Source organism: Streptomyces candidus, assembly GCF_014207445.1.
GTDB lineage: Bacteria > Actinomycetota > Actinomycetes > Streptomycetales > Streptomycetaceae > Streptomyces > Streptomyces candidus.
In genome coordinates, this window is record NZ_JACHEM010000002.1 from 1 (window position 1) to 115,343 (window position 115,343).

The following is a 115,343-nucleotide window of genomic DNA, read 5'->3' on the forward strand; positions in this document are numbered from 1 at the left end:
GCCCGGTTACATTCCGAACCCGGAAGCTAAGCCTTTCCGCGCCGATGGTACTGCAGGGGGGACCCTGTGGGAGAGTAGGACGCCGCCGAACAATCATTGCGAAGAGCCCCGTGCCGGGGATACCGGTACGGGGCTTTTCTGCGTTCTGGACGATCTGTGTGCTGAGTGGCCAGATCGGGCAATTCGTCCTATGTCTGTCGGCGGGCCCTACGTTCGAGATCAGTGCGGAGTGGCTCGTACGTGGGCAGGCGCGGGCACGTGCAGGGCGTGCACAGGCCTGTCGCCGGGCCGCTTACAGGCCTTGTCGGCGTGCGCGCAGGCCGGTTGGGGGCGGCGTGAGCGGCCGGAGGAGGGGTGGTTCGAACTCCGGCGATTTTATGGGTATGATCTATCTCGTTGCCGCAGCGCAACGAGGCCCCAATAGCTCAGTCGGTAGAGCGTCTCCATGGTAAGGAGAAGGTCTGCGGTTCGATTCCGCATTGGGGCTCAGCGAAAAGGAGGGGCCCCCGCCGTTGGCGGGGGCCCCTCCTGCAGGTCCGGAGCCGCGTGGGGAGAGGAGAGCAGCTCTCCCCACACGGGCTAGTGCTTCATGGGCTCCGGGACGCGCATGGCGAGGATGGCCATGTCGTCGGAGGCGGGTTCGGCGGCGAAGCGTTCCACGGCGCGCAGGACGCGCGCGGCGACAGCGCCGGCGGTCAGCCCCGTACAACCGGCGAGTACGTCCGCGAGACCGTCGTCGCCGAGCATCCGGGTGCCCTCGCGGCGTTCCGTGATGCCGTCCGTGACGCACAGGAGGACGTCCCCCGGCTCCAGGGTGATGGTCTCCTCGTACAGTTCCAGGTCCTCCATGACGCCGAGCAGGGGCTGGGGTTCGGCGGCGGGGGTGACCGTCCCGTCCTGGCGGAGGCGGAGGGGGAGCGGATGCCCCGCGCAGACGATCTTGAGGATCGAGCTGCCGTCCTCCTGCGGCCACAGCTCTCCGTAGAGGAGGGTCAGGAAACGGCTGCGTTCGCCCTCGTCCAGGATGGCGGCGTTGAGGCGTTCGAGGACGGCGGGGCCGCCGAAGCCCTCGCGGGCGAGCAGGCGCAGCGCGTGGCGGGCGAGACCGGTGACCGCGGCGGCCTGTGGGCCGGTACCGCAGACGTCGCCGATGGCGAAGCCGTACGCGCCGTCGCGGATCGGGAAGAGGTCGTAGAAGTCGCCGCCGACCTCGTTGCCCTCGCCGGCCGCCCGGTAGATGACCTCCACCTCGACGTTCGGGACGATCGGCAGCTCCGGGGGGAGCAGGCTGCGCTGGAGCGACTGACTGATGGCCATGCGCTCCGAGTACAGGCGGGCGTTGTCGAGGGCGGCCCGGCGGGAGAGGTCCTCGGCGAGTTCGAGGATCTCCTGGCGGAAGTGGTCGTCGGTGGGCTTGCCGAGGGTCAGCATGCCGATGACCCGGTTGCGGGCGACCAGCGGCAGGACGACCGTCTCGCCGCCGACCGCGGCGGCGGTGGCCAGCGTGGTGCCGATCCCCGAGCCGATGTGCGGGGACGAGGCGAGGCCGAGGCTGCGCATGGAGGTACGCAGCGCGGCCTGGTGGGCCGCCTCGCTGGGTGCGTTCCAGATGCGGGCCCCGGGAGTGGGCACCGGGTCGGGCGGGCTGATCCTGGAGAGGAGAGCCTTGAGGCCGTCGATGCGTTCCTCGTCCTCGTGCAGGACGTACGAGAGGTACGGGTCCGAAGCGGGGTCGGCGATCGTGTAGACGGCGCACCAGGCGGCCAGGGTGGGGACCGTCATCTGTGCCATGAGGGCCAGGGTCTGGTCGCGGTCCAGGGTGCCGGCGAGCAGGTCGGAGGCCTCGACGAGGAAGGACAGGGAGCCGCGCCGCAGACGTTCGAGCTCGCCGAGGCGGGCGGACTCGACGGCGAGCGCGATGCGGTCGGCTGCGAACTGGAGGCGCAGGGCCTCCTCGTTGGTGTACCGGCCCGCGGCTTCGGCGGCGACGCCGAGGGAGCCGGTGAGGCGGCCCTCGACCTTGAGGGGGACGGTGACGACGGACCGCATTCCCGTGCCGTCGAGGAGGGGGACGGCGCCGGGGACTGCCGTCAGGTCCTCGTGCACGGCGGGCATGCGGGCGGAGCCGTACCTTCCGGTACCGGCTTCCACGGGTACGCGGGCGAAGCGCTGGCGGGCGGACGGGAGGCCGGTGGTCGCCCGTACCTCCAGTTCCGTCTCGTCGTCGGTGGCGAGCAGGAGGAACGCGGAGTCGGCGTCGAGCATGTCGCGGGCGCGTTCCACCGTGCGCTGGAGAAGTCCGTCCAGGTCCTCGGGGGCGGGGGAGCCGATGAAGACCTCGAAGGGGTCCGTGGTCCGGCCTTCGACGCCGCCGACGGTGTCCGCGGACGGCTGGCGTTGCGGGGTCTGGAGCACGGCGCGCTCGAATTCCCGCACCAGGAGGCAGACCGTGGAGGGCTCCCCCTCGCTGTCCCGTACGCGCAGATGGGAGGCGTAGACGGGGACGACGCGGCCGTCCTCGCCGCGGATGCCGTAGCTGCCCTCCCAGCGGGACATCTGGAGGGCTTCGGCGATGCCGGTGCCGATGCCCGGGGTCTGCGGCCAGGCGGTGAGGTCGGTGAGGGGCTTGCCGGTGACCTGCTCGGCGGCGTACCCGAAGAGGTCCTCGGCGTCCTCGCTCCAGGAGGCGATGGCGCCGGTGCGGTCTATCTGGACGACCGCGACGCGGATGCGGCCGTCGGCGAGCGGGAGGAGGGCGTCCGGGAGGACGGGGCCGGCGACGCGGGTGCCGACGGGGCGTTGCGGCAGGTCGAGTTGGAACCAGACGTGTTTCTGGGTGGGGCTGTACTCGACGCCCCACTTGGAGGCGAGGGCGGCGCACAGCAGGAGGCCGCGGCCGCCTTCGCGGTCCGGGCCGCCGAGGGACATGCCGGTGCCCTGGAGCGGGACCTCGCGCTCCGGATAGCGGTCGCCGACCTCGACGCGGATCCCGTCCTCGGTGAGCAGACACAGAACGTCGGCCTGGGTGCCCGCGTGGACGACGGCGTTGGTGACGAGTTCGCTGGTGAGGACGACCGCGTCGTCCACCAACTCCGAGTGCCCCCAGCCCTGGAGGGTGTCCCGTACGAACGCACGGGCAGTCGCCACCGACCGTCCGACAGGCTCGAAAGTGGCAGCCGCCCGCGCCGTGATCACAGCACTCCCCATGTGGTGTTCGTCGCTTCCCCGAGTCCTGTGCCCGTTTCTCGCGGCTTCGATACGCCCTGCCCAGGCTAGACCGTCGGCCGGGGCGGCGTGGCACTGCGTCCTTACTGCGTACGAGAAGCGGCGTCCGGGGAGGGGATGGCGCCGTCGCTGTAGGCTTCAACGATTTGACGCCGGGGGCGTCACGCCTTGACTGTCGGACACGGCGGTGCGCCAAGGTGGAAGACTGGGAACGCATTAGCAAGACCTGGGAAATACGGTCGATCCCTGCGGGAGGGACACGGTGGAGTCTGGCGTGGCGGCGCGGGGCAAGAGTTCGCGCGCAAAAGGCGGACGGTCCCGCGGCAATGGGACGACCGAGGTGGACACGGCGGCGCTGAACCGTCTGCTGGCCGCTCTGGCGTCGATGCGGGACGGGAACTTCAGGCGCCGGCTGACGGTCTCCGGCGACGGGGTGATGTCGGAGATCGCCGCCGTCTTCAACGAGGTGGCGGACCGGAACCTGCATCTGACGGGCGAGCTGGCGCGGGTACGGCGCATGGTCGGCCGGGAGGGGAAGTTGGCGGAGCGCCTGGAGACCGGGGCCTGCGAAGGGTCCTGGGCGACCGCGATCGACGCGTCGAACGCATTGGTCGAGGACCTTGTGCGGCCCGTGTCGGAGGTCGGCAGGGTGCTGTCCGCGGTGGCGGAGGGCGACCTGGAGCAGCGGATGGAGCTGCGCTCGCAGGGCGGTGACGGGAACGGGCACCCGCTGCGCGGGGAGTTCCTGAAGGTCGGCCGTACGGTCAACAACCTGGTCGACCAGCTGTCCGCGTTCACCGACGAGGTGACGCGGGTCGCCCTGGAGGTCGGTACCGAGGGCAAGCTCGGCGGGCAGGCGCAGGTGCGCGGGATGTCCGGTTCGTGGAAGGACCTCACGGACTCCGTCAACACCATGGCGTACCGGCTGACCGCCCAGGTGCGGGACATCGCGCTCGTGACGACGGCGGTCGCCAAGGGCGATCTGTCGCGCAAGGTCACGGTGCACGTGTCCGGCGAGATGCTCCAGCTGAAGAACACCGTGAACACGATGGTCGACCAGCTGTCGTCGTTCTCCTCCGAAGTGACGCGAGTGGCGCGCGAGGTGGGGACCGAGGGCGCGCTCGGCGGGCAGGCGCAGGTCCCGGGTGTGGCCGGAGTGTGGAAGGACCTCACCGATTCGGTGAACCTCATGGCCGGGAATCTGACCTCGCAGGTGCGGGGGATCGCCGAGGTGACGACGGCGGTCGCCAACGGTGACCTGTCGCGCAAGGTCAGGGTGCACGCGCGCGGCGAGGTCGCCCAGCTCGCAGAAACCATCAACCAGATGACCGAGACGCTGCGCACGTTCGCGGACGAGGTGACCCGGGTCGCCAGCGAGGTCGGCGGCGAGGGGCTGCTGGGCGGTCAGGCGCAGGTGCCGGGTGCGGCGGGTACGTGGAAGGACCTGACGGACTCGGTCAACACCGCGTTCCGCAACCTCACGGACCAGGTGCGGAACATCGCGCAGGTGACGACGGCGGTCGCCAACGGTGATCTGTCGCAGAAGGTCACCGTCGATGTGGCCGGCGAGATGCTGGAGCTGAAGAACACCGTCAACACGATGGTGGAGCAGCTGCAGTCCTTCGGTTCCGAAGTGACGCGGGTGGCCCGTGAGGTCGGCGTCGAGGGGCAGTTGGGCGGTCAGGCGCAGGTGCCGGGCGCGGCGGGTACGTGGAAGGACCTGACGGACTCCGTCAATACGGCCTTCCGCAACCTCACCGGGCAGGTGCGGAACATCGCGCAGGTGACGACGGCGGTCGCCAACGGTGATCTGTCGCAGAAGGTCACCGTCGACGTCTCCGGCGAGATGCTGGAGCTGAAGAACACCGTCAACACGATGGTCGACCAGCTGTCCGCGTTCGCGGACCAGGTGACGCGGATGGCCCGGGACGTGGGTACCGAGGGGCGGCTCGGCGGTCAGGCACGCGTCGACGGCGTCAGCGGTACGTGGAAGGAACTCACCGACTCCGTCAACTTCATGGCCGGCAATCTGACGTCGCAGGTGCGGCAGATCGCCCAGGTCACGACCGCGGTGGCGCGCGGTGACCTGTCGCAGAAGATCGACGTGGACGCGCGCGGCGAGATCCTGGAGCTGAAGAACACCATCAACACGATGGTCGACCAGCTGTCCGCGTTCGCGGACCAGGTGACCCGGGTCGCCCGCGAGGTGGGTACCGAGGGGCGGCTGGGCGGTCAGGCCCAGGTGCCCGGCGTCGCCGGTGTGTGGCGCGACCTGACGGACTCGGTGAACGGCATGGCCGGGAACCTCACCGACCAGGTGCGCAACATCGCGCAGGTCGCCACCGCGGTGGCGCGCGGTGACCTGTCGCAGAAGATCGACGTGGACGCGCGCGGCGAGATCCTGGAGCTGAAGAACACCCTCAACACGATGGTCGACCAGCTCTCCAACTTCGCGGAGCAGGTTACCAGGGTGGCCCGCGAGGTGGGCACCGAGGGGATGCTCGGCGGGCAGGCCGAGGTGCAGGGCGTCAGCGGTACGTGGAAGGACCTCACCCAGTCCGTGAACTTCATGGCGAACAACCTCACCTCGCAGGTGCGGAACATCGCCGAGGTCACCACGGCCGTCGCCAAGGGCGACCTGTCCAAGAAGATCACCGTGGACGCGAAGGGCGAGATCCTGGACCTCGTCACGACCGTGAACACGATGGTCGACCAGCTTTCGAACTTCGCCGACGAGGTGACGAGGGTGGCCCGCGAGGTGGGCACCGAGGGAATCCTCGGCGGCCAGGCCCGGGTGCGTGGAGTCACCGGCATCTGGAAGGACCTCAGCGACAACGTCAACACCATGGCGAACAACCTGACGTCGCAGGTGCGGAACATCTCACGGGTGTCCTCCGCGGTCGCCAACGGCGATCTGACGAAGAAGGTCACCGTGGAGGCGCGCGGCGAGGTCGCCGAGCTCGCCGACACCGTGAACACCATGGTCACGACCCTGTCGTCGTTCGCGGACGAGGTCACGCGAGTGGCCCGGGAGGTGGGCACGCAGGGCGAGCTGGGCGGCCAGGCACGCGTACCCGGAGTCGCCGGTACGTGGAAGGACCTCACCGAGTCCGTGAACTCGATGGCGTCCAACCTGACCGGCCAGGTGCGGCAGATCGCCACCGTGACCACGGCCATCGCACGCGGCGACCTCACCAAGAAGATCGACATCGACGCGCGCGGGGAGATCCAGGACCTCAAGGACACCATCAACACGATGGTCGACCAGCTCTCCTCGTTCGCTGACCAGGTGACGAGGGTGGCCCGCGAGGTGGGCACCGACGGGCAGTTGGGCGGCCAGGCGCGGGTGCGGGACGTCGACGGCACGTGGCGGGACCTGACGGAGTCCGTGAACGAGATGGCCGGGAACCTGACCCGTCAGGTGCGCGCCATCGCGAAGGTCGCCACCGCGGTGACCCGCGGTGACCTGAGCCTGAAGGTCGACGTGGACGCGGCCGGCGAGATCCAGGAGCTGCAGGACAACATCAACACCATGATCGCCAACCTGCGTGACACCACCCTCGCCAACGAGGAGCAGGACTGGCTCAAGGGCAACCTGGCCCGCATCTCCGGGCTGATGCAGGGCCGGCGCGACCTCGACGACGTGGCCTCGCTGATCATGAGCGAGCTGACGCCGGTGGTCTCCGCGCAGCAGGGCGCGTTCTTCCTGGCGATGCCCACGGGCGCCGCCGCGGTCAAGGGCGCCGAGGTCGGGGCGGAGGCGGACAGCCCGTACCAGCTGCGGATGCGCGGGAGCTACGGGTACACCGCCGGTGCGATGCCGACCGTCTTCCGGCCGGGGGAGACCCTGATCGGGACGGCCGCGGAGGAGAAGCGGACCATCCAGGTGAAGGTGCCGCCGGGGTACCTGAGGATCTCCTCGGGTCTCGGCGAGGCGCCCCCGGCGCACGTGATCGTGCTGCCGGTGCTCTTCGAGGGGCAGGTGCTGGGTGTCATCGAGCTGGCGTCGTTCCAGCCGTTCACGCACATCCAGAAGGACTTCCTCAACCAGATCGCGGAAATGATCGCGACCAGCGTCAACACGATCAGTGTCAATACGAAGACGGAAGTGCTGCTGGAGCAGTCGCAGGAGCTGACCGAACAACTGCGGGAGCGCAGCGAGGAGTTGGAGAACCGGCAGAAGGCGCTCCAGGAGTCCAACGCGGAACTGGAGGAGAAGGCGGAGCTGTTGGCGCGGCAGAACCGCGACATCGAGGTGAAGAACACCGAGATCGAGGAGGCCCGGCAGGTGCTGGAGGAGCGGGCCGAGCAGCTCGCGGTCTCCATGCGCTACAAGTCCGAGTTCCTGGCGAACATGTCGCACGAGTTGCGCACCCCGCTCAACTCGCTGCTGATCCTCGCCAAGCTGCTCGCCGACAATGCCGACGGGAACCTCTCCCCGAAGCAGATCGAGTTCGCCGAGACGATCCACGGGGCCGGTTCCGACCTGCTCCAGCTGATCAACGACATCCTCGACCTGTCCAAGGTCGAGGCGGGCAAGATGGACGTCTCGCCGACCCGGATCGCGCTCGTCCAGCTCGTCGACTACGTGGAGGCCACCTTCCGGCCGCTCACCGCGGAGAAGGGGCTCGACTTCTCCGTACGGGTCTCCCCGGAACTGCCCGCGACCCTGCACACCGACGAGCAGCGCCTCCTCCAGGTGCTGCGCAACCTGCTGTCCAACGCGGTGAAGTTCACCGACACCGGGGCCGTCGAGCTCGTCATCCGGCCCGCCAGCACGGACGTACCGCACGAGATCCGCGAGCAGTTGCTCGAAGCTGGGTCGCTGCGGGACCCGGACGGCGACCTGATCGCCTTCTCGGTCACCGACACCGGCATCGGCATCGCGGCCAGCAAGATGCGGGTGATCTTCGAGGCGTTCAAGCAGGCCGACGGCACGACCAGCAGGAAGTACGGCGGCACGGGCCTGGGCCTGTCCATCAGCCGGGAGATCGCCCGGCTGCTCGGCGGTGAGATCCACGCGGCGAGCGAGCCCGGCCGGGGGTCGACGTTCACGCTGTACCTGCCGCTGCACCCGAGCGAGCTGCCGCCCCAGGGCTACCCGCAGCTCTCCCCGGGCGGCCTCGAACTCCCGCGTCGCGCACCGGCGGAGGAGCGTGGAACCGCGGAGGCCTCCCGTGCCGCGTACGACCTCGGTGCCCTGAGGGACGAACCGCAGACGGGTCCGGCCGGGCTGTTCCGGCGTCGGCGCAAGGCGATCGGCGCCGCGGAACAGCGGGCGGCGCTGCCCGGTCAGCCGGCGGCGGCCCCCAGTGGATCGACGCCGCAGGAGCCGTGGGCGGGTCAGGGGACCGGAGAGCACGGGCAGGAGACGGCACCGGAGGAACGGCGCTCCTACGGCTTCTCCGGCGAGAAGGTGCTGATCGTCGACGACGACATCCGCAACGTCTTCGCCCTGACCAGCGTCCTGGAGCAGCACGGCCTTTCGGTGCTGTACGCGGAGAACGGGCGCGAGGGCATCGAGGTCCTGGAGCAGCACGACGACGTGACGCTGGTGCTGATGGACATCATGATGCCGGAGATGGACGGGTACGCGACCACGACGGCGATCCGCAGGATGCCGCAGTTCGCCGGGCTGCCGATCATCGCGCTGACCGCCAAGGCGATGAAGGGCGACCGGGAGAAGGCCATCGAGTCGGGTGCCTCCGACTACGTGACGAAGCCGGTGGACCCCGATCACCTCCTCGGTGTGATGGAGCGGTGGATGCGTGGTGAGGGGTGACCCCTGCCGCCGTGCGGTCGTCGCGGTGACCGTACGGTGGTCGGGTGCGGACGTCGGACCGGGCTCCGCGTGCACCGGCCGTCGTGCGTGACGGCCGGTCGGGGGCGGTCGTGCTGACGGAGTGTGGCCGGCCGCGTGTGAGAGCGCGGTAGTCGGGGAACCTTCTGGTTTCCCGATGCGTTTGAGCTACGTGCACAGTGACATCGCGGTGACAGGGTGTGGCGACCGGCGGGGTACAGCTACCATGACCGGCACAAGGACGGGCGACGCAAGGGAGTCGTCCTCCGGGGCGGCGCCCGGTGCACTGCCGGGGCGAGGAGGACGGGCCATGGTGCAGAAGGCCAAGATCCTCCTGGTCGATGACCGGCCGGAGAATCTGTTGGCGCTGGAGGCCATTCTCTCTGCGCTGGATCAGACACTGGTGAGGGCATCGTCAGGGGAGGAAGCGCTCAAAGCACTGCTTACTGATGACTTCGCGGTCATTCTGCTGGACGTTCAGATGCCGGGCATGGACGGCTTCGAAACCGCCGCGCACATCAAGCGCCGGGAGCGGACGCGGGACATCCCGATCATCTTTCTCACCGCGATCAACCATGGTCCGCATCACACCTTCCGGGGCTATGCGGCGGGCGCGGTGGACTACATCTCGAAGCCGTTCGACCCCTGGGTGCTGCGCGCCAAGGTCTCGGTCTTCGTCGAGCTGTACATGAAGAACTGTCAGCTGCGGGAGCAAGCGGCCCTGCTGCGTCTCCAGTTGGAGGGCACGAACCGGGCGGACGTAGGAGCGGTCAAGGAGCCGGCCGGGCTGCTGGCCGAGCTGTCGGCCCGTCTCGCGGCGGTCGAGGAGCAGGCGGAGGCGCTGTCCAAGCAGCTCGACGACGACTCGGCGGACGCCGCGGCCGTCGCCACCGCCGCCCACCTGGAACGCAAGCTCACCGGGCTGCGCCGGGCGCTCGACGCGCTCGAACCCGGCACCGGCGGTACGGGAACGCTTCCCTCGCAGAACTGACGGCACCGAACACGTCACGGCCCCGCTTCTGGCGACACGTCAGGGACGGGGCTGTCGCACGTGCCCGTCGCCCGTCGGCGCCGACCCCGCGTCAATTCCGTACGGCGCAAAGGGCGACACGGAAGGGTGAAGCAGGAGGCACACGTGTCCCGGGACGACTCCACCGGTAACCTCTTGCCCCATGGCCTCACGTACGTCCGGCAAGGGTTCTCAGGGCACGACGGGCACCGCCAAGCCGCGCGCCGGCCGTACGCCGGGCGCTGCGAAAAAGGCGGCACCCGCCAAGTCCATGGCGAAACCCGCCTCGAAAGCTCCCGCGAAGAAGACCGCCGCCCGGAAGCCCCCGGCGAAGAGGGCTCCCGCCAAGAAGGCGGCCAGGCCCGCGCCCCGGCCCGCGCCGTCCCCCACGGGGGGCGTGTACCGGCTCGTGCGCGGGGCGTATCTCGGTGTCGCGCACGGGGTCGGCGCCATGTTCCGCGGCATAGGGCGTGGCGCGAAGGGACTCGACCCGGCGCACCGCAAGGACGGCCTCGCACTGCTGCTGCTCGGTCTCGCGCTGATCGTCGCCGCCGGTACCTGGGCACAGTTGCGCGGTCCGGTCGGAGATCTGGTGCAGCTGCTGATCACCGGCGCGTTCGGCCGGCTCGACCTGCTGGTGCCGATTCTGCTCGGCGTCATCGGCGTGCGGCTGATCCTGCACCCGGAACGGCCCGAGGCCAACGGGCGGATCGTCATCGGTCTCTCCGCGCTGGTCGTCGGGGTGCTCGGTCAGGTACACATCGCGTGCGGCTCGCCGGGGCGCGGTGACGGCGGCGAGGCGATGCAGGACGCGGGCGGGCTGATCGGCTGGGCCGCGTCCAAGCCGTTGACCTTCGCGATGGGCGAGGTCCTGGCCGTACCGCTGCTGCTGCTCCTGACCGTCTTCGGGCTGCTCGTCGTCACGGCGACGCCGGTCAACGCGATTCCGCAGCGGCTGCGACTGCTCGGGATCCGGCTCGGCGTCATCGAGCCGAGGCCCGGGGAGCGTGGCCTCGCCGACTTCGCGGGGGAGGACGACGAGCGGTACGACGAGCAGTGGCGCGAGGCGCTTCCAGCGGGCGCGCAACGTCCCGCCGCGCGCCGGAGCGAGGTGCGCGACCACGACCCGGACCTGGCGGAGGAAGAGGCGCTCGGACGCCGTCGCAGGCCGCGCAGGGCGTCCTCCGTGCAGCCGTCGACGTACGGCCGTCCGCAGGACGCGGTGGACGTGGCGGCGGCCGCCGCCGCCGCGCTCGACGGGGCCGTGATGAACGGGCTGCCGCCGTCGCCGGTCGTCGCCGACCTGACGCAGGGGGTCTCGCAGGAGCCCGAGCGGACCTCCTCGGTGCCCCCGGCACGGGAGGCCGTGCGGCCGGCGGCGGAGGCACCGCCCGTCGAAGCGGCCACGCCCGCAGAAGCTCCGCCGGCCCCGGAACGGCCGCGTCCGGGCGTACGCAAGGATCTGGCGGGCGCGCCCCGCAAGGCCGCCGACCTCACCAAGGCGCCGCCCGAGGTGCCGGACGTACTGCCGGCGCGGGCCGAGCAGCTCCAGCTCTCCGGGGACATCACGTACTCGCTGCCCTCGCTGGACCTGCTGGAACGCGGTGGTCCCGGCAAGACGCGCTCCGCCGCCAACGACGCGGTCGTGGAGTCGCTGTCCAACGTCTTCATGGAGTTCAAGGTCGACGCGGCCGTCACCGGCTTCACCCGCGGCCCGACCGTCACCCGGTACGAGGTCGAGCTCGGCCCGGCCGTCAAGGTCGAGAAGATCACCGCGCTGACCAAGAACATCGCGTACGCCGTGGCGTCCCCGGACGTACGGATCATCTCGCCGATCCCCGGCAAGTCCGCCGTCGGCATCGAGATCCCCAACAGCGACCGCGAGATGGTCAACCTCGGCGACGTGCTGCGGCTCGCGGATGCCGCCGAGGACGACCACCCGATGCTGGTGGCGCTCGGCAAGAACGTCGAGGGCGGCTACGAGATGGCCAATCTCGCGAAGATGCCGCACGTCCTGGTGGCCGGTGCGACCGGTTCCGGAAAGTCCTCCTGCATCAACTGCCTGATCACCTCGATCATGGTGCGGGCGACCCCGGAGGACGTACGGATGGTCCTCGTCGACCCCAAGCGCGTCGAGCTGACCGCCTACGAGGGCATCCCGCACCTGATCACCCCGATCATCACCAACCCGAAGCGCGCCGCCGAGGCGCTGCAGTGGGTCGTACGGGAGATGGACCTGCGCTACGACGACCTGGCGGCGTTCGGCTACCGGCACATCGACGACTTCAACGCGGCCGTGCGCAGCGGCAAGCTGAAGACGCCGGAGGGCAGCGAACGGGAGCTGCAGGCGTATCCGTACCTGCTGGTGATCGTCGACGAGCTCGCGGACCTGATGATGGTCGCTCCGCGCGACGTGGAGGACTCCATCGTCCGCATCACCCAGTTGGCCCGCGCTGCCGGAATCCATCTGGTGCTCGCCACGCAGCGCCCCTCGGTGGATGTCGTCACCGGCCTGATCAAGGCGAACGTGCCCTCCCGGCTCGCCTTCGCCACCTCCTCGCTCGCCGACAGCCGGGTCATCCTCGACCAGCCCGGCGCCGAGAAGCTGATCGGCAAGGGCGACGGGCTCTTCCTGCCGATGGGGGCCAACAAGCCGACCCGTATGCAGGGCGCCTTCGTCACCGAGGACGAGGTCGCGGCCGTCGTCCAGCACTGCAAGGACCAGATGGCGCCGGTCTTCCGCGACGACGTGGTCGTCGGCACCAAACAGAAGAAGGAGATCGACGAGGACATCGGCGACGACCTGGACCTGCTGTGCCAGGCGGCGGAGCTCGTGGTCTCCACCCAGTTCGGGTCGACGTCGATGCTCCAGCGCAAGCTGCGCGTGGGCTTCGCGAAAGCGGGCAGGCTCATGGATCTGATGGAATCGCGGAGCATCGTGGGGCCGAGCGAGGGGTCGAAGGCACGCGACGTTCTCGTGAAGCCCGACGAATTGGATGGCGTACTCGACGTGATCAGGGGAGAGTCTCCTTCGTAGGGCCCGATGGGCCGTACGACTCCATGGGAGTCACTCGTACGAGAACAGAGGCAACCGTTTCCCTTGCCGTCACGTCCAGTTGAGGGAAGGGAGGTGTCATGGGTTGTCAGCGGTGGATCCGTCGACGCCGCCGTGGTGCCTCCGGGCCGTCGGACCGTCCCGATGGCGTACAAAGACCGGCCTCCCGGTTGCCCCACCCTTTCGTCACCCCCCTAGACTGAACCTCCAGCAGGTGGCTCACGCTCGAAAGGCGCCCCCGTGTCCATCGGCAACTCTCCAGACTCTCCAGGCACCCCTCCCGGCAACGCCCCTGAAGACGACCGTCCTTCGATCGGTCGTGCCCTCCAGCAGGCCCGGATCGCCGCAGGTCTGACGGTCGATGAAGTCAGCACGTCGACCCGGGTGCGCTCTCCGATCGTCCACGCCATCGAAGCGGACGACTTCTCCCGGTGCGGCGGCGACGTGTACGCCCGCGGCCACATCCGGATGCTCGCCGACGCCGTCGGCCTGGACCCGGCCGCGCTCGTCGCGCAGTACGACGGCGCGCACGGCGGGCGGCCCGCGCCGACGCCCGCCGCCCCTCTGTTCGAGGCGGAACGGATCAGGCCGGAGCGGCGCCGACCCAACTGGACGGCCGCCATGGTGGCGGCCATCGTCGCCGTGGTCGGCTACGTCGGTTTCACGATGTTCAGCGGCAACGACAAGGAGACGAGCTCCAGGAGCGTCGCGGAGGGAGCGACCGCCACCGCGCCCGCTCCGAAGAAGCCCACCGCGGTTCCCGTCAAACCCGCACCGCCCAAGCCGGACCGCTCGGACAGCGCCATCGCGGCCGTACCGACGGACCGGGTGACGGTCAAGATGGTGGTGACCGGCACCAAGAGCTGGGTCTCCGCACGTGCCTACAACGGGCGGCTGCTCTTCGACGGCACCCTCATGCAGGGCGAGTCGAAGACCTTCACCGACCCGCAGAAGCTGGACCTGGTGCTCGGCGACTCCGGGGCGATCCAGCTGTTCGTGAACGGCAAGGAGGTCCAGGACGACTTCAGTCCCGGCCAGGTCGAGCGCCTCACGTACACCAAGGGTGATCCGCAGGCGGGGTGATCACGCCCGTCGGCCGAGCTGATCCCGTCGCCGCCCCCGCTGCCGTTCTTCTCCGGCTGCGGGGGGCGTCTTCGCAGGTCAACGGGGGAAGCGGTGCGAGGGCGACCGGGGGCGGCCCCTCGTGGGGCGGGTGCGCGTGGGGACAAAGTAGTCTTGAGTCCATGCCCGAACGCCGCACCGTCGCCCTTGTCACTCTTGGCTGCGCCCGTAACGAGGTGGACTCGGAGGAGCTTGCAGGCCGCTTGGCAGCGGACGGCTGGGACCTCGTCGAGGACGCCGCGGACGCGGACGTCGCCGTCGTCAACACCTGCGGATTCGTCGAAGCCGCCAAGAAGGACTCCGTCGACGCCCTGCTCGAAGCCAATGACCTGAAGGACCACGGCCGCACCCGGGCCGTCGTCGCCGTGGGCTGCATGGCCGAGCGGTACGGCAAGGATCTCGCCGAGGCCCTGCCGGAGGCGGACGGCGTGCTCGGCTTCGACGACTACTCCGACATCTCCAACCGGCTCCAGACCATCCTGGCGGGCGGCAGCGTCGAGGCGCACACCCCGCGCGACCGCCGCAAGCTGCTGCCGATCAGCCCCGCCGAGCGGCAGAGTGCCGAGGTGTCGCTGCCGGGACACGCGCAGGAGGCCGCCCCCGTCCCCGAGGACCTGCCGGAGGGTGTCGCCCCGGTCTCCGGGCCCCGCGCACCGCTGCGCCGACGCCTGGGGTCCAGCCCGGTCGCCTCGGTGAAACTGGCGTCCGGCTGCGACCGGCGCTGCTCGTTCTGCGCCATTCCCTCCTTCCGCGGCTCCTTCATCTCGCGCCGGCCCAGCGACGTGCTCGGCGAGACGCGCTGGCTGGCCGAGCAGGGCGTCAAGGAGGTCATGCTGGTCTCCGAGAACAACACCTCGTACGGCAAGGACCTGGGCGACATCCGCCTCCTGGAGACCCTGCTGCCCGAGCTGGCGGACGTCGACGGCATCGAGCGGGTGCGCGTCAGTTACCTCCAGCCCGCCGAGATGCGGCCCGGCCTGATCGACGTCCTCACCTCGACCCCGAAGGTCGCCCCGTACTTCGACCTGTCCTTCCAGCACTCGGCACCCGGCGTACTGCGCGCGATGCGCCGGTTCGGGTCCACGGAACAGTTCTGGGGGCTGCGGGAGACGATCAGGAACAAGGCTCCGCAGGCCGGCGTCCGGTCCAACTTCATCGTGGGCTTCCCCGGCGAGAGCGAGGAGGACTTCGCAGAGCTGGAACGCTTCCTCACCGGCGCCCGCCTGGACGCCATCGGCGTGTTCGGCTACTCGGACGAAGAGGGCACCGAGGCCGTCACGTACGACAAGAAGCTGGACGACGACGTGATCGCCGAGCGCCTCGCGCATCTCTCCCGGCTCGCCGAGGAGCTCACCGCCCAGCGGGCGGAGGAGCGCATCGGCGAGACACTGGAGGTGCTCGTGGAATCCGTCGACCCCGACGACGAGGACGAACCCGCGGTGGGCCGCGCCGCGCACCAGGCGCCCGAGACGGACGGCCAGGTGGTCTTCACCACCGGTCACGGCTTGACGCCCGGTCGTATGGTCGTGGCAAAGGTGGTCGGCACCGAGGGCGTGGACCTCGTGGCCGAGCCGCTGCCCGGTGGGATCGGTGGGGCTGACGAGGTTCCTGAGGAGGCGGCCAGATGAGCGGAATCCCGGCGTCGGCAACGGGCGGTACCGGCAGAGCGCCGGTGACCGGCGCGAAGCTGAGTGCTGCGGGTGCTGCGGGCAGCGGTGGTGCTGCGAGCGCCGGGAGTGCGGTGGGTGCTGTGGTCGTGAGGCAGGCAAGTCTCTGGAACATCGCCAACATCCTGACGATGGTGCGGCTCGCGCTGGTGCCGGCCTTCGTCCTGCTGCTCCTCGCGGACGGCGGGTACGACCCCATATGGCGCGCGTGGGCATGGGCGGCGTTCGCCGTCGCGATGATCACGGACATCTTCGACGGGCATCTGGCGCGCACGTACAACCTGGTGACTGACTTCGGGAAGATCGCGGATCCGATCGCGGACAAGGCGATCATGGCGGCCGGTCTCATCTGTCTCTCGGGACTCGGCGACCTGTCGTGGTGGGTGACCGGGGTGATTCTCTTCCGGGAGCTCGGGATCACGCTGATGCGGTTCTGGGTGATCCGGCACGGCGTCATTCCGGCCAGTCGCGGCGGCAAGATGAAGACACTCGCCCAGGGCACGGCCGTCGGCATGTACGTGCTGGCGCTGACCGGGCCGCTGGCGACGTTCCGCTGGTGGGTGATGGCGGTGGCCGTCGTACTCACGGTGGTGACCGGTCTCGACTACGTACGGCAGGCGATCGTGCTGCGCCGGGCGGGCCTGGCAGCGGAGCGGGACGCCGGGTGATCTCAGGTTCCGCCGGTTCTGATCCCGGCGTGACGGCCGCCCGCTCCGCTTCTGTCGTCCTGGCAGCACTGCGGGGGCGGGGGGAGACCCTCGCCGTCGCCGAGTCACTGACCGGCGGGCTGGTGGCCGGCGAGCTGACGGGCGTGCCCGGGGCCTCCGCGGTCTTCCGGGGATCGGTGACGGCGTACGCGACGGAACTCAAGCGGGACCTCCTCGGCGTCGTGCCCGGTCTGCTGCGGGAGCGGGGCGCGGTGGACGCCGAGGTCGCGCGGCAGATGGCGGACGGCGCGCGCCGGGTGCTCGGCGCCGACTGGGGGATCGCGACGACGGGTGTGGCCGGGCCCGAGCCGCAGGACGGAAAGCCCGTCGGCACGGTCTTCGTGGCCGTCGCCGGGCCCGGCGGAGTGCGGAAAGTGACGGAGTTGCGGTTGAACGGCAGCCGTTCGGACATCCGTAGGGAGAGCGTGCGGGGCGTCCTCGAACTGCTTGCCGACTCGCTGGCCGAGGGATCACCTGAGAGGCCCGTGGGTGAACCCGCCGGGAACGCGCGGGCACAGGATACGGAACACAACGGGGGAACCTGATGTTTGCAGCCCTGAGTGAACACGACACCACTCCCCGCACGGCCGCAGCGCGAGGCGGTACGGTGGGGCGTGAAGGATGCGGCTACGCGGTCCGAGGAGGGAGCCACCGATGATTCTGCTCCGTCGCCTGTTGGGTGACGTGCTGCGTCGGCAGCGCCAGCGCCAGGGCCGTACTCTGCGCGAAGTCTCCTCGTCCGCCCGGGTTTCGCTCGGCTATCTCTCCGAGGTGGAGCGGGGGCAGAAGGAGGCATCCTCCGAGCTGCTTTCCGCGATCTGCGACGCGCTTGATGTACGGATGTCCGAGCTCATGCGGGAAGTGAGCGACGAACTCTCCCTGGCCGAACTGGCGGCGTCGGCTGCGGCCGGCGAAACGCCGGTACGTGCGCCGGTACGACCGATGCTCAATTCCGTCTCCGTGACGTCCGTTCCCGGGGTGACCGGTGTTTCCGGTATGCCCGGTGTGCAGACCGAGCGAGTGACGATCAAGGCACCTGCGGAAGCGGTGGGCGTCGTCGCTGCTTAGCGGGCCGAATGTGCGGAACGTGCTGCGTTTGCACGCGCCGCCACTGGAGTACAGCGTGGGCCGGGGCCCTGAACGACCTCTCGAACAACGAGCGGGCGGTCAGGGCCCCGGTCTTTGTGCTGCCCGGTGGGGCACGGCGTCCCGGACTCTTCGGAACCTGAACGGTCCACTGCCGCTTCGGCACCCCGAATGACCGAATTGGATCGGTTGTGGCAGGGTTGATAGGGAGGATTCAGGTTTCTTCGTTGTCTGAGGAGGACACTCCATGTCTGTCGTGAAGAGCACCCTGCCCGAGGCCGACCTCAAGACGGTCGGTGAGGCGCTGCAGGGCGCCCTGGTGGACCTGGTCGATCTGTCGCTGGTCGCCAAGCAGGTGCACTGGAACGTGGTGGGACCGCGATTCCGCTCCGTTCACCTCCAGCTCGACGATGTCGTCGCCTCGGCGCGGCTGCACTCCGACTCGGTCGCCGAGCGGGCCTCCGCGCTGGGGATCAACCCCGACGGACGGGCCGCCACCGTCTCCTCGTCCAGCGCGATCCAGGAGACGCCGACGGGATGGATCAAGGACACCGACGCGGTGCGGATCCTGGTGGACGCGCTCGGCGCCGTGATCCTGCGGATGCGCGAGCGGATCGAGGCGACGGAGGGGCCCGACGCCGTCACCCAGGACCTGATCATCGGACTCACCGCGGACCTGGAGAAGCATGCCTGGATGTTCCAGGCCGAGAGTGCGTGACGGAGTCCGAGCCGTCCGGGGGCCCGGAGCGAGGCGTACGGGGTGCGGGGCGCGCCGGTGGCGCAGGGGGGCATTGAGAGGCTCCCGGTGCTTCCGGTGCGCCCTCCCGTACGGGAAAGCCCGCGTCTAACGTCGGTCGGAGGAGGCAGCCATGGTGTGGCGCGACTTCTTGGGCGGCAAGGGTGTGCGGGATGTGCGGGGCGTGCGCCGAGCGGCGCTGGGAGCCCTGGGGCTGGTGCTCGGGGCGGTGTGGTGGTGGGCGGTATTGCGACTGGTGCTGGTGCCCGGGAGGGCCGGCCTGGTGGAGGGCGCGGTGGCGGCCGGCGGGTGGGGGTTGAGCCTGCTGCCGGTGCATGTGGCGGCACGGGGGCCGACGGGGCGCGGGGCGGCTGCCGGCGGGGGGAGGGGGGCCGGGTTGGCGGGGGGCGGGGCGGGTGTCTCCGGGGCGGGCGCGCGACGCCCGGTGGCGGGCGCGAGCCCGGGGGTGTGCACCGGGGCACCGCGACGCCGCCGTTGGGGCAAAGGATCTGGCCGGTCGTGAACGCGGCGGCATCCGAGGCGAGGTACAGGATCGCGTGGGCGCCGTCCTCGGGCTCACCGACGCGGCCGAGCGGGGTCATGCGGGTCACGGAGCTTCCGCGCGCTGCTGGGGGGGGATCGTGCCGGGCGGTCATGGGGGGTACGGGTCCACGTCTCGGTCCGCGCAGTGGACGGTGGCGCCCGCTTCGGCCAGGAGGACGGAGGTCGCGCGGCCGATGCCGCCGGCGGCGCCGGTGATGAACGCGGTGCGGTCGGCGAAGTCGTACGCCGACCGCCGCAAGGGTGGCGCGCCTCGTTCCCAGAGGGGCGTGGAGCGACCGTAAGCCCGGAGCTGATGGAGCGTCAGTTGACCGGGCCATGTTGGCAGTTCGGGCACCAGTAGGTCGGACGCTCGCGGGAGCCGTCGCCCTGGTCGGCCTTGCGGATCGGGGTGGCACAGCGGAGACAGGGACGCGACTCCCGGCCGTAGACGTAGAGACGGTCGGTGGACATGCGGCGGGGGAGGGGGGCGGTGCGCGGAACAGTGGTGGTGCGGTCCGTGCGGTCCTTGTTGACGTCCAGGAGGCGGTGGGCGGTGGCGACGAGCCGGACCGGGAGGTCGGGAGCGAGGTCGCCGACCGGGAGCCACGGGGTGACCCGCGCGAGGAAGCAGAGTTCGGACTTGTAGACGTTGCCGATGCCCGCGAGATTGCGTTGGTCGAGGAGGGCTTCCCCCACGGCGCGGTCGGGAACGGCCAGGAGGTTGCGGACGGCCTCGTCCTGGAGCGGCTCGCCCCAGAAAGGGGACAGGAGATCCGGGCCGAGGTGGCCGATGGCGGTGGGCTCGTCGGCGGTGTGCAGGAGTTCGAGGACGGGGAGGCGGTAGCCGACGGCTGTCGCGTCCGCGTTCTGGAGGACTGCGCGGATCTGGTGGGAGGGGCCGCCGCGCCAGGGCTCGCCGGGGGCGAAGATCCGCCAGGAGCCGTCCATGCGCAGGTGCGAGTGGAGGGTGAGGCCGCCCTCGATCCGTGCGAGGAGGTGCTTGCCGTACGGGGTGACGTCGAGAACCTCGCGGCCCGTCAGGTCGGAGGTGGCGAACCGGGGGACGCGTAGGTCGGAGCGGGTGAGGGGGCGGCCGGCCAGGGCGGCGTGCAGGCGGTGGGCGGCGAGCCAGACGGTGTCTCCTTCGGGCATGACTCCATGATGCGGGGCGGGGCGGACGGGGGCGGCCTCGACGGTGTTCTGGGGAGGGGCTTGGGGACGGGAGATGGAGCTGGCACAGCGGTGAGGGGTGGTGAGGGGCGCCGGGGGCGGGGGCGTGCCGGGGTGCCTGGGCGGGTGTGGGGCCCCGGGGGTGGTCTGTGGTGCCCTGGCGGTGCGTGCGGGCGAAGCACAGGGCGGCGTGGGCGTGTTCGCGGGGCGGCGGGGTGCGCGGTTCCCGGGCCTTGGGGAGGGGTGGGCGAGGGTCAGGGCCGGATGCGGAGGCCTTTGGGGGTGGCGTGGAAGCCGGCCGCCTCCAGGCCGCGGCCCAGGGGGGACGTCAGGGCGGAGGTGTTGTTGATGCGTTCGACGGTGACGGTGCCCAGTGCTCCGGCGCGGGCCGAGGCGGTGAGCGCTTCGGCTGCGGCGCGCAGGCGTGCGTCGGGCGCTTCCGCGGTGTCGGGGGCGTGCGGTGCGCCCGGGACGGGATCGAGCGCGATCTCGGGAACGGAGGCCGCTGACCCGTGCTCGGCCCACGCGAGGAGGGTCTTGCCGCCGCGTTCCATGTAGAGGGTCAGTTCGCCGTCGACCAGGACGACGAGGGAACCCGCTTTGCGGCCGGGCTTGTGCGTGACGCCCGCGGGAGGTTCCGGCCAGGGGAGAGCCGCGCCGTACGCGTTGGCGGGATCGGCGGCGGCCAGGACGACTGCCCGGTGCGGGGCGTCCCCCTCGGAGCGTTCTCGGGCGGTCGCGGCCGCGCGGAGGCGGTCGACCGCGCCGTCCATGGCGAACTGGGCCGCGCCGAGGCCCTCGACGACGTAACCGCGCCTCGCCTGCCCGCTGTCCTCGAACGCGGCGAGGATGCGGTAGACGGCCGAGAAGCCGCCCTCCACGCCCTCGGCGGCTACCGCGCCCCTGGTCACGACGCCGTGCCGGTCGAGAAGCGTTCGGGCGAGCGCGTGCGCGCGGTGGGTGGCGTCCGGCTCCTGGGACGGGAGCAGCGACCAGCGGCCCGCGACCGTGGGCGGGCCGGTGCGGGAGACCGGGCGGGCGGACGCGGACAGGGAGCCGTAACGGCCGCGCGGGATGCTGCGTTTGGCGCGGTGCGCGGTGGCGCCCGCCGTGCGCCCCGATCCGAGGAGGGCGCGCAGCGGAGCGAGGGTGTCGTTGGTGAGGCGGCCCGACCAGGCCAGGTCCCAGAGGGCGTCGGCCAGTTGGGGGTCGGTGGCCGCGGGGTGGGTGGTGGCGCGGACCTGGTCGGCGATCTGGCGGAAGAACAGTCCGTACCCGCCGGAGAGCGTGGTGAGGACGGACTCGTGCAGTGCGGACAGTTCGAGCGGGTGGGGCGGCGGGAGGAGGAGGGGGACGGTGTCGGCGAGGTAGAGCGAGACCCAGCCGTCCTTCCCCGGCAGCGCGCCCGCCCCGGCCCAGACCACTTCTCCGGTGGTGGTGAGTTCGTCGAGGAGGGCGGGGGTGTAGCCGGTGATGCGGGAGGGGAGGACGAGTTTTTCGAGGGCGGAGGCCGGGACGGGTGCTCCCTGCAGTTGCTCGACGCACCGCACGACCCCGTCGATCCCGCGCAGAGTGCCCGCGCCCGTGCTCCCGTAGTTCTGCCACTGGGGGAGGAAGGTGGCGAGGGCCGCGGGGGCGACCGGCTCCAGCTCCTGGCGCAGTGCGGCAAGGGAGCGGCGGCGCAGTCGTCGCAGGACCGTCGCGTCGCACCACTCCTGGCCGATGCCCGCCGGGTGGAACTCGCCCTGGACGACCCGGCCGTTCGCGGCGAGGCGGTGCAGGGCGCCGTCGGTGACCGCGGTGCCGAGGCCGAAGCGGGAGGCGGCGGTGGTGGACGTGAAAGGACCGTGGGTACGGGCGTACCGGGCCAGGAGGTCGCCGAGCGGGTCCTTGACCGGTTCGGTGAACGCCTCCGGGACGCCCACCGGGAGCGCCGTGCCGAGGGCGTCGCGCAGGCGGCCCGCGTCCTCGACGGCCGCCCAGTGGTCCTCCCCGGCGATCCGGACGCGGATCGCACGTCGCGCGTCGGCGAGGTCGGCGGGCCATTGCGGGTCCGCGCCGCGGGCGGTCAGTTCGGCGGTGGTGAGCGGTCCGAGGATCCGCAGCAGGTCGGCGACGCCCTCGGCGTCCTTGACGCGGCGGTCCTCGGTGAGCCATCGCAGTTCCTGCTCCAGCTGGGCGAGCACCTCCGCGTCGAGCAGTTCGCGCAGCTCCGCCTGGCCGAGCAGCTCGGCGAGGAGCCGGGAGTCGAGGGAGAGGGCCGCCGCGCGCCGTTCCGCGAGGGGGGAGTCGCCCTCGTACAGGAACTGCGCCACGTAGCCGAAGAGGAGGGAGCGGGCGAACGGGGACGGTTCGGGTGTGGTGACCTCGACGAGGCGGACCCGGCGGGCCTCGATGTCGCCCATCAGCTCCGTCAGGCCCGGTACGTCGAAGACATCTTGCAAGCACTCCCGGACGGCTTCGAGCACGATCGGGAAGGAACCGAACTCGCTCGCCACCTGGAGGAGCTGGGAGGCGCGCTGACGCTGCTGCCAGAGCGGGGTGCGCTTGCCGGGGGTGCGGCGGGGCAGGAGCAGCGCGCGGGCCGCGCATTCGCGGAAGCGGGCGGCGAACAGGGCGGAGCCGCCGACCTGGTCCGTGACGATCTGGGCGACCTCGCCCTTGTCGAACAGTGTGTCGGAAGCGCCGATGGGGGCCTGTTCGTTGTCGTACTCCCTGCCCAGCGGGCCGAGCGGCGCCGCCGGGGCCGGCTCGTCGAGCGGGTCCAGCCCCATGAGGTCGAGCCCCATCAGGTCCGCGTCCGGCAGGCGCAGCACGATGCCGTCGTCCGCGTGCATCACCTGGGCGTCCATGCCGTACTTCTCGGAGAGGCGGGCCCCGAGGGCGAGCGCCCACGGGGCGTGCACCTGGGCGCCGAACGGCGAGTGGACGACGACCCGCCAGTCGCCCAGCTCGTCGCGGAAGCGCTCGACGACGATCGTGCGGTCGTCCGGAACGTGGCCGGCGGCGCGGCGCTGCTCGTCGAGGTACGACAGGACGTTGTCGGCGGCCCAGTCGTCCAGGCCGGCGGCCTGGAGCCGGCTACGGGCCGCGTCGGGTGCCAGGTGGCCGATCTCCCGGAGGAAAGCGCCCAGCGCCCGGCCCAGTTCGAGGGGGCGGCCGAGCTGGTCGCCCTTCCAGAAGGGCAGCCGGCCCGGCACTCCGGGGGCGGGGGAGACCAGCACCCGGTCGCGGGTGATGTCCTCGATCCGCCAGGAGGTCGTGCCCAGGGTGAAGACGTCGCCCGCGCGGGACTCGTAGACCATCTCCTCGTCGAGTTCGCCGACCCGGCCGCCGCCCTTCTTCGGGTCGGATCCGGCCAGGAAGACGCCGAACAGGCCCCGGTCGGGGATGGTGCCGCCGGAGGTGACGGCGAGTCTCTGCGCCCCTGGCCGGCCCGTGACCGTACCGGCGATGCGGTCCCAGACGACGCGCGGGCGCAGCTCCGCGAAGGCGTCGGACGGGTAGCGTCCGGCGAGCATGTCCAGGACTGCGGTGAACGCGGACTCGGGCAGCGACGCGAAGGGCGCGGCGCGCCGGGCCAGCGCGAGGAGGTCGTCGGCCTGCCAGATGTCCATGGCGACCATGGCGACGAGCTGCTGGGCCAGGACGTCGAGGGGGTTGGCCGGGATGCGCAGGGACTCGATGTCGCCGCTGCGCATCCGCTCGGTGACCACGGCGGCCTGCACCAGATCGCCCCGGTACTTGGGGAAGACGACGCCCGTCGAGACCGCCCCGACCTGGTGGCCCGCGCGGCCCACCCGCTGGAGACCGGAGGCGACGGACGGCGGCGACTCGACCTGGATCACCAGGTCCACCGCGCCCATGTCGATGCCGAGTTCGAGACTGGAGGTGGCGACGACGGCGGGCAGCCGCCCCGCTTTCAGGTCCTCCTCGACGAGGGAGCGCTGCTCCTTGGACACCGAGCCGTGGTGCGCGCGGGCCAGCAGCGGCGGGGCTCCCTGGGCCGCTCCCGACTGGCCCATGAGTTCGGCAGGAGAGCTGCCCTCGGGGAGCGTTTCGCCGGTGGCCCTCTCGTACGCGATCTCGTTGAGGCGGTTGCACAGGCGCTCGGCGAGGCGGCGGGAGTTGACGAAGACGATCGTCGAGCGGTGCGCCTGGACGAGGTCGGCGATGCGCTCCTCCACCTGCGGCCAGATGGAGGGCTTGTCGCCCTGGTCGTCCTCCTTGGCGGGCGAGCCGCCCAACTCGCCCATGTCCTCGACGGGCACGACCACCGACAGGTCGAAGACCTTGGTGGACGGTGGCTGGACGATCTCGACCTTGCGCTGCGGGGACAGGAAACGGGCCACCTCGTCCACCGGGCGGACCGTGGCGGACAGGCCGATGCGGCGGGCGGGGCGGGGCAGCAGTTCGTCCAGCCGCTCCAGCGACACGGCGAGATGGGCGCCGCGCTTGGTGCCCGCGACCGCGTGCACCTCGTCCAGGATCACCGTCTCGACGCCCTCCAGGGCGGTGCGGGCCGAGGAGGTGAGCATCAGGAACAGCGACTCGGGGGTCGTGATGAGGATGTCCGGCGGTTTCGTCGCGATCGACCGGCGTTCGGCGGGCGGGGTGTCGCCGGAGCGGATGCCGACCCTGATGTCCGGCTCGGGCAGCCCGAGCCGGACGGATTCCTGGCGGATGCCGGTGAGCGGGCTGCGCAGGTTGCGTTCGACGTCCACCGCGAGGGCCTTCAGCGGCGAGATGTAGAGCACCCGGCAGCGCTTCTTCGCGTCCGCGGGCGGCGGAGTGGATGCGAGGGAGTCGAGCGAGGCGAGGAACGCGGCCAGGGTCTTGCCCGAGCCGGTCGGAGCCACCACCAGCACGTCCGAGCCCTCGGCGAGGGCGTTCCAGGCGCCCTCCTGGGCCGCCGTGGGCGTACGGAAGGCCCCCGTGAACCAGCCCCTGGTCGCGGGGGAGAACGAGTCGAGCGCTGTCCTCACCATGGTCCCCATCGTGCACCCCACCACTGACAATCGGCCGCCCACATCCCGTCCGCAGCGCGGACACGCAGGTCAGGGGCGTGGCGCAGGGCGCAGAATGGGCGAATGGAGAGGGCAGCGACGGCCACCGGCCGCGACGGCGAGTGGGCGCGGCACTGGCACTGCCCCGGCGTCCCCGGCCTCGACCTGCTGCGGGCCTGCTACGTCCGGCACTCGTTCGCGCGGCACAGTCACGAGGGGTACGTGCTCGGCGCGGTCCGCCGGGGCATCGAGGACGTCCGCATGCCGGACGGCACGATCAGCGCAGTGCCCGGCAGCGTCGTCATGATCAACCCGGAGGTGCCGCACTCGGCCCGCGCCGGCGTCCCCGAGGGCTGGTCGTACGCCACGCTCTACCCGTCGCGGGACCTGGTCGCGGAGGTGGCCGCGGAGATCACGACGTTGCGCGGCACCCCGGGGTTCGCCGAGACCATCGTCGAGGACCAGGAGACCTCCCGGCTCATCCACGAGGTGCACCGGGCGGCCGAGGAGGGCAACGCGCTCGCCGCCGACAGCCTGGTCCGGATCGCGCTCGCCCGGATGCTGCGTCTGCACGGCTTTTCCCTGCCGGTCCGCAGGTCCGGCGCCGCGGCTGCCCGCACCGCTGCGGCGGCCCGGGAAATCCTGCTGGAACGGATGGACCGGCCGCCGCCGCTGGAAGGCCTGGCGTACGAACTGGGGACCGACCCCTTCGCGCTGCTGCGTGCCTACAAGGCCGCGTACGGACTGCCTCCGCACACCTGGCTCACCAACGCGCGCGTACAGCGTGCGCGGCTCCTCCTGGACGCCGGCGCGACCCCCGCGGACGCCGCCCTGGCGGTCGGCTTCTCCGACCAGCCGCACCTCAACCGGCACTTCACCAGGATCGTCGGGGTGCCGCCGGGCGCCTACCGCCGCGAGCGTGCAAGAACGTACAAGACCGGCGGCCCCCCGCCCTCGTAGCGTCCCCGGTGTGGCAGATCAGACAGCATCCCCGAAATGTCAGGACATACGGACAACAGGATCAGGAGTGTGCGGAGCCGAGCCAAGACGGACTCCGCCGTCGTCGGGGACGCACTCGGCGTCGGTTTCGCCGTCGGGCTCTCCGGCTTCGCCTTCGGAGTGACATCGGCAGGCGCCGGGCTCACCCTCGCGCAGACCTGCGCGCTCAGCCTGCTGGTGTTCACCGGCGCCTCGCAGTTCGCACTCGTGGGGGCGCTCGCGGCAGGAGGCAACCCGCTCGCCGCGGCGGCCGGCGCCTTCTTCCTCGGCGTCCGCAACACCTTCTACGGACTGCGCCTCTCGCAACTGCTCGCGCTGCCCCGCCTCGTACGCCCCCTCGCGGCACAGGCGGTCATCGACGAGACGGCGGCCGTCGCGCTCGCCCAGCCCACCCGGCGCCGTGCGCGCATCGGTTTCACCGTCACCGGGCTCACCCTCTACGTGCTGTGGAACCTCACCACGCTGCTCGGGGCGCTGGGCGCGGAGGCCATCGGGGACACGAACGCCTGGGGGCTGGACGCCGCCGGACCGGCCGTCTTCCTCGCACTGCTCGGTCCGATGCTGCGCACGGCGACGGAACGCCTGGTCGCGGGACTCGCCGTGCTGCTGGGGCTCGGACTGCTGCCCGTGCTGCCCGGCGGTGTGACCGTACTGGTCGCCGCGCTGGCCGCGCCGCTGGTGCTCTTCCTCAAAGGGCGCGGTGAGCGTCGGACGCACATTCCGAAGGAGGACGTCCGTTGAGCGTCTGGATCGCCATTCTGGCCACCGCCGCCGGCTGCTACTTCGCCAAACTGCTCGGGCTGCTCGTGCCCGCGACCGCACTGGAGAGGCCGCTCGTCCAGAAGCTCGCCGCCCTCCTGCCGGTCGCCCTGCTGGCCGCGCTCACCGCGCAGCAGACCTTCGCCACGGGGCAGCACCTGGTGCTGGACGCGCGGGCAGCCGGGCTGGTCGCCGCCGCCGTCGCGCTGGTGCTGCGGGCGCCGTTCCTGGTCGTGGTCGGTGCGGCGGTCGCCGTGACCGCGGGGGCGCGCGTCCTCGGAGGCTGAACACCGCCCGCGGCGAGGCGCGCCTCAGCCGATCTCCCTGCCGTACGCGCGCAGCGTCAGCAGCGCCTCGATCGTGACGAGCGGGCGCGCCTCCAGGCCGGTCCCCGGCGCCCACACCCGCCACCGGACCGGCCAGCCGCCGTCCTCCTGCTGCTCGGCCGCCAGGAAGTCCAGCGAGCGCGCCATCTCCTCGTCGGTGAACCAGCCGCGCGCCAGCGACTGCGGCTCGCGCGCGTAGTCGTACGCGAAATGGTGCTCGCCCGGGGCGTACCCCGGAGCCACCGGAACCTCCTCGCGCCGCGACGGGTCGAGCACCACGAGCCGCTGGGAGCGCACCAGCCGCCCGAGCCGGTCCGCCGCCGCCCGGGCCCGCGGGCGGTCCGGGACACCGTCCAGGAAGGCGACCGCAGCCTGCACCTCGTACGGGTGGGAGGTCTCCAGCGACTCGACCGCCGCCCAGCAGAAGTCGGTGGCCCGGAACAGCCAGGCGTGCCACACCTCGTTCCGGTGCAGCACGCCGACCACCGGCCCCGTGGCCAGCAGTTCGCTCGGCGGATCGTCGACGACGGGCACGAAAGGCGCCGCCGGATAGCCGCGCTGCGAGGGATGCACCGCCGGCAGCGCGCCGTCCTTCGCCGAGACCTCCGTCAGATAGCGGCACACACGCTCCACCCGCGGGCCGCGGCACCGGCCGATCGTCTCCAGCACCCGCAGCGCGTGCGCCGTGTGCAGCGGCTGGCTCACCGGACCCCGCAGGTCGGGCTCCAGGGCGTGGCCGAAACCCCCGTCCCCACCCGCGTACGCGGCGAGCGCGGTCTCGACCGGATCCGCGCCGCCGTCCAGGAAGTGGTACGCGAAGCGCCGCTGCTCCAGCACCCGTGCGGTCAACCACACGAACTGTCCGGCACGGGCGAGGGAGGACTCTCCATTTCCAGCCATGTGCCGACGGTAGGGCGGAAAGCGCTTGAGGCAAGGGGCGCGGACCACCGTGCACTCTCAGGGGCGCGATACTGGTGTCATGCGGTTGACGATTTTCTGGGAGCGGATGGCGGCGCACTTCGGCGAGAGCTACGCCGATTCCTTCGCCCGTGACCACGTGATGTCCGCACTCGGCGGCCGGACGGTGCACGAGGCGCTCGACGCCGGCTGGGACGCCAAGACCGTGTGGCACGCCGTGTGCACCGCCATGGACGTCCCGCAGAGCATGCGCTGAACCGCGCGGCGCCTGCCACGAGCCGAACGCCGGACCGCCCACCCGGCGACACGGGTACGCCCCCCTCGCACTCATGAGTGACACTTGGCCCCGTGGCCCCCACAGACGAGACCGCCCAGGACCAGGCGAAAGCCGCGGAACCCGACCGGCCGAGCACCGCGCCCCCCGTCGGCCCGGCCCGGATGCCCCGGTGGCTGCCGCGCGCCATGGTGCTCGGACTGGCCCTCTACGCCTGCTACCAGCTCGGCGACTGGGCCTTCCACCAGCTCATCGGCCTCCTGCTGAACATCGTGATCGCCTTCTTCCTCGCCCTCGCGGTGGAGCCCGCGGTCGGCCGGATGGCGGCCCGCGGCATGCGCCGAGGCCTCGCCACCTTCCTGGTGTTCTTCGGCGTCATGGTCGTGGGCGTCGGTTTCGTCGTGATGCTCGGTTCGATGCTGGCCGGACAGATCGTGGAGATGGTCGGGGAGTTCCCCAAGTACCTCGACTCGGTGATCAGCTGGGTCAACCAGATCTTCCGCACCAGCCTGTCCAGGGTCGAGGTGCAGGACAGCCTGCTGCGCTCCGACTGGCTCCAGAAGTACGTGCAGAACAGTGCGAGCGGCGTTCTCGACGTCTCGACGACCGTGCTGGGCGGCCTGTTCAAACTGCTGACGATCTTTCTGTTCTCGTTCTACTTCGCAGCCGACGGCCCCCGGCTGCGCCGCGCGCTGTGCTCCGTACTGCCGCCCGCCCGCCAGATGGAGGTGCTGCGGGCCTGGGAGATCGCCGTCGACAAGACCGGCGGCTACCTGTACTCGCGCGGACTGATGGCGTTGATCTCGGGGGTCGCGCACTACATCCTGCTGGTGGCCCTCGGAGTGCCGTACGCCCCGGCGCTCGCCGTGTGGGTCGGGCTGATCTCGCAGTTCATCCCGACCATCGGCACCTACCTGGCGGGTGCGCTGCCGATGCTGATCGCCTTCAAGGAGAACCCCTGGTACGCGCTGTGGGTGCTCTGCTTCGTGGTCGTCTACCAGCAGTTCGAGAACTACCTCCTGCAGCCCAAGCTCACGGCGAAGACCGTCGACATCCACCCGGCCGTCGCCTTCGGCTCGGTCGTCGCAGGTACGGCCCTTATGGGCGCGGTCGGCGCGCTCATCGCGATCCCCGCCGTCGCCACGCTCCAGGCCTTCCTGGGGGCGTACGTGAAGCGGTACGACGTGACCGACGACCCGCGGGTACAGGGCCACCACCGCAGCAGGCGCGCCTCGGCCCTGGCACGGATGCGCGCCGCCCTGAACCGCAGCCGCGACGCCCAGCCCCCGCCCCCCGCTCGGGAGGACGCCGACTGAGCGACGGCGTCCGGCCGCGCCTACGGATGGCGTTGGAGTTCCGCCTTCGGGAGCAGCCGGCGCAGCGGGCGGGGCAGCCACCACGCACGCCGGCCCAGCAGTTGCATCACCGCGGGCACGATCAGGCAGCGGATGACCACGGCGTCCAACAGGATCGCCACCGCCAGGCCCAGGCCGAACTGCTGGAGCACCCAGTGCGACCAGGCCCATCAGGGCGATGATCACCGTGCAGCCCGCGAAGAACACCGTACGGCCGGCCGCGTCCAGGGCGGTTCCGGCGGCCTGCTCCGACACGGCGCCCTTGAGCAGCTCGCTCCGGTAGCGCGAGAAGATCAGCAGCGCGTAGTCGATGCCGACGCCCAGCCCCACCAGCATCATGATCGGCGGGGTGAAGTCGGCGACGTTCGCCAGATGCGAGGCGAGCGCGATCAGAGCCACCGAACTGCCCACCGCGAACAGGGCGGTGAGCACCGGCAGACTCGCGGCGATCAGCGAACCGAAGAGGAACACCAGGATCACGAGCGCGCCCAGGACGCCCGCACCCTCGGCCGCCCCGCCCCCGCCCTCCTCCGCGTTACGGGCCGCGCCGCCTCCGACCGCCGCCGTGACCCCCTCGCCGTCGACGGCGTCGACCGCCGCGATGACTCGGCGTACGTCCTCGGCGGGAACATCCTGCTCCCGTCCGTCCAGCGTCACCGTGGCGTACGCGACGGTCCCGCTCCCGGAGACGGCCGCCCGGTCCTCGTACGGGCTGCGCACGTCCACGACCCGGGGCAGCCCGGAGACCTCGCGGAGCATCCCCTCGACCCTGCCGCGCACCGCGGGGTCGGCGATGCCCCGCGGCGCCCCGACGACGACCTGCAGGGTCGCGTCCGCCTGCGCCGACCCGTGTTCCTCCAGTACGGACTGTGCCCGGTGGGAGTCGGTGCCGGGCAGCGAGAAGTCGTTGTGGTAGGCGCTGCCGACGGTCACGGAAGCACCGGTGAGCGCGGCGACCAGCACCACCCACACGACGAGCGCGCGCCGGCGGTGCGTGTGCGAGAAGGCGGCGAGGCGCTCGAAGACGCTGCCACGGCGGGTCGGTGGCGGTTGTTTGCCCAGGGTGGTCATACGAACTTCTCAAGAGGATGGAGAGGCAAAGGGGGGCGGCAGGGATGCCCGCGGCGTTCGGGCGCGGTGCTTCAGAGGTACGAGGGGCGGGTCACCCGCTTCCGGAAGGCGTGCCACATCCACGCCTGGACGACGACCAGCAAGGCGGTGACCACCAGCAGCGCGGGCACGAGCAGCGAGAGCGTCGCGCCGTCCGCCGCGGACGCGGCCCACGGCAGCCCCGCACCGGCGGACACGACGACCGCGGCCATCAGGACGGAGGTCAGGGCGAACGACTGCCACGGACCGCCGCGCCCGACCAGCCGCCGGGCCCGCTCGTACGGCGCGCCCGTCAGGCGCAGCGCCGCGAACCCCAGCCCGTGCACCGCGAACAGCGAGGCGACCGCCAGGGCGCACAGGACGGCGACCGGGCCCGTCGCGACCCTGTCCGGCGTCCCCGTGAACAGTGCGCACAGCAGCCACCCCCAGGACAGCGCGACGGCCCAGCTCCCGCCCACCACCGCCGCGTCGCAGACCGTCCGCCACCCGCGCCCGCCGGTGCGCCCGCGCAGCCACAGCCCCGCGTCGCGCACCACCCAGCCCGTCAGCAGCGGCAGGACGACCAGGAACTGTCCGGTCAGCAACTCCCCTTCGAGGGTGGGGAAGGCCCCGATGAGCAGCCCGGCCGTCGCGATCAGCCACACCTCGTTGCCGAGGAAGAAGGGGGCGAAGGAGGCCAGTACGAGGCGCCGTTCGGCGTCGTTCCGTCCCAGCCGGGCCAGGAGCATCCCGGTGCCGATGTCGGCTCCGCCGAGGACGAAGTAGCCGGCGGCGAAGAAGCCGAGCAGGGTGAGAGCGAGGGTTTCCACGGCGGGTCTCCTCAGGGAGGGGGAGGGCAGGAGGTGCTCAGTAACGTGCGAGCGGCAGCGGTGCGGCGGAGCCGTGTGTGTGCTCCTCGGCGTCCTCGCGGTCGTCGTGGCCGAGTCCGGCGTCGACGGGGCCCCGGCGCGCACAGCGCAGCAGGAGCCACCAGTTCACGGCGATCAGCAGCGCGAACAGCACGGTGAAGGTGATCAGCGAGGCCCGCATCGCGCCCGGCGAGAGCCCCGAGACCGCGTCCTCGGTCTTCAGCAGCCCGTACACCACCCAGGGCTGCCGGCCGGCCTCCCGGAAGATCCAGCCGCTGATCATCGCGAGGTACGGCAGCGGTACGGACGCCATCAGGAGCAGGTGCCAGAGTCGGAACCGGTACAGCGTCGTCCTGACGGAAGCGAGAACGACGTTGCCGATGCCGAGGTACAGCATCAGGGCGAACGAGATAAGCATCGTCAGCCCGCCGCCCCTGGTCCACGCCTCGGAGGGCACGTAGTCGCCGGGGCCGAAACGAGCCGTCAACTCCGCCTGCAGGCGTGCCATGTCGGCGGCCTCCTGGCTGAATACGGCCGATTTCATGGGTTGCAGCGAGGCGAGCTCAGCGAACTGCACACCGCCGAAGGCCGCCGTCACCAACAGCGCGGGCAGCGCCAGGAACACCCCGATGCGCAGGCTCTTCCCGAAGAACTCCCACTCCGGCGTGCGCCGGAACAGGTGGTACGCACTCACCCCCGCGACGAAGAACCCGGCCGTCAGCAGCGCCCCGCCCAGGATGTGCCCGAAGGCCAGCAGGGTGCTGGGATTGGTCATCAGCGCCCCGGCGTCCGCCAGTACGAGCCGGCCGCCTTCCTCCGCGTGCCCCACGGGGTGGTTGAGGAATCCGTTGGCGACGAGGATCCAGTAGGCCGACAGCAGGGCGGTCAGCGTGACGACCCAGATCATCGCCAGGTGCGCCCACCGGTTGAAGCGGTGCCATCCGAAGATCCACAGACCCAGGAACGTCGACTCCACGAAGAACGCGGCGACCGTCTCCACCGCCAGGGGCGCCCCGAAGACGTTGCCCGCGTAGTGGGTGAGTCCGTTCCAGCTCATCCCGAACTGGAACTCCATCACGATGCCGGTGACGATTCCCACCGCGTAGTTGATGACGTACAACTGCCCCCAGAAACGCACCATCCGTGCGTGCAGTGCGCTGCGGCTGAACGTCGCCCGGGTCTGGAGGCACGCCACGACGAGCGCCAGCCCCAGCGTGAGGGCGACGAACAGGAAGTGCCCGCCCGCCGTCAGGGCGAACTGGAGCCGCGCGAGGTCCACCGTCTCCGGATCCGGTACGGGAGGGGCCTGCGCGAGGAGGTGCCGTGCGACGAGGTCGTGCATGTGTGCTGCCACGCCCACAGCGTCGGCGCGCGGCAGGGTGCGGGGCGTCGGCCGCTCGGCGACACCTGCGCTACCCCGCCGGTTGCGGCCGGTCCGCCGCACGTACCCCGTGAGTTGTCCCCGGAAGCGGGAAGACCCCGGGAGCGGCTCGGGGTCTTCCCCTACGCGCTACCCAAGCCAGCCCGGCACGATCATCCCCGACTCGTAGGCGAGGACGACAAGTTGGGCCCTGTCCCGTACGTCCAGCTTGGTCATGATGCGGCTGACGTGCGTCTTCGCGGTGGCGGGGGAGAGGACCAGCCGCCGGGCGATCTCGTCGTTGGACAGTCCGGCCCCGACCAGGCCCATCACCTCGCGCTCGCGCTCGGTCAGCGCGTTCAGGCGGGGGCTCGGATCCGGCTGCTTGACCCGGCCGGCGAACTCGGCGATCAGCCGGCGCGTGACCGCGGGTGCGAGGAGCGCGTCGCCGCGTGCCACCACCCTGATGCCGTGCAGCAGTTCCATCGGCTCGGTGTCCTTGAGCAGGAACCCGGAAGCGCCCGCGCGCAGCGCCCCGTACACATAGTCGTCGACGTCGAAGGTGGTCAGGATGACCACCCGTACCTCCGTCAGGCGCGGGTCGGCGAGGATGCGGCGGGTGGCCTCCAGCCCGTCCGTGCCGGGCATCCGGATGTCCATCAGCACGACGTCCGGGCGCAGTTCGCGGGCCAGGGCCACGGCCTGCTCGCCGTCGGACGCCTCGCCCACCACCTCGATGTCGTCCTCGTCGGAGAGGATCGAGCGGAATCCCGCCCGTACGAGGGTCTGGTCGTCCGCGAGCAGCACCCGGACCGCCCGGTCCCTGCCTGCCGCCCCCGGGTATGCCGTACGGCCCGTCATGCGTGCTCCTCAAGGGGCAGCCGGGCCTCGACCCGGAAACCCTCCGCCGTGTTGTGTGCGGTCAGTTCGCCGCCGAACGCCCTGGCCCGTTCCGTCATCCCGAGGATGCCGCTGCCCGTGGACCGCGCGTCGGGGGCGCCGTCGCCGTCGTCCTCGATCGTCAGGCGTACGGCGTCGTCGGCGTACCCGAGGGTGATCGAGACATGGCACGCGTGCGCGTGGCGGGTGACGTTGGTGAGGGACTCCTGCACGATGCGGTACGCGGCCAGATCAAGCGGCGGAGGAAGGGGGCGCGGGGCGCCCTCGACGTGCGTCCGGACGTCCAGGCCCGCGGCCCTGGCACGGGCGACGAGCGCGTCGAGCCGGTCGAGCCCCGGCACGGGGGAGGTCGGTGCGGCCTCGTCCGCCTGGCGCAGCATGCCCAGGGTGGACCGCAGCTCGCGCAGGGCGTCCTTGCTGGTGGCCTTCACCGCGGTCAGCGCCTCCTCGGCGGCGGCCAGCGCGACGGCGGGGTCGGGCCCCTTGCCGAGCTTGTGCAGCACGGCGCTCGACTGGACGTTGATCAGCGAGATGCTGTGCCCGAGCACGTCGTGCAGCTCACGGGCGATCCGCAGCCGCTCCTCGGTGGCGCTCTGCCGTGCCCTGGCCTCCTGCTCGCGCTCGGCGGCCAGCGCCCGCTGCTCCACCTCGTGCAGGTAGGCGGCACGGGTGTGCTGGACGCGGCCGAGGGCGACGAGGCTGATCAGCCAGCCGGCCAGCATGGCGAGGGAGACGTTGTCGACCTGGCGGTGGCCCTCGCTCCGGCCCGCCTCACCGAAACCTACGGCCAGCAGCGTCGCGGCGGCGAGGGCGACGGCGGGGACGAGCCTGCCTTCGGCGGACGCGGTGTAGAGCGCCAGCGCGAAGGTGACCATCAGCGGGCCGTCGTAGACGTTCAGCGGGTAGTACGCGGCGCAGGCGAGCAGCGTGACGACCGCCACCGCGACGGGCCACCTGCGGCGGAAGTAGAGCGCGCCGCAGCCCACCGCGGTCAGCGCCCAGCCGATCAGGGCGCGCCCCGCGGTCTCCGTCTCGTACCGCATCGCGACCAGGGTCCAGACGGTCACCAGCAGGACGGCGGCGAGCGTCACCGCGGCGTCCGCCGCGCGCCCGGCGGGCCATGGGGACGCGCGGAGCCCGCGGACGCGGGAGGGGAGGGCCATGCTCGAAGGATAGGCGGGGGCCCGGGGCCGGAAGCCGGGCGTGGCGCGCTTGACAGCAAAATCGAACATCTATTCAAATCAGGGATGCGGCCTGCTGGTGAGCTCAGCGGTTCCCGGGGTTATCCACAGGTCAGGAGCACGCCGAGGCCGATTGTCAGTGGCAGGCGTTAGCGTCATTGACGTGAAGCGATCGAATCAAGCAAACCGGGTGGAACCCATGGCAGCAGGCACCGACCGCGAGAAGGCGCTGGACGCCGCTCTCGCACAGATTGAACGACAATTCGGCAAGGGCGCGGTGATGCGCCTCGGCGACCGGCCGAACGACCCCATCGAGGTCATCTCCACGGGATCGACCGCCCTGGACATCGCGCTCGGCGTCGGCGGACTGCCGCGCGGCCGTGTCGTGGAGGTGTACGGGCCGGAGTCCTCCGGCAAGACGACCCTGACATTGCACGCCGTGGCCAACGCGCAGAAGGCCGGCGGCACCGTCGCCTTCGTGGACGCCGAGCACGCGCTCGACCCCGAGTACGCCAAGGCGCTCGGCGTCGACACGGACAACCTGATCCTCTCCCAGCCGGACACCGGCGAGCAGGCGCTGGAGATCGTGGACATGCTGGTCCGCTCCGGCGCCATCGACCTGATCGTCATCGACTCCGTGGCGGCGCTCGTGCCGCGTGCGGAGATCGAGGGCGAGATGGGCGACTCGCACGTCGGTCTCCAGGCCCGGCTGATGAGCCAGGCGCTCCGCAAGATCACCGGTGCGCTGCACCAGTCCGGCACCACTGCGATCTTCATCAACCAGCTCCGCGAGAAGATCGGTGTGATGTTCGGCTCGCCGGAGACCACGACCGGTGGCCGCGCGCTGAAGTTCTACGCCTCGGTACGGCTCGACATCCGCCGCATCGAGACCCTCAAGGACGGCACGGACGCGGTCGGCAACCGCACCCGCGTCAAGGTCGTCAAGAACAAGGTCGCGCCGCCCTTCAAGCAGGCCGAGTTCGACATCCTGTACGGCCAGGGCATCAGCCGCGAGGGCGGCCTGATCGACATGGGCGTCGAGCACGGCTTCGTCCGCAAGGCGGGCGCCTGGTACACCTACGAGGGCGACCAGCTCGGCCAGGGCAAGGAGAACGCCCGCAACTTCCTGAAGGACAACCCCGATCTCGCCGACGAGATCGAGAAGAAGATCAAGGAGAAGCTGGGCGTCGGCGTCAAGCCCAAGCCGGAAGCCGTCGAGGCGGTGCCCGCCGCGGACGCGGCGGGTGTCGCTGCGGCCCCCGACGCGAAGTCGGTACCGGCTCCGGCGGTGGCCAAGGCGAAGTCGGCCAAGACCACGGCAGCCAAGGGCTAGTCCATGACCCGGAGGACGGACTGGCCGGGCAGCACGGACGACGCACACGAAGGAAGCGGCAGCCATGCCGTACCCGGTGACGCCGGGTACGGCGGGCGTGGCGCACACGGCGGCGCGGGGGAGACCGGGGAGCCCGACGGGCCACCCCGGCTCCCCTGGAGTACCCGGGAACCGGGGGACTACGGGGGCTCGGCAGCCTTCCGAGGTTCCGGGGGCACCGGTGCTTCCGCGGAGGACCGGGCATCCGGCACGTCCGAGGGGTTCGGGACACCCGGCAGGGGTCGCAGGGGCTCCCGGGGGTCCCGGTCGTCCTGGGGGTCCCGGGGCTCCGGCTCTCCCCGGGACTCCGACCGCGATGCGGGGGAGGACACGGACAAGCCGGCTCCCCGGGGCAGGGCCCAGAAGCCGCAGGACCCGGCCGAGCAGGCCCGCGCGATCTGTCTGCGCCTGCTCACCGGCACCCCGCGCACCCGTCAGCAGCTCGCGGACGCCCTGCACAAGCGGGACATTCCCGAGGACGTCTCGGACGAGGTGCTGTCCCGCTTCGAGGAAGTGGGGCTCATCAACGACGCGGCGTTCGCGGACGCCTGGGTCGAGTCCCGCCACCACAGCAAGGGGCTGGCGCGCCGTGCGCTCGCCCGTGAGCTGCGGACGAAGGGTGTGGAGCCGAGCCTGATCGACGAGGCGGTGGGACAGCTCGACTCCGACCAGGAGGAGGAGACCGCCCGCGAACTCGTCGCGCGCAAGCTCCGCTCCACCCGGGGGCTGGACCGGGACAAACGGGTGCGCCGCCTCGCGGGAATGCTCGCCCGCAAGGGCTACCCGGAGGGGCTCGCACTACGGGTGGTCCGGCGGGCACTGGAGGAAGAGGGGGAGGACCCGGAGGGCCTGGGCCCCGAATTGTTCTGACCCCCTGCCGCGGGGCCCACTGCACCCGGTGGGCCCGCAGCGCGACGCCGGCGCAGGACGATGTCCGGCCGCACGGCCCGACATCCGTCCACGGCCCCGAGGTGCTCGGCCCTGAGGTGCACGACCTCGCGGTGCGACTCGCGGATGTCTAGGCCCCGCCCCGTACCTCTGAGACCGGTAGCCCCGCCGCCCGCCACGCCTGGAAGCCGCCGGTCGGGTCCGTGGCCCGATGCAGACCGAGTTGGTGCAGGGAAGCTGCCGCGAGACTCGACGCGTACCCCTCGTTGCAGAGCACCACGATCCGCACGTCGTGCCCCGTCGCTTCGGCCAGCCGATGACTGCCCTGCGGGTCGAGCCGCCACTCCAGTTCGTTGCGCTCGACGACCAGGGCACCCGGGATCAGCCCGTCCCGCTCGCGCAGCGCCGCGTACCGGATGTCCACCAGCAGCGCGCCCGAGGCAGCCGCCTCGTACGCCTCGTGCGGCCCGACCCGGACGAGGCCGGCGCGTACCCGCTCCAGCAACTCGTCGATTCCCACCTGGGCCTGGCACCCTTCCGCACGCGTCACTGCCACTCCTCCGGGCGTTCGACCTGCTCCAGTCGCAGTGCTCCGCCCGTACGGCTGTACCGCCGCATCAGCGGCAGCGGCGGATAGTAGGCGTGCACCGAGATCGCGTGTGTGCTCTGCGACTCGTTGAGCACCTGGTGCACGTGGTGCTCACCGAAGCACCGGCCCTGACCTGGCGTCAACTTCCTTTCCCGGTCCACCCCTTCGGTCAGCTCCAGAGTCTTCCACCCCTGGGTGGGGAGCCGGGCGGCGAGCGACTGCTCGGTCAGCGCACCTGCCGCCGTCGCGAACGCGCCGTGCGAGCCGCCGTGGTCGTGCCACCCGGCGCCGGTCCCGGGTGGCCGGCCGATGAGCCAGACCTCGCTGCCGGCCGGCCCGTCGAGACGCGCCCAGGTGCGTCCCTGCGGATCGAGAGGCAGGGAACCGACGAGCACGGTGTCGGCGGCGGTTCGCCGTACGAAGGCGAGGAGTTGGGCCGGGGTCGGCGCGGCCGTCCGGGCGCGCGCTGGAGGGTGTACGGGTACGGGAAGGGACACGGATGCCGGAAGAGACACGGGAAAGACCGTCCTGAGAGGTTCGCGAACGCGAACGCGCACGCGTGCCGCGGCCTCGAAGGCGAGCTCACCGGAGAGGGAGCCCGAAGAGGCGGAAGCGGCACACCGCACGCGAGGGAAAGAGGCGAATTCAGCAGGACGGGCGACAGACGCAGCCCGCGTAGCGGACGAGGTCCATATGGACCCTCCGCCACAGGCACACATCGGTGTCGCTCATGCTCCGGAGTGCACCACGTGCGCCTGGGCCGGTCAATTGATGTCCGCGGTCCGATCGCCGGGCACGGCAACCACGGAGACGTCCTCCTGCGGGTCCTTCGCTTCCTGCGCGTCCGGCTCTTCGGGTTCGCCGCCGCGCGCCGCGTCCGCCGCCGCGTACAGCTCCGCCGGACGCACCCCGTCAAAGGCCGCGACGAGGTGCCCGTCCGGGCGTACGAGCAGTACGGTGTGCGCCGTCGCCCCGGGATAGCCCTCCGCGACGAGCAATTCCGCCGGTACCGGCAGGGCGGTGACCGCCGTCGCCAGCCGGGGCATCACCCCCGCCGTCATCCAGTGCCGCCGGTCCCACACCCCGGTGCCCGGCGCGACCAGCACCACCAGCAGGTGTGCTTGCCCCAACCGGTCCCGGAGCCGTACGGCGGTGCCGTCGGGCGCGGTGACCCGCACGTCCTCCACCGGTGCGCCGGGCTCGGTGGCGACGACCGCGTCCGCGTCCCCGTGCGGCGGGGCCGCCAGCGGGGAGTGCCGGTACACGGGCAGGGCGCCCAGCGCGCCGCCGCCCAGGTGCCCGTCCGCCAGCATGCCGTCGTGACTCCTGGCCGCTCCCGGGAGCACCGCGCGCAGTCCCCGGCCGCCGCGCAGAATCGGAAGTGCCTGGTCGGCGGCGCGCAGCCGGGCGGCGACGGCAGTGCGCCGCTCCTGCTCGTAGCTGTCGAGGAGGGTGTCGGAGGCGTCGTGGTGCAGGGCGTGCGCGAGCTTCCACGCGAGGTTCTCGACGTCTCGCAGCCCCTCGTCGACGCCCTGGGTGCCGAGCGCGCCCAGCAGGTGGGCGGCGTCCCCGGCGAGGAACGAACGTCCCTCGCGCCACCGCTGGGCGAGACGGTGGTGCAGGGTGTACACGCCGGTGTCGATGAGCTCGTAGGGCGGCGTCTCGCCGCACCAACCGGCGAGGGTGTCGCGGATGCGCGTGATGAGGGCGTCGGGGGTCACGAGGTCGCCGCGCGGAGGCAGCAGCCAGTCCAGCCGCCACACGTCGCCGGGGAGGGGACGGGCCGTGACTTCGGGGCCGCCGCCACGCCACGGCGGCTGACGGTGCATCACGGCCATGTCCGGCCACGGGAGTTCGGTGTGCAACGCCGCGACCGCGTGCCGTTCGACCGCGGTGCGGCCGGCGAAGCGGATGCCGCAGAGCTTGCGGATGGTGGAGCGGGCGCCGTCGCAGCCGACCAGGTAACTGCCGCGCCAGTACAGGTGGCCGGGGTCCCGGGTGTGGACGGTGACGCCCTTGCCGTCCTGCTCGATCGTATCGACGCGGGCCTTGCTGACGAGTTGGACGAGGGGGTGCGCGACGGCGGCGTCGTACAGCCCCCGGGTGAGCGTGTGCTGGGGGACGTGCAGGGGAGACAGGTATCCGCTGTCCGGGAATCCGTCGCCGGGGAACTCCCCTTCGTCACCGAGCGTGAGTTCGGTGACGACCTGCTTGCGCCGCATCGACCGCCACCCCGACCAGTGCGCCCCCTCGTCCCGGGCGGAGACGCAGCCGAGCCGCGCGACCAGCGCCGCGGTGTCCGGCCGCAGCACGACGGTCCTGGCCGTGCGCGGCTCCACCGTGCCGTCGCCCTCGTCGAGGACGACGGAAGGCACGTGCTGTGCGGCGAGGGACAGAGCGAGCGCGAGCCCGACCGGTCCGGCGCCGACGACGATCACCGGGTCCACGACGCGGACCCTCCGCCCCGAACGGACAAGCGGAAAGCTGCACGACAAACCGCACAAGCGGTAGTGGAAACACGGTGCTCGATCACAGAACGTATGCAACCCACTGCGGGTGCTTGCGTCAAGTGACGGAGGCAGGGGTCGTGGGCCTACCTGCGTCGGGCCTGGGTGCCGGGGGCCGCACGGGTGCGCCGGGGCGGCCTCGGACGCCGGCCTTACTGGGGTGGAAACGCGAAACTCCGGTGGTTCCTGCGACATCGTACGTCGCTTGAACCACCGGAGTTTCCGGGCGGGTCGGCGTGGCTGTGGGTCAGAGAGCGGCACCCATGCCGCCAGCGGCGTCGATCACATTCCTGTCGACCATGGCGCCGGTGCTCTTCTTCCCCTCGCGGAGCCGCCTCTCCAGCCAGCTCGCGAAGCTGGTGAGGGCGAAGTTGACGAGGATGAAGATCAGGGCGACCACGGTGAGTGCGGCGATGGTGTTGGCGCCGTAGTTCGCCGTGATGGTGCGCACCTGGAAGAGCAGCTCGTTGAAACCGAGAATCGCACCTCCGAGCGCGGTGTCCTTGACGATGACCACAAGCTGGCTGACCAGAGCGGGCAGCATGGCGGTGACCGCCTGCGGCAGCAGTACGAAGAGCATCATCTGCCCCTTCCGCATGCCGATGGCCTTGGCCGCGTCTGTCTGACCGGTGGGCAGAGACTGGATTCCCGACCGTACGATCTCGGCGATGACCGACGCGTTGTAGAGCACCAGGCCCGTTACCACGGCGTAGAGCGGGCGGACCTCGGAGTCGATGGTGCTGAAAAGGACGAACAGTTGATGGGCGAACACCATCATGATCAGTACGGGGATCGACCGGAAGAACTCGACCACGACACCGACCGGAACGCTGATCCAGGCGTGGTCCGAGAGGCGGCCGATGCCGAGGATGGCGCCGAGCGGCAGCGCGATCACCAGGGAGAGTGCTGCCGCCTTGAGGGTTTCCAGCAGGCCCGGCAGCAGGAAGGTGGTCCACACCCGGGAGTCCGTGACGAAGGGACTCCACTTGTCCGCGTCCAGCTGGTTCTTCTCGTCCATGGTGGCCAGCACCCACCAGGCGGCCAGCCCGATGAGAACCACGAAGACGACCGTGTAGATGATGTTGCGCCGCTTGGCGCCGGGCCCGGGAGCGTCGTACAGGACTGAAGTCATCGCTTGACCGCCACTCGCTTGGACACCCAGCCGAGCAGCAGGCCGGTGGGCAAGGTGAGAAGGACGAATCCGAGTGCGACGACGCCGAAAACGGCGAAGAGCGCGTCGGACTCGTTCTCGACCATGTTCTTCATCAGGTACGCGGCTTCGGCGACACCGATCGCGGCGGCGACCGTGGTGTTCTTCGTCAGTGCGATCAGCACGTTCGCCAGCGGAGCGACGACCGAACGGAACGCCTGAGGAAGGATGATGAGCGTCAGTACCTGGGTGAAGCCGAGTCCCAGCGCACGGGCCGCCTCGGCCTGGCCGACCGGAACGGTGTTGATGCCCGAGCGCAGTGCCTCGCAGACGAAGGTGCCGGTGTACGCGACCAGGCCGAGTACGGCCAGCCGGAAGCCGATGTCCTCGGAACGTTCCGCGCCGAGTTCGAACCCGAGCGTCTGGTACAGACCGAGGAGGGAGCCCACGATGATGATCGTCAGCGGGGTGTTGCGGACCACGTTCACATAAGCGGTGCCGAAGCCGCGCATCAGCGGAACGGGACTTACCCGCATCCCAGCCAGCAGGGTTCCCCATACGAGGGAGCCGACGGCCGAGTAGAGGGTGAGCTGAACCGTCACCCAGAAGGCACCGAGCAGGTCGTACCGCCCGGAAGTAAGAAATTCGAACACGATGCCCCGCGATCTCTCCTTGTTGGATCGTGGCGCGCGCCGCCGGCCGGGCCGGCGGCGCGTCAGTCACTGCTTGCTCAGCCCTTTTCGGTGATCTCCGGGGCGGGCTCGTACTTGTAGTTGGCCGGGCCGAAGTGCTCCTTCACGGCCTTCTCCCAGGACCCGTCGGACTTCATCTTCTCGAGCGCCTTGTTGATCTTGCCCTGAAGGTCCTTGTCGCCCTTCTTGAGACCGATGCCGTAGTTCTCGTCGCTCAGCTTGAGACCGGCGAGCTTGAACTTGCCCTGGTGCTCCTTCTGGGCGGCGTAACCGGCGAGGATCGAGTCGTCCGTGGTCAGGGCGTCGACGGTCTTGTTCTGCAGACCGTTGAGGCACTCCGAGTAGCCGCCGAGCGTCTGGAGGTCGGCCTCGGGGGCCAGCTTCTCCTTGACGTTCTGCGCCGAGGTGGAGCCGGTGACCGAGCAGAGCTTCTTGTTGTTGAGGTCCGTGGCCTTGGTGATCGAGGTGTCGTCCGCGCGGACCAGCAGGTCCTGGTGGGCGAGGAAGTATGGGCCGGCGAAGTCGACCCGCGCCTTGCGCTTGTCGGTGATCGAGTAGGTGCCCGCGACGAACTTCACGTCACCGTTGCTGATCAGGTTCTCGCGCTCGGCGGACGGCGCCTGCTTGAACTCGATCTTGTCCTCGGGGTAACCCAGCTCCTTGGCCACGTACCGCGCGACGTCGACGTCGAAGCCCGTGTACTTGCCGTCCTGCGTCTTCAGCCCGAGACCCGGCTGGTCGAACTTGATACCGATGACGATCTTGTCGCCATCCTTGCCCTTGTCGCCTCCTCCGCCACAGCCCGTGGCGACGAGAGCGAGGGTCGCGGCTGCGGCGACGGCGGTGCTGATCCTGCGGAGCTTCATGGTGAACATCCCTTACGTCGATGAGAGCGCGTAGGTGGAGCTTGGGTCATCGGGGCCTTTGTGGCCTCCGGGCCGGATCCTGCCCGACAACCGTCGTGAAGCGAACGGCATTCGTCAGTGGTGAAGGATCTTCGAGAGGAAGTCCTTGGCCCGATCGCTACGAGGGTTGCTGAAGAACTGATCCGGCGTGGCCTCCTCGACGATCTTCCCGTCCGCCATGAAGACGACCCGGTTCGCCGCCGAACGCGCGAAGCCCATCTCGTGGGTGACGACCACCATGGTCATTCCGTCGCGCGCCAACTGCTGCATGACCTCCAGAACCTCGTTGATCATCTCCGGGTCGAGCGCCGACGTGGGCTCGTCGAAGAGCATGACCTTCGGTTCCATGGCCAGCGCCCGTGCGATGGCGACGCGTTGCTGCTGACCGCCGGAGAGCTGTGCCGGGTACTTGTCCGCCTGCGCGCCGACGCCCACCCGGTCCAGCAGGGCGCGCGCCTTCTCCTCCGCGGTCTTCTTGTCCATCTTGCGGACCTTGACCTGGCCCAGCGTGACGTTCTCCAGGATCGTCTTGTGGGCGAAGAGGTTGAACGACTGGAAGACCATGCCGACGTCGGCGCGCAACCGCGCCAACTCCTTGCCCTCCTGGGGCAGCGGCTTCCCGTCGATGCGAATGTCCCCGGAGTCGATCGTCTCCAGGCGGTTGATGGTGCGGCACAGCGTGGACTTCCCGGACCCGGAGGGTCCGATGACGACGACGACCTCGCCACGGGCGATGGTCAGGTCGATGTCCTGGAGCACATGCAGCGCGCCGAAGTGCTTGTTGACGTTGCTCAGGACCACCAGGTCCGTCGACGCGGGTACCGCGTCCTCGGCGCCCTTGGTCACTGAAACTCCGCTCATCGGCTTTTGCTCCGTCCTCCTCGGTTGGGAGGACCTTAGTCACCCAGTGCTACCAGCGTCAGTACATCTGAGGGGAAATTGAGCATAACGATCCGGCCTCAACCGGACACTCTGCGTGAAGGGGGCACCTGGCGGGGATACCGGCTCCATAACGGAACAAGGCCGTGATGAGAAGGGTCTTGACGGAGAGTGTCCGCATCGGCGTGGATGCCCTGGGGCCACAAAGGCCGGAGACTCGGTATCAGCGACGCGGAAAGGAGGGGCGATGAGACTGCTGCTCGTCGAGGACGACAACCATGTCGCCGCCGCCCTGTCCGCCGTCCTCGCCCGGCACGGCTTCCAGGTGGTCCACGCGCGCAACGGCGAGGAGGCACTCCAGGCCTTCCTCCCCGACGATCGGGCGCCCCACGACCAGGAGCCCTTCGGGGTCGTCCTGCTCGATCTCGGCCTGCCCGACCAGGACGGGTACGAGGTCTGCGGCAAGATCCGCAAGCGCACCAGCACCCCGGTGATCATGGTGACCGCCCGCGCCGACGTCCGCTCCCGCATCCACGGCCTGAACCTCGGTGCCGACGACTACGTCACCAAGCCGTACGACACGGGTGAGCTGCTCGCCCGGATCCACGCGGTGAGCAGGCGCACGGTGACCGGGGAGACGCCCTCCGCTCCGGGAGACGCCGGTGTACGGCTCGGCCCCGTGCACATCGAGCTGCCCACCCGCCGCGTCAGTGTCGACGGTACGGCCGTTCCGCTCACCCGCAAGGAGTTCGACCTGCTCGCCCTGCTCGCGCAGCGTCCGGGGGTCGTCTTCCGGCGTGAGCAGATCATCAGCGAGGTGTGGCGCACGAGCTGGGAGGGGACCGGGCGCACGCTGGAGGTCCATGTGGCGTCGCTGCGTTCCAAGCTGCGCATGCCCGCACTGATCGAAACGGTGCGCGGTGTCGGCTACCGGCTGGTCTCCCCGGACGCCGGCGCTCCGCAGTCCACCGGGAGCCCGGCCGGGCCGGCCACCTCCGATGCGACGAGCCCCCCGGCCGCCCCCGGCGCCGCTGACCCGCCCGGCGTCCCTGGCACGCCGGGTGCCGCCCAGGCCCCGTAACGACTCTCCCGTGCGCACCCGCCTCCTTCCGCTCCTCCTCATCCTGCTCTCGGGCATGCTGATCGCCTTCGGCTTCCCGCTCGCCGTACGGGAAGCCGCCGCGCAGCAGCAGCACGTGGTCGTGGACCGGATCGACGACACGGCGCGCTTCGCCGCCCTCGCCCAGTTCGTCACCGAGCGCACCGCCGCCAGGAACGAGCGCCGCGACACCCTGATGGCCGAACTCACCCGTTATCACGAGGTGTACGGAATACAGGTCGGCGTCTTCTACCGCGACGGCGGTGCGATGGCCGCCGCCCCGGGCCACTGGACCGTCGAGGAGGCCGGCGAACCCGGCAGAGAAGCCTTCCAGGAGGCCCTCGCCGGGCGCCGCAGCCACGACCCGCCGCAGGTCTGGCCCTGGCAGGAGCACACCCTGGTGGTGGCCTCGCCGGTCGTACGGGACGGCGACGTGATCGCCGTCGTGGTCACCGACTCGCCCACCGGACAACTGCGTACGCGCATCCTGCACGACTGGCTGCTGATCGCGGCCGGCGAGTTCGCGGCGCTCTTCGTGGCGATCGGCGCCGCGTACCGGCTGACCGGCTGGGTGCTGCGCCCGGTGCGCGTGCTGGACGCGGCCACTCACGACATCGCGACCGGCCGGATGAACTCCCGGGTCGCACCCTCCGGCGGCCCTCCCGAACTGCGTCGCCTGGCACGCTCGTTCAACGAGATGGCCGACAACGTCGAGGACGTCCTGGAGCAGCAGCGGGCCTTCGTCGCCGACGCCTCCCACCAGCTGCGCAATCCGCTCGCCGCGCTCCTCCTGCGCATCGAACTCCTGGCACTCGAACTCCCCGAGGGCAACGAGGAGATCGCCTCCGTGCGGACCGAGGGCAAGCGCCTCGCCCGGGTCCTCGACGACCTCCTGGACCTGGCGCAGGCCGAACACGCGTCCGCCGACCTCCAGTTGACGGATCTTGGTGAACTCGCCACCGAACGGGTCGCGGCCTGGTCCCCGCTCGCCGACGACAAGGGCGTACGCCTGCTGCGAAGCGGGCCCGAAGCGGTCACCGCCTGGGCCGACCCGGTGGCGCTCTCCAGCGTCCTGGACGCGGTGATCGACAACGCGGTCAAGTTCACGCCCGCCGGGGAACGGGTCACCGTCGAGGTCGCCACCGACGGCGACACCTGCACCGTCGTGGTCGCCGACGGTGGTCCCGGCCTCACCGAGGACGAACTCACCCGAGTCGGTGACCGGTTCTGGCGCAGCAACCGCCACCAGAACATCAAGGGCTCCGGCCTCGGCCTGTCCATCTCCCGCGCCCTGCTGCTCGCGGGCCGGGGCACGATCCGGTACGACGCGAACGAACCCCACGGGCTGCGCGTGACGGTCTGCGTTCCGCGCACGGCACCCTGAGGGCCGGGCCGACCGGGCCGACCGACGCCGCCCGGAGCTAGGGCTTGGCCGACCGGTAGTAGCGCGCCGCGCCCTCGTGCAACGGCAGCGGGTCGGTGTAGATCGCCGTCCGCAGGTCCACCAGCTGAGCCGCGTGCACCTGCCGGCCGATCCGGTCCCGGCTCCCGATCACCGTCCCGGTGAAGCGCTTCGTCAGCTCGGGGTCGGTGGTGTCCCGGGTCACCAGCAGGTTCGCCACCGCGATCGTCGGCACGGCCTCCTGGTTGCGCACCTTGGCGTAGGCGTCGGGGGGCATCACCGCCGACCGGTAGTAGCGCGCGGTGTCGTCCGGGCTCTGCAACGCCTCCACCAGCTCCGGGCCGAGCGGAACCAGCCGTACCGGCATGCGCTCCGACAGATCCCGCACCGCGCTCGTCGGCAGCCCGCCCGACCAGAAGAAGGCGTCGATGCTGCCCGACTCCAGCCGCCGCGGCATCGTGTCGATCCCGATCGGCACCGGCTCCACGTCCCGCTCGGGATCGAGCCCGGCGGCCTCCAGCACCCTGTTCGACACCAGCCGCACCCCCGAGCCCGCCTGCCCCACGGCGACCTTCCGGCCCCGCAGGCCGGCGACGGTGCGTACCTTCGAGCCCTCCGGCACCACCAGCTGCACGTAGTCGTCGTACAAGCGGGCGCAACCGCGCAGCCGCTCCGCACCCGGCCGTCCGTGCCGCTGGTACGTCGCGACGGCGTCGGCGGTGGCGACCGTGAAGTCGGCCTCCCCGGACACGACCCGTGCCAGGTTCTCCTGCGAACCCTCGCTGGTGCGCAGCGTCACTTTCAGTTCGGGCATGTCCCGCCGCAACGCATCTTCGAGCAGGACCCCGTACCGCTGGTACACCCCGGTCGGCACCCCCGTGCTGAAGGTGACCGCCCCCCTGGGCGCCGGCGGACCCGACGGCAGCAGCCACCACAGCAGCAGCCCGCCCACCGCCAGCAGGGCCACCGCCCCCTGGAGGGCACGACGGCGTCCGATGCGGCGCAGGAGGGCAGGCATGACGGTGATCCTGCCAGCTCAACGCCCCCGCCGACCAGAGCCGAGTACCGCGCGACGCCCCGGCGGCCGGCCGCCCCGTACCCTGGTGGGCGAGATGAGCGAGAAGACATACGAGGTGCGCACCTACGGGTGCCAGATGAACGTCCACGACTCCGAGCGCCTGTCGGGCCTCCTGGAGGGCGCGGGATACGTCCGCGCACCCGAAGGGGCCGACGGTGACGCCGACGTCGTCGTCTTCAACACCTGCGCGGTCCGGGAGAACGCCGACAACAAGCTGTACGGCAACCTCGGACGGCTCGCGCCGATGAAGACGAAGCGGCCCGGCATGCAGATCGCCGTCGGAGGCTGTCTGGCGCAGAAGGACCGCGACACCATCACCAAGCGGGCCCCGTGGGTGGACGTCGTCTTCGGCACGCACAACATCGGCAAGCTGCCCGTGCTGCTGGAGCGCGCCCGTATCCAGGAAGAGGCACAGGTCGAGATCGCGGAGTCGCTGGAGGCGTTCCCCTCGACGCTGCCCACGCGCCGCGAGAGCGCCTACGCCGCGTGGGTCTCCATCTCCGTCGGCTGCAACAACACCTGCACCTTCTGCATCGTGCCCGCCCTGCGCGGCAAGGAGAAGGACCGCAGGACCGGCGACATCCTCGCCGAGATCGAGGCCCTGGTCGCCGAGGGCGTCTCCGAGATCACCCTGCTCGGCCAGAACGTCAACGCGTACGGCTCCGACATCGGCGACCGCGAGGCGTTCAGCAAGCTGCTGCGCGCCTGCGGGAAGATCGAAGGGCTGGAGCGGGTCCGCTTCACCTCCCCGCACCCGCGCGACTTCACCGACGACGTGATCGCCGCGATGGCCGAGACGCCCAACGTGATGCCGCAGCTGCACATGCCGCTCCAGTCCGGCTCCGACGCGATCCTGAAGTCGATGCGCCGCTCCTACCGGCAGGAGCGCTTCCTCGGCATCCTGGACAAGGTGCGCGCCGCGATGCCCGACGCCGCCATCTCCACCGACATCATCGTGGGCTTCCCCGGCGAGACCGAGGAGGACTTCGAGCAGACGATGCACACCGTCCGCCAGGCGCGCTTCGCCAACGCCTTCACCTTCCAGTACTCCATCCGCCCCGGCACCCCCGCGGCCACCATGGAGAACCAGATCCCCAAGGAGGTCGTCCAGGAGCGCTACATGCGTCTGGTCGCCCTCCAGGAGGAGATCTCCTGGGAGGAGAACAAGAAGCAGGTCGGCCGCACCCTGGAGGTCATGGTCGCCGAGGGCGAGGGCCGCAAGGACGGCGCGACGCTGAGGCTGTCCGGCCGCGCCCCCGACAACCGGCTCGTCCACTTCACCAAGCCCGCCGAAGAGGTGCGCCCCGGCGACGTGGTGACCGTCGGGATCACCTACGCCGCGCCGCACCACCTGCTCGCCGAGGGCGAGACCACGGCGGTGCGCCGCACCCGGGCCGGCGACGCCTGGGAGAAGCGCAACGCGCAGCCGCGGCAGGGTCCGGGCGTCCTGCTGGGCCTGCCGAAGATCGGCGTGCCGGAGCCACTGCCCGCGGCCACGGGCGGCTGCACCCTCAACTGATCGCACTGGTGGGGGAGGTGCCGGGCCGCTCGGGTTCGTCCCGGCCTCCCTTTCGGTATGCGGCGGCCCACGGCCCGGCCAGGTGCGCGGGCCCCGCGTTAGGCTGCCGGACATGCTCGTAGCCGCCGCCGTATGTCCCTGCCCGCCGCTGCTCGTACCCGAGGTGGCCGCGGGTGCCGCGCCGGAGCTCGACGCCGTGCGCCGCGCCTGCGCGGACGCGCTGGGAGTGCTCGCCGCGGCCCGGCCCGACCTGCTCGCCGTGGTCGGACCGGCCGGACCGGAGGGCCAGGGGCCGCACCCGCAGGGTGCGCGGGGGGACTTCCGCGGATTCGGCGTGGACCTCCAGGTGCGGCTGGGCAAGGGCGAAGCGGCCTCGGAACGCCCCCTGCCGTCGTCCCTGTCGCTGGCCGCCTGGCTTCTCGGCAGAACGGGCTGGGCGGGGCCCGTGGAGGGTCTCGGCGTGGCCGAGGACCTGCCCGCCGCCCACTGCGCCGGGACCGGCCGCGAGCTGGCGGGGCGGGCGGGCCGGGTGGCCCTCCTGGTGATGGGCGACGGGAGCGCCTGCCGCACTCTGAAGGCGCCCGGCTACCTCGACGAACGCGCCGAGGGCTTCGACGCCGACGCGGCCCGCGCGCTGGGCACCGCCGACACCGCCGCCCTGCTCGCTCTGGACGGGGAACTCGCGTACGGCCTCAAGTGCGCGGGCCGGGCCCCCTGGCAGGTGCTCGCGGGTGCCGGGGACGGGGCGGACATGGGAGGGCAGCTGCTGTACGAAGGTGCTCCGTACGGCGTGGGGTACTTCGTCGCCGCCTGGACGTAGCGCCGGGGCCGGTGCCCTGCCGGAGGCGGCCCGCGGCTGCCTGGCGGAGCTTCGGGGTGCGGGGAGCCCCGGGGTACGGGAACGGCCGCGGAACCCGGAAGGTTCCACGGCCGTTCCCGTACCCGCCTGTGAGCCTTTCAGGAGGCCTTCGGCGGCGGCGGCGGAGTGCCGCCGTCGTCCTTCGTGGAGAGACGGTCCAAGGCGTCCTTGGCCTTGCCCGTTCCCGACTGGATCTGGTTGCTGTACTTGCCCTTGGTCTTGGAATCGACGGCCTGGGCGGCCTTGTCGAGACCCTGCTCGATCTTGCCCCCGTGCTGTTGCGCGAGGTCCGCGGCCTTTTCCTTCGCCGGGGCCAGCTTGGCCTTCAAATTGTCCAGAAAGCCCATGGGGCACCTTCCCTCGGGGGACTCCTGGGTTCCGGTCCCACGGGACCGGAACCTAGGTACGGGCGGTTTCGCCCACCTCATTGTCCGCTGCCTTGGCCGCGGACGGCTGCCCGGGGATCTCCGTGTTCTCCGTGGCGGCGGCCGGGGAGTTCGCGGCCGTCTCCGTGGCGGCCTGTGCGTCGGCCTTGTCGTCGGCTTCGGCGGTCTTCGGCTCGGCGGTCACGGGCTCCGCGGCGGCGCCGGCCTCCGGAGCGGTGGTCTGCTCCTCGCCGGTCGGCGCCTCGGCGGACACCTTCGGCTTACGGCGAAACATCGCAAAAATATCCATTACCACTCCATACCGTACTCGTGTGGGCGAAATGCCGCGCCGTCCGGTGCGTCCCATTGCGCCGCCCGGAGACGCCGGTCCGTAAACCGGCGCGCGGAACCTCGCAACAGGAACGACCCCGCACGCGCCTCGTCACGTCGCTCGTTCGGGGAAGCGCCGCGGGTTTGCGAGACTTGGCCGGTGAGAACTGCAGCTCCCGCACCGCGGGTCATCGCCGTCGTCGGTCCCACCGCGGCCGGAAAATCCGATCTGGGCGTCGCCCTCGCCCGGCATTTCGGCGGCGAGGTCGTCAACGCCGACTCCATGCAGCTCTACCGCGGGATGGACATCGGCACCGCGAAGCTGACGCCGGAGGAGCGCGGCGGGATTCCGCACCGGCTCCTCGACATCTGGGACGTCACCGTCACCGCGAACGTCGCCGAGTACCAGCGGCTCGCCCGCAAGGAGATCGACCGGCTGCTCGCCGCAGGACGCACCCCGGTCCTCGTCGGCGGCTCGGGGCTGTACGTGAAGGGTGCCATCGACGTCATGGAGTTCCCCGGCACGGACCCCGAGGTCCGCGCCAGACTGGAGGCGGAACTCGCCGAGCAGGGGCCCGGCGCCCTCCACCTGCGGCTCGCCACGGCCGACCCCGGAGCGGGCCGCGCCATCCTCCCCAGCAACGGCCGCCGCATCGTCCGCGCACTCGAAGTGATCGAGATCACCGGCCGCCCCTTCACCGCCCAGCTGCCCGGCCACCAGTCGGTGTACGACACCGTGCAGATCGGCGTCGACGTCGCCCGCCCCGAACTCGACGACCGCATCGCCGCGCGGGTGGACCGCATGTGGGAAGCGGGTCTCGTGGACGAGGTGCGCACCCTGGAGGCGCAGGGCCTGCGCGAGGGCCTCACGGCCTCCCGGGCGCTGGGGTACCAGCAGGTGCTGAGCGCCCTCGCCGGCGACTGCACGCAGGAGGAGGCGCGGGCCGAAACCGTGCGCGCCACGAAGCGGTTCGCACGCCGCCAGGACTCCTGGTTCCGCCGTGATCCCCGGGTCCACTGGCTGAGCGGTGCGGCCGAGCACCGTGCGGAACTTCCGCACCTCGCGCTGGCGTTGCTCGAACGAGCGGTCACAGCCTGATCACGTGATGGCATCGGGACGCCCCGCCCGTCATTCCGGTGCCCGTGCGCGTGCCATCATCGAGCTTCGATCGACCGTTGGAGTCCGAGTGGGAGGGCGCGTGGCGATGGAGGCCGGCCCTCGCGACAGAGCACAGGAAGAACCGGAGCGGTTGAGTCCTGACGGGCCCGAAGACCAGTCCCTGACACCGGGAGAGCTGCCCGACGTCCCGGAGGTGCCCGAAGTCCCCGGACTCCCGGCACCCGAGGCCGAGGTCGAGGTGGAACTGCGTCCGCAGCGCCGGCTGCGGATCTGGCAGCTCGCCCCCATCGTGACGCTCGCCGCCATCGGCTCGCTGATGTTCGCCTTCCCGCTGGCCTTCCAGATCGGCGACGGCGGTGCGGTCGTCGCCATGCTCGGCCTGCTGATCAGCGGCTGCGCGGTGGGCTGGGGCATGACCGCCGCACGCCGCGTCGGCTACACCTGGCCCGGCCTGCCCGCCCGGGGCTCCGGCGCACGTACGGACTGGCGGGTGGCCGCCCTGTACGCGGTGGTGTGCGTGACGCTCGTCGTGCTGGCCGTCTGGCGCGTCGCCCGGCTCCGCTGAGCAGGCCGCTGCGGCCCCCGTGGACGCAGGCCGCTCCGGCCCCCGCGCATCGTCCAGGCGCCGACCGGGCCGGAGATCGTCCGTCGTACCCGGCGCTTACGATGGATCCCGTGACCACCGCACCCGCCGCCGCCGCGCCGATCGCCTTCCTCAAGGGACACGGCACCGAGAACGACTTCGTGATCGTTCCCGACCCGGACAACGCCCTCGCCCTGCCCGCGGCCGCCGTCGTGCGGCTCTGCGACCGCCGGGCCGGCATCGGCGGCGACGGACTGCTGCACGTCGTACGGTCCGAGGCGCACCCCGACGCGCGGGCGATGGCCGACCGGGCCGAGTGGTTCATGGACTACCGCAACGCGGACGGCTCGGTGGCCGAGATGTGCGGCAACGGCGTACGGGTCTTCGCCCGCTACCTCCAGCACGCGGGCCTGACCGACGCCGGCGACCTCGACATCGCCACCCGTGGCGGCGTCAAGCGCGTCCACCTCGACAAGAACGGCGACATCACCGTCTCGATGGGCCGCGCGGTCCTGCCCGGCACGGACGTCACCGTCTCCGTCGGCAACCGCGCCTGGCCCGCCCGCAACGTCAGCATGGGCAACCCGCACGCGGTGGTCTTCGTCGAGGACCTGGCGCACGCCGGGACCCTGTACGACCCGCCGGCGTTCAGTCCGCCCGCCGCCTACCCCGACGGTGTGAACGTGGAGTTCGTCGTCGACCGCGGCCCGCAGCACGTCGCGATGCGCGTGCACGAGCGAGGCGCCGCCGAGACCCGGTCCTGCGGGACCGGCGCGTGCGCCGTCGCCGTGGCCGCAGCCCGCCGTGACGGCCACGACCCGGCCGCCACGGGGAACCCCGTCACGTACACCGTCGACGTCCTCGGCGGACGCCTGGTGATCACCGAAACGCCGGACGGCGCGATCGGGATGAGCGGCCCGGCGGTGATCGTCGCCGAGGGGCACATCGACCCCGCGTGGCTGGGATCGCTCGAATTCGCCGTCGCATAGTTCTTCGCTCGAACGGGTGATCCGCTTCACTCCGGGCGGGACCCGGTCAGCACCGCGTGGTGGGGTCGGTAGCATCAAGCACCGGCCCGGACGGGACACTCCCGACGAAGGCAGGGGGAGTCTCCACCCGCCCACCGCCGGTCGAGGCTGCCGGAGGTGCCCATGAGTGCAGAGGCCACCAACCCCAACGGTGTGTCCCCGGAGATCCGTCCGACGGCCCCGTCGGCGGCGCTCCAAGGGGCCGCACGGAGCCGCAGGCGCGGCCGTCACCGGATCGACCTGCGCCGGCTCGGCAGGGCCGCCCTGCTCGGTCACGCCGCCCGCGGCCGCACCCCCGACGCGATCGCCCATGTGGCCGAGGCCCACCGAGCCCACCATCCGGACGCGGACCTCTCCCTCCTCAGCCGGGCCTACGTCCTCGCCGAGTCGTCCCACCGCGGGCAGATGCGCAAGAGCGGCGAGCCGTACATCACCCACCCGCTCGCCGTGACCCTGATCCTGGCCGAGCTGGGCGCCGAGACCACCACCCTGACCGCGTCCCTGCTGCACGACACGGTTGAGGACACCGACGTGACCCTCGATCAGGTGCGCGAGGAGTTCGGCGACGAGGTGTGCTTCCTCGTCGACGGCGTCACCAAGCTGGAGAAGGTCGACTACGGAGCCGCCGCCGAGCCCGAGACCTTCCGCAAGATGCTGGTCGCCACCGGCAACGACGTACGCGTGATGTCGATCAAGCTGGCCGACCGGCTGCACAACATGCGCACCCTCGGCGTGATGCGCCCCGAGAAACAGGCCCGCATCGCCAAGGTCACCCACGACGTCCTCATCCCGCTCGCCGAACGCCTCGGCGTGCAGGCGCTCAAGACCGAGCTGGAGGACCTCGTCTTCGCGATCCTCCAGCCCGAGGAGTACGCCCGCACCCGCACCCTGATCGACGCCAACGCCGCGCACGGCGACCCGCTCGCCCCGATCGCGGAGAACGTCCGCGGCGTCCTCAAGGACGCGGGCATCACCGCCGAGGTCGCCGTCCGCCCGCGGCACTCCGTCTCCGTGCACCGCGTCTCCCTCAAGCGGGGCGAGCTGCGCGGCACGGACTTCGGGCGGCTGCTCGTGCTGGTGGCCGAGGACGCCGACTGCTACGCCGTCCTCGGTGAGCTGCACACCTGTTTCACCCCGGTGATCTCCGAGTTCAAGGACTTCATCGCCTCGCCCAAGTTCAACCTGTACCAGTCGCTGCACACCGCCGTCGCGAGCGACGACGGGGCGGTCGCCGAAGTGCTCATCCGTACGCACCAGATGCACAAGGTGGCGGAAGCGGGCGTCGTCGCGCTCGGCAATCCCTACGCACAGCCGGACCCCGCCGAAACCGCACCGGACGGTGAGCGGATCGACCCCACCCGGCCCGGCTGGCTCTCCCGGCTCCTCGAATGGCAGGAGGCCACCCCCGACCCCGACGCCTTCTGGACGTCGCTGCGCGCCGACCTCGCCCAGGACCGCGAGATCACCGTCTTCCGCTCCGACGGAGGCACGCTCGGGCTGCCCGCCGGGGCGAGCTGCGTGGACGCCGCGTACGCCCAGTACGGCGAAGAGGCGCACGCCTGCATCGGGGCCCGCGTCAACGGCCGGCTGGCCACCCTCAGCACCGTCCTGCGCGACGGCGACAGCGTGCAACTGCTGCTGGCCCACGACGCGACCTCCGGGCCCTCGCCCGACTGGCTCGACCACGCCCGCACCCCGGCCGCGCGGATCGCCATCGCGGGCTGGCTCGCCGACCCGTCGACCGCGCACGACGCGGGGCCGCCCAAGGCCGCGGGAGCGGACGCGGGGAGCACCGGGACCCCGCCCGGCGTCCCGACGGCGCCGGACGCTCCGACGGGCGGTGAGGGCGTCCTACGGGCCGCACCGGAGAACGCGGTCACCGACCTGCCGGACACGAGCGTGCGCATGGCCGGATGCTGTACGCCCGTACCCCCCGACCGGGTACTGGGCTTCGCCGTCCGCGGCGGCGTGGTCACCGTCCATCGCGAAGGCTGCGCCGCCGTGGCCCGCATGCGGGCCCTGGGACGCGAACCGGTCGCCGTGCACTGGCAGGCCACCGCGGACTGCCGGGTCACACTGATCGCCGAGTCCTTCGGCCGGCCCCACCTGCTCGCCGACCTCACCGAGGCCATCGCCACGGCGGGCGCCGAAGTCGTCTCCGCCACCGTCGAGCCGCCCATGGAACAGCGGGTGCGGCACACGTACACGCTGCAGCTCCCGGACGCCACCGGGCTCCCCGCACTCATGCGCGCCATGCGCGAGGTCGCCGGGGTCTACGACGTCAGCCGCGCCCAGCACCCCGCGACCGCCTGACCCGCCGACGGGTGCGGCGCGCGGGCCCGTACGCCCCTCGTTCGGGTGGCCCGGTGCGCGCCGTCCCCACCGCCGGGCGCCGGCGCTGATAGCGGTGGTCCATGCTGCTCACCTCCCGGCGCCTGCGTGCCGCCCTGCTGGCCGCCGCCTCCGTCTCCCTCGTCGGAGCCGTCCTGCCGCCGCCCGCCCCCCTCGGCATCGGCGACCCGCTCTTCCCGTACCTCGGCAACCCCGGCTACGACGTCCTCTCGTACGACATCGCCCTCACCTACAGCGGCGACAACAGCAAGCCGCTGGACGCAGTGACGAAGATCGAGGCGCGCGCCACGGACGACCTGGACCGCCTCAACCTCGACTTCGCGCACGGCACCGTCCGGTCGGTCGAGGTGAACGGGGCGCCGGCGGCCTTCTCCACCGCCGGTGAGGACCTGGTCGTCACCCCCGCGCGGAAGGTGCAGGAGGGCAGGCGTGCTCACCTCACCGTCAGACACACCAGCAACCCCCTCGGCAACACGGCCGACGGCGGCTGGGTGCGCACCGGTGACGGCCTGGCCATGGCCAACCAGGCCGACGCCGCGCACCGCGTCTTCCCCTGCAACGACCACCCGTCCGACAAGGCGTACTTCACCTTCCGGGTGACCGCGCCCAAGGACCGCACGGTCGTCGCCAACGGACTGCCCGCCGCGCCCCGCCGGGCGAAGGGGCGCAGCGCCGCGGCGAACACCACCACCTGGACCTACCGCACCCGCCACCCCATGGCCACCGAACTCGCCCAGGTGTCGATCGGGAAGTCCGCCGTGCTGCACCGCACCGGCCCGCACGGTCTGCCGGTGCGCGACGTGGTCCCGGCGGCCGACGTGAAGGTGCTGGAGCCGTGGCTGAAGAAGACCCCCGAGCACCTCAGGTGGATGGAGGAGCGCGTCGGGCGCTACCCCTTCGAGACGTACGGAGTGCTCGTCGCGGACGCCAGCACCGGCTTCGCGCTGGAGACCCAGACGCTCTCGCTCTTCGAGCGGTCCCTGTTCACCCACACCGGCTACCCGCGCTGGTACGTCGACTCGATCATGGTGCACGAGCTGGCGCACCAATGGTTCGGCAACAGCGTCTCGCCCCGGTCCTGGTCCGACCTGTGGCTCAACGAGGGCCACGCCACCTGGTACGAGGCGCTGTACGCGGACGGGCATCGCCCCCTTGAGCGGCGCATGAAGGACGCGTACAGCCGGTCCGACGCGTGGCGCAGCGCGGGCGGGCCGCCGGCCGCCCCCAAGCAGGCCGAGCCCGGCCGCAAGATCAGCATCTTCCGTCCGGTGGTGTACGACGGCAGTGCCCTGGTGCTGTACGCACTGCGCCAGGAGATCGGTGCGGCGGCCTTCGAGGAGGTCGAGCGGCGCTGGGTGAGCGAGCACCGTGACTCGGTTGCCGCCACGGAGGACTTCGTGAAGCTGGCCTCCGACGTGTCAGGACGCGACCTCTCCGGCTTCTTCCAGCAATGGCTGTACGCGAAGAAGACGCCGCCGATGCCCGGCCGCCCGGAGTGGCGCAGCGCGGCGGTCGCGAGCGCCGGGAAGGGCTGAGACCGCGCGGTGCACGTCCGGCGCGGAGCCGTCCCGGGAGCGGTTCGGGAGCCGGTAAACCCGTGTGACGACCGGGCCGTGCCGTGCGACCATCATCGGGTCGACGGCACGGCCGGGGGCGGAAAAGTTTTCGAGTTCCTCCGGGAATCATCCGCAACCGTCACGCGTTGTGACTGTCGACGGAAGTTTCCGGACCCCTCCCGTACGGGCACGGGGACCCGGGCCTCCCGACCTCCACCTCACCACGACGTAAGGATCCAATGACTCCCTCCACTTCTTCCCCTTCCACGAACGACAACATCACAGACAGCCTGCGGGCCGATGCCCTGATGGAAGAGGACGTCGCCTGGAGCCACGAGATCGACGGAGAGCGGGACGGCGAGCAGCTCGACCGTTCCGAGCGGGCCGCACTGCGTCGCGTCGCGGGTCTCTCCACCGAACTCGAGGACGTCACCGAAGTCGAGTACCGGCAGCTGCGCCTGGAGCGCGTCGTGCTGGTCGGTGTGTGGACCTCGGGGACCGCCCAGGACGCGGACAACTCCCTCGCGGAGCTCGCCGCCCTCGCGGAGACGGCCGGAGCCCTGGTGCTCGACGGCGTCGTCCAGCGGCGCGACAAGCCGGACCCCGCGACGTACATCGGCTCCGGCAAGGCCATGGAACTGCGGGACATCGTCCTGGAGACCGGCGCCGACACCGTGGTCTGTGACGGTGAGCTCAGTCCCGGCCAGCTCATCCACCTCGAAGACGTCGTCAAGGTCAAGGTGGTCGACCGGACCGCGCTGATCCTCGACATCTTCGCCCAGCACGCCAAGTCCCGGGAGGGCAAGGCGCAGGTCGCCCTCGCGCAGATGCAGTACATGCTGCCGCGACTGCGCGGCTGGGGTCAGTCGCTGTCCCGTCAGATGGGTGGCGGCGGCGGTGGCGGCATGGCCACCCGTGGTCCCGGTGAGACCAAGATCGAGACCGACCGGCGCCGGATCCGCGAGAAGATGGCCAAGATGCGCCGGGAGATCGCGGAGATGAAGACCGGCCGCGACCTCAAGCGCCAGGAACGCCGGCGCAACAAGGTGCCTTCGGTCGCCATCGCCGGGTACACCAACGCGGGCAAGTCCTCGCTGCTCAACCGCCTCACCGGCGCGGGCGTGCTGGTGGAGAACGCACTGTTCGCCACCCTCGACCCGACCGTGCGACGTGCCGAGACGCCCAGCGGGCGGCTCTACACGCTGGCGGACACCGTCGGATTCGTCCGGCACCTGCCGCACCACATCGTCGAGGCGTTCCGCTCCACCATGGAGGAGGTCGGCGACTCCGACCTCATCCTGCATGTGGTGGACGGCTCGCACCCGGCGCCGGAGGAGCAGCTGGCCGCCGTGCGCGAGGTGATCCGTGACGTCGGTGCACTCGACGTGCCGGAGATCGTCGTGATCAACAAGGCGGACGCGGCCGACCCGGTCGTCCTCCAGCGGCTGCTGCGCATCGAGAAGCACGCCATCGCGGTCTCGGCCCGGTCGGGCCAGGGCATCGACGAGCTCCTGGAGCTCATCGACCGCGAACTGCCGCGTCCCTCGGTCGAGATCGAGGCGCTCGTGCCGTACATCCAGGGCGCCCTGGTCTCGCGGGCGCACGCCGAGGGCGAGGTGATCTCCGAGGAGCACACCGAGGAGGGCACCCTGCTCAAGGCGCGGGTGCACGCGGAACTGGCCGCGGAGTTCGAGACGTTCGCCCCGGTCGCGCACTGAGGCGTTCGCCGCGCGACCGCGTCGGTGCCGCTCGCGGCCCGGTACGGCCGAAGGCCCGTACCTCCACGACGGGGGTACGGGCCTTCGGCTTTGCCGCGGCGGAACGGCAGCCGCGCGGCGTGCCGTCATCCGGGGGCGCGGCCGGGGCACGTCAGCGGCGGCTGAACTTCTTGCTCGTCGCCGTGTAGATCTGCTGTGCGCCCGCGCCGAGCCGCGGTCCGGCCAGCCAGCCGTGCGTGACGGGGCCGATGGAGGTGTTGGAGACCAGCGCGAGACCGCCGCCGGGCTTGTTGGTGAACCACCCGCCGCCCGAGGACCCACCGGTCATGGAGCAGCCGATGCGGTGCATGGGGAGCGTGTTCGGGCCGACCGAGAAGCGGCCCGGCCGGTCGACGCACTTGTGCATGATCACGCCGTCGTACGGGGGAGCCGCCGGGTACCCCCAGGCGCCCATCGCGCCGATCCGACGGGTGTCGGGGGCGCCGAAGTTCACCGGGATCGCGGTACCGACCGTCTCCTCCAGGGACTTGCCGCCGCGCTCGGGCTTCACGTGCAGCACCGCGTAGTCGTGCGCCGCGCCGGTGCCCCCGGTCGGGCCGCCGTTGCGGATCCACTCGCCGGAGGTCGCCGCCCAGTCGGCCCAGTACACGCCGTACGGGTAGTGCTCCCGGGCCGGGGCGTTGCGCAGGGCGGCCGGGGACCTGCCGTTGTTGTTGTACGCGGGGGCGAAAACCAGGTTGCGGAACCAGCCGCCCGCGCCGCCGGCGTGCACGCAGTGTCCGGCGGTCCACACGAGGTTGGACCGCCCCGGGTTGTTGACGTCCTTGATGACGGTGCCGGAGCAGACCATGGGGCCTTTGGGGGAGTCGAAGAAGAGCTTCCCGACCGGGGCACCGTGCCTGGTGTACGGAGTCTTCTCGCGCACGGCCCGCACCGGGCGCGGCACCGGGTCGGAGACGTTCTGGCCGCCGGACACGTCACTGGCCGTCATCGTCTTCGCGGGGTCCTGGGCGGTCCGCATCCGCTCCGGGCTCCAGAGGCCCTCGATGACCGGGTTGACGAAGTCCTGGGCCTGGCGCAGCCACTTGTCCCGGTCCCAGTTCTTCCACTCGCCGTCGCGCCACTTCTCCGGGTCGACGCCGTGCTTCCTGAGTTTGTCGGCGAGGTCCCTGGGAAGTGCGAGGTCTCCGCTGCCCTTGTCCGCGGCGGGCGTCGGCGTGGCGGACGCGGGCGCAGACGGTTTGTCGGCGGCCTTGTCCTCGGTGGGGCCGCAGGCCGTGACGGCGAGCGCGAGGGCCGTGGCGAGGCCGACGGCGGCGGGCAGCGGACGTGGCGGACGTATGGAGCGCATGGGATCTCCCCCTGGATGCCGATGTGTCATGAGCGTGTCAGATGTGAGTGCGGCGCGGAACACGGCAGGGCCTCCGGGGCCGTGCGCTCCGGAGGCCCTGCGCGCCGCTGCTACTTCTTGCCGGCCTTGTCGTAGATGGCCTTCGCCTCGGTGCCCAGCCGCGGCCCGGCCAGCCAGCCGGCCGAGACCGGACCGATCGAGGTGTTGGAGACGAGGGCGGGCCTGCCGTCCGCGCCCTGAGCCACCCAGCCGCCGCCGGACGAACCGGCGGTCATGGTGCAGCCGACCCGGTACATGGTGGGCTGCGCGGGCTTGATGGCGAGCCGTCCCGGCTTGTCCGCGCACTGGAACATGCGCTCGCCGTCGAAGGGCGGAGCCGCCGGATAGCCGGTGGCCTGCATGCTGACGATCTGCGGTACCGCCGGTGCGTTGAACTCGACCGGAAGGGCCGAACCCACGGTCTCCTCCAGCGACTTGCCGCCGGCGGTCTCCGGCGTGACGCTCAGTACCGCGAAGTCGTACGGAGCCCCCGCCCCGCCGGTCGGCCCGCCCTGGGCGATCCACTGGTCGGACGTGAGCGCCGCCTTGGCCCACCACACCCCGTACGGGGCGACCTGCTCGCGCGGGGTCGTCTTGGAGACCGGCTTCGCCTGGTCGTTGTACGACGGGACGAAGGCGATGTTGCGGAACCAGCCGCCCTTGGCACCCGCGTGCACACAGTGGCCGGCCGTCCACACCAGGTTGGACTTGCCCGGGTGCTGCGGATCCTTGACGACCGTGGCGGAACAGGCCATCGAACCCTCGGGGGAGTCGAAGAGGAGCCGTCCGGCCTCGGGAGCGGTGGAGTGGTACGGGGACTTCGCCGCCCGCGCGGGGAGACGGGCGGGCACCGGGTCGGTGACGCCCGCGTCGCCCGAGATGTCATTGGCGACGGGCTGTTTGGGCGGCTTCTCCGCGTCCTTCATGCGGTCCGGGTCCCACAGGCCCGCGATGATCGGGTTGACGAAGTCCTCGGCCTCGCGCAGCCAGTCGTCCTTGTTCCAGTTCTTCCACTCGCCGCCCTTCCACTTGTCCAGGTCGATCCCGTGCTCCTTGAGCCGGTCCTTCAGATCGTCCGGAATCGTGATCTTGCCGTCGGCGGAACCGCCCGCCGGGCCCGTGGCCGCGTTCGTCGGCGTACCGGCGGCACCGTCCTCGGTGGGTCCGCAGGCGGTCGCCGTCAGGGCGAGCGCGGCGACGAGACCGACGGCGGACAGCAGGGGCGCGCTCCTGCGACGGGCGCTCCTCCCACGGGGTGCGGGGCGGGCCGGGCGTATGGGTCGCATGTCTTGATCCCCCTGGGACTTCGAACGTGACAAGTCAGGCAGTTGCGGCAACAGGGACAGGTGGAGCGGGCGGAACCGATGGTGCGTGTGCGGCCGGTGCGGTGCGGGACCCCACGGCGGATGTGCGGCCCCCACTATGCCGGTGCCCTGGGGGACGGCCAACGGCAGGGCCGCGGTTCCGGCGCCGGAAGGATCTTCCGATTTGCCCGTGATCCATCGGGGGCACTGTCGTTGGTACGTACGAGGAACACCGGGACGGCGTACGGCTCCGCGGGGCCGCGCCCTCCGTACGCACATGCACCAGGGGGAGGACCAGCAGTCGTGGCCGTGACCGAACCTGCCCAGGCGGCGGAACCCGCCGACCGGCCGCCTGCCGACGGGCCGGCCGCCGACCGGCCGACCGTGGCCCACGAGGGGATCCTGCGACGGCAGTCGCTGCGCGAGTCCGCCGCCAGGACGTACGCACGGTCGCTGCCCATCGTCCCCGTGCGGGCCCGTGGTCTGACGATCGAGGGAGCGGACGGCCGGCGCTATCTCGACTGCTTGTCGGGCGCCGGGACGCTCGCGCTCGGGCACAACCACCCGGTGGTCCTCGAAGCGATCAAGAAGGTCATCGACTCCGGCGCGCCCCTGCACGTCCTGGACCTCGCGACGCCGGTGAAGGACGCCTTCACCACGGAACTGTTCGCGACGCTCCCGCGCGGCCTCGCCGACGACGCGCGGGTGCAGTTCTGCGGACCGGCCGGGACGGACGCCGTCGAAGCGGCGTTGAAGCTGGTGCGCACGGCCACCGGGCGCAGCGGCCTGCTCGCGTTCACCGGCGCGTACCACGGGATGACCGCCGGAGCGCTGGAGGCCTCGGGCGGCGCCCCGGACGTAGGGGTGACGCGGCTGCCCTACCCGTACGACTACCGCTGCCCCTTCGGAACCGGCGGTGAACACGGCGCCGAGCTGTCCGCCCGGTGGACGGCCAACCTGCTGGACGATCCCAAGGGCGGAGTGCCGCGACCCGCGGGGATGATCCTCGAACCGGTGCAGGGGGAGGGCGGGGTGATTCCCGCCCCCGACAGCTGGCTGCGGCGGATGCGCGAGATCACCGCGGACCGGTCGATTCCGCTGATCGTCGACGAGGTGCAGACGGGGGTCGGCCGCACGGGCACGTTCTGGGCGGTCGAACACAGCGGGATCGTGCCCGACGTCATGGTCATGTCCAAGGCCATCGGCGGCAGCCTCCCGCTGGCCGTGATCGTCTACCGCGCGGAACTGGACGCCTGGCAGCCGGGCGCGCACGCGGGGACCTTCCGGGGCAACCAGCTCGCGATGGCCGCCGGCGCCGCCACCCTCGCGTTCGTACGGGAGAACGCGCTCGCGGACCGGGCCCGGATGCTCGGGGCACGCATGCTCGGCCGGCTGCGCCAGCTGGCCGCCGCGCATCCGGTCATCGGCGACGTACGGGGGCGGGGCCTCATGCTGGGCGTGGAACTGGTCGACCGGGAGGGCAACCCGGGACACGTGCCCGCGCCCGCCACCGCCGAGCCCCGCACCCCCGGCCCCGTGCCCGCCGCGCCCGCTTCCCCCGCACTCGCGGCCGCCGTGCAGCAGGAATGCCTGCGCCGCGGACTGATCGTCGAGGTCGGCGGACGGCATTCCGCCGTCGTACGGCTGCTGCCCCCGCTCACCCTCACCGACGAACAGGCGGAGGCCGTCCTGGACCGGCTCGCCGACGCGCTGGCGGCAGCCGAACGCTCGCCGTACCGCGCGGGCCGGACCCGCGCCCCCCTGGACACGTACAGCCAGGAACCGGCCGGGACGACGTGCTGAAGCCGGTCGGCACCGGAACGACAACCTCACAAGGAAGCCCCCGTGAACCCCACACCCGCACCCGACACCTTTGAGGACAGTGCCGCGGACGACCCCGCCGTCCACCCCGTCGGCCCCCGGGCCGGGGCGGCCGCCGGGACGAACGAGGCGACGACCCACCCGGACGCCGTCGCCGAACCGGTGACGGTGCCCGGGCAGAAGTCCAAGGCGTGCGGGGAACAGCACAGTCCGGAAGCCGGCCGGGACCGCACCGGGCCGGACCCCCTGGACGACCCCGACCCGCAGGCCGCGGCGGACGCGGCCACCGTCGAGAACCTGCTGCGCTGCTGGGTGCGGGAGAACGACCTCCCCCGCCCGGCCGGGCGCACCCTGCGGCTCCCGCTCGGCAACAGCGGGACCGCGCTGCTCGTACCCGTCCGGTACTGGTCCCCCTGCGGCTGGCACCGGTTCGGCCCGGCCGTACTGGAGAGCGGACCCCGGGACGCCCCGCCGGTCGACGCGGTCACCCTGGCGTCCCTGCTGGGCAGGGAGGCCGACGGCGGCGGTGCCGTCCGCGGCGAGGGCGCCGACCTGGTCGGCCGGGTCGCCGACTCGGTGCGCCGCACCGCCGGGTTCATCGCCGCACGCCGGCGCGACCCCGGGCCCGCCGACGGCGCCGACCTCTTCCTCACCGCCGAGCAGTCCCTGCTGCTCGGCCACCCCACGCACCCCACCCCGAAGAGCCGCGAAGGCCTCTCGGAAGCGGAAGCACACCGCTACTCACCCGAGCTGCGGGGGTCCTTCCCGCTGCACTGGATGGCCGTCGACCGGTCCGTGCTGGTCCAGGAGTCCGCCTGGACCGAGCGCGGTCGCACGGTCACGGCCGAACAGATCGTCTCCCGCCTGGCCGCGGACCTCCGGCTTCCCGAAGGCACGGCGCCGCTGCCCCTCCACCCCTGGCAGGCCCGCGAGCTCGCCCTGCGGCCGGCCGTCGCCGCACTCCTCGACGACGGGCTGCTGCACGACCTCGGCCCCTACGGAGACCACTGGTTCCCCACCTCTTCGGTGCGCACGGTGCACCGGCCGGGGGCCGCAGCGATGCTCAAGCTCTCGCTGGGCGTACGCATCACCAACTCTCGCCGCGAGAACCTCCGCAAGGAACTCCACCGGGGCGTCGAGGTGCAACGCCTGCTGCGCGGCGGGCTCGCCGAGGAATGGCACGCCGCCCACCCCGGGTTCGACATCGTCCGCGACCCGGCCTGGATCGCCGTCGACGACACCGACGGCGCACCCGTGCCCGGCCTGGACGCCGTGCTGCGGCACAACCCCTTCGGCCCCGACGACGACGCCGTCTGCATCGCCGGACTCACCGCGCCCCGCCCCTGGCCGGGCCGCAGCGGCATGCACTCCCGGCTCGCCGACCTGGTGGGACACCTCGCCGCCCGAACCGGAAGGCCCGCCGGAGCCGTGTCCGCCGAGTGGTTCCTGCGCTACCTCGACCAGGTCGTACGACCGGTGCTCTGGCTCGACGGGCAGGCCGGCGTCGCCCTGGAGGCGCACCAGCAGAACACCCTGGTGCTGCTCGACGGCGACGGCTGGCCCGTCGGCGGCCGCTACCGCGACAACCAGGGCTACTACTTCCGCGAGTCCCGCCGCGAAGCCCTCGAAGCGCGTCTGCCCGGCATCGGCACCCACAGCGACACCTTCGTCGCCGACGACGTCACGGACGAGCGTTTCGCCTACTACCTCGGCATCAACAACGTCCTCGGCCTGATCGGGGCGTTCGGCGCACAGCGTCTCGCCGACGAACGCGTACTGCTCGCCGCACTGCGCCAGTTCCTCGGCAAGGCGACCGGCCTCGGATCGGCCCTGCCCGCCCAGCTCCTGGAAGCGCCGACGCTGCGCTGCAAGGCCAACCTGCTGACCCGCCTGCACGGCCTGGACGAGCTGGTCGGCCCGGTCGACACCCAGTCCGTCTACGTCACCATCGCCAACCCCCTCCGCCCCTGCTGACCCCCTCCCTGCCGAAGCCCCACCCCTGTCGCCCCATCCGTCCCTGCCGAGAGGAGAGCGCCCGCCGTGCCTCCCACCGATGCGAACACCGCCCCAGGAGCCGACACGGGGGTCGCCACGGCCCCCTTCGCGCCCTCGGACAACGAGGAAACCCTTGAGTTGCGGCTGCCCGACGAGTTCGTCGCCCTCTTCGGAGGCGGCAGCGGAGCAGCGACCGGAACCGCGGACGGAACCGGAACCGGAGAAGGAACGGGAAGCGGGACCGGAAACGGAACCGCCGAAAAAGACCGGCCCCGCCCGACGTGGGAGAACGCCCCGGCCGGAGCGGACCTCCTCGACTTCGTCGCCCACTGGCCGCCCGCCCCGACCCCGGCCGGGACCTTCCGCCTCGTCCCCGTGCGTCCCGAGCACGACCTGCCCCTCGTCAGCGGGTGGATGAACGACCCGGCCGTCGCCGCCTTCTGGGAACTCGCGGGCCCCGAGGAGATCACCGCCGCCCACCTGCGCGGCCAACTCGACGGCGACGGGCGCAGCGTCCCGTGCCTCGGTGTCCTCGACGGCACTGCCATGAGCTACTGGGAGATCTACCGGGCCGACCTCGACCCGCTGGCCCGCCACTACCCGGCCCGCCCGCACGACACCGGCATCCACCTCCTGATCGGCAGCGCCGCCGACCGGGGCCGCGGCCTGGGCACCCTGCTCCTGCGCGCCGTCTGCGACCTCGTCCTCGATCACCGGCCGTCCTGCGCGCGAGTCGTCGCCGAGCCGGACCTGCGCAACACCCCGTCCGTGTCCGCCTTCCTCAGGGCGGGGTTCCGCCTCTGCGCCGAGGTGGACCTCCCCGGCAAACGGGCCGCACTCATGATGCGCGACCGCGTGCACCGCCCCCGCGCCGCCTGACCTCCGTACGACCTGCTGCTCCCAGAACACCGCTCGTTCCGCATCGGTCCCGCCCCGAGGAGTCACCGTGCCGAAGCCGGCCCCCACCTCCACGACCGTCCCCGCGCAGGCCATAACCCCCGCGCCCGACCGGCTCGGCTTCGCGCCGGCCGCGGCCGTTCCGCCGGAACTCACCGCCGCGGCCTGGGACCGCGCGAGCCGCCGCCTGCTCGCCAAGACCCTCGGCGAGTTCGCGTACGAGGAGCTGATCGAGCCGACGCGCACGGACGCCCCGGCCACCCCGGAAGGCCTCCTTCACACCGTTGGCCTCGACAACGGCGAGATACTGTCCTTCCGCGCCCGCCGCGGTTCCTACGGAAGCTGGCAGATTGCCCCGGACACCGTCGAGATCCGCGACGAGGCCGGCGGCCGCCGACCGTTCCACGACCCCGTGCGGTTCCTGGTCCTCGCCCGGCGGCTCCTCGACCTCGACGGCGCCACCCTCGGCCACCTCGTCCGCGAACTCACCGCGACTCTGGCCGCCGACGCACGACTCGACCACACCGCCCTCCCCGCGGCCCGCCTCGCCGACCTCGGCTACGCCGAACTCGAAGGCCACCAGACCGGGCACCCCTGGCTCGTCCCCAACAAGGGCCGCATCGGATTCTCCGCCCGGGACGCCACCGTCTGGGCCCCCGAAGCGCGCACCCCCGGGCGCCTCCCGTGGATCGCCGTCAGCACCGCCCTCGCCCGCTACCGGGGCGTCCCCGCCCTCGCCGACCCCGGGCAGTTGTACGCCGGCGAACTCGACGCCGCCACGCGCGCGTGCTACGACTCCGCACTCCGCGACCGAGGGCTCGACCCGGCCTCGTACCTCTACCTGCCCGTGCACCCCTGGCAGTGGGACGAGGCGATCCTGCCGCTCTTCGCACCCGCCGTCGCACGCGGCGAGATCGTCCCCCTGCCCACCGACGGCGACCTGCGGCTGCCGCAGCAGTCCATCCGCACCTTCCTCAACGTCAGCCGGCCCGACCGGTACACGGTCAAGCTGCCGCTGTCCGTTCTGAACACCCTCGTCTGGCGCGGCCTGCCCACCGAGCGCACCGTCGCCGCGCCCGCCGTCACCGCCTGGGTGCAGGGGCTGTACGAGGCCGACCCGTACCTCAAGGAGGAGTGCCGCGTCGTGCTGCTCGGCGAGGTCGCCTCCGTGGCGGTCGAACACCCCGTCTACGACCACCTCCCCGAAGTCCCCTACCAGTACCGCGAACTCCTCGGCGCGATCTGGCGCGAACCCCTGGACCGCCGCCTGGACCCCGGCGAACGCGCCCGCACCCTGGCCGCCCTGCTGCACACCGACCCGCACGGCAGGGCCCTCACCGCCGAACTGGTCGCCCGCTCCGGCCTGGATCCGGCGGGCTGGCTCCGCCGCCTCTTCGCAGCGCTGCTGCCGCCCCTGCTGCACTTCCTCTACCGCTACGGCACCGTGTTCTCCCCGCACGGCGAGAACGCCATCGTGGTCTACGACGCACACGACGTGCCGGTCAGGCTCGCCATCAAGGACTTCGTCGACGACGTCAACGTCAGCGCCGAACCCCTGCCGGAACGCGCGGCCATGCCCGAGGACGTGCGCCGCGTCCTGCTCACCGAGCCCGCCTCCTTCCTCCCCCAGTTCATCCAGTCCGGGCTCTTCATCGGCGTGTTCCGCTACCTCGCCCCGCTCTGCGAGTCCCAACTGGGTGTACCCGAGAGCACGTTCTGGTCGCTGGTACGCGCGGAGATCCTCCGGTACCAGGCGCGCTTCCCGGAACTGCGGGACCGCTTCGAGATGTTCGACCTGCTGGCCCCCCGGCTGGAGCGCCTCTGCCTCAACCGCAACCGGTTGCACTCCGACGGGTACCGCGACCGCCCCGACCGGCCGCACGCCGCCGTGCACGGCACCGTCCCCAACCCGCTGCACCGGCCGTGACGGCCGTTGTCAGTGGTGCACCGTAGGGTGGTCGGGCTATGACGAAGCCCTCACTCCCCGAGCTCCTCCACGCCGCCGTCGCCGCAGTCGGCGGCGTGGAACGGCCAGGCCAGGTCACCATGGCCGAGGCCGTCGCCGAAGCGGTCGACGACAACTCCCACCTGCTCGTCCAAGCGGGCACCGGCACCGGAAAGTCCCTCGGCTATCTGGTGCCGGCCCTCGCCCACGGCGAGCGCGTCGTGGTCGCCACCGCGACCCTGGCCCTCCAGCGCCAGCTCGTGGAGCGCGATCTGCCGCGCACGGTCGAGGCGCTGAAGCCGCTGCTGCGCCGCACCCCGCAGTTCGCCATGCTCAAGGGCCGCTCCAACTACCTCTGTCTGCACCGGCTCCACGAGGGCGCCCCGCAGGACGAGGAGGACGGCCTCTTCAACCCCATGGAGCAGTTCGACGCCAACGCGCCCAGCAGCAAGCTCGGCAAGGACCTGCTGCGGATGCGCGACTGGGCCGACGAGACCGGGACGGGCGACCGCGACGACCTCACCCCCGGTGTCTCCGACAAGGCCTGGGCGCAGGCCTCCGTCTCCTCGCGCGAGTGCCTGGGCGCCAGCAAGTGCGCCTACGGCGCGGAGTGCTTCGCGGAAGCGGCGCGCGAGAGGGCGAAGCTGGCCGACGTGGTCGTCACCAACCACGCACTGCTCGCCATCGACGCCATCGAGGGCGCCCCGGTGCTCCCCTCGCACGAGGTGCTGATCGTCGACGAGGCGCACGAGCTGGTCTCCCGGGTCACCGGAGTCGCCACCGGCGAACTCACCCCCAGCCAGGTCAACCGGGCGGTCCGCCGCGCCGCGAAGATCGTCAACGAGAAGGCCGCGGACGCGCTGCAGACCGCCTCGGACAGCTTCGAGCGGGTGATGGAGCTCTCCCTGCCCGGCCGTCTGGAAGAGATCCCGGAAGACCTCGGGTACGCACTGATGGCTCTCCGCGACGCCTCCCGCACCGTCGTGTCCGCCCTCGGCTCGACCCGGGACAAGTCCGTCACCGACGAGGACGCCGTCCGCAAGCAGGCCCTCGCGATGATCGAGAACATTCACGGCGTCGCCGAGCGCATCGCCAACGGCTCCGAATGGGACGTCGTCTGGTTCGAGCGCAACGAACGCTACGGAACGGCGTCCCTGCGCGTCGCCCCGCTCTCCGTGTCCGGTCTGCTGCGCGAGAAGCTCTTCACCGAGCGCTCCGTCGTCCTGACCTCGGCCACCCTCAAACTCGGCGGGGACTTCAACGGCGTCGCCGCCTCGCTGGGCCTTGCCCCCGAGGGGCAGCAGGGCGAGGACCTGCCGGTGTGGAAGGGCCTGGACGTCGGCTCCCCCTTCGACTACCCCAAGCAGGGCATCCTGTACGTCGCCAAGCACCTGGCACGCCCCACCCGCGACGCCGGGCGCGAGGACATGCTCGACGAGCTGGCCGAGCTGATCGAGGCCGCCGGAGGGCGTACGCTCGGCCTCTTCTCCTCGATGAAGGCCGCCCAGACCGCAGCGGAAGCCCTGCGCGACCGGCTCGACATGCCGATCCTGCTCCAGGGCGAGGACACCCTCGGCGAGCTGATCAAGAACTTCGCCGCGGACCCGCAGACCTGCCTCTTCGGCACGCTCTCGCTGTGGCAGGGCGTCGACGTACCGGGAGCGAGCTGTCAGCTCGTCGTCATGGACAAGATCCCGTTCCCGCGCCCGGACGACCCGCTGATGAGCGCCCGGCAGAAGGCGGTCGAGGAGAACGGCGGCAATGGCTTCATGGCGGTCGCCGCGACGCACGCCGCGCTGCTGATGGCCCAGGGCGCGGGCCGTCTCGTCCGTGCCACGGGCGACAAGGGAGTGGTCGCCGTCCTGGACCAGCGCCTGGCCACCGCGCGCTACGGAAGCTACCTGAAGGCTTCCATGCCCGACTTCTGGTACACCGTGGACCGCAACCAGGTGCGCCGCTCGCTCGCCGCGATCGACGCCGCGGCCTTGACCGAGGAGAAGTGACCGTACGGGGGCCCCGGAACCTGCGCGGTTCCGGGGCCCCCGTACGGTCGACCGAGGCGTCAGACCCGGCGCAGCACCGCGACGACCTTGCCGAGGATGGTCGCTTCGTCGCCGGGGATCGGCTGGTAGGCGGCGTTGTGCGGCAGCAGCCAGATGTGGTTGTCCTCGCGCTTGAACCGCTTGACCGTGGCCTCGCCGTCCAGCATCGCGGCCACGATGTCGCCGTTCTCCGCGACCGGCTGGCGGCGCACCGTCACCCAGTCGCCGTCACAGATCGCGGCCTCCACCATCGAGTCGCCGACCACCTTGAGGACGAACAGTTCGCCGTCGCCCACCAGCTGCCGGGGGAGCGGGAAGACGTCCTCGACGGACTCCTCGGCGAGGATCGGCCCGCCGGCCGCGATCCGGCCCACCAGCGGAACGTACGAAGCGGCGGGCTTGCCGGTCGTGTCGGTGGTCTGCGTGCTCGGCTGGTCGGAGCCGCGCACCTCGTACGCCCGGGGGCGGTGCGGGTCCCGGCGCAGGAAGCCCTTCCGTTCGAGCGCCATCAGCTGATGGGCCACGGAGGACGTGCTCGACAGGCCCACCGCCTGACCGATCTCGCGCATGGACGGCGGATATCCCCGCCGCTGCACGGAGTCCCTGATGACCTCGATGACCCGCCGCTGCCGGTCCGTGAGACCGGAGCTGTCCGCCCGGATCCCGGGAGGTCGGCCGGGCAGCGAGCGTGTGGGCTTGCCGCCGTCGGGGTTCGTGGCTGCGTCGTTCATGGCATGCACCGGCTCAAGTCGGCCCTGGGAGCGGTCCTGGGCGGCGATCGTGGCACTGTCTGCGGTGGTCGTCATGGTCGGCCCCTCTCGAATGGTCTCCCTGACCGGACAACGGTAGTAGCTTTCGAAAGGTTGCGCCAAACACACGTTCGAGTGAAAAACTGCGGAATGCCTGCACTATTCGTACGGATGGGTGTATAGGCGCGGCGTCGGCGGTGTTTTCCCGCGATACCCCCGAACGGCAATTCGGTTCATTACGGTAGCCTCCTTCGTCGGGTCGAAAGACGCTCGAAGCGCCCGGGGGTCGTGCGAGGGCTCCCGGCGGGCTCGCGCCGCGCCCGTCGCCACGGTTTCCGCTGGGCCGTCCGGGGCACCGGAAGGCAGAACCGTCCGCCGCGTCCCGTACCCTCGTGGGCGACCCCCGCAGACCCCTCCCGGACGCGTCGCGCGTCCTGGTTCGCCGCGACACGCGCGTAGGGCCGGAAGTCCGGTGAACCCCAGATCTAGTGGTTGAATCTCCGTAGCTACCCACAAGTTGTGGTTCGCGGTCTGGCGGAGCCCGGACATCGTTTATGCTGGGTACCGCTTCGAAGGCCCGTTCCGCGGCCCGCCGGAGCTCTTCAGTCGTGTCGCGAAGGAGGCCTTGGAACCATGCACTGCCCCTTCTGCAGGCACCCCGACAGCCGAGTGGTCGACAGCCGCACCACGGACGACGGGACGTCGATCCGCAGGCGCCGTCAGTGCCCCGACTGTTCCCGTCGTTTCACGACGGTGGAGACGGCCTCACTGATGGTGATCAAGCGCAGCGGGGTCACCGAGCCCTTCAGCCGTACGAAGGTGATCTCCGGCGTCCGCAAGGCGTGCCAGGGCCGCCCGGTCACCGAGGACGCCCTCGCCAAGCTCGGCCAGCGGGTCGAGGAGGCGGTGCGCGCCACCGGCAGTGCCGAGCTGACCACCCACGACGTGGGTCTGGCCATCCTCGGACCGCTCCAGGAGCTGGACCTCGTGGCGTACCTGCGGTTCGCGTCCGTCTACCGGGCGTTCGACTCGCTGGAGGACTTCGAGGCCGCCGTCACGGAACTCCGTGACGAGCGGCCGCATGCCCAGGGACGCGGGCCCGGTGCACCCCCCGGGGTGCCCGTGCCTGCCGCGGCCACCGAGTAGCACGGCCGGATCGGCCCTCCTGCCGATCGGCTGCCGGGTACGACGGCCGGCGGCACACCAAGACCTGTCACGGATGACGCGCTGTGCGCGACTGCCGGGACATCAGACACACAACGTGCCCTGGGAAGAACTGGGCACTTCTGGGCGTTTTAGCCCGATATGGGAGGCGGCATGACCGAGACGACGAGCGGCCCGGCACGAGGTTCCCGCAGCAAGGGAGCCAAGGGCAGCAAGGGTCTGCGTATCGAGCGCATCCACACCACTCCTGGCGTGCACCCGTACGACGAGGTGGTCTGGGAGCATCGTGACGTCGTCATGACCAACTGGCGCGACGGCTCGATCAACTTCGAGCAGCGTGGCGTCGAGTTCCCCGACTTCTGGTCGGTGAACGCGGTCAACATCGTCACCAGCAAGTACTTCCGCGGCGCGGTCGGCACCCCGCAGCGCGAGACCGGTCTCAGGCAGCTCATCGACCGGATCGTGAAGACCTACCGCAAGGCCGGCGAGGACTACGGCTACTTTGCCTCCCCGGCGGACGCCGAGATCTTCGAGCACGAGCTGGCCTACGCCCTCCTGCACCAGATCTTCAGCTTCAACAGCCCCGTCTGGTTCAACGTGGGCACCCCGCAGCCGCAGCAGGTCTCCGCGTGCTTCATCCTGGCCGTCGACGACTCCATGGAGTCGATCCTCGACTGGTACAAGGAAGAGGGAATGATCTTCAAGGGCGGCTCCGGTGCCGGCCTGAACCTCTCCCGCATCCGCTCCTCCAAGGAGCTGCTGTCCTCCGGCGGCAACGCCTCCGGCCCGGTCTCCTTCATGCGCGGTGCCGACGCCTCCGCCGGAACCATCAAGTCCGGCGGCGCCACCCGCCGCGCGGCCAAGATGGTCATCCTCGACGTCGACCACCCCGACATCGAGAACTTCATCGAGACCAAGGTGAAGGAGGAGGAGAAGATCCGCGCCCTGCGCGACGCGGGCTTCGACATGGACCTGGGCGGTGACGACATCACGTCCGTCCAGTACCAGAACGCCAACAACTCCGTACGCGTGAACGACGAGTTCATGAAGGCCGTCGAGGCCGGCGGCAAGTTCGGCCTGCGCGCCCGCATGACCGGCGACGTCATCGAAGAGGTCGAGGCGAAGTCCCTCTTCCGCAAGATGGCCGAGGCGGCCTGGGCCTGCGCCGACCCGGGCATCCAGTACGACGACACCATCAACAAGTGGCACACCTGCCCGGAGTCCGGCCGGATCAACGGCTCGAACCCGTGCAGCGAGTACATGCACCTGGACAACACCTCGTGCAACCTCGCCTCGCTCAACCTCATGAAGTTCCTCAAGGACGACGGCCTGGGCAACCAGTCCTTCGAGTCCGAGCGCTTCGCCAAGGTCGTCGAGCTGGTCATCACCGCGATGGACATCTCCATCTGCTTCGCGGACTTCCCCACCGAGAAGATCGGTGAGAACACCCGCGCCTTCCGCCAGCTGGGCATCGGCTACGCCAACCTGGGCGCGCTTCTCATGGCGACCGGCCACGCGTACGACTCCGACGGCGGCCGCGCCCTCGCCGGCGCGATCACCTCGCTGATGACGGGCACCTCGTACAAGCGCAGCGCCGAGCTGGCCTCGGTCGTCGGCCCGTACGACGGCTACGCCCGCAACGCCGAGCCGCACCAGCGCGTCATGAAGCAGCACGCCGACGCCAACGCCGCCGCGATCCACGTCGACGACCTGGACAACCCGATCTGGGCCGCCGCGACGGAGGCCTGGCAGGACGTCCTGCGCCTCGGCGCGAAGAACGGCTTCCGCAACGCGCAGGCCTCGGTCATCGCGCCCACCGGCACCATCGGTCTCGCGATGTCCTGCGACACCACCGGCCTTGAGCCCGACCTCGCGCTGGTCAAGTTCAAGAAGCTCGTCGGCGGCGGCTCGATGCAGATCGTCAACGGCACCGTCCCGCAGGCCCTGCGCCGCCTGGGCTACCAGGAGGAGCAGATCGAGGCGATCGTCGCCCACATCGCCGAGAACGGCAACGTGATCGACGCGCCCGGCCTGAAGACCGAGCACTACGAGGTCTTCGACTGCGCGATGGGCGAGCGTTCCATCTCCGCGATGGGCCACGTCCGCATGATGGCGGCCATCCAGCCGTGGATCTCCGGCGCCCTGTCCAAGACGGTCAACCTGCCGGAGACGGCGACCGTCGAGGACGTCGAGGAGGTCTACTTCGAGGCCTGGAAGCTGGGCGTCAAGGCGCTCGCGATCTACCGCGACAACTGCAAGGTCGGCCAGCCCCTCTCCGCCAAGAAGAAGGAGAAGGAGGCCGTCACGGCCAAGGCCGAGGACACCATCCGCAGCGCCGTCGAGAAGGTCATCGAGTACCGCCCGGTCCGCAAGCGCCTGCCGAAGGGCCGCCCGGGGATCACCACCTCCTTCACGGTGGGTGGCGCCGAGGGCTACATGACCGCCAACTCCTACCCGGACGACGGTCTCGGTGAGGTCTTCCTCAAGATGTCCAAGCAGGGCTCGACCCTCGCGGGCATGATGGACGCCTTCTCCATCGCGGTCTCCGTGGGCCTCCAGTACGGCGTGCCGCTGGAGACCTACGTCTCGAAGTTCGTCAATATGCGCTTCGAGCCGGCCGGCATGACGGACGACCCGGACGTGCGGATGGCGCAGTCGATCGTCGACTACATCTTCCGCCGCCTGGCGCTGGACTTCCTGCCCTTCGAGACGCGCTCCGCGCTCGGCATCCACTCGGCCGAGGAGCGTCAGCGCCACCTCGACACCGGTTCGTACGAGCCGTCGCTGGAGGAGGACGAGCTGGACGTGGAGGGCATGTCCCAGTCCGCGCCGCTCACGGAGACGGTGAAGGCGGTGGCCGCGCCGAAGCCGGAGGCCGCCGCTCCGGCCCCGAAGCAGGCACCGCACACCTCGGCCGAGCTGGTCGAGATGCAGCTGGGCATCAACGCCGACGCCCCGCTCTGCTTCTCCTGCGGCACCAAGATGCAGCGCGCGGGCAGCTGTTACATCTGCGAGGGCTGCGGCTCGACCAGCGGTTGCAGCTGAGCCGGCTGACGCCCCGATGAGGGCGTGACACGAAGGGCGGCGGACCCGGAAGGGATCGCCGCCCTTCGCCGTACGTCAGGACGGTGCCGTGTACGTCGGCGCTGTGCCGTACGTCAGGACGGTGCCGAGTGCCGGGGCGTGCCGTGGGACGGGACCGGTGTGCGGCGGGGCTGCCGGGCGTCAGGAATGTTGTCCGCCCATCAGCCGGGCGAACTCCTCCGGGTCGGCGTCGAATCCGCGCAGCAGTTCGCGCAGGCCCCAGCTGCCGGCCGCGTCGCGGACGAATTCGGCGACCGTCGCGGCGGTCGCGTGGGACACCGAGGCGAAGTCGTGCCGTGCGAGTTCGGTATAGCCTTCGAGGATCCGCAGGTCAGCGCTCTGTATGTCGCCGAATTCCTTTCTCCCGTCCCGCTGTTGGATCGCCACACCGAGCACGACGCGCCCGTACCGGTCGGCCAGCCGGTCGAGTTCGAGCGTCATCTGCTCGTCGGTGCCGAAGCCCTGTCCGGTCTTGCTGTCCCGGTTGAGGGTGATGGTGCCGTCCGGGGAGCGGCTGCCGAAGTGCACCAGGTACACCGGGCTGCCGTACGGGTCGTCCGCCCCGTAGGTCGCGGCGACGATGTCGAGGTCGCTGGCGGCTGTGCCGAACGGGCTCGGGTCCCATTTCAGGGTGACCACGACCTTGGCGATCCCCTTGTTGAAGCTGCTCAACTTGGCTTTCCTCCGCTTCCTTTGTGCGTTGATCCTCACAGGGGAGCACAGGGCGGGACAAGCGGTTCATGGATTCCCGCGCGTACGGCGGCCGTTGGTGCCCGCCGACGGCCTCGGCGCGGGAGCCCGTGCGTCCCCTCGCGGGGTGACCGGGGCCACCCATCTGGCCGTACGATGGCGCGGTGCTGGTCAAGTGGATTCGTTGCACCGTCGTGGACCGCCGAGGCTTCGAGCGGGGGCAGCGGAAGTGGGCGGGGCAGCTCGGCGAACCCGGATTCCGGGGCCAGAGCGGCGGCTGGAGCAGGGGGCGGGACGGAGTGGCCCATGTCTTCGCCTTCTGGGAGAGCCGCGCCTTCTACGACTCCTTCATGGCGCGCTCGCACGACCGGCTCGCGGCTGCCCAGGTGGGCACGTTCAAGAACGCCCAGGTCAAGCTTTTCGACTACCGCTTCGACATCAAGACGGGCTTCGAGCCGCGCTTCACGGACGCCGACGTGGTGCGTGTCGCGCACTGCAAGGTGCGTGAGGACCGTGTCGAACACTTCGCGCTGATGCAGGAGAAGGTCTGGAACCCGGCGATGGCGGGCTCGCCGGGGATGCTGCGGGGGCTGTTCGGCGAGGCCCCCGGCAACGAGTTCCTCGTGCTGTCCATGTGGCAGTCGGCCGCCGAGCACGGCAAGTACCGGGCGGAACGGGTCGAGCGACTCGCGCTGCGGGCGCAGACCGAGGCGGACGTGGCAGCACTGGCGGGCGACGTCGTGGAGCTGCAACCGTCCTGGACGGTGTGAACTGCGCCTGTGAGCCGTTCAGCCGGCGCCCAGGGAGTACACCCCGGCCCTGACGGCGGCCAGAACGGCTGCGGCACTGCGGTCTGCCGCCGCCTCGTCGACCGGCTCACGCGTGACGAAGAGGCGGAGGAAGAGCGGGGCGGACACCGCCCGGACCACCGCGCCCGCATCGATGTCCGGCGCGGCCTCGCCGCGGGTGACGGCGCGTGCGACGACGGCCTCGCAACGGGTGAACCGCACGGTGTAGAAGTCGCGCAGGGCCGAGGCCGCCTGGGGCGACTGGAGTGCGGCGGCGACGAACGCGGTGGGAGCCGCGGCCCGCGCGGGATCGGCGAAGGAGTCGACGACCTGCCGGGCCAGGGCGCGCAGGTCGCCCTCCAGACTGCCGGTGTCGGGCGGGGTCCAGTCGTCCTCACAGGCCATGTCCAGGGCGTCGGCAACCATGCCTTCGAGCCCGCCCCAGCGACGGTAGAGGGTCGTCTTGTGCACGCCGGAGTGCTCGGCCACGTACTCGACGGTCAGGCCCGGATAGCCGTGCTCCGTGAGTCCGGTGAGGACGGCGTCGCGGACGGCGACACGGGTGCGGGCGGTGCGTCCGCCGGGGCGGCGGGTGCCGTGGGTGGCGACCGGTGCGGATTCTGGAGTGCCACTGTCAGTCAATTGCTACTCCTGTTGCGTTAAGGGTGGGTCGCGTGCCATGCTCATCGTAACGCGACTCAAGTTGCGTTTGTCTGCCTGGAGGCGCCCTTGTCTGCCCGGTCCCAGCTCTCGCTGCGCGGAGTGACCGTCTCCCGCGGTGACCGGCTCCTGCTCGATGACGTCACGCTGACCGTCCGCCCCGGCGAGAGGCTGGGCATCGTCGGGGAGAACGGCGCGGGAAAGTCCACCCTGCTCGGACTCCTCGCCGGACTCCACGTCCCCGACGAGGGCGAGGTCGTGACGGTCGCGGCCCGTGGAGCCGGGCTGCTCGCGCAGACCCCGCAACTTCCCCCTGACCGCACGGTGGGCGACGCGGTGGACGCCGCACTCGCCGAACTTCGTTCCGTGGAAGCGCGGTTGCGCACCCTCGAAACAGAGCTCGGCTCCGCCGACGAGGCGACGCTCGCCGAATACGGTGACCTCCTCACGGCGTTCGAGCTGCGCGGTGGGTACGAGGCGGACGCCCGGGTCGACAAGGCTTTGCACGGACTCGGGCTGGCCGCCATCGGCCGGGAACGGGAGCTGGGCAGCCTGTCCGGCGGTGAACAGGCCAGGCTCGGTCTCGCCTGTCTCCTCGCGGCGGCCCCGGAGGTGATGCTGCTGGACGAGCCCACCAACCACCTCGACGAATCCGCGCTCGACTGGCTGGAGGACGCCCTGCTCGCCCACCGCGGGACGGTCGTCGCGGTTTCCCACGACCGGCTGTTCCTGGAGCGGATCGCCACCTCGGTGCTCGAAGTCGACGCCGACCGGCGCACGGTCGTGCGCTACGGCGGCGGATACGCCGGATTCCGCGCGGAGCAGGCCGCCGCCCGGGTCCGCTGGGAACAGGCGTACACACGGTGGCGCGAGGAGCGCGCACAACTGGAGGCGTTCGCCGGAACCACCGCGCACGGCGTCGGCCAGGGGCACGCCATGAAGGACCGCAACAAAATGGCGTACGGCAGGGCCGGCAACCGGGTGCAGGCCTCGGTCTCCTCCCGGGTGCGCAACGCGCAGGAGCGGCTGCGGCGACTGGACGAGGAGCCCGTGCCCAGGCCCCCGGAGCCGATGCGTTTCCACGCCAGGCCGGTGGCCGGGGCAACCGCCGGTGCCCTGGTCGAGCTCCACGGCGTTAAGGTCGCGGGCCGGCTCGCCGTCGACGGCCTCACGGTCGCCGCAGGGCAGAAACTGCTCGTCCACGGCGGAAACGGCGCGGGCAAGACCACGTTGCTGCGGGTCGTGGCCGGCGTCACGGAGCCGGACGAAGGGACGGTGACCCGGCGGGGACGCATCGGCTACCTGGCCCAGGAGGTACCCGTGCACCGCCCCGCCGAGGACGTCCTGACCGCCTTCGGACGGGGGCTGCGGCTCACCGAGGACGAGCGGGCGGAACTCCTGCTGTCGTACGGCCTCTTCCGCCCCGGCGACCTCCGCGTGTCCGTCGGCTCCCTCTCGGCGGGGCAGCGGCGCCGGCTCGCGCTGGCCAGGCTGCTGGCCAGGCCCGCCGACCTCCTTCTCCTGGACGAGCCCGCCAACCACCTGGCGCTCGCCCTCGTGGAGGAGCTGGAGCAGGCACTCGCCGCGTGGACCGGAGCACTGGTGGTGGTCTCCCACGACCGGCTGCTGCGCCGCCGCTTCACCGGCGACATACGCCGGATGGAGGCGGGACGGCTGGCCGGTTGAGCCCCCGCTCCCCGTTCGAACTAGGGTTTCGGCATGGCACGACCGCGACGCATCGTCCTCGTCCGGCACGGCGAATCGGAGGGCAACGCAGACGACACCGTCTACGAGCGCGAACCCGACCACGCGCTGAGACTCACCGACACCGGCTGGCAGCAGGCCCGGCAGGCCGGAAAGCGGCTGAGGGAACTGTTCGGCGACGAGAGGATCAGCGCGTACGTCTCCCCGTACCGGCGCACCCACGAGACCTTCCGCGCCTTCGACCTGGACCCCGCGCGCGTACGGGTCAGGGAGGAACCGAGGCTGCGTGAGCAGGACTGGGGGAACTGGCAGGACCGCGACGACGTACGGCTCCAGAAGGCGTACCGGGACGCCTACGGCCACTTCTTCTACCGGTTCGCACAGGGCGAGTCCGGGGCGGACGTCTACGACCGGGTCGGCGCCTTCCTGGAGAGCCTCTACCGGAGCTTCGAGGCCGACGACCACCCCGAGAACGTCCTGATCATCACGCACGGGCTGACGATGCGGCTGTTCTGCATGCGCTGGTTCCACTGGTCGGTCGCCGAGTTCGAGGCGCTGTCCAACCCGGGCAACGCGGAGATGCGCGTGCTGGAACTGGGCCGGGACGGGCGGTACACCCTGGACCGGCCCTTCGAGCGCTGGCGCGCCCCCGAACCGTACGGAATGACCGGGGGGAGCCCCGCGGGCACCGGTTAGAGTGCACAGCGATGACCGCTGACTCCGCTTCCGACCCGCGCCTCGCGCGCGCACTCGACAGCCTCCGAGGGCTGTCCGTGGGAGACGCCCTGGGCTCCCAGTTCTTCGTCCCCGTCAACTACCCACTCCTCAAGGAGCGCGCACTGCCGCCCGGCGACTGGCAGTGGACCGACGACACCGAAATGGCCGCCTCCGTGCTGGCCGTCCTCGCCGCACACCACCGGATCGACCAGGACGCGCTCGCGCGCTCCTTCGCCGACCATCACGACTTCGACCGCGGTTACGGCCCGGCCGTCAACCGCATGCTCCGGCTGATCAGGGAGGGCGGCGACTGGCGGGAACTGGCCGCAGCCCTGTTCGACGGCCGCGGTTCCTGGGGCAACGGCGCCGCCATGCGGATCGCACCGCTCGGCGCCTGGTACGCGGACGACCCGGAACAGGCCACCCACCAGGCCGAGATCTCCGCGTACGTCACCCACCAGCACCGCGAAGCCGTGATGGGCGCGATGGCCGTGGCGGCCGCCGCCGCCCTGGCCGCCGACCCGGCGGGCCCGCCGACCCCCGAGGGGCTGCTGGACGGCGTCATCGCGCTGGTCCCGCGCAGCGCTGTCGCCGCCGGGCTGCGCCGGGCACGGGGCATGCTCGACTACGACGATCCCGCCACGGTCGCCGCCGTGCTGGGCTGCGGGCGGCGCACCAGCGCCCACGACACCGTGCCGTTCGCGCTCTGGTCGGCGGCTCGCTCCCTCGGCGACTTCGAGCGGGCCTTCTGGGCGACCGCGCAGGTCGGTGGCGACGTCGACACGAACTGCGCCATCGTCGGAGGAGTGCTGGCGGGCGCCGGGGCGGGGAGCCCGCCGAAGGAGTGGCTGGAGCGGACCGAGACGCTGCCGGGGTGGGTACGGGCCGGGCAGGCGTGAATCCCCTCCCTGTACGACGGCCGGACCGGCTGCGCGGCCGGGCGACGGCGCGCGTCCTTTGAGGCGCGCTCCTGTACGGACGCCGGGCAGTACGCGCGTTCGGTGTGACAAGAGGCGCTGAGGTCCGGGTGGCAGGTGGGTGGGGCAAGGTCCGCCGGACAGCGGTGGGTGAGGTCCTGCGGCAGGGGACGGTGAGCTTCCTGCCGCAGTCGGCGGTGAGGGCCATGTGCCGGCGGGCGGCAGACGGATTCCGCTTCCGCCGCCGCCTGCTGTCACGGTTCTGTCCTCATCTTGGGGACGCGTGCGGCCGGCCGGCCGTCTGGGGCTAGTCTGCAGGTCACGCCGCCGCGCCGAATCACCACGGGCGCGTGCCGAACGAGCCACCGGGCCTTGATCCGCCACGTACCGCGCGAGGCGCGACGTGCCTGGTCGGGAGGGGGTCCCGTGCCTGACGAAACAGAGCCGACCAGAACCGCACCGCCACCGCAGCCATCGCCCGCCGCCACCCCGCCCACGGGAACACGGCCCGCGACCACGCCGCAGGACGCAGCCGCGCGGCCGCCCGCCGCGCCCGGACACGCGCACCCGTATCCGCAGCCGCTGACCCCGGACCAGATGCGGCAGCAGCAGTGGCAGCAGTGGCAGGCCCACCAGTACTGGCAGCAGCAGCGGCGCCAGAAGGCCGTGGAACCGCCCGCCTGGCGCGCCCGCGTCCGTCCCGGCCCGCCGGCCCGGATACGGGCGGCCTCGCTCTGGTGCGTGCTGGCCACCGCCCTGCTCAGCGGTCTTTTCCTCGGTGAAGGACTCGGCCTGAACCTGCTGATCGTCGCTGTGCCCGCTGCCCTCGCCGCGTTCTTCGCCGCGCAGGCGGCCGGCCGCCGGGTCCGGCCGTGGTCCCTGGTGTGGGGGTTCGGCGGACTCGCGCTGCTGGCGGTGCCGGTGCTGCGGGACGCGGGCTGGCCGACGTTCCTCGCGGTGCTCTCCGCGCTTCTGCTCGGCTCGCTCGCCCTGCACGGCGGCCGGACCTGGCCCGGCGTCCTGATCGGTTCGCTGGGCCTCATCGGGTCGGTGGTCCCGGGCATCCGGTGGGGCCGGCGGGGGCTGCGCGAGCGGGCCGACGGTGCGCGGGAGCGATGGGGGCCGGTGGTCCGAACCGTCCTGATCGCGACCGTCCTGCTGGTGGTGTTCGGGGCGTTGTTCGTGAGCGCGGACGCCGCTTTCGCGAAACTCCTCGGCAAGCTCGTGCCGGACGTCTCCCTGCTCGACGGCCCGTGGCGGATCCTGCTCTGCGCGCTGGGACTGATCGGGGCGCTGGCGGCAGCTCGTACCGCCGCCGCTCCCCACCAGTGGGACAAGGCCGAGATCGCCCCGGCGCGCGCCTGCGGCCGCATGGAATGGGCGCTTCCGCTCGTTGTCCTGAACCTGCTCTTCGCGGCGTTCATCGCGGTGCAGCTCACCGTCCTGTTCGGCGAGTACGCGGCAGTACTCGACGCGACAGGACTGAACCACTCCGACTACGCCCGGCAGGGTTTCTGGCAGTTGCTCTGGGCCACCCTGCTGACCCTTGCCGTCATCGCCCTCGCCGGCCGCTGGGCACCGCGCTCGGACGCCCGGGACGCGGTGCTGGTGCGTTCCGTGCTCGGCGTGCTGTGCCTGCTCACCCTGGTCGTGGTCGTCTCCGCGCTGTACCGGATGAACATGTACGTCGGGTCGTACGGCCTCACCCGGCTGCGCCTCTCGGTGACCGCGATGGAGATCTGGCTCGGCGTGGTGCTCGTACTGATCATGGCCGCCGGGGTGTTCGGCCCCCGTTGGCTGCCCCGGGCCGTCGTCGGCAGTGCCGCGGCAGCCGTCCTCGCCTTCGGTCTGGCCTCGCCGGACGCACTCGTCGCCGAGCGCAACGTCGCGCGTTTCAAGAAGACGGAGGCGATCGACGTGGACTACTTGCGCGGCCTGTCCGCCGACGCCGTGCCCGCCCTGGACACCCTTCCCGAGCCGCAGCGGACCTGTGCGCTCCGTGGGATCACGGACGCATCGGGCATCGCCGGCCCCTGGTATGCCGTCAGCCTCGGCGAACGGCGCGCCCGCGCTGTCGTCGAAGCCCGCCCGCTCGGCCCCGCGGTGACGGACTGCGGCGGCCTGGACTCCGACGACAGCGGGAATTACGGCCGGTAGCGGAGTACGGGCGGTAGGGGGATGTGCCTCGCCCGACGGTTCGCGAATGCGACCTCGGGCGGGGGAGGCCTGGGCGGACCGTGCTTCACAAAGGCTGCCGACGGACCCGGGTCTCCGCTCCAGTCCTGTGCGCAAGCGAAGTGGCATACCGCGCTCCGCGCCCCCGAACCCTTGGCCGGGGGCGGGGTGTCGCACCCCGCCCCCGGCGGCGTACCCTGACTGGCGCCATGCCGTACGAACCACCCACACACACTGTCGAGCGCTCGCTGCGCGCCACCACCGGTGCCAAGATCGTCGCCGGCGTCGACGAGGTCGGGCGCGGGGCGTGGGCCGGACCCGTCACCGTGTGCGCCGCTGTCACCGGACTGCGCCGCCCGCCCGCCGGACTCACCGACTCCAAGCTCCTCACCCCCAAACGCCGCGACGAAATCGTGCTGCTCCTAGAGGAGTGGGTCACCTCGTACGCGCTCGGCCACTCCACGCCCGAGGAGATCGACGGCCTCGGCATGACGGCCGCGTTGCGGCTCGCTGCCGAACGTGCGCTAAATGCCTTGCCGGTACGGCCCGATGCCGTCATCCTCGACGGGAAGCACGACTACCTCGGGGCACCCTGGAAGGTCCGTACGGTGATCAAGGGCGACCAGTCCTGCATCGCGGTCGCGGCCGCCTCGGTGATCGCCAAGGTGCGCAGGGACGCGATGATGGCGGAACTGGAATCGGAGACCGGGGGCTGTGCGCCCTACGGATTCGCGTCCAACGCCGGCTATCCGTCCCCCGTACACCAGGCGGCCCTCGCGGAACTCGGGCCCACCCGGCACCACCGCCTCTCCTGGTCCTATCTCGACGGGCTCCCGCAGTGGCGGCACCTCAAGAAACACCGGATCCCGGCAACGGCGGCAGCACTGGAAAGCGGGGGCCAACTCGGCTTCGATTTCTGACTGTTCACGGCTGGGTGCCGCATCGTCGGCCGCGTCGCTCGGCAGCACCACCCGCCTGCCCCACACGTCCCACCCGCCGATGTCCCGCGCACCGGCGTTTGATAGATGTTCCAGTCATGCCTCTCATCCCACAGGAGCCTCAGATTTACGAGAGCGCCCAGGGTCCCCGCGCCACCCCGGCTGCCAGCCGCACCGCGCCGACCCCTCGCCCCGTACCCGGCCCGCGCCCCGCGGCGCCGCGCCCCGGTCCCGCCCGTGCTGCCCGCCCCGGCCCGCCGGTCCAGCGGAAGCACGCGCCGCAGGCCGCACCCGCCGTCCCCGCGGGAAACCGCCCCGCGCCGCAGGCCGCCCCGGCCGCGTCCGCACCGACTCCGGACGGGCCCCAGATCCAGTTGGTCCCGGTTTCCGCCGGCGGTGCGCTCGACGCCGCGGGCGAAGCGGTGGACCTGCTGCTCGACTCCGGCCGCGCGCCGGGCGATGTCCTGGTGCTCACCACGGGCGAGCAACACCCCTGGGCGGAGCACGAGTTGTCGTTCGGCGAGGCGTCCTACTGGGCGCAGCACGACGCGCGGGACGACGTGTTCTACGCGGACATCGGCGTCGCGGAGCGGGCCACCGCCCGCCCGGTGGTCGTCGTCGCGGTCAACGAGGTGACCACGGAGGACCTGGCCCGCACACTGCCGGCTGCGCGTGCGCGTGCCGGTGCCCTGCTGATCGTCTGCGGCGACCCGCAGCGCATCAACGCCGCGCTCGGCGCCGGAGTCTGAGCACGACCGCCCGTCACACGTGACGCGGTGCGGCCCCGGGGCACGAACAGGCCTCGGGGCCGCACCGCGTTTTTGGACCGGTCCGCAGGCCGGCCCTGCTCAGCGGGCCGCCGCCCGGCGCAGCGCACCCTCGGCCCCGCCGCCGGTGCGCTGCAGGGGTGGGTCGGGTGCGGCAAGGGACTCCGCGAGATCCGCGGGCGGGGACCCGGCGGCGGGCCGACGGCCGCCGCGGCCCTCGCCGAGCACCTGCCAGCCGCCGCGGGTCAGCGTGATGTACGCACCGCAGCGCAGGCCGTGCAGCGTGCACGCGTCCCGCAGCCCCCACATCCACGCGCCGTCCTCCTCCGTCCAGCGCTCGTCCCCCTCCCGGCAGTAGAGCAGAACGGCGGTACGCACGGGTGTGCGTCGGCGCAGATCGTGCGGAACGACGCGGCGCAGGTGGGCGAGCAGCGCGTTGCGCAGTTCCCAGCCGTCCGACGGGAGCGACCTGTGGACGAACGAGGCGCTGGCGGTGAGCCGCTCCTCGGTGTCCAGCACGGCGACGATCGCGGTGGCGGGCTCGGGCCGGTGGCGGGCGTGCAGACCATTGACGACCTCACGGGGGTTGCGCAGCAGGGGAATTCCGGCCGAGGCCCACTCGGCCGGTTCCAGCGTCCGGCCCAGGCGGCTGGCGGCATCGGCGGACGACGAGCCGGGCGAGCTCATGGACGGAGCGAATCCGAAGGTCACGGTCCTCCCTTCGCATACGCGCCCACAACTGCGGGCAAGGTCGGTGGGGGCGCGCCACGGCACGGCCCTGCGGACCACAGGGAAACCGTGCGGGAGCGCTTCCAATTCTTCCTGGCGCCGGGGAATGCAGCAACGAGCAATTGGGGCGGCTGGCCGGATTCTGTTGATATGACACTCATATCCCTGCCCAGGCGGACCGCTCCCAATGCCCTCGTCACCCCTGAACGGCGAGGACCAGGGGAAACACCCCCTCCGCTCCGGCCCTGCGCAGCAGCCGGGCAGCCACCGCGAGTGTCCATCCGGTGTCCGACGAGTCGTCCACCAGTAGCACGGGACCGCCGGCCGAGGTGAGCGCCTCGGCGAGTTCCGGCGGCACGGTCAGCGCCCGGTGCAGCGAGCGGACCCGCTGGGCGCTGTTGGCCTGCGGCAGCGGCGCCCCGCCTGCCTCGGCGGCGTACTCCAGTGAACCCAGGAACGGCATCCGGCCCACCTCCGCGACACGTGCCCCCAGTGACCGCACGAGCTGTGGCCTGCGGTGGGAGGGGACCACGACGACCCCCACCGGCCGCGGTGGAGCATTCTGGTCGCCGCGGGCCCAGCCTCCCGGCCCCTTCGCCCAGTCGGTCAATACCGTCACCACCGCTTGGAACACGTCGTCAGGCACCGGTCCGTCCGGGGCCTGTGCGGCGAGCATGGGACGCAGCCTGTTGCCCCAGCCGATGTCCGACAGACGCCCCAGACCCCTTCCCCGGAAGGCGACTTCTCCTTCCGGGATACGGCCCTTCAGGTCGACTCCGACCGCCGGGAGACCGCTGGGCCACATCTTGCGGGGCTCCACCTCGACCCCCGGGCGGCCCAGCTCGCCGCGCGCCGCGTCCAGGGCGGCGTCCGACACCTTTCCGTCGAACCGGCTGCCGGCGCAGTTGTCGCAACGTCCGCAGGGGGCGGCCTGCTCGTCGTCCAGTTGGCGGCGCAGGAACTCCATACGACAGCCGGCGGTCGCCGCGTACTCGCGCATCGCCTGTTGTTCGGCGGTGCGCTGCCCGGCCACCCAGGCGTACCGCTCGGCGTCGTACACCCAGGGCTGTCCGGTGGAGACCCAGCCGCCCTTCGTGCGATGGACCGCGCCGTCCACGTCGAGAACCTTGAGCATGGCTTCGAGGCGGGTGCGCCGCAGGTCCACCATCGGCTCCAGGGCGGGCAGCGAGAGCGGCTTCGGCGATCCGGCGAGCGTGTCGAGGGTGCGCCGGACCAGGTCCTCGGGCGGAAAGGACACCGACGCGAAGTACTTCCAGATCGCCTCGTCCTCCTTGCCCGGCAGCAGCAGGACCTCGGCGTGCTCCACCCCGCGCCCCGCACGGCCCACCTGCTGGTAGTACGCGATCGGCGACGACGGCGAGCCCAGGTGCACCACGAACCCGAGGTCGGGCTTGTCGAAGCCCATGCCCAGCGCGGAGGTCGCCACCAGCGCCTTGACCCGGTTGGCGAGCAGGTCCTCCTCCGCCTGTACGCGGTCGGCGTTCTCGGTGCGTCCGGTGTACGAGGCGACGGTGTGCCCGCACTGGCGCAGGTAGGCGGTGACCTCCTCGGCGGCGGCCACGGTCAGCGTGTAGATGATCCCGGAACCCGGCAGTTCGTGGAGGTGGTCGGCGAGCCAGCCCAACCGGGTCGCCGCGTCGGGGAGTTGCAGCACGCTCAGGCTGAGGCTCTCCCGGTCCAGGGGGCCGCGCAGTACCAGGGCGTCCGTCCCCGCGCCCGTGCCGAGCTGCTCCGCCACGTCGGCGGTGACCCGGGAGTTGGCGGTGGCGGTGGTGGCGAGGACCGGCACACCTGGCGGCAGCTCGGCCAGCATGGTGCGCAGCCTCCGGTAGTCGGGGCGGAAGTCGTGTCCCCAGTCGGAGATGCAGTGCGCCTCGTCCACCACGAGCAGGCCGGTGGCGGCGGACAGCGCGGGCAGCACGTTGTCACGGAAGTCCGGGTTGTTGAGGCGCTCGGGCGAGACGAGGAGGACGTCCACCTCGCCCGCGGCCACCTCCGCCTGGACGGAGTCCCAGTCCTCGTGGTTGGAGGAGTTGATGGTGCGTGCGCGGATGCCCGCCCGTGCGGCGGCCTCCACCTGGTTGCGCATGAGGGCGAGCAGGGGCGAGACGATCACGGTGGGTCCGCTGCCCTGCGCGCGCAGCAGTGAGGTCGCCACGAAGTACACGGCGGACTTTCCCCAGCCGGTCCGCTGCACGACCAGCGCCCGGCGCTTGTCCGCGACGAGCGCCTCGATGGCCCGCCACTGGTCCTCACGCAGCCGGGCGGTGCCGCCGGGGTCGCCGACGAGGCGGGCGAGCACGGAATCGGCTTCGGCGCGGAGGTCCGCGGTGTCTGAGGCGTCTGTTCGGGTCATGCCCCCATGCAACCCGATGGCACCGACATCGCGCGAACGGGCGTCCGGCCCTGTGGACAACTTTATCCACAGGGGTGGCGGGATCAAGGGCGCGTCACGGAAGGTAGTGAAATGAACACGAACAGCGAAAAGCGTGATCACCGTGACGCCGATGCGACCGCGGAGCAGCAGATCACCCTCCGGGGTCCCGCCCAACTTGCCGACGCACTGCCGTACTTGATGGGGTACTACCCGAACGATTCCGTGGTCATGGTGGCGTTGCACGGGCGCAGGGGAAGGTTCGGGGGGCGGCTCAGGCTCGGTATTCCGAAGTCCCCGCAGGAATGGGCGCCGGTCGCCTCCCACCTCGCCGAATCCCTGGTGGCCAACAGCGAGCGCAGCAGCAGCCGCCCGGACGGGATCCTGGTCTTCCTGTGCCAGGACCCGGCGGACGGTGCGACGGGCAGAGAGGTGATGGAGCGGTTGCGGGCATTCGCCCAGCGGCTGCGCACCGCCTGCGGGGCGCTCGACGTCCCCGTGCTCGAAGCGCTCTGCCTCTCGGACGGCCGCTTCTGGTCCTACTGCTGCCCCGACGGGCGCTGCTGTCCGCCGGAAGGGACCGCACTGGCTTTGCCGGGGACGTCCGTGATGGCGGCGGCCGCCGCGTACGCCGGCATCCAGGTGCGGGGCTCCCTGCGAGAGATGGAGGCCCGGCTCGCCCCCTGCCCGCAACAGCCCGCCGTGCTGCACGCCCGGGTACGGGCCCTCGACGCGGCGGGCAGCACGGTCGTTCCCCGGATCCTCAGCGACAGCGGCCGCGCGCAGGTCTGTGCGGAGACGCTCGACCTGGCCCGGGTCCTCATCAGGCGGCTGGGGAGGTCCCCCCTGCCGAGGGGGTCCTGGGTGGCGGCGGACCGTGCCGACGACGAGCTGATCAGTGACGAGGAGGCGGCCACGGTCATCGTCGGCATCCAGGACCGGGACACCAGGGACCGTGCGGCGGAATGGATGGAAGGCCCGGAAGCCGCCTGTGCGCTGAGGCTGTGGCGCCTCCTCGCCCGGCGCTGCGTCGGCCCGTACGACACCTACGCAGCTCCGCCGCGGACCCTCGCGGGCTGGGTCGCCTGGTCCACCGGTGACGAAGCGGAGGGGCGGGTGGCGCTGGGCCTGGCGTTGCAGGCGGATCCCGAGTACACCTTCGCGCAACTCCTGCACCAGGCCTGCAACGAGGGGCTCGACCCGGAGAAGCTGCGGGTCTGCCTGCGCGGGGAACGCTCCGCCCGGACCGTCAAGGCCCGCCCCCGCCCCGGCGGGCGCGGGGCACGCCGACGGCAGGTGACGGCGAGGGCGCGACGGGCGGCCCGGGGCAGTGCGGGCGAGCCGGGCGAGTCCGGGGGGACGGAGACGGGTCCTCGGGGGGCTCGTCCCGGCGTGCGCCCCAGGATCCGGCCGACAGACCGCGCGGAAGGCGCCGGGCCCGGTCCCATGCCGGTACGTCCAGGAGCGCGGCCCCGGGAGACGCCGCACCGGGCGCGGCGCGGCACGAGGAGCGGACGATGACGGACCGCCGGGAGACCCCGCCGCCGGGGTTGCCCCGCCCCGCGCCCCGGTCGACCTTGTACGGCACCACGCCGCGCCCGGGGGCGTCCCGCACCGCCCCGCCGTGCACTGCGCCCCTGTCCGAGGCATCCCGCAGGACCTCTCGCACGACGTCCAGGCCATCGTCGCCTCCGTCGTTTTGGACGGCAGCTCGCCGGCCGGGGAGACGCACACCGCCCCGCGCGTCGCGTTTCCCGCGCCCCTCCGGCCGTGACTCCGACGCATGTGCCGCCGTTCACCTGTGTGGCGTCCGTGCACGCACCGCACCGCCGCATCCGTCACCACCCTCCGGAGCGCAGAGAAGGCACCAGATGGCCCTCACCGTCCCGCCGTCCTCCGACGCACGCGGCACGCCTCCGGGCTACCGCCGCCCCGCGCAGCACAGCGGCCCCTGGCCCGCGCGGGGTCCGGCGCCAGGAGTCGGACAGCCTGCGGAGCTGCCGGCCGTGCACACGATGATCATCTGCGCCGACCTGCCCAGTCTGGCGATTTCCGCCGAGCACGGGCAGCTCACCGGGCGCTGGTTGGAGGGCTTCTACCAGGCGGGCCGCAGACTCCTCGCGCGCTGCGAGCTACGGGTGGCGGGCCGTGAACCGACCGCCGTCCAGGGCAGGTCGGCGGGGGCGGACCGGGCCAGATTCATGGCGGTGGTCCGTACGCAGGGCGACGGCGGCCCGGACCCGGGGGTCGCCGTCGAGCGGATCAGGACCGCCGACGGCAGCGAGCGGATCACCCTGCGCAGCTCGGCGCCACGCCCGCTCCGGTTTCCGGTGGAGATCACCCTGGGCACCGACCTCGCGGACCTGGGCTCCATCGCCGCCGGCCATTGCGGTCCCGAGCTCCCCGCCAGCGTGCACGACTCCGGCATGCGCTGGACCACGGGCGGCGCTTACTCCGCGGTGACGGCGGACCCCCCGCCCAACGACGCCCTCGCCTCGGCCGGCCTGCTGCGCTGGGAGATGGAGCTGCCGCCCGGCGGCTCCCGCACCATTGAGCTCCGGGTCAGGACCGAGAGGGCCGTGCGCTCCGCGGGCAAGACCGGCGGTTGCCCGCTGCCCGAGGTGAGCGCGGAGGGCGACGACCCCCGCGTGGGCGACCTGCTGCGTACGAGCGTCGACGACCTGCGGTCCCTGATGATGCGCGATCCCGCCCACCCCTCGGACGTGTACCTGGCGGCGGGGGTTCCCTGGCGCTGCGGGCTGGCCCCTGCCGAGGCGCTCTGGGCGGCCCGGATGGCGTTCCCGCTCGGCACCCGGCCCGCCGCAGCCGCGCTGCGCTTTCTCGCGCGCACCCAGGTGGAGGGAAACGGTCATGTCCCCGGCCCCTTCCGGGACGCGGGACCGCACCTCCCGGCAGGCTGCACCGGAGTGGAGGCGACCCTGGCGTTCCCCGTGGTGCTCGCCGAGGCCCGCCGCTGGGGACTGGCCGAAAAGGATCTTGAGGAGTTGCTGCCCGCTGCCGAGCGTTGTCTGAACTGGCTGCGCACCACGGTCGGCGACGAGGTGTACCTGCGCGATCCGGGGACCGGCGGACTGCGCCGGGCCGAGACACAGGCGCACGCCCACCGTGCCGCCCTGCTCGGTGCGGAACTGCTGGAGGCGTGCGGTCGCCAGGGAGCCGACGGCTGGCGTGAGTGGGCCGGGGCCCTGCGCAGCGCCTTCCGCCGGGAGTTCTGGATCGAGGACCGGACGGGCGGCCGTCCGGCAGCGGCCACGACGGCCGACGGGCGCCAGGCCCCCCATCTCGGCTCCTGGGCCGTGCACCTGCTGGACACCGGTCTGCTGGGCGCCGGACAGTTCGCGCCCGGACTGCTCGACAAGGGGCAGACGGAACAGCTGGCACGGCTCTTCGGGAGTCCCGCCATGGACTCGGGGTGGGGGCTGCGCGGGCTCGGTGCCAAGGAGTCCGCGTACAACCCGTTCGGTCACCGCAGCGGCGCCGTACGGGTGCACGAGACGGCCCTCGCGGTCTCGGGTCTCGCCGCCGCCGGTTTCGAGAAGGAGGCGGGCTCCCTGCTGCGCGGCCTGCTGGACGCGGCAGCGGCCTTCGGCCACAGGCTGCCCGAGATGTACGCGGGGGAGCAGCGCACCACCGGTGGATTCCCGCTGCCGCACCCGGCGGCGTGCCGTCCGGCCGCCGTGTCGGCCGCTGCGGGGATCCATGTGCTCTCCACCGTCGTCGGGATCCGTCCCGACGCCCCGGCGGGCACGGTCCGGCTGGTACCGCTCGCCAGCGCGCCGCTCGGAGCACTGCAGCTCTCCGGGCTGCGGGTCGCCGCGGAACCGTTCGCCGCGCGGGTCAGCAGGCTCGGACTCGGCATGGTCGAGGAGGCCGCCGACGGCCTCCAGCTGGGGGTGTGACGGCATGGCAGGGACCAGCACGGACGCGACATGGGAGGAGGGCGCGGCGGGGAACGCGGCGGCGGACGGCGTAAGCAGTCCGGGGCTGCCCGAAGAGACTGTTTATCGTCAGGAAGACGACTATGATCGCGGCATGTCGCCCTACGATCCGTCGGCCTTTCCGCCCTTCGCCGTCACTGTGGATCTGGTCGTGCTCACCGTGCGCCGCCACGCGCTCTGCGCCCTCGTCGTGCGTCGCGGAGAACAGCCGTTCCAGGGTCGGTGGGCCCTGCCGGGCGGATTCGTGCGTGCGGACGAGAATCTCGCGGAGGCTGCGGCCAGGGAACTGTCCGAGGAGACCGGCCTGTGCGCGTGGCCCGCGGCGGCCGTTCCGGCCGCGGTGGGCGCACCGGACGTACCGGGGACGGCCGCCCGGGAGTTCTCCACCGCCGTTCCGGCCAACGGCGCCCATCTGGAACAGCTCGCCACCTACGGCGACCCCGATCGCGACCCCCGGATGCGGGTCGTGAGCGTGGCCCATCTGGCGCTCGCCCCCGACCTCCCCGCGCCGCGCGCGGGCGGCGACGCCAACAGTGCCCGCTGGGCCCCGGTGGAGGCGCTTCTCGACGGCAGCCACGGTTCCGGAGACAAGGACGGCTTCGACGCGGAGAGCGAGAAGGCCGGCCCGCTCGCCTTCGATCACGCGCGCATCCTCGCCGACGGCGTCGAGCGGGCCCGCTCCAAGATCGAGTACTCCTCACTCGCCACGGCGTTCTGCCCGCCCGAGTTCACCGTCGGGGAACTGCGCCGGGTCTACGAGGCGGTGTGGGGCGTCGCCCTCGACCCCCGCAACTTCCACCGCAAGGTCACCGGAACCCCGGGCTTCCTGGTGCCGTCCGGCGGGACGACGACCCGTCAGGGCGGCAGACCCGCACAGCTGTTCCGGGCAGGCGGGGCCACCCTGCTCAATCCACCGATGCTGCGTCCCGAGGTCTGACCACCTCGACCGGGCCGGCCCCTCCGTACAGGACCCTGCTCAGACACCCGCACGTTCTACCCCTGCGCCAAAAGTCCGAAATGTCGCGTTATCGTGCTGCGGTACCCGTCTCTGTCGGATGCGAGGGAAGAGACGCGAGGGAAACGATGCTCCAGGCCGTCGGACTCACCAGTACGCCCCGCCGGGCACGACCGCCGGCCGTGAACGATCTGACCTTCGCGGCCCGCCCCGGCCACGTCACCGCACTCCTCGGCGCCGCCGGCTCCGGCAAGACGACCGCCCTGCGGCTGATGCTCTCGCTCGAAGAGGGCCGCGGCGTCACCTACTTCAGGGGTCGGCTCCTGCACCGCATCGCCCACCCCGCCCGCGAAGTGGGGGCTCTCCTCGGCGACGTGCCCGGGCATCCCTCCCGTACCGCCCTGGGGCAGCTCCGCATGCTGTGCGCCGCGGCAGGCGTCCCAGCCTCCCGCGCCGACGAACTGCTCGACGTCGTCGGCATGAGCGAACTCGCCCACCACCGGCTCGGCTCGCTCTCCCTCGGCATGGACCGCAGGCTCGGCATCGCCTCCGCGCTCCTCGCCGACCCGCACACCCTCCTCCTGGACGAGCCCGCCGCCGGACTCTCTCCTCGCGACACCGCCTGGCTGTACGGGCTCCTGCGTGCCCACGCGGCTCACGGTGGGACCGTGCTGTGCACCACCGCCGACGCCAAGGAGGCCGCCCAGGGCGCCGACCGCGTCGTCACTCTCGACGAGGGCCGGCTCGTCGCCGACCAGGCGGCTGCGGACTTCGCCCGTACCCGGCTGCGTCCGCGCGTCGTCGTCCGTACCCCGCAGGCCGCCCGTCTGGGGGTCCTGGTCAGCAAGGAGGCCCGGGTCGCCCGACGCTCCGTCGAGGTCGTGCCCGAGGGCGGCAACCGGCTCCTCGTCTACGGGAGCACCTGTGCGGAGATCGGTGATACGGCCTTCCGCCACGGTGTGCTCCTGCACCAACTAGCCGACGAGACCGGAGACATGGGCACCCGTCCGGCCCCTGTCCCGCACCCCTCGGCCGCCGCCCCGCAGCCCTCGGCTCCCGCCCCGTCCGTCTCGGCCCCCGGCGCCCACCCCAGCTCCCCGAAGCACGCCTCCGCGCCCACCGCCCCGCACGCGCCGACCCCGGGCTCCCCGCACGCGCCGACCCCCACCCCCTCGCCCGCTCCACCCGGCGCGGCCCTCTCCCGCCCCGCTCCTCCGCTCCCACTCCGCGGTCCGCTGCGCCCGCTCCGGTACGAACTCATCCGTACGTTCGGCATTCGTCGCACGCTCCTCGCTGTCGTGGCCGCCCTGTGCGTGTCTGCCGTTCTGGCCGTCTTCCTCACGCACACCGGTGCGGCGCCCCTCCCGGCCGCGCTGGCCGGCTGGCCCGGCATCCTGCCGCTGCCTCCGGCCGCACTCGGCGCGGGCCTGCTCGGCGCGCTGGCCTTCGGCGACGAGTTCCGCTACCCGGCGCTGGCGACCTCCCGCGGCACTTCGCCCCGCCGTCTCGGCCTCCTCCTGGCCAAACTCACAGTGTCCGCAGGCCTCGCCCTGAGCCTCGCCGCAGGGGCGGCGGTGGTGGACTTCGTTCTCCTCCGCGTGCTGTACGGAGGGGAACTGGTGGCCGTGCCCGCCGGGCTGCTCGCCAGGGGAGCGAGCTGGGCCGCACTTTGCGTGGGCTGCGCCTGGGCCGGGCTGCTCGGCGCAGGGGTCTTCCGGGTCACGGCCGCCGGGCTGGCCGCCGTACTGGCCGTGCCCGTCGCCGTCGTGCCGGCCGTTCAGCACCTCCTCGCCGGACCGGCAGCACGTTCGATGGTCGGAGTCCCGGACAGGCTGCGGGAGCTGATGCTGCTGAGGCTTCCCGGCGGCGCGGACCAGTGGCTGCTCGCTGCACTGCGGCTCATCGCCCAACCGATGGGCGTGGCGCTGGCGTTGTCTGTCCCAGTGCTCCTGTGCGCGTATCTGCTCACGGGCCTTCGCCGCAAAGCCCGTTGGTGACCAAAGGTTTGCGCAGAGTCGCCCACTCGCCCACAACTCCCCAGGGAAAGCAGGTTTCTTTCCGATAAAGCGTCAATTGACGAGGGGGCGGTGATCACCCTTTCGTGTGCTTTTCACCAAAGACCTCAAGGGGCGGGGAAGTCACGCCGACAACTGATCCGTGAGTACCCTTGCGCACACCATGATGACCGCCGCCCGCCCCGTCGATTCAGGCCTCGCCGGACCTGGCGAACTCGACCGCTACCCCTTCGCGGAGACGCCCGGAGCCGACCGCGTCGGCCCCATCGGCTGGGACAGTCCGGAATCCGACCTGGGCCGGGTCGGCCGCCGCTCGGCCGGAAACCGTGGACGCGGGCTGCACGGTCAACTCGTTCAGCAGCTCGGTCAGATGATCGTTTCCGGTGACCTCGGGGCCGACCGCCCGCTCGTGCCGGAGGAGATCGGCCAGCGGTTCGAGGTCTCCCGCACGGTCGTCCGCGAGTCGCTGCGCGTCCTGGAGGCCAAGGGCCTGGTCAGCGCCCGTCCCAACGTGGGTACGCGCGTCCGCCCGGTCAGCGACTGGAACCTGCTCGACCCCGACATCATCGAATGGCGCGCCTTCGGTCCCCAGCGCGACGACCAGCGGCGCGAACTCGCCGAACTGCGCTGGACGATCGAGCCCCTCGCGGCCAGGCTCGCCGCCGGACACGGCCGGGACGACGTGCAACAGCGCCTCGGTGACATGGTCGAGATCATGGGGCACGCACTCGCCCAGGGGGACTCCCTCACCTTCTCCCGTGCCGATGCCGAGTTCCACTCCCTTCTCATCCAGCTTGCCGACAACCGGATGCTGGAGCACCTCTCGGGCATTGTCTCGGCGGCCCTTCAGGTGTCCGGCGGGCCGATCTTCGGCTGCGACCGGCCCACCGACGTCTCCCTTTCCCACCACGCGCGGATTGCCGACGCACTCGCGGCGGGCGACGGGTCGGGCGCGGAGTCCGCGATGCGTCAACTGCTCACTGTGCACCCGGAAGTGGAGCGCGTCGTACCCGCACCGCGCGAGCACTGACTGCCGGTCGTTTCCTCAACGGGCCACCCCGCGCGCGTGGTTGCCCCTCCCTGTCGCCGGACCCGTCGGGTTCGGCGACACGATTGTGGGCACTCGTCATGTCCTCGGGGATCCCCCGAGCCGAATGTGACTCGGCCCACGAAGTCGGGGGCGTAACGCTCCGGGAGATCCCGCGATGACCTAAGAGGTGACAGTCGAGGAGGGAAGCAAGTGCCGCTCGCGGCACCGCGGCCCGTCTGCGGTCGTTCGCCCGGTCCGCCGGTGCACCCCCAGCCGGTGGTCGTCGGCTCAGGCCCTCACGGGCGGGGTCGGACGCCATTTCCATCGTTCCGAGAGGTTGTTCGTGTCGGCCAGCACATCCCGTACGCTCCCGCCGGAGATCGCCGAGTGCGAGTCTGTGTTGGCGCTCATCGAGCGGGGAAAGACTGAGGGGCAGATCGCCGGCGACGACGTGCGTCGGGCTTTCGATGCCGACCGGATCCCACCGACCCAGTGGAAGAACGTCCTGCGCAGCCTCAATCAGATCCTTGAGGAGGAGGGTGTGACGCTGATGGTCACTGCCGCGGAGTCGCCGAAGCGTGCCCGCAAGAGCGCCCCGGTGGAAACTTCGGCCAAGCCTGCTGCCCCACGGACGCTCGCGGCGAGCGCCGCCGCCCCCAGGACGGTCGCGGCGGCCGCCGCTGTGGCGACGGAAGGCGGGGCCGGGGACGCCGTCGCGGACGAGCACGGCGCAGTGCCCGTCAAGAAGGCCGCCGCGAAGAAGACGACGCCCAGGAAGACCGTCGCGAAGAAGACGACCGCCAAGAAGACGACGGCCAGGAAGACCGCGGCGAGGAGCGACGACGGGTCCGACGACGCCACGACCGAAGAGATCCGGGTCAAGGCGGGCGCGGACGAAGAGGGCGGCGAAGGCGGCGAGGCCAAGGGCTTCGTACTCTCCGACGACGACGAGGACGACGCTCCGGCCCAGCAGGTCGCGGTCGCCGGCGCCACCGCCGACCCGGTCAAGGACTATCTCAAGCAGATCGGCAAGGTCCCCCTCCTCAACGCCGAACAGGAGGTGGAACTCGCCAAGCGCATCGAGGCCGGCCTGTTCGCCGAGGACAAGCTCGCGAACTCGGACAAGCTCGCGCCCAAGCTCAAGCGCGAGCTGGAGATCATCGTCCAGGACGGAGGGCGTGCCAAGAACCACCTCCTGGAGGCCAACCTCCGCTTGGTGGTCTCCCTCGCCAAGCGGTACACCGGCCGCGGCATGCTCTTCCTGGACCTGATCCAGGAGGGCAACCTCGGACTCATCCGTGCGGTCGAGAAGTTCGACTACACCAAGGGCTACAAGTTCTCGACGTACGCGACCTGGTGGATCCGCCAGGCGATCACCCGCGCGATGGCTGATCAGGCCCGCACCATCCGCATCCCGGTGCACATGGTCGAGGTCATCAACAAGCTGGCGCGGGTCCAGCGGCAGATGCTCCAGGACCTGGGCCGCGAGCCCACCCCGGAGGAGCTGGCCAAGGAACTCGACATGACGCCCGAGAAGGTCGTCGAGGTCCAGAAGTACGGCCGTGAGCCGATCTCCCTGCACACCCCGCTGGGCGAGGACGGAGACAGCGAGTTCGGCGACCTCATCGAGGACTCGGAAGCGGTCGTGCCGGCCGATGCGGTCAGTTTCACCCTGCTGCAGGAGCAGCTGCACTCGGTGCTGGACACCCTCTCCGAGCGCGAGGCGGGCGTGGTCTCCATGCGCTTCGGCCTGACCGACGGTCAGCCGAAGACCCTGGACGAGATCGGCAAGGTCTACGGGGTGACGCGTGAGCGCATCCGTCAGATCGAGTCCAAGACCATGTCCAAGCTGCGCCACCCCTCCCGCTCACAGGTCCTGCGCGACTACCTGGACTGAGCCGCGCCCCGGACTGCCGGGCCGGGCCCGCCGTGCGCGCGCCGTATCACCACGTACGCGGCAGCCGGGCCCGCGCACCGCGCGGGTGCGGGACACAAAAGCATCACTGACTCTGGGTGTGCGAAGTTCAACCCTGAGTCAGGAGGACGCATGCGTCGACCTACCAACCGGTCGCTGGCGGGAGCCCTCGCCCTCACGGCGGCAGCGGTCGCACTGCCTGTGGCCGCGGCAGGCCCCGCCGCTTCGGACGGCGTGATCATAGGAGGGCAGCCGGCGCGGGCGGGGGACAGCCCGTGGGTGGTGGCGTTGTCCAGCCGTGACCGGTTCGGCGGTACGCGGGCGGGACAGTTCTGCGGGGGAGTCCTGGTGGGCCGCACCAAGGTGTTGACGGCGGCGCACTGCCTGGGCCGGGAGGTGCTCGGCGCACCGCTGAGGGAGGTACGTGATCTCAGGGTCATCGCCGGGCGCGCCGAGCTGCGGGGAGGGGGCGGGAGGGAGATCGCCGTACGCAGGGCGTGGATCAATCCCTCGTACGACGCGCACTCGAACTCGGGCGACCTGGCTGTGCTGACCCTGGCCTCGGCGCTGCCGGCGGAATCCGTGATCAAGACGGCGGATACGGGCAGCCGGGCGGACGAGCCGGGTACGGCCGCCACGGTGTACGGCTGGGGCGACACGATCGGGGACGGGGCCTACGCGGGTTCCCTGCGGTCCGCCCGGGTCCGGGTGCTGCCCGACGAGACGTGCGCGAAGGCTTACCCGGCTACCGCCGGGGCCGCGTACCGCCCGGCCACGATGCTCTGCGCGGGGGACCCCGGGGGCGGCCGTGACGCGTGCCAGGGGGACAGCGGGGGTCCCCTCGTGGCCGGGGGGGAACTGATCGGCCTGGTGTCGTGGGGAAGCGGCTGCGGGCAGGCGGGCAGCCCCGGGGTGTACACCCGGATCTCGGCGCTGTCCGAGCTGTTCTCACCGAGGAGCTGACCGCGTCGGCCGTAGCGAGGTCGTCCTCGCGGCGCCACTCCGGCGGGAGAGGACCCTGCGGGACGGCCCTATAGGTGCCAGGGAGCCCTACGGGCCGCTGTGGCGCTCTTGGGCCGGCGCTGTCCCACCCCCGGGGAGCCGGGCTGCCCGTGGGCGCTGAGCGGGGCCCACGCCGTACGCGGAGAACGGAGCCGCCGTATCCCCTGCCCGTGACGGGCAGAGGGTCTCGCACCGAGGTGCCCCGTAAGAGCGCTGGCTCCGGCACATGAGAACGGGCGACTTCCCCCGCACACCCGGGGGCAGCCGCCCGTCGACCGGTCAGGGCCGGTCCTTGGCTCGTCGTGGACGCTCTCAGGGCGTCAGCGGTCGTCGTCCTCTGACGACGCAGGCGTGACCGTCAGCCGGTCCGTCTCGTCCTGTATTTCCGCGGCGATCTTCTTGAGCTCGGGCTCGAACTTGCGACCGTGGTGGGCGCAGAAGAGCAGTTCGCCGCCGCTGGCCAGGAGAACGCGCAGATATGCCTGGGCGCCGCAGCGGTCGCATCGGTCAGCGGCCGTCAGGGGGCTCGCGGGGGTCAGAACAGTAGTCACGTCGCCTCTTCTCTAGCTCGACGAGCTGTCGTACCAGGGTCAACATCCAACCAGGCCGAAAACGTTCCCGCTCGTGGCTTTTTCTTGAAACTTCTTCCGAAGGTCGTCCGGAGTGGTTGTCTGTTGCCGGTTGGCGGCGAATGAGCCGTATTGCGTCGCTTTACGGTTTCGCGTTGCTGGCTTGTCTTCGGGGGACACGTCCACCCGGCTGGATTGCCGGGTTGTTCAAGAGGACGTGCCCGGAGCCTAAATGGTTCATGCCCGGAAAGGAACGTGACATGTGCTTCACTCCATCGAGGGATCGAACACCTGTACGCCACTGGACTAGCATGAGTTTTGCCGAGGGTGGCGTGACAACCGCTCTACCAGGCCCCGTTACCCTCTGAGCGGCGACCGACGCCGACCCCGTACCCACTCGGGGCCCATTTGAAATTCAGCGAGGAGCGAACCGCGTGACCGCCGATACGACCGTCCCGTCCACCGCACTGCTGAGCGGTGCGGACCGTGACGGTTCCAATTACACCGCGCGGCACCTGCTCGTCCTCGAAGGCCTTGAGGCGGTCCGCAAGCGCCCCGGCATGTACATCGGGTCCACGGACAGCCGAGGCCTCATGCACTGCCTCTGGGAGATCATCGACAACAGCGTCGACGAGGCCCTCGGCGGCTACTGCGACCGCATCGAAGTGATCCTCCACGAGGACGGCTCGGTCGAGGTCCAGGACAACGGCCGCGGCATCCCCGTCGACGTCGAGCCCAAGACAGGCCTGTCCGGCGTCGAGCTCGTCATGACCAAGCTGCACGCCGGCGGAAAGTTCGGCGGCGGCTCGTACGCGGCCTCCGGCGGCCTGCACGGCGTGGGCGCCTCCGTGGTGAACGCGCTCTCCGCCCGCCTGGACGTCGAGGTCGACCGCAACAGCGCCACGCACGCGATCAGCTTCCGCCGCGGCGTCCCCGGCATCTTCACCGGATCCGGCCCCGACTCCGCCTTCGACCCGGGCAACGGCCTGCGCAAGGCCAAGCGGGTGCCCAAGACCCGCACCGGCACCCGGACCCGTTACTGGGCGGACCGGCAGATCTTCCTCAAGGACGCCAAGCTCTCCCTGGACACGCTGTACCAGCGCGCCCGCCAGACCGCCTTCCTGGTCCCGGGCCTCACCATCGTCGTCCGTGACGAGCGGGACCTGCAGGGCGTCGGAAAGAGCGAGGAGACCTTCCGCTTCGACGGCGGCATCAGTGAGTTCTGCGAGTACCTCGCGCAGGACAAGGCGATCTGCGACGTCATGAGGCTCACCGGCACGGGCACCTTCAAGGAGACCGTCCCGGTCCTCGACGAGCTGGGCCACATGACGCCCACCGAGGTCACCCGGGAACTGGCCGTCGACATCGCCCTGCGCTGGGGCACCGGCTACGACAGCACGGTCAAGTCTTTCGTCAACATCATCGCCACCCCCAAGGGCGGCACCCACGTCTCCGGTTTCGAACGCTCTCTCACCCGGACGGTGAACGAGTCCCTCCGCTCCGCCAAGCTGCTGCGGGTCGCCGAGGACGACGTCGTCAAGGACGACGCCATGGAGGGCCTCACGGCGGTGGTCACCGTGCGGCTCGCCGAGCCGCAGTTCGAGGGCCAGACCAAGGAGGTGCTCGGCACCTCGGCCGCCAACCGGATCGTCGCCAATGTGGTCGCCAAGGAGCTCAAGGCCTTCCTGACCTCCACCAAGCGCGACGCCAAGGCGCATGCGCGATCGGTGATGGAGAAGATCGTCGCCGCCTCGCGGACCCGTATCGCGGCCCGCCAGCACAAGGACGCCCAGCGTCGCAAGACCGCGCTGGAGTCGTCCTCGCTGCCCGCCAAGCTGGCCGACTGCCGCAGCGACGACGTGGAACGCAGCGAGCTGTTCATCGTCGAGGGGGACTCGGCGCTGGGTACGGCAAAGCTCGCCCGGAACTCGGAGTTCCAGGCGCTGCTGCCGATCCGCGGCAAGATCCTCAACGTGCAGAAGGCGTCCGTCTCGGACATGCTCAAGAACGCCGAGTGCGGCGCCATCATCCAGGTCATAGGAGCGGGGTCCGGGCGGACCTTCGACATCGACGCGGCGCGCTACGGCAAGATCGTGCTCCTCGTCGACGCCGACGTCGACGGCGCACACATCCGCATCCTGCTGCTCACGCTCTTCCAGCGGTACATGCGGCCGATGGTGGAGGCGGGGCGCGTGTTCGCGGCGGTTCCGCCCCTGCACCGGATCGAGCTGGTCCAGCCCAAGAAGGGCCAGGACAAGTACGTCTACACGTACTCGGACAACGAACTGCGGCAGACGCTGCTGGAATTCCAGCGCAAGAACATCCGGTTCAAGGACGACATCCAGCGCTACAAGGGCCTCGGTGAGATGGATGCCGACCAGCTGGCGGAGACCACCCTCGACCCGCGCTTCCGCACCCTGCGCCGGATCAACATCGGGGACCTGGACGCCGCCGAGCAGGTCTTCGACCTGCTGATGGGCAACGAGGTCGCCCCCCGCAAGGAGTTCATCACCAGCGCGGCGGCCACGCTGGACCGCTCCCGCATCGACGCCTGACCAGGGGCGCGCGAGCGGTCTTCTCAACCCGTGGGTGGAGCGAAAAGCTCCACCCACGCTCCGATCCGGGAACGCCCGCCGGTCCGTAATGTCGACGGCATGGGATCGCAGACGAAGCAGTCGCGCGGCGGGTTGACCGCCTGGCCCTCCGTGGAGGAGCTGTCGCGGCTCGGGGTGCCCCGGGTGCGCATGGCGATCGACTTCGTCATGTGGCTCGGGATCGGATTCTGGCTCATCTGGGAGGCCTACGACTCGCAGGTCTTCGGCGGAGCGGCCGTGGTGGTGCCCCCGCTCGCGATCGCGGCCGTCGTGGGCGCCGCCGAGCTGTACGACCGGCAGACCGCGCGGCACCGGCTGGGACCCTCGCTCGGCGTGCTCGGCGCGGTGACACTGCTGGCCACGGGGTCCTATGCGGTGGGGGCGAACACGCCCGGGGCCATCCTGCTGATCGTCTGCTCGGTGCAGGCGCTGCAACGGCTGCCGCTCGCGGTCGGCCTGCCGGCGAGCTTGGCGATCATGGGCGTGCACGCACTGGTCGGCGAGGTGAGCCTGCGCGAGATGGCCGTGGTGGGCGTCGGCATCGTCGTCGTCGGCTACATGCTGCGACTGGACGCACAGGCGCGCGGTTCGGGGTTCCGGCTGCTCGCCCAGGAGCGGGCCGCCCGGTTGGCAGAGGCCGAGTCGGCCGCCCTGGCGGAGCGGACCCGCATCGCCAGGGAGATACACGACGTCCTGGCGCACAGCCTGTCCGCGCAGATGGTGCACCTGGAGGCGGCCCGGCTGCTGATCGAGCGGGAACCGCCGGGGCCGTTCCGGGACGGGGTGCTGGAACGGGTCGTCGCCGCACGCGGCATGGCCAAGGAGGGGCTGGCCGAGACGCGGCAGGCTCTCTCGGCGCTGCGCGGGGACATGGCGCCGGTCGAGGACTACCTGCGGGAGCTCGCGGCCATGGACCGGGCGGAGGTACGGGTGACGGGGGAGCGCCGGAGCCTGTCGGCCGACGCCTCGCAGGCCGTGCGCCGAGTGGCCCAGGAGGCGCTGACCAATGTGCGCAAGCACGCGCCGGGGGCCGCGGTCCGGATCGAGCTCGCGTACGACCGGGACACAGTGGCCCTGGAGATACGGGACTTGGGCGGACCGGACGCAGGTGCGCCGGACGCCCGGGTGGAGCTGGCCAAGGCCGGCGCCGGTTACGGTCTGCTGGGTATGCGAGAACGCGCGGAACTGCTCGGGGGTTCGCTCTCCGCGGGGCCGGAGGGGGAGGGGTTCGTGGTGAGACTGCGGATGCCGGTGTGAGGGGCTCCCGTGGGACGGGGGACGCCAACGGTGCGCGGAAGGACGGGGTGCACGATGACGCGCTCCGACGGTCCGCCCCGGGACAGGACGCTGTGTCCGAAGGGGTGACCGCGATCCGCGTGCTGGTCGTCGACGACCAGGCGATGGTGCGTGAGGGGATCGTGCTGCTGCTGGGTCTGCTGCCCGGCATCGAGGTAATCGGCTCGGCGGGGGACGGCGAGGAGGCCGTCGCGCTGGTCGCCGCGCACGCCCCGGACGTGGTGCTCATGGACCTGCGGATGCCCCGCTGCGACGGGGTGGAGGCGACACGCAGGATCCGTGCCGGCCACCCGTCGACGCACGTGGTGGTGCTCACGACGTACGCCGATGACGACTGGCTGTTCCGGGCCCTGCGGGCGGGCGCCCGGGGCTACCTCACCAAGGACGCGGACGGGACGCAGATCCTGCGTGCGGTGCAGGACGTCGTATCGGGGCAGGCCGGACTCTCGCCGGGGGTGCAGCGGAGACTCCTGGAGCAGGTCACAGCGCCCGCACCCGAGGCGCCGGCACCCGGCGAACTGCCCGACGGGCTGACCCCGAGAGAGGCCGAGGTGCTGGTGCTCATCGCGGAGGGGCTGCCCAACGCGGAGATCTCGCAGGCCCTCCGCATCGGCCCCGCCACGGTGAAGACGCACATCAACAACCTCTTCGCCAAGACCGGCGTACGCGACCGCGCACAGGCCGTCCGCTATGCCTACCGGCAGGGCCTCGCCCAGCCGCCCCGCACGGGTGGATCCGGCGCAGACGTCACCTGATGGGGTGAAGAGAGGGCATTGCCGAGCCGGGGATCTTTCCGGTCTGCCCATCCTTGGGCGCGCGGTCCGGTCAGGCTGCGGGCAAGGAGAGTTGTTCGGTGGACAAGCACGAAGGGCGTGAGGCCGCAGCGATGCGGTTCGACGACCCGTGGTATGACGCGCTCGCCTCCGGGTGGGGCGAACTGGACGGTACGGGCACCCCGGCGCACCTGGTGCCGCCCGCGCGCGACGCCGCGGACCGCAAGATCAGCGCGGCCGACATCTACCTGGAGGTGCAGCGCAGCCCCGCCTTCCAGGAAGTGCGCAGCCGCTACCGGCGGTTCGTCGTCCCCGCGACCCTCGGTTTCCTCACCTGGTACGTCGCGTACGTGGTCGCCGCCACGGCCGCGCCCGGGCTGATGTCCCGCCCGGTGGCCGGAGCCGTCAACGTCGCGATGGTCGCGGGTCTGGGCCAGTTTCTCTCCACGTTCCTGTTGACCTGGGCGTACGCGCGGCACGCGAGGCTGCGCCGGGACCGGGCGGCCCTGGAACTGCGCTGGGACACACAGGAGTTGACCAGACTCAGCGCCTCCGTGCCCGGACCTCCGAGCGGGCTTGCCGCAGGATCCGGGGAGGCGCACCGGTGAACCACGGACACCAGACTCTCGCCCTGCTCCTGTTCAGCGCGTTCGTCGCGACCACCCTTGCGATCACCACCTGGGTGAGCCGCAACCGGCACGGTTCGGCGGAGGAGTTCTATGTCGGCGGACGCCTCTTCTCCCCCATGGAGAACGGTTTCGCCATCGCGGGCGACTACATGTCCGCCGCCTCCTTCCTCGGTATCTCCGGCCTCATCGCCCTCTTCGGCTACGACGGCATGCTCTACTCCGTCGGCTTCCTGGTCGCCTGGCTCGTCGTGCTGTTCCTGGTGGCCGAACTCGTGCGCAACTGCGGCCGGTTCACCCTCGCCGACGTCGTCGCCTCCCGGATGAGGGAGCGCCCGGTGCGGATCGCCTCGGGCACCTCCTCGGTCACGGTGTCCGTGCTCTACCTGGTGGCCCAGATGGTCGGCGCGGGCTCGCTCGTGGGGCTGCTGCTCGGCGGCAGCAGTGGGGCCGCCCAGACCTGGACGGTGATCGGCGTCGGCGCGCTCATGGTCATCTACGTGACGATGGGCGGGATGCGGGCCACCACCTGGATCCAGATCGTGAAGGCCGTGCTGCTGATGGCCGGTGCGCTCGCCCTCACCGTGCTCGTCCTGCTGCGTTTCCACGGCGACTTCAACCAACTGCTGACCACCGCCGCTCAGCGCAGCGGTCACGGCAAGGACTTCCTTGCCCCCGGCCTCAAGTACGGCGGCGGCTGGGTGGCGCGCCTCGACTTCATCAGCCTCGGGCTGGCCCTCGTCCTCGGCACGGCAGGCCTGCCGCACATCCTGTCGCGCTTCTACACCGTGCCCACCGCCCGCGCCGCCCGCCGCTCCGTGATCTGGGCGATCGGGCTCATCGGCAGCTTCTACCTGATGACAATCGTGCTGGGCTTCGGCGCGGCGGCCCTCCTCGGCTCCGACCGGGTGCGCGCCTCCAACGCCGCCGGGAACACCGCGGTCCCGCTGCTGGCCCTGGATCTCGGCGGAGGCAACGGTTCCACAGGAGGAACGGTTCTCTTCGCGGTCGTCGCGGCCATCGCCTTCGCCACCATCCTCGCCGTCGTCGCCGGGATCACCCTCGCCTCCTCGGCCTCCGTCGCCCACGACCTGTACGCGTCGCTGCGCAGCCGGAGCAGGCGCGCCAGGCCGTACAGCGAGGTCGCCGTCGCACGGGTCGCCGCCGGCGGGATCGGCGTCGTCGCCATCGCGCTCGGTCTCCTCGCGCGCGACCTGAACGTGGCGTTCCTCGTCGGCCTCGCCTTCGCCGTGGCGGCCTCCGCCAACCTCCCCGTCCTGCTCTACTCGCTCTTCTGGCGCAGCTTCACGACCCGAGGTGCGGTCTGGTCGGTGTACGGCGGTCTGCTCCCGGCCGTACTGCTCGTCCTGTTCTCCCCGGTCGTCTCGGGCAGCCCCGAATCCCTCTTCCCAGGCGCCGACTTCCAGTACTTCCCGCTGCAGAACCCGGGCCTCGTCTCCATCCCGCTGGGCTTCCTCGCGGGCTGGCTGGGCACCGTCATCTCGTCCGAACCACCGGACCGGGCCAAGCACGCGGAGACCGAGGTCCGCTCGCTCACCGGAGCCGGTGCGGCCTGACCCGCTCCGACGTCCTCACCGTCGTACTGCCGAAACGTCACGCCCCTCCTGCTCCGGGCCGGAGGTCAGCGCTTCCGGCAGCACGACGGTGAACTCGGCGCCTGCGGAAGCGCCGTCGCCCACCTGCACCGTCCCGCCCTGGCGCTCGGCCAGCCGCCGTACCAGCGCGAGTCCCAGCCCGCGCTTCCCGTGCGTGGGCAGCTCCTTCGTCGACCAGCCCTCCGTGAAGACCGACTCCCGCTGCGCGACGGGCACCCCCGGCCCGCTGTCCGTCACCCGCAGTACGACCTCGCGCCCCCGCGCGTACAGGGCGACCTCGACGAACGCGTCCGGTGAGCCGGCCGCTGCGTCCAGCGCGTTGTCCACCAGGTTGCCGACCGCGGTGACCAGCCCGCGCGGATCCACCAGCCGGTCGGGCAGCAGCGTCCCGTCCGCGAGCCGCAGTGCCACCGCGCGTTCCGCGGCGACGGTCGCCTTTCCGACCAGCAGTGCGGCCAGCAGCGGGTCGTGGATCCGCTGCGTGACCTCCTCGGCCGTCACCCGGTGGACCCCCGCGACCTCGGTGACGAAATCCGCCGCCTCCTCGTACATCTCCAGCTCGATCAGCCCGAGGAGGGTGTGCATCCGGTTCGCGTGCTCGTGGTCCTGGGCCCGCAGGGCGTCGATCAGACCACGCGTGGAGTCGAGTTCCCGCCCCAACTGTTCCAGCTCGGTGCGGTCGCGCAGCGTGGCCACGGCCCCGCCGTCGTCGGTCGGCATCCGGTTGGCGACCAGTACCCGGGGGCCCCGTACGGTCAGCAGGTCGTCCCCCGACACCCGGCCCGCCAGCACGTCGGCCGTACGTCCCTCACCCAGCACCTCGTCCAGCGGGCGGCCCGCGGCCTCGTTCCCGACGCCGAGCAGCCGCTGCGCCTCGTCGTTGATGAGCCGCACCCGGCCCTCGGCGTCCAGCGCCACCACGCCCTCCCGGATGCCGTGCAGCATGGCCTCGCGTTCCGCGAGCAGCGCCGCGATGTCGGAGAACGCCAGGTCGTGGACCTGGCGTTGCAGCCTGCGGGAGATGAGGTACGCGGCGAGCGCCCCCATGGCCAGTGCCCCGCCGGCGTAGGCGAGCAGCCCGGGTATCGCCGCGAGCAGCCGCCCGCGCACCGTCTCGTACTCGATCCCGACCGACACCGCACCGACGATCCGCCCGCGCGCGTCCCGCAGCGGAACCTTGCCGCGGGCGGACCGGCCGAGGGTGCCGCTGTCGATCTCCATCACCTCACGGCCGGCGAGAGCCCCGCTCGGATCGGTCGAGACGACCCGTCCGATCTGTCCGGTCGCGGTGTGCGACCACCTGACCCCGCGGCGGTCCATGATCACGACGTACTCGGCCCCGGTCGCCCGCCGGATCCGTTCGGCCTCGGCCTGCACGGGGCCGCCCGGCGCGGCGGGGGAACCGAGAAGGGTCTCCGCCACCTCGGGCGACGCGGTGGTCTGGGCGATGGCCAACGCCCGCCGCATCGCCTGATCGTCGAGCTGCGCGCCGAGCGGCGCGAGGAAGAGCCCGGTGGCGAGAACGGTGACGCCGGACGCGATCACCAGCTGGAGCAGAAGGAACCGGGAGACGACACGCTGGGGCCAGGGGATGCGCATGGGAGGGACGCTAGGGGACGGCGCCACCGGAGGAGCAGGCGGCCCACGAGGCGAGGGGCACAGGGGAAGGGGCGCAGGGCAGGGCCCGATGGCGACCTCGGGCGAAACGGGTTTTCCGTCGCGGTTGCCGGCAGCGGTCACGCGTCGGGAATGTCCGGTTTCGCGCGGAAGGTTGGTCGCACTTCCCCGGGCCCGGGGGAGAAGCGCCGATACGGCGGACGGTGCCTACGTTGTTCCGGAGTCCACCCGTGCCAGTCATCCGTACGGCAACCGTTCACCGCGTGCCGGGCCCGCGGAGAGGACGGCTGCCCGAGTCGCAGCAGAATCGGGCCGTCCGTCGCGGCACTGCGTTTACGATCGGCACCATGTCCAGGCAGCACATCCCCGTCGTCGTCCTCGCAGGGTTTCTGGGGTCGGGCAAGACGACCCTCCTCAACCACCTGCTCAAGCGGAGCCGCGGCACGCGTATCGGGGCGATCGTCAACGACTTCGGGGCGATCGAGATCGACGCGATGGCAGTGGCGGGGCAGCTCGGGGACAGCACCGTCTCGCTGGGGAACGGATGTCTGTGCTGTGCCGTGGACGCGAGTGAGCTGGACGTGTACCTGGAGAAGCTCGCGCAACCCGAGGCCGGCATCGACGTGATCGTCATCGAGGCGAGCGGGCTGGCCGAGCCGCAGGAACTGGTGCGAATGGTCCTCGCCAGCGAGAACCCACGGGTGGTGTACGGAGGGCTGGTCGAGGTCGTGGACGCCGCCGAGTTCGGGGCGACGCGGGAGCGGCATCCGGAGATCGCACGTCATGTGGCCGTCGCCGATCTGATCGTGCTCAACAAGGCCGACCGGGTGGCGACGGAGGATCTGGTACGGCTGCGGGCGGAGTTGGGCGCGCTCGGCGGAGGGACCGTGCTCTCCGCGGAGCATGGGCGGGTCGATCCCGAGGTGCTTTTCGACCGCAGGTCGGACGCGCAGCACCGGGAGCACGGCTGGCAGTTGAGCTTCGAGGACCTGCGGGCGGAGGTCGAGGGCGGGGACGAGGATCACGCCGCGCACCTGCACGCCGCCTACGAGAGCGTGGACTTCGTCTCCGGGGAGCCGATGGACCCGGGGCGGCTGATGACCTTTCTCGACGAGCGGCCCGAGGGGCTGTACCGGATCAAGGGGTACGTGGACTTCGGCGCGGCCGATGCGCGCAACCGGTACGGGGTGCACGCGGTGGGCCGGTTCCTGCGGTTCTACCCGGAGCCGTGGGGGAGCGGTGCGGAACGGCTCACGCAGCTCGTGCTCATCGGGGCGGGCGTCGACGGGGCGGCGCTCCGCGCCGGACTGGCGGGATGCGTCGGGGAGGTGGATGCCGGGCAGGACACCCCGGGCGAGCGGGCCATGTGGGGTGTCCTGCGCTACGTGCAGCAGCCGGAGGCAGAGGATCCGGAGGCCGAGGATCCGGCGGCAGCGGATCCAGAGGCGGAGGATCCGGAAACGGACGGCCCGGCTCGGTCCGGCGAGGACTGAGCCGGGCCGTGCGGGGTCAGACCGATCCCGCCAGCGCCGCCACCGGCTTCGTCAGCGGAACGCCCGAGCCGTCCCGGCGCGGGTCGGGGTCCGGCAGGTCGGCCGGGGTGCCGTTCTTCTGTGCGGCGCGCGCCGGAGCAGCACCCGCCCAGGCCAGCATCAGGGCGTCCTCGCCGCGCAGGAAACGCTGGCAGCGGACGCCGCCGGTCGCCCGGCCCTTGCGCGGGTACTGGTCGAACGGGGTGAGCTTCGCGGAGGACTCCGCGTCGCCCACGAGGGTGCCCTTCGAACCGGCGACCGTGAAGACCACCGCGTCCGTCGCCGGATCCACCGCGGTGAAGGAGATCACCTTGGCCCCGGCTGCCAGCTTGATGCCCGCCATGCCCCCGGCCGGACGGCCCTGCGGGCGTACCTGCGAGGCCTGGTAGCGCAGGAGCTGGGCGTCGTCGGTGATGAAGACGAGGTCCTCCTCCCCGGTGCGCAGTTCGGCCGCGCCGACGATCCGGTCACCGTCCTTCAGGGAGATGACCTCCAGTTCCTCCTTGTGGGACGGGTAGTCGGGAACGACCCGCTTCACCACACCCTGCTCGGTGCCGATCGCGAGGCCGGGGGAGGACTCGTCGAGGGTGGTGAGGCAGACGAGGGTCTCGTCCGCTTCGAGCGTGAGGAACTCGGCGACCGGGGCCCCGCCGGACAGGTTGGGCGCGGAGGCCGTGTCCGGGAGCTGGGGCAGGTCGATGACGGCGACGCGCAGCAGCCGTCCGGACGAGGTGACCGCGCCGATCTGCCCGCGGGCCGTCGCGGGCACGGCCGAGACGATCACGTCGTGCTTGGTGCGGCGCGCGTCGTCCAGGGCGAGGGGCTCCCCGTTGGGCGTACGGGCGAGCAGGCCCGTGGAGGAGAGCAGGACGCGGCACGGGTCGTCGGGCACTTCGAGGGGGACCGCGGCGATCGCGGAGGCGCCCGACTCCAGCAGGACCGTGCGCCGTTCGGTGCTGAACTTCTTGGCCACGGCGGCCAGCTCGGAGGAGACGAGCTTGCGCAGCTCGGCGTCCGAGTCCAGGATCCCGGTCAGCTCGTCGATCTCGCCGTTGAGCCGGTCGCGCTCCGACTCCAGCTCGATGCGGTCGAACTTGGTCAGCCGGCGCAGCGGGGTGTCCAGGATGTACTGCGTCTGGATCTCGCTCAGCCCGAAGCGCTCGATCAGCCGCTCCTTGGCCTGTGCCGAGTTCTCGCTGGAGCGGATGAGCCGGATGACCTCGTCGATGTCGATGAGGGCGACGAGCAGGCCCTCGACCAGGTGCAGCCGGTCCCGGCGCTTGGTGCGGCGGAACTCGCTGCGGCGGCGTACGACCTCGAAGCGGTGGTCGAGGTAGACCTCCAGGAGTTCCTTGAGGCCCAGGGTGAGGGGCTGACCGTCGACCAGGGCCACGTTGTTGATGCCGAAGGACTCCTCCATCGGCGTCAGCTTGTAGAGCTGTTCGAGGACCGCCTCCGGCACGAAACCGTTCTTGATCTCGATGACCAGGCGCAGGCCGTGCGAGCGGTCCGTGAGGTCCTTGACGTCCGCGATGCCCTGGATCTTCTTCGCCGAGACCAGGTCCTTGATCTTGGCGATCACCTTCTCCGGGCCCACCGTGAAGGGCAGTTCGGTGACCACCAGGCCCTTGCGGCGCGCCGTCACGTTCTCCACGGAGGCGGTGGCGCGGATCTTGAAGGTGCCGCGGCCCCTCTCGTACGCGTCCTTGATGCCGCCGAGACCGACGATCCGGCCGCCGGTCGGCAGGTCGGGACCGGGAACGAAACGCATCAGCGTCTCCAGGTCGGCGCCCGGGTGCTTGATCAGGTGGCGGGCCGCGGCGACGACCTCGCCCAGGTTGTGCGGAGGCATGTTGGTGGCCATGCCGACGGCGATGCCGGTGGCGCCGTTGACCAGCAGGTTCGGGTAGGCGGCCGGGAGCGCGACGGGCTCGCGCTCCTTGCCGTCGTAGTTCGGGTTGAAGTCGACCGTGTTCTCGTCGATCGACTCCGTCATCAGCGACGTCGCGTCGGCCATCCGGCACTCGGTGTAACGCATCGCGGCGGGCGGGTCGTCGTTGCCCAGCGATCCGAAGTTGCCGTGCCCGTCGACCAGCGGCAAGCGCATGGAGAACGGCTGCGCCATGCGCACCAGGGCGTCGTAGATGGACGCGTCGCCGTGCGGGTGCAGCTTTCCCATCACCTCGCCGACGACACGGGCGCACTTCACGTACCCGCGGTCGGGGCGCAGGCCCATCTCGTTCATCTGGTAGACGATGCGGCGGTGCACCGGTTTGAGGCCGTCCCGGGCGTCAGGGAGGGCGCGCGAGTAGATCACCGAGTACGCGTACTCGAGGAAGGAGCCCTGCATCTCGTCGACGACGTCGACGTCGAGGATCTTCTCCTCGAACGTCTCGTCCGGCGGCGGGGTCTTCGTGCTGCGGCGGGCCATCGCGGCTGCGGCTCCTTCTCGTTCTCTGGAATCGTGCTCGGGCAATCGTTCGCTGACCGGCAACTGGAGGTCAGGCACTGATGCGGACCATTGTGGACCGCCCCACCGACAACGCCGACCTCGGCCCGTCCGTAGCGGGTCGCGGGGCGTCCTGGGCGGGCGTCCCGCAGCACGTCCCCAAGAAGAGTGCACGGAACGGGAACTTCGCGGACCGTCGGTGCGCTTGCATACAGTGGCAGGACTCAACCGCAGGACTTGTCCAATACGCGATCGAAGGGACGTACATGCCCATGGGTCACACGGCCACAGCGCAGGCCGGCTCCGGCGGCCTGACAGCGACCGAGCACCGGCTTGCGAACGGTCTGAGGGTGATCCTCTCCGAGGACCACCTGACCCCGGTCGCCGCTGTCTGCCTCTGGTACGACGTCGGTTCGCGCCACGAAGTCAAGGGCCGTACGGGCCTGGCCCACCTCTTCGAGCACCTGATGTTCCAGGGCTCCGCCCAGGTGCACGGCAACGGGCACTTCGAGCTGGTGCAGGGGGCCGGCGGTTCGCTCAACGGCACCACCAGCTTCGAGCGCACCAACTACTTCGAGACGATGCCCGCGCACCAGCTGGAGCTGGCGCTGTGGCTGGAAGCCGACCGGATGGGCTCGCTGCTCACCGCGCTCGACGACGAGTCCATGGAGAACCAGCGCGACGTCGTCAAGAACGAGCGCCGCCAGCGTTACGACAACGTGCCCTACGGCACCGCGTTCGAGAAGCTCACCGCCCTCATGTACCCCGAGGGCCACCCCTACCACCACACCCCGATCGGCTCCATGGCCGACCTGGACGCCGCGACGCTGGAAGACGCCCGCGCCTTCTTCCGTACGTACTACGCGCCCAACAACGCGGTGCTCTCCGTGGTCGGCGACATCGACCCGGAGCAGACGCTGGCCTGGGTGGAGAAGTACTTCGGTTCCATCCCCGGCCACGACGGCAAGCAGCCGCCGCGCGACGGCTCACTGCCCGACGTCATCGGCGGAGAACTGCGCGAGGTCGTCGAGGAGGAGGTCCCGGCGCGCGCGCTGATGGCCGCCTACCGGCTCCCCAGTGACGGCACCCGCGAGGCGGACGCCGCGGACCTGGCGCTCACCGTCCTCGGCGGCGGCGAGTCCTCCCGGCTGCACAACCGGCTCGTACGGCGCGACCAGACCGCCGTGGCGGCCGGCTTCGGCCTGCTGCGCCTGGCCGGCGCGCCCTCGCTCGGCTGGCTGGACGTCAAGACGTCCGGCGGCGTCGAGGTCCCGCAGATCGAGGCGGCCGTCGACGAGGAGCTCGCGCGGTTCGCCGCCGAGGGCCCGACGGACGAGGAGATGGAGCGCGCCCAGGCCCAGTTGGAGCGCGAATGGCTGGACCGGCTGGGCACCGTCGCCGGCCGCGCCGACGAACTGTGCCGGTACGCCGTCCTGTTCGGCGACCCGCAGCTCGCGCTGACCGCCGTCGGCCGCGTACTGGAGATCACCGCGGAGGAGGTCCAGGCCGTCGCCAAGGCGCGCCTGCGCCCCGACAACCGGGCGGTTCTGGTGTACGAACCGCTCGCAGCCGCCGCAGACGCCGACGCGCAGGAAGACCAGCAGGAAGGGGCGGACCAGTGACGGACACCGCAGCCACGACCGGCCAGAACGCGGACGCGACCGGCAAGGCCGCCGGCGTGACCAGCGAGATGCAGTTCCACCCCCAGCCGCAGGCGGGCCCCGCCACCCCGTGGGCCTTCCCGGCCCCCGAGCGCGGTGCCCTGCCCAACGGGCTCACCGTGCTGCGCTGCCACCGCCCCGGCCAGCAGCTGGTGGCTGTCGAGATCTTCCTCGCCGCACCCCTGGAGGCCGAGCCGCAGAACCTCGACGGCGTCGCCACCATCATGTCGCGGGCCTTCACCGAGGGCACCGACAAGCACTCCGCCGAGGAGTTCGCCGCCGAGCTGGAGCGCTGCGGCGCCACCCTCGACGCGTTCGCCGACCACCCCGGCGTACGGGTCTCCCTGGAGGTCCCGGTCTCCCGGCTGCCCAAGGCCCTGGGCCTGCTGGCCGACGCCCTGCGCGCCCCGGCCTTCGCGGACGGCGAGATCGAGCGCCTCGTGCGCAACCGGCTCGACGAGATCCCGCACGAGGCCGCGAACCCGTCCCGGCGGGCCGCCAAGCAGCTGTCCAAGGAGCTGTTCCCGGCGTCCCTGCGGATGTCGCGCCCCCGCCAGGGCACCGAGGAGACGGTGAAGAACATCGACTCCGCCGCCGTGCGCGCCTTCTACGAGGCGCACGTCCGCCCGGCCACCGCCACCGCGGTCGTCGTCGGCGACCTGGACGGCACCGACCTGGACGCCGTCCTGGCCGACACCCTGGGGGAGTGGACCGGCAACACGGCCGAGCCGCGCCCGATGACGCCGATCACGGCCGACGACACCGGCCGCGTGGTCATCGTCGACCGTCCCGGCGCCGTACAGACGCAGCTGCTCATCGGCCGCATCGGCGCCGACCGGCACGACCGCCTCTGGCCCGCCCAGGTCCTCGGCACGTACTGCCTGGGCGGCACCCTCACCTCCCGGCTGGACCGCGTCCTGCGCGAGGAGAAGGGCTACACCTACGGGGTGCGCGCCTTCGGCCAGGTGCTCCGTTCCGCGGCGGACGGCACCGGCGCGGCCATGCTGGCCATCAGCGGCTCGGTGGACACGGAGTCGACCGGGCCCGCCCTGGACGACCTGTGGAAGGTCCTCCGGACGCTCGCGGCCGAGGGCCTGACCGACGCGGAGCGGGACGTGGCGGTGCAGAACCTGGTGGGCGTCGCCCCGCTCAAGTACGAGACGGCCTCCGCCGTCGCGGGCACCCTGGCCGACCAGGTCGAGCAGCAGCTGCCCGACGACTTCCAGGCCCAGCTCTACGCGAAGCTCGCGCAGACCGGCACCGTGGAGGCCACCGCGGCCGTCGTGAACGCCTTCCCGGTGGACAGGCTGGTCACGGTCCTGGTCGGTGACGCCTCGCAGATCGCCGAACCCGTGCGCGCACTGAACATCGGCGAGGTCACGGTCGTTACCGGCTGACGACCGTACGGCACCGGCTGACCGATCAAAGGTCAGATGCAGAACCGGCACAAAGCATGACAAGCAGGACCCCGGCGTCGAGCAAGTCGCCGGGGTCCTCCCTTATGTCCGTTTTATTGGAGAGGTTGCCTGTCTGGCGTGTGGGCTCCGTTACAAAAACGGCCGTGTGTTTGGAGATCGGAAGAACTGCCGCTTAGCGTCGGTCCGGCTGTCCGTCAGCTTGCGCCGCAACCGCGGCACCGGGCAGCCATCGCCGAGTCCCCGTCAGGCGCGAGCCTGGGGAGCCGGGGACCCACTCAGTCCCTGGGGTGAATCGGAC

84 protein-coding genes, 1 tRNA gene, 1 rRNA gene, 3 pseudogenes and 1 riboswitch (1 of these 90 running past the window's edge) are annotated in these 115,343 nt (G+C 71.5%); of the genes and pseudogenes, 57 read left to right on the forward strand and 32 right to left on the reverse strand.

What is annotated here, in order from left to right:
• Together rrf and HNQ79_RS03105 are read left to right on the forward strand one after the other, a co-directional pair.
• A 5S ribosomal RNA gene (gene rrf / locus HNQ79_RS03100) occupies positions 1–91 on the forward strand; the annotation flags it as partial.
• A 323-nt stretch (positions 92–414) separates the two neighbouring features.
• Positions 415–487: transfer RNA gene (locus HNQ79_RS03105), tRNA-Thr, on the forward strand.
• A 92-nt stretch (positions 488–579) separates the two neighbouring features.
• Here HNQ79_RS03105 and HNQ79_RS03110 read toward each other — a convergent pair.
• Positions 580–3,195, reverse strand: coding sequence for a SpoIIE family protein phosphatase (locus tag HNQ79_RS03110; protein WP_373312480.1), 2,616 nt, complete (start codon positions 3,193–3,195; stop codon positions 580–582).
• Between the two features lie 292 nt (positions 3,196–3,487).
• Between HNQ79_RS03110 and HNQ79_RS03115 the strand changes: the two genes are divergently transcribed.
• From HNQ79_RS03115 to HNQ79_RS03155, 9 genes are all read left to right on the forward strand, one after another.
• Positions 3,488–9,007, forward strand: coding sequence for a HAMP domain-containing hybrid sensor histidine kinase/response regulator (locus HNQ79_RS03115; RefSeq protein WP_229923224.1), 5,520 nt, complete (start codon positions 3,488–3,490; stop codon positions 9,005–9,007).
• Between the two features lie 328 nt (positions 9,008–9,335).
• A complete protein-coding gene (locus HNQ79_RS03120; RefSeq protein ID WP_185026633.1) occupies positions 9,336–10,016 on the forward strand; it encodes a response regulator in 681 nt (226 codons plus the stop codon).
• Positions 10,017–10,197: 181 nt separating this feature from the next.
• Complete coding sequence (locus tag HNQ79_RS03125) at positions 10,198–13,071, forward strand: DNA translocase FtsK (protein WP_185026635.1); 2,874 nt, start codon at positions 10,198–10,200, stop codon at positions 13,069–13,071.
• A 258-nt stretch (positions 13,072–13,329) separates the two neighbouring features.
• Entirely contained in the window at positions 13,330–14,172 is an 843-nt protein-coding gene (locus HNQ79_RS03130) for a helix-turn-helix domain-containing protein (protein WP_185026637.1), read from the forward strand.
• 161 nt (positions 14,173–14,333) lie between these two features.
• Positions 14,334–15,839, forward strand: coding sequence for a 30S ribosomal protein S12 methylthiotransferase RimO (gene rimO / locus HNQ79_RS03135; protein ID WP_185026639.1), 1,506 nt, complete (start codon positions 14,334–14,336; stop codon positions 15,837–15,839).
• A complete protein-coding gene (gene pgsA / locus HNQ79_RS03140) occupies positions 15,836–16,546 on the forward strand; it encodes a CDP-diacylglycerol--glycerol-3-phosphate 3-phosphatidyltransferase (RefSeq protein ID WP_185026641.1) in 711 nt (236 codons plus the stop codon). Before rimO ends, pgsA begins: the two co-directional genes overlap by 4 nt.
• A gap of 29 nt (positions 16,547–16,575) precedes the next feature.
• A complete protein-coding gene (locus tag HNQ79_RS03145) occupies positions 16,576–17,130 on the forward strand; it encodes a CinA family protein (RefSeq protein WP_185026643.1) in 555 nt (184 codons plus the stop codon).
• Positions 17,131–17,239: 109 nt separating this feature from the next.
• Positions 17,240–17,653 carry a helix-turn-helix domain-containing protein gene (locus tag HNQ79_RS03150; RefSeq protein WP_185026645.1) on the forward strand — a complete coding sequence of 138 codons (414 nt, stop codon included), beginning with the start codon at positions 17,240–17,242 and terminating at the stop codon, positions 17,651–17,653.
• A gap of 265 nt (positions 17,654–17,918) precedes the next feature.
• Entirely contained in the window at positions 17,919–18,389 is a 471-nt protein-coding gene (locus tag HNQ79_RS03155) for a Dps family protein (protein WP_185026647.1), read from the forward strand.
• Between the two features lie 563 nt (positions 18,390–18,952).
• Here the strand turns inward: HNQ79_RS03155 and HNQ79_RS34730 are convergent.
• The 4 genes and pseudogenes from HNQ79_RS34730 to HNQ79_RS03170 form a co-directional block, all read right to left on the reverse strand.
• Positions 18,953–19,063, reverse strand: a pseudogene (locus tag HNQ79_RS34730) (3-oxoacyl-ACP reductase); the annotation flags it as partial.
• Positions 19,060–19,209 carry an SDR family NAD(P)-dependent oxidoreductase gene (locus HNQ79_RS33445; protein WP_229923223.1) on the reverse strand — a complete coding sequence of 50 codons (150 nt, stop codon included), beginning with the start codon at positions 19,207–19,209 and terminating at the stop codon, positions 19,060–19,062. The gene HNQ79_RS33445 and the pseudogene HNQ79_RS34730, both read right to left, overlap by 4 nt.
• A gap of 62 nt (positions 19,210–19,271) precedes the next feature.
• Entirely contained in the window at positions 19,272–20,102 is an 831-nt protein-coding gene (locus HNQ79_RS03165) for an Fpg/Nei family DNA glycosylase (protein ID WP_185026649.1), read from the reverse strand.
• A 272-nt stretch (positions 20,103–20,374) separates the two neighbouring features.
• Positions 20,375–25,108 (reverse strand): DEAD/DEAH box helicase, encoded by a 4,734-nt coding sequence (locus HNQ79_RS03170; RefSeq protein ID WP_185026651.1) that lies wholly within the window; start codon positions 25,106–25,108, stop codon positions 20,375–20,377.
• Between the two features lie 102 nt (positions 25,109–25,210).
• Here HNQ79_RS03170 and HNQ79_RS03175 point away from each other — a divergent pair, with 102 nt between their 5' ends.
• The 3 genes from HNQ79_RS03175 to HNQ79_RS03185 are packed head-to-tail and all read left to right on the forward strand — an operon-like array spanning position 25,211 to position 27,171.
• A complete protein-coding gene (locus HNQ79_RS03175) occupies positions 25,211–26,086 on the forward strand; it encodes an AraC family transcriptional regulator (protein ID WP_185026653.1) in 876 nt (291 codons plus the stop codon).
• Positions 26,087–26,122: 36 nt separating this feature from the next.
• On the forward strand, positions 26,123–26,866 hold the full coding sequence (locus HNQ79_RS03180; protein ID WP_185026655.1) for an AzlC family ABC transporter permease: 744 nt from the start codon (positions 26,123–26,125) through the stop codon (positions 26,864–26,866).
• On the forward strand, positions 26,863–27,171 hold the full coding sequence (locus HNQ79_RS03185; RefSeq protein ID WP_185026657.1) for an AzlD domain-containing protein: 309 nt from the start codon (positions 26,863–26,865) through the stop codon (positions 27,169–27,171). The genes HNQ79_RS03180 and HNQ79_RS03185 overlap by 4 nt, the downstream gene beginning before the upstream one ends.
• Before the next feature lie 24 nt (positions 27,172–27,195).
• On the opposite strand, the gene HNQ79_RS03190 is transcribed toward HNQ79_RS03185, so the two are convergent.
• The gene (locus HNQ79_RS03190) at positions 27,196–28,110 is read right to left on the reverse strand and encodes a hypothetical protein (protein WP_185026659.1); all 915 of its coding nucleotides are present in this window, start codon (positions 28,108–28,110) and stop codon (positions 27,196–27,198) included.
• A gap of 79 nt (positions 28,111–28,189) precedes the next feature.
• Between HNQ79_RS03190 and HNQ79_RS03195 the strand changes: the two genes are divergently transcribed.
• The gene (locus tag HNQ79_RS03195; RefSeq protein WP_185026661.1) at positions 28,190–28,384 is read left to right on the forward strand and encodes a DUF3046 domain-containing protein; all 195 of its coding nucleotides are present in this window, start codon (positions 28,190–28,192) and stop codon (positions 28,382–28,384) included.
• Positions 28,385–28,566: 182 nt separating this feature from the next.
• Positions 28,567–29,718 (forward strand): AI-2E family transporter, encoded by a 1,152-nt coding sequence (locus HNQ79_RS03200; protein ID WP_185027568.1) that lies wholly within the window; start codon positions 28,567–28,569, stop codon positions 29,716–29,718.
• Positions 29,719–29,738: 20 nt separating this feature from the next.
• On the opposite strand, the pseudogene HNQ79_RS03205 reads toward HNQ79_RS03200, so the two are convergent.
• The 5 genes and pseudogenes from HNQ79_RS03205 to HNQ79_RS03225 form a co-directional block, all read right to left on the reverse strand.
• Positions 29,739–30,828 (reverse strand): annotated as a pseudogene (locus HNQ79_RS03205) (MMPL family transporter).
• 71 nt (positions 30,829–30,899) lie between these two features.
• On the reverse strand, positions 30,900–31,676 hold the full coding sequence (locus HNQ79_RS03210) for a cytochrome d ubiquinol oxidase subunit II (protein WP_185026663.1): 777 nt from the start codon (positions 31,674–31,676) through the stop codon (positions 30,900–30,902).
• A gap of 37 nt (positions 31,677–31,713) precedes the next feature.
• On the reverse strand, positions 31,714–33,069 hold the full coding sequence (locus tag HNQ79_RS03215; RefSeq protein WP_229923221.1) for a cytochrome ubiquinol oxidase subunit I: 1,356 nt from the start codon (positions 33,067–33,069) through the stop codon (positions 31,714–31,716).
• A gap of 156 nt (positions 33,070–33,225) precedes the next feature.
• Complete coding sequence (locus HNQ79_RS03220) at positions 33,226–33,936, reverse strand: response regulator (RefSeq protein ID WP_185026665.1); 711 nt, start codon at positions 33,934–33,936, stop codon at positions 33,226–33,228.
• Positions 33,933–35,138 carry a sensor histidine kinase gene (locus HNQ79_RS03225; RefSeq protein WP_185026667.1) on the reverse strand — a complete coding sequence of 402 codons (1,206 nt, stop codon included), beginning with the start codon at positions 35,136–35,138 and terminating at the stop codon, positions 33,933–33,935. Before HNQ79_RS03225 ends, HNQ79_RS03220 begins: the two co-directional genes overlap by 4 nt.
• Positions 35,139–35,355: 217 nt before the next feature.
• Here HNQ79_RS03225 and recA point away from each other — a divergent pair, with 217 nt between their 5' ends.
• Both recA and recX read left to right on the forward strand, forming a co-directional pair.
• The gene (gene recA / locus HNQ79_RS03230) at positions 35,356–36,489 is read left to right on the forward strand and encodes a recombinase RecA (protein WP_185026669.1); all 1,134 of its coding nucleotides are present in this window, start codon (positions 35,356–35,358) and stop codon (positions 36,487–36,489) included.
• 3 nt (positions 36,490–36,492) lie between these two features.
• Positions 36,493–37,398, forward strand: a complete 906-nt coding sequence (gene recX / locus HNQ79_RS33455; RefSeq protein ID WP_229923220.1) for a recombination regulator RecX — start codon at positions 36,493–36,495, stop codon at positions 37,396–37,398.
• A 148-nt stretch (positions 37,399–37,546) separates the two neighbouring features.
• Here the strand turns inward: recX and HNQ79_RS03240 are convergent, their stop codons facing one another.
• The 8 genes from HNQ79_RS03240 to HNQ79_RS03270 all read right to left on the reverse strand — a co-directional run bounded on the left by HNQ79_RS03240 (position 37,547) and on the right by HNQ79_RS03270 (position 44,120).
• The gene (locus tag HNQ79_RS03240; protein WP_229923219.1) at positions 37,547–37,966 is read right to left on the reverse strand and encodes a rhodanese-like domain-containing protein; all 420 of its coding nucleotides are present in this window, start codon (positions 37,964–37,966) and stop codon (positions 37,547–37,549) included.
• On the reverse strand, positions 37,963–38,520 hold the full coding sequence (locus HNQ79_RS03245) for a cupin domain-containing protein (protein ID WP_373312471.1): 558 nt from the start codon (positions 38,518–38,520) through the stop codon (positions 37,963–37,965). Before HNQ79_RS03245 ends, HNQ79_RS03240 begins: the two co-directional genes overlap by 4 nt.
• A 130-nt stretch (positions 38,521–38,650) precedes the next feature.
• Positions 38,651–38,737 carry a putative leader peptide gene (locus HNQ79_RS34415; RefSeq protein WP_311772284.1) on the reverse strand — a complete coding sequence of 29 codons (87 nt, stop codon included), beginning with the start codon at positions 38,735–38,737 and terminating at the stop codon, positions 38,651–38,653.
• 32 nt (positions 38,738–38,769) lie between these two features.
• Positions 38,770–40,452: an FAD-dependent monooxygenase gene (locus HNQ79_RS03250; RefSeq protein ID WP_185026674.1), complete on the reverse strand. Its 1,683-nt coding sequence runs from the start codon at positions 40,450–40,452 to the stop codon at positions 38,770–38,772.
• Positions 40,453–40,759: 307 nt separating this feature from the next.
• A complete protein-coding gene (locus HNQ79_RS03255; protein WP_185026676.1) occupies positions 40,760–41,644 on the reverse strand; it encodes an amino acid ABC transporter permease in 885 nt (294 codons plus the stop codon).
• On the reverse strand, positions 41,641–42,315 hold the full coding sequence (locus HNQ79_RS03260; RefSeq protein ID WP_185026678.1) for an amino acid ABC transporter permease: 675 nt from the start codon (positions 42,313–42,315) through the stop codon (positions 41,641–41,643). Before HNQ79_RS03260 ends, HNQ79_RS03255 begins: the two co-directional genes overlap by 4 nt.
• Positions 42,316–42,392: 77 nt before the next feature.
• Positions 42,393–43,220, reverse strand: coding sequence for a glutamate ABC transporter substrate-binding protein (locus tag HNQ79_RS03265; protein ID WP_185026680.1), 828 nt, complete (start codon positions 43,218–43,220; stop codon positions 42,393–42,395).
• Positions 43,221–43,334: 114 nt separating this feature from the next.
• On the reverse strand, positions 43,335–44,120 hold the full coding sequence (locus tag HNQ79_RS03270) for an amino acid ABC transporter ATP-binding protein (protein ID WP_185026682.1): 786 nt from the start codon (positions 44,118–44,120) through the stop codon (positions 43,335–43,337).
• Positions 44,121–44,385: 265 nt separating this feature from the next.
• Here HNQ79_RS03270 and HNQ79_RS03275 point away from each other — a divergent pair.
• Positions 44,386–45,090 (forward strand): annotated as a pseudogene (locus HNQ79_RS03275) (response regulator transcription factor); the annotation flags it as partial.
• Between the two features lie 139 nt (positions 45,091–45,229).
• Positions 45,230–46,621, forward strand: coding sequence for a sensor histidine kinase (locus HNQ79_RS03280; RefSeq protein WP_185026684.1), 1,392 nt, complete (start codon positions 45,230–45,232; stop codon positions 46,619–46,621).
• Positions 46,622–46,658: 37 nt separating this feature from the next.
• Here the strand turns inward: HNQ79_RS03280 and HNQ79_RS03285 are convergent, their stop codons facing one another.
• Complete coding sequence (locus tag HNQ79_RS03285) at positions 46,659–47,657, reverse strand: TAXI family TRAP transporter solute-binding subunit (protein ID WP_185026686.1); 999 nt, start codon at positions 47,655–47,657, stop codon at positions 46,659–46,661.
• A 94-nt stretch (positions 47,658–47,751) separates the two neighbouring features.
• Between HNQ79_RS03285 and miaB the strand changes: the two genes are divergently transcribed.
• Positions 47,752–49,236: a tRNA (N6-isopentenyl adenosine(37)-C2)-methylthiotransferase MiaB gene (gene miaB / locus HNQ79_RS03290; protein ID WP_185026687.1), complete on the forward strand. Its 1,485-nt coding sequence runs from the start codon at positions 47,752–47,754 to the stop codon at positions 49,234–49,236.
• A gap of 112 nt (positions 49,237–49,348) precedes the next feature.
• Positions 49,349–50,056, forward strand: coding sequence for a class III extradiol dioxygenase subunit B-like domain-containing protein (locus HNQ79_RS03295; protein ID WP_185026690.1), 708 nt, complete (start codon positions 49,349–49,351; stop codon positions 50,054–50,056).
• A 137-nt stretch (positions 50,057–50,193) separates the two neighbouring features.
• Here HNQ79_RS03295 and HNQ79_RS03300 read toward each other — a convergent pair whose 3' ends face one another.
• Positions 50,194–50,442: an antitoxin gene (locus HNQ79_RS03300; RefSeq protein WP_185026692.1), complete on the reverse strand. Its 249-nt coding sequence runs from the start codon at positions 50,440–50,442 to the stop codon at positions 50,194–50,196.
• Between the two features lie 52 nt (positions 50,443–50,494).
• On the reverse strand, positions 50,495–50,755 hold the full coding sequence (locus HNQ79_RS03305; protein ID WP_221507315.1) for a hypothetical protein: 261 nt from the start codon (positions 50,753–50,755) through the stop codon (positions 50,495–50,497).
• 195 nt (positions 50,756–50,950) lie between these two features.
• Here HNQ79_RS03305 and miaA point away from each other — a divergent pair, with 195 nt between their 5' ends.
• The 6 genes from miaA to hflX all read left to right on the forward strand — a co-directional run bounded on the left by miaA (position 50,951) and on the right by hflX (position 59,147).
• Entirely contained in the window at positions 50,951–51,889 is a 939-nt protein-coding gene (gene miaA / locus HNQ79_RS03310) for a tRNA (adenosine(37)-N6)-dimethylallyltransferase MiaA (RefSeq protein WP_185026694.1), read from the forward strand.
• A gap of 106 nt (positions 51,890–51,995) precedes the next feature.
• A complete protein-coding gene (locus tag HNQ79_RS03315; RefSeq protein ID WP_185027574.1) occupies positions 51,996–52,475 on the forward strand; it encodes a hypothetical protein in 480 nt (159 codons plus the stop codon).
• 110 nt (positions 52,476–52,585) lie between these two features.
• On the forward strand, positions 52,586–53,482 hold the full coding sequence (gene dapF, locus HNQ79_RS03320) for a diaminopimelate epimerase (protein ID WP_229923218.1): 897 nt from the start codon (positions 52,586–52,588) through the stop codon (positions 53,480–53,482).
• A 162-nt stretch (positions 53,483–53,644) separates the two neighbouring features.
• Positions 53,645–55,834, forward strand: a complete 2,190-nt coding sequence (locus HNQ79_RS03325; RefSeq protein ID WP_185026698.1) for a RelA/SpoT family protein — start codon at positions 53,645–53,647, stop codon at positions 55,832–55,834.
• Positions 55,835–55,935: 101 nt separating this feature from the next.
• On the forward strand, positions 55,936–57,408 hold the full coding sequence (locus HNQ79_RS03330) for a M1 family metallopeptidase (protein ID WP_185026700.1): 1,473 nt from the start codon (positions 55,936–55,938) through the stop codon (positions 57,406–57,408).
• Between the two features lie 260 nt (positions 57,409–57,668).
• Positions 57,669–59,147 (forward strand): GTPase HflX, encoded by a 1,479-nt coding sequence (gene hflX / locus HNQ79_RS03335; protein ID WP_185026702.1) that lies wholly within the window; start codon positions 57,669–57,671, stop codon positions 59,145–59,147.
• 151 nt (positions 59,148–59,298) lie between these two features.
• Here the strand turns inward: hflX and HNQ79_RS03340 are convergent, their stop codons facing one another.
• Complete coding sequence (locus HNQ79_RS03340; RefSeq protein ID WP_185026704.1) at positions 59,299–60,498, reverse strand: trypsin-like serine peptidase; 1,200 nt, start codon at positions 60,496–60,498, stop codon at positions 59,299–59,301.
• Positions 60,499–60,608: 110 nt separating this feature from the next.
• A complete protein-coding gene (locus HNQ79_RS03345; RefSeq protein ID WP_185026706.1) occupies positions 60,609–61,823 on the reverse strand; it encodes a trypsin-like serine peptidase in 1,215 nt (404 codons plus the stop codon).
• A 321-nt stretch (positions 61,824–62,144) separates the two neighbouring features.
• Between HNQ79_RS03345 and HNQ79_RS03350 the strand changes: the two genes are divergently transcribed.
• The 5 genes from HNQ79_RS03350 to HNQ79_RS03370 all read left to right on the forward strand — a co-directional run bounded on the left by HNQ79_RS03350 (position 62,145) and on the right by HNQ79_RS03370 (position 70,502).
• On the forward strand, positions 62,145–63,644 hold the full coding sequence (locus tag HNQ79_RS03350) for a diaminobutyrate--2-oxoglutarate transaminase family protein (protein ID WP_185026708.1): 1,500 nt from the start codon (positions 62,145–62,147) through the stop codon (positions 63,642–63,644).
• A gap of 42 nt (positions 63,645–63,686) precedes the next feature.
• Positions 63,687–65,636 carry an IucA/IucC family protein gene (locus HNQ79_RS03355; protein WP_229923217.1) on the forward strand — a complete coding sequence of 650 codons (1,950 nt, stop codon included), beginning with the start codon at positions 63,687–63,689 and terminating at the stop codon, positions 65,634–65,636.
• Positions 65,637–65,702: 66 nt separating this feature from the next.
• Positions 65,703–66,536, forward strand: coding sequence for a GNAT family N-acetyltransferase (locus tag HNQ79_RS03360; RefSeq protein WP_185026709.1), 834 nt, complete (start codon positions 65,703–65,705; stop codon positions 66,534–66,536).
• A 112-nt stretch (positions 66,537–66,648) separates the two neighbouring features.
• Complete coding sequence (locus HNQ79_RS03365; RefSeq protein ID WP_185027579.1) at positions 66,649–68,481, forward strand: IucA/IucC family protein; 1,833 nt, start codon at positions 66,649–66,651, stop codon at positions 68,479–68,481.
• Between the two features lie 38 nt (positions 68,482–68,519).
• Positions 68,520–70,502 carry an ATP-dependent DNA helicase gene (locus HNQ79_RS03370; protein WP_185026711.1) on the forward strand — a complete coding sequence of 661 codons (1,983 nt, stop codon included), beginning with the start codon at positions 68,520–68,522 and terminating at the stop codon, positions 70,500–70,502.
• A gap of 59 nt (positions 70,503–70,561) precedes the next feature.
• On the opposite strand, the gene lexA is transcribed toward HNQ79_RS03370, so the two are convergent.
• A complete protein-coding gene (lexA, locus tag HNQ79_RS03375) occupies positions 70,562–71,347 on the reverse strand; it encodes a transcriptional repressor LexA (RefSeq protein ID WP_185026713.1) in 786 nt (261 codons plus the stop codon).
• Positions 71,348–71,923: 576 nt separating this feature from the next.
• Here lexA and nrdR point away from each other — a divergent pair.
• On the forward strand, positions 71,924–72,436 hold the full coding sequence (gene nrdR, locus HNQ79_RS03380) for a transcriptional regulator NrdR (protein WP_185026716.1): 513 nt from the start codon (positions 71,924–71,926) through the stop codon (positions 72,434–72,436).
• A gap of 171 nt (positions 72,437–72,607) precedes the next feature.
• A complete protein-coding gene (locus tag HNQ79_RS03385) occupies positions 72,608–75,499 on the forward strand; it encodes a vitamin B12-dependent ribonucleotide reductase (RefSeq protein WP_185026718.1) in 2,892 nt (963 codons plus the stop codon).
• Positions 75,500–75,679: 180 nt separating this feature from the next.
• Here HNQ79_RS03385 and HNQ79_RS03390 read toward each other — a convergent pair whose 3' ends face one another.
• Complete coding sequence (locus HNQ79_RS03390; protein WP_185027581.1) at positions 75,680–76,243, reverse strand: TerD family protein; 564 nt, start codon at positions 76,241–76,243, stop codon at positions 75,680–75,682.
• Between the two features lie 149 nt (positions 76,244–76,392).
• Between HNQ79_RS03390 and HNQ79_RS03395 the strand changes: the two genes are divergently transcribed.
• Complete coding sequence (locus tag HNQ79_RS03395; RefSeq protein ID WP_185026720.1) at positions 76,393–76,998, forward strand: YdbC family protein; 606 nt, start codon at positions 76,393–76,395, stop codon at positions 76,996–76,998.
• 18 nt (positions 76,999–77,016) lie between these two features.
• Here the strand turns inward: HNQ79_RS03395 and HNQ79_RS03400 are convergent, their stop codons facing one another.
• Complete coding sequence (locus HNQ79_RS03400; protein WP_185026722.1) at positions 77,017–77,658, reverse strand: TetR/AcrR family transcriptional regulator; 642 nt, start codon at positions 77,656–77,658, stop codon at positions 77,017–77,019.
• An 87-nt stretch (positions 77,659–77,745) separates the two neighbouring features.
• Between HNQ79_RS03400 and HNQ79_RS03405 the strand changes: the two genes are divergently transcribed.
• From HNQ79_RS03405 to HNQ79_RS03430, 6 genes are all read left to right on the forward strand, one after another.
• Positions 77,746–79,362 carry an ABC-F family ATP-binding cassette domain-containing protein gene (locus tag HNQ79_RS03405; protein WP_185026724.1) on the forward strand — a complete coding sequence of 539 codons (1,617 nt, stop codon included), beginning with the start codon at positions 77,746–77,748 and terminating at the stop codon, positions 79,360–79,362.
• A gap of 33 nt (positions 79,363–79,395) precedes the next feature.
• Positions 79,396–80,076, forward strand: a complete 681-nt coding sequence (locus tag HNQ79_RS03410; RefSeq protein WP_185026726.1) for a histidine phosphatase family protein — start codon at positions 79,396–79,398, stop codon at positions 80,074–80,076.
• Positions 80,077–80,087: 11 nt separating this feature from the next.
• A complete protein-coding gene (locus HNQ79_RS03415; protein WP_185026727.1) occupies positions 80,088–80,996 on the forward strand; it encodes an ADP-ribosylglycohydrolase family protein in 909 nt (302 codons plus the stop codon).
• 393 nt (positions 80,997–81,389) lie between these two features.
• Entirely contained in the window at positions 81,390–83,171 is a 1,782-nt protein-coding gene (locus tag HNQ79_RS03420; RefSeq protein ID WP_373312478.1) for a DUF4153 domain-containing protein, read from the forward strand.
• Positions 83,172–83,398: 227 nt separating this feature from the next.
• On the forward strand, positions 83,399–84,109 hold the full coding sequence (gene rnhB / locus HNQ79_RS03425) for a ribonuclease HII (protein ID WP_185026729.1): 711 nt from the start codon (positions 83,399–83,401) through the stop codon (positions 84,107–84,109).
• 116 nt (positions 84,110–84,225) lie between these two features.
• Entirely contained in the window at positions 84,226–84,876 is a 651-nt protein-coding gene (locus tag HNQ79_RS03430; protein WP_185026731.1) for a hypothetical protein, read from the forward strand.
• A gap of 99 nt (positions 84,877–84,975) precedes the next feature.
• On the opposite strand, the gene HNQ79_RS03435 is transcribed toward HNQ79_RS03430, so the two are convergent.
• Positions 84,976–85,605 (reverse strand): hypothetical protein, encoded by a 630-nt coding sequence (locus HNQ79_RS03435; RefSeq protein WP_185026733.1) that lies wholly within the window; start codon positions 85,603–85,605, stop codon positions 84,976–84,978.
• A gap of 214 nt (positions 85,606–85,819) precedes the next feature.
• The gene (locus HNQ79_RS03440; protein WP_185026735.1) at positions 85,820–88,000 is read right to left on the reverse strand and encodes a RecQ family ATP-dependent DNA helicase; all 2,181 of its coding nucleotides are present in this window, start codon (positions 87,998–88,000) and stop codon (positions 85,820–85,822) included.
• A 111-nt stretch (positions 88,001–88,111) separates the two neighbouring features.
• On the opposite strand from HNQ79_RS03440, the gene HNQ79_RS03445 reads away from it, so the two are divergent.
• From HNQ79_RS03445 to HNQ79_RS03475, 7 genes are all read left to right on the forward strand, one after another.
• Entirely contained in the window at positions 88,112–89,539 is a 1,428-nt protein-coding gene (locus HNQ79_RS03445) for a DUF4192 domain-containing protein (RefSeq protein ID WP_185026737.1), read from the forward strand.
• Between the two features lie 350 nt (positions 89,540–89,889).
• The gene (locus HNQ79_RS03450) at positions 89,890–91,938 is read left to right on the forward strand and encodes a glycogen debranching N-terminal domain-containing protein (protein WP_373312470.1); all 2,049 of its coding nucleotides are present in this window, start codon (positions 89,890–89,892) and stop codon (positions 91,936–91,938) included.
• Positions 91,939–92,071: 133 nt separating this feature from the next.
• Complete coding sequence (locus tag HNQ79_RS03455; protein ID WP_185026740.1) at positions 92,072–92,914, forward strand: NUDIX hydrolase; 843 nt, start codon at positions 92,072–92,074, stop codon at positions 92,912–92,914.
• 146 nt (positions 92,915–93,060) lie between these two features.
• The gene (locus tag HNQ79_RS03460; RefSeq protein ID WP_185026742.1) at positions 93,061–94,929 is read left to right on the forward strand and encodes an ATP-binding cassette domain-containing protein; all 1,869 of its coding nucleotides are present in this window, start codon (positions 93,061–93,063) and stop codon (positions 94,927–94,929) included.
• Between the two features lie 160 nt (positions 94,930–95,089).
• The gene (locus tag HNQ79_RS03465) at positions 95,090–95,977 is read left to right on the forward strand and encodes a FadR/GntR family transcriptional regulator (RefSeq protein ID WP_185026744.1); all 888 of its coding nucleotides are present in this window, start codon (positions 95,090–95,092) and stop codon (positions 95,975–95,977) included.
• A gap of 550 nt (positions 95,978–96,527) precedes the next feature.
• On the forward strand, positions 96,528–97,874 hold the full coding sequence (locus tag HNQ79_RS03470) for an RNA polymerase sigma factor (RefSeq protein WP_373312477.1): 1,347 nt from the start codon (positions 96,528–96,530) through the stop codon (positions 97,872–97,874).
• Between the two features lie 150 nt (positions 97,875–98,024).
• Positions 98,025–98,855 carry a S1 family serine peptidase gene (locus HNQ79_RS03475; protein ID WP_185026748.1) on the forward strand — a complete coding sequence of 277 codons (831 nt, stop codon included), beginning with the start codon at positions 98,025–98,027 and terminating at the stop codon, positions 98,853–98,855.
• Between the two features lie 359 nt (positions 98,856–99,214).
• Here HNQ79_RS03475 and HNQ79_RS03480 read toward each other — a convergent pair whose 3' ends face one another.
• On the reverse strand, positions 99,215–99,445 hold the full coding sequence (locus tag HNQ79_RS03480) for a DUF7455 domain-containing protein (RefSeq protein WP_185026750.1): 231 nt from the start codon (positions 99,443–99,445) through the stop codon (positions 99,215–99,217).
• 452 nt (positions 99,446–99,897) lie between these two features.
• On the opposite strand from HNQ79_RS03480, the gene HNQ79_RS03485 reads away from it, so the two are divergent.
• The 5 genes from HNQ79_RS03485 to HNQ79_RS03505 all read left to right on the forward strand — a co-directional run bounded on the left by HNQ79_RS03485 (position 99,898) and on the right by HNQ79_RS03505 (position 106,329).
• Positions 99,898–102,018 (forward strand): DNA gyrase/topoisomerase IV subunit B, encoded by a 2,121-nt coding sequence (locus HNQ79_RS03485; protein WP_185026752.1) that lies wholly within the window; start codon positions 99,898–99,900, stop codon positions 102,016–102,018.
• Between the two features lie 99 nt (positions 102,019–102,117).
• Positions 102,118–103,314, forward strand: coding sequence for a sensor histidine kinase (locus HNQ79_RS03490; protein WP_185026754.1), 1,197 nt, complete (start codon positions 102,118–102,120; stop codon positions 103,312–103,314).
• 143 nt (positions 103,315–103,457) lie between these two features.
• A complete protein-coding gene (locus HNQ79_RS03495) occupies positions 103,458–104,108 on the forward strand; it encodes a response regulator (RefSeq protein ID WP_221507357.1) in 651 nt (216 codons plus the stop codon).
• 131 nt (positions 104,109–104,239) lie between these two features.
• Complete coding sequence (locus HNQ79_RS03500) at positions 104,240–104,734, forward strand: DUF485 domain-containing protein (protein ID WP_185027587.1); 495 nt, start codon at positions 104,240–104,242, stop codon at positions 104,732–104,734.
• A complete protein-coding gene (locus HNQ79_RS03505; RefSeq protein WP_185026756.1) occupies positions 104,731–106,329 on the forward strand; it encodes a monocarboxylic acid transporter in 1,599 nt (532 codons plus the stop codon). Before HNQ79_RS03500 ends, HNQ79_RS03505 begins: the two co-directional genes overlap by 4 nt.
• Positions 106,330–106,344: 15 nt before the next feature.
• Here the strand turns inward: HNQ79_RS03505 and HNQ79_RS03510 are convergent, their stop codons facing one another.
• Complete coding sequence (locus HNQ79_RS03510; protein ID WP_185026758.1) at positions 106,345–107,967, reverse strand: ATP-binding protein; 1,623 nt, start codon at positions 107,965–107,967, stop codon at positions 106,345–106,347.
• Positions 107,968–108,332: 365 nt separating this feature from the next.
• Between HNQ79_RS03510 and HNQ79_RS03515 the strand changes: the two genes are divergently transcribed.
• Positions 108,333–109,478 carry a CobW family GTP-binding protein gene (locus HNQ79_RS03515; RefSeq protein ID WP_185026760.1) on the forward strand — a complete coding sequence of 382 codons (1,146 nt, stop codon included), beginning with the start codon at positions 108,333–108,335 and terminating at the stop codon, positions 109,476–109,478.
• Between the two features lie 16 nt (positions 109,479–109,494).
• Here the strand turns inward: HNQ79_RS03515 and HNQ79_RS03520 are convergent, their stop codons facing one another.
• On the reverse strand, positions 109,495–111,948 hold the full coding sequence (locus HNQ79_RS03520; RefSeq protein ID WP_185026762.1) for a DNA gyrase/topoisomerase IV subunit A: 2,454 nt from the start codon (positions 111,946–111,948) through the stop codon (positions 109,495–109,497).
• Between the two features lie 284 nt (positions 111,949–112,232).
• Between HNQ79_RS03520 and HNQ79_RS03525 the strand changes: the two genes are divergently transcribed.
• A complete protein-coding gene (locus tag HNQ79_RS03525; RefSeq protein WP_185026764.1) occupies positions 112,233–113,588 on the forward strand; it encodes a M16 family metallopeptidase in 1,356 nt (451 codons plus the stop codon).
• A 68-nt stretch (positions 113,589–113,656) separates the two neighbouring features.
• Positions 113,657–115,024, forward strand: a complete 1,368-nt coding sequence (locus HNQ79_RS03530; protein WP_185027589.1) for a M16 family metallopeptidase — start codon at positions 113,657–113,659, stop codon at positions 115,022–115,024.
• A gap of 241 nt (positions 115,025–115,265) precedes the next feature.
• Positions 115,266–115,343, forward strand: a riboswitch (cyclic di-AMP (ydaO/yuaA leader) (it continues 90 nt past the right edge of the window).

What these genes read in the sequence shown, in the direction of transcription:
- HNQ79_RS03155 (WP_185026647.1), top strand. Translation starts at nt 17,919, where the DNA reads ATGTCTGTCGTGAAGAGCACCCTGCCCGAGGCCGACCTCAAGACGGTC.
- HNQ79_RS03340 (WP_185026704.1), bottom strand. Translation starts at nt 60,498, where the DNA reads ATGCGCTCCATACGTCCGCCACGTCCGCTGCCCGCCGCCGTCGGCCTC.
- HNQ79_RS03175 (WP_185026653.1), top strand. Translation starts at nt 25,211, where the DNA reads ATGGAGAGGGCAGCGACGGCCACCGGCCGCGACGGCGAGTGGGCGCGG.
- HNQ79_RS03170 (WP_185026651.1), bottom strand. Translation starts at nt 25,108, where the DNA reads ATGGTGAGGACAGCGCTCGACTCGTTCTCCCCCGCGACCAGGGGCTGG.
- HNQ79_RS03300 (WP_185026692.1), bottom strand. Translation starts at nt 50,442, where the DNA reads ATGGGCTTTCTGGACAATTTGAAGGCCAAGCTGGCCCCGGCGAAGGAA.
- HNQ79_RS03200 (WP_185027568.1), top strand. Translation starts at nt 28,567, where the DNA reads ATGCCCCGGTGGCTGCCGCGCGCCATGGTGCTCGGACTGGCCCTCTAC.
- HNQ79_RS03460 (WP_185026742.1), top strand. Translation starts at nt 93,061, where the DNA reads ATGCTCCAGGCCGTCGGACTCACCAGTACGCCCCGCCGGGCACGACCG.
- HNQ79_RS03295 (WP_185026690.1), top strand. Translation starts at nt 49,349, where the DNA reads ATGCTCGTAGCCGCCGCCGTATGTCCCTGCCCGCCGCTGCTCGTACCC.
- HNQ79_RS03265 (WP_185026680.1), bottom strand. Translation starts at nt 43,220, where the DNA reads ATGAAGCTCCGCAGGATCAGCACCGCCGTCGCCGCAGCCGCGACCCTC.
- HNQ79_RS03410 (WP_185026726.1), top strand. Translation starts at nt 79,396, where the DNA reads ATGGCACGACCGCGACGCATCGTCCTCGTCCGGCACGGCGAATCGGAG.
- HNQ79_RS03125 (WP_185026635.1), top strand. Translation starts at nt 10,198, where the DNA reads ATGGCCTCACGTACGTCCGGCAAGGGTTCTCAGGGCACGACGGGCACC.
- lexA (WP_185026713.1), bottom strand. Translation starts at nt 71,347, where the DNA reads ATGACGACCACCGCAGACAGTGCCACGATCGCCGCCCAGGACCGCTCC.
- HNQ79_RS03490 (WP_185026754.1), top strand. Translation starts at nt 102,118, where the DNA reads ATGGGATCGCAGACGAAGCAGTCGCGCGGCGGGTTGACCGCCTGGCCC.
- HNQ79_RS03415 (WP_185026727.1), top strand. Translation starts at nt 80,088, where the DNA reads ATGACCGCTGACTCCGCTTCCGACCCGCGCCTCGCGCGCGCACTCGAC.
- HNQ79_RS03495 (WP_221507357.1), top strand. Translation starts at nt 103,458, where the DNA reads ATGGTGCGTGAGGGGATCGTGCTGCTGCTGGGTCTGCTGCCCGGCATC.
- HNQ79_RS03455 (WP_185026740.1), top strand. Translation starts at nt 92,072, where the DNA reads ATGTCGCCCTACGATCCGTCGGCCTTTCCGCCCTTCGCCGTCACTGTG.
- HNQ79_RS03195 (WP_185026661.1), top strand. Translation starts at nt 28,190, where the DNA reads ATGCGGTTGACGATTTTCTGGGAGCGGATGGCGGCGCACTTCGGCGAG.
- HNQ79_RS03510 (WP_185026758.1), bottom strand. Translation starts at nt 107,967, where the DNA reads ATGCGCATCCCCTGGCCCCAGCGTGTCGTCTCCCGGTTCCTTCTGCTC.
- HNQ79_RS03330 (WP_185026700.1), top strand. Translation starts at nt 55,936, where the DNA reads ATGCTGCTCACCTCCCGGCGCCTGCGTGCCGCCCTGCTGGCCGCCGCC.
- HNQ79_RS03500 (WP_185027587.1), top strand. Translation starts at nt 104,240, where the DNA reads ATGCGGTTCGACGACCCGTGGTATGACGCGCTCGCCTCCGGGTGGGGC.
- HNQ79_RS03470 (WP_373312477.1), top strand. Translation starts at nt 96,528, where the DNA reads ATGGTCACTGCCGCGGAGTCGCCGAAGCGTGCCCGCAAGAGCGCCCCG.
- hflX (WP_185026702.1), top strand. Translation starts at nt 57,669, where the DNA reads ATGACTCCCTCCACTTCTTCCCCTTCCACGAACGACAACATCACAGAC.
- HNQ79_RS03520 (WP_185026762.1), bottom strand. Translation starts at nt 111,948, where the DNA reads ATGGCCCGCCGCAGCACGAAGACCCCGCCGCCGGACGAGACGTTCGAG.
- nrdR (WP_185026716.1), top strand. Translation starts at nt 71,924, where the DNA reads ATGCACTGCCCCTTCTGCAGGCACCCCGACAGCCGAGTGGTCGACAGC.
- HNQ79_RS03525 (WP_185026764.1), top strand. Translation starts at nt 112,233, where the DNA reads ATGCCCATGGGTCACACGGCCACAGCGCAGGCCGGCTCCGGCGGCCTG.
- HNQ79_RS03305 (WP_221507315.1), bottom strand. Translation starts at nt 50,755, where the DNA reads ATGTTTCGCCGTAAGCCGAAGGTGTCCGCCGAGGCGCCGACCGGCGAG.
- HNQ79_RS03315 (WP_185027574.1), top strand. Translation starts at nt 51,996, where the DNA reads ATGGAGGCCGGCCCTCGCGACAGAGCACAGGAAGAACCGGAGCGGTTG.
- rimO (WP_185026639.1), top strand. Translation starts at nt 14,334, where the DNA reads ATGCCCGAACGCCGCACCGTCGCCCTTGTCACTCTTGGCTGCGCCCGT.
- HNQ79_RS03150 (WP_185026645.1), top strand. Translation starts at nt 17,240, where the DNA reads ATGATTCTGCTCCGTCGCCTGTTGGGTGACGTGCTGCGTCGGCAGCGC.
- HNQ79_RS03430 (WP_185026731.1), top strand. Translation starts at nt 84,226, where the DNA reads ATGCCTCTCATCCCACAGGAGCCTCAGATTTACGAGAGCGCCCAGGGT.
- HNQ79_RS03190 (WP_185026659.1), bottom strand. Translation starts at nt 28,110, where the DNA reads ATGGCTGGAAATGGAGAGTCCTCCCTCGCCCGTGCCGGACAGTTCGTG.
- HNQ79_RS03165 (WP_185026649.1), bottom strand. Translation starts at nt 20,102, where the DNA reads ATGCCCGAAGGAGACACCGTCTGGCTCGCCGCCCACCGCCTGCACGCC.
- HNQ79_RS03255 (WP_185026676.1), bottom strand. Translation starts at nt 41,644, where the DNA reads ATGACTTCAGTCCTGTACGACGCTCCCGGGCCCGGCGCCAAGCGGCGC.
- HNQ79_RS03440 (WP_185026735.1), bottom strand. Translation starts at nt 88,000, where the DNA reads ATGACCCGAACAGACGCCTCAGACACCGCGGACCTCCGCGCCGAAGCC.
- HNQ79_RS03270 (WP_185026682.1), bottom strand. Translation starts at nt 44,120, where the DNA reads ATGAGCGGAGTTTCAGTGACCAAGGGCGCCGAGGACGCGGTACCCGCG.
- HNQ79_RS03530 (WP_185027589.1), top strand. Translation starts at nt 113,657, where the DNA reads ATGCAGTTCCACCCCCAGCCGCAGGCGGGCCCCGCCACCCCGTGGGCC.
- HNQ79_RS03450 (WP_373312470.1), top strand. Translation starts at nt 89,890, where the DNA reads ATGGCCCTCACCGTCCCGCCGTCCTCCGACGCACGCGGCACGCCTCCG.
- recA (WP_185026669.1), top strand. Translation starts at nt 35,356, where the DNA reads ATGGCAGCAGGCACCGACCGCGAGAAGGCGCTGGACGCCGCTCTCGCA.
- HNQ79_RS03225 (WP_185026667.1), bottom strand. Translation starts at nt 35,138, where the DNA reads ATGGCCCTCCCCTCCCGCGTCCGCGGGCTCCGCGCGTCCCCATGGCCC.
- HNQ79_RS03220 (WP_185026665.1), bottom strand. Translation starts at nt 33,936, where the DNA reads ATGACGGGCCGTACGGCATACCCGGGGGCGGCAGGCAGGGACCGGGCG.
- HNQ79_RS03345 (WP_185026706.1), bottom strand. Translation starts at nt 61,823, where the DNA reads ATGCGACCCATACGCCCGGCCCGCCCCGCACCCCGTGGGAGGAGCGCC.
- pgsA (WP_185026641.1), top strand. Translation starts at nt 15,836, where the DNA reads ATGAGCGGAATCCCGGCGTCGGCAACGGGCGGTACCGGCAGAGCGCCG.
- recX (WP_229923220.1), top strand. Translation starts at nt 36,493, where the DNA reads ATGACCCGGAGGACGGACTGGCCGGGCAGCACGGACGACGCACACGAA.
- HNQ79_RS03475 (WP_185026748.1), top strand. Translation starts at nt 98,025, where the DNA reads ATGCGTCGACCTACCAACCGGTCGCTGGCGGGAGCCCTCGCCCTCACG.
- HNQ79_RS03515 (WP_185026760.1), top strand. Translation starts at nt 108,333, where the DNA reads ATGTCCAGGCAGCACATCCCCGTCGTCGTCCTCGCAGGGTTTCTGGGG.
- HNQ79_RS03325 (WP_185026698.1), top strand. Translation starts at nt 53,645, where the DNA reads ATGAGTGCAGAGGCCACCAACCCCAACGGTGTGTCCCCGGAGATCCGT.
- miaB (WP_185026687.1), top strand. Translation starts at nt 47,752, where the DNA reads ATGAGCGAGAAGACATACGAGGTGCGCACCTACGGGTGCCAGATGAAC.
- HNQ79_RS34415 (WP_311772284.1), bottom strand. Translation starts at nt 38,737, where the DNA reads ATGAGCGACACCGATGTGTGCCTGTGGCGGAGGGTCCATATGGACCTC.
- HNQ79_RS03370 (WP_185026711.1), top strand. Translation starts at nt 68,520, where the DNA reads ATGACGAAGCCCTCACTCCCCGAGCTCCTCCACGCCGCCGTCGCCGCA.
- HNQ79_RS03385 (WP_185026718.1), top strand. Translation starts at nt 72,608, where the DNA reads ATGACCGAGACGACGAGCGGCCCGGCACGAGGTTCCCGCAGCAAGGGA.
- HNQ79_RS03180 (WP_185026655.1), top strand. Translation starts at nt 26,123, where the DNA reads ATGTCAGGACATACGGACAACAGGATCAGGAGTGTGCGGAGCCGAGCC.
- rnhB (WP_185026729.1), top strand. Translation starts at nt 83,399, where the DNA reads ATGCCGTACGAACCACCCACACACACTGTCGAGCGCTCGCTGCGCGCC.
- HNQ79_RS03120 (WP_185026633.1), top strand. Translation starts at nt 9,336, where the DNA reads ATGGTGCAGAAGGCCAAGATCCTCCTGGTCGATGACCGGCCGGAGAAT.
- HNQ79_RS03445 (WP_185026737.1), top strand. Translation starts at nt 88,112, where the DNA reads ATGAACACGAACAGCGAAAAGCGTGATCACCGTGACGCCGATGCGACC.
- HNQ79_RS03285 (WP_185026686.1), bottom strand. Translation starts at nt 47,657, where the DNA reads ATGCCTGCCCTCCTGCGCCGCATCGGACGCCGTCGTGCCCTCCAGGGG.